Source organism: Nocardiopsis sp. iso_25 (assembly GCF_056173305.1).
Map to the genome: position 1 here is coordinate 1023408 of NZ_CM149667.1, position 115343 is coordinate 1138750.

At 73.1% G+C, this 115343-nt stretch carries 95 protein-coding genes, 1 tRNA gene, 1 pseudogene and 1 riboswitch (1 of these 98 only partly in view); of the genes and pseudogenes, 62 read left to right on the forward strand and 35 right to left on the reverse strand.

Features of this window, described 5'->3' with window-relative positions:
• The 18 genes from AC0VX6_RS04670 to AC0VX6_RS04755 all read left to right on the forward strand — a co-directional run.
• A protein-coding gene (locus AC0VX6_RS04670; protein WP_475467449.1) for an ABC transporter substrate-binding protein crosses the window boundary here: on the forward strand, nt 1–310 show its 3' portion. The gene continues 692 nt to the left of window position 1, outside the view; only the last 310 of its 1002 coding nucleotides appear in the window; its start codon lies beyond the left edge, outside the window; the stop codon is at nt 308–310.
• 1 nt (nt 311) lies between these two features.
• Nucleotides 312–1346 carry a FecCD family ABC transporter permease gene (locus AC0VX6_RS04675; RefSeq protein WP_475467451.1) on the forward strand — a complete coding sequence of 345 codons (1035 nt, stop codon included), beginning with the start codon at nt 312–314 and terminating at the stop codon, nt 1344–1346.
• A gap of 130 nt (nt 1347–1476) precedes the next feature.
• A complete protein-coding gene (gene ftsY / locus AC0VX6_RS04680) occupies nt 1477–2661 on the forward strand; it encodes a signal recognition particle-docking protein FtsY (protein ID WP_274976352.1) in 1185 nt (394 codons plus the stop codon).
• Nucleotides 2662–3131: 470 nt separating this feature from the next.
• Nucleotides 3132–4472 (forward strand): ammonium transporter, encoded by a 1341-nt coding sequence (locus AC0VX6_RS04685; protein WP_274976353.1) that lies wholly within the window; start codon nt 3132–3134, stop codon nt 4470–4472.
• Nucleotides 4473–4873: 401 nt separating this feature from the next.
• On the forward strand, nt 4874–6088 hold the full coding sequence (locus tag AC0VX6_RS04690; RefSeq protein ID WP_475467453.1) for a LolA-like protein: 1215 nt from the start codon (nt 4874–4876) through the stop codon (nt 6086–6088).
• Between the two features lie 162 nt (nt 6089–6250).
• Entirely contained in the window at nt 6251–7846 is a 1596-nt protein-coding gene (gene ffh / locus AC0VX6_RS04695) for a signal recognition particle protein (protein ID WP_475467455.1), read from the forward strand.
• 403 nt (nt 7847–8249) lie between these two features.
• Nucleotides 8250–8714: a 30S ribosomal protein S16 gene (gene rpsP / locus AC0VX6_RS04700; RefSeq protein WP_013151281.1), complete on the forward strand. Its 465-nt coding sequence runs from the start codon at nt 8250–8252 to the stop codon at nt 8712–8714.
• A 1-nt stretch (nt 8715) separates the two neighbouring features.
• Nucleotides 8716–8958: an RNA-binding protein gene (locus AC0VX6_RS04705; RefSeq protein ID WP_013151282.1), complete on the forward strand. Its 243-nt coding sequence runs from the start codon at nt 8716–8718 to the stop codon at nt 8956–8958.
• A gap of 137 nt (nt 8959–9095) precedes the next feature.
• Nucleotides 9096–9608, forward strand: coding sequence for a ribosome maturation factor RimM (rimM, locus tag AC0VX6_RS04710; protein ID WP_212641390.1), 513 nt, complete (start codon nt 9096–9098; stop codon nt 9606–9608).
• Between the two features lie 11 nt (nt 9609–9619).
• Entirely contained in the window at nt 9620–10384 is a 765-nt protein-coding gene (gene trmD / locus AC0VX6_RS04715; RefSeq protein WP_274976356.1) for a tRNA (guanosine(37)-N1)-methyltransferase TrmD, read from the forward strand.
• A gap of 185 nt (nt 10385–10569) precedes the next feature.
• Nucleotides 10570–10914 (forward strand): 50S ribosomal protein L19, encoded by a 345-nt coding sequence (gene rplS, locus AC0VX6_RS04720; RefSeq protein ID WP_019608682.1) that lies wholly within the window; start codon nt 10570–10572, stop codon nt 10912–10914.
• 92 nt (nt 10915–11006) lie between these two features.
• On the forward strand, nt 11007–11882 hold the full coding sequence (gene lepB, locus AC0VX6_RS04725; RefSeq protein WP_475467458.1) for a signal peptidase I: 876 nt from the start codon (nt 11007–11009) through the stop codon (nt 11880–11882).
• Nucleotides 11883–12088: 206 nt separating this feature from the next.
• Entirely contained in the window at nt 12089–12418 is a 330-nt protein-coding gene (locus tag AC0VX6_RS04730) for a DUF2469 domain-containing protein (protein WP_274976358.1), read from the forward strand.
• A gap of 164 nt (nt 12419–12582) precedes the next feature.
• The gene (locus tag AC0VX6_RS04735) at nt 12583–12948 is read left to right on the forward strand and encodes a YraN family protein (RefSeq protein WP_274976359.1); all 366 of its coding nucleotides are present in this window, start codon (nt 12583–12585) and stop codon (nt 12946–12948) included.
• Nucleotides 12948–14471 carry a YifB family Mg chelatase-like AAA ATPase gene (locus tag AC0VX6_RS04740; protein ID WP_475467460.1) on the forward strand — a complete coding sequence of 508 codons (1524 nt, stop codon included), beginning with the start codon at nt 12948–12950 and terminating at the stop codon, nt 14469–14471. Before AC0VX6_RS04735 ends, AC0VX6_RS04740 begins: the two co-directional genes overlap by 1 nt.
• Nucleotides 14468–15670: a DNA-processing protein DprA gene (locus AC0VX6_RS04745; RefSeq protein WP_475467462.1), complete on the forward strand. Its 1203-nt coding sequence runs from the start codon at nt 14468–14470 to the stop codon at nt 15668–15670. Before AC0VX6_RS04740 ends, AC0VX6_RS04745 begins: the two co-directional genes overlap by 4 nt.
• A gap of 400 nt (nt 15671–16070) precedes the next feature.
• The gene (locus AC0VX6_RS04750; protein ID WP_475467464.1) at nt 16071–16427 is read left to right on the forward strand and encodes a RidA family protein; all 357 of its coding nucleotides are present in this window, start codon (nt 16071–16073) and stop codon (nt 16425–16427) included.
• Between the two features lie 2 nt (nt 16428–16429).
• The gene (locus tag AC0VX6_RS04755) at nt 16430–17299 is read left to right on the forward strand and encodes a tyrosine recombinase XerC (RefSeq protein ID WP_475467466.1); all 870 of its coding nucleotides are present in this window, start codon (nt 16430–16432) and stop codon (nt 17297–17299) included.
• Here the strand turns inward: AC0VX6_RS04755 and AC0VX6_RS04760 are convergent.
• Nucleotides 17272–18042 carry a M23 family metallopeptidase gene (locus AC0VX6_RS04760; protein WP_475467467.1) on the reverse strand — a complete coding sequence of 257 codons (771 nt, stop codon included), beginning with the start codon at nt 18040–18042 and terminating at the stop codon, nt 17272–17274. The two genes, AC0VX6_RS04755 and AC0VX6_RS04760, sit on opposite strands and share 28 nt — an antisense overlap.
• 289 nt (nt 18043–18331) lie before the next feature.
• On the opposite strand from AC0VX6_RS04760, the gene rpsB reads away from it, so the two are divergent.
• From rpsB to AC0VX6_RS04790, 6 genes are all read left to right on the forward strand, one after another.
• Entirely contained in the window at nt 18332–19306 is a 975-nt protein-coding gene (gene rpsB / locus AC0VX6_RS04765) for a 30S ribosomal protein S2 (protein WP_475467468.1), read from the forward strand.
• Between the two features lie 124 nt (nt 19307–19430).
• Complete coding sequence (gene tsf / locus AC0VX6_RS04770) at nt 19431–20267, forward strand: translation elongation factor Ts (protein ID WP_017566252.1); 837 nt, start codon at nt 19431–19433, stop codon at nt 20265–20267.
• A 183-nt stretch (nt 20268–20450) separates the two neighbouring features.
• Nucleotides 20451–21176, forward strand: a complete 726-nt coding sequence (gene pyrH / locus AC0VX6_RS04775; RefSeq protein ID WP_036552624.1) for a UMP kinase — start codon at nt 20451–20453, stop codon at nt 21174–21176.
• Nucleotides 21177–21222: 46 nt separating this feature from the next.
• Complete coding sequence (frr, locus tag AC0VX6_RS04780; RefSeq protein WP_274976365.1) at nt 21223–21780, forward strand: ribosome recycling factor; 558 nt, start codon at nt 21223–21225, stop codon at nt 21778–21780.
• A gap of 3 nt (nt 21781–21783) precedes the next feature.
• Nucleotides 21784–22719 (forward strand): phosphatidate cytidylyltransferase, encoded by a 936-nt coding sequence (locus tag AC0VX6_RS04785; protein WP_274976366.1) that lies wholly within the window; start codon nt 21784–21786, stop codon nt 22717–22719.
• A 94-nt stretch (nt 22720–22813) separates the two neighbouring features.
• Nucleotides 22814–23995 (forward strand): pyridoxal phosphate-dependent aminotransferase, encoded by a 1182-nt coding sequence (locus AC0VX6_RS04790; protein WP_274976367.1) that lies wholly within the window; start codon nt 22814–22816, stop codon nt 23993–23995.
• A gap of 44 nt (nt 23996–24039) precedes the next feature.
• Here AC0VX6_RS04790 and AC0VX6_RS04795 read toward each other — a convergent pair whose 3' ends face one another.
• From AC0VX6_RS04795 to AC0VX6_RS04820, 6 genes are all read right to left on the reverse strand, one after another.
• On the reverse strand, nt 24040–25467 hold the full coding sequence (locus AC0VX6_RS04795; RefSeq protein WP_475467470.1) for an APC family permease: 1428 nt from the start codon (nt 25465–25467) through the stop codon (nt 24040–24042).
• A gap of 251 nt (nt 25468–25718) precedes the next feature.
• Nucleotides 25719–26381, reverse strand: coding sequence for a GNAT family N-acetyltransferase (locus AC0VX6_RS04800; RefSeq protein ID WP_274976369.1), 663 nt, complete (start codon nt 26379–26381; stop codon nt 25719–25721).
• Nucleotides 26382–26472: 91 nt separating this feature from the next.
• A complete protein-coding gene (gene glgB, locus AC0VX6_RS04805) occupies nt 26473–28641 on the reverse strand; it encodes a 1,4-alpha-glucan branching protein GlgB (RefSeq protein WP_475469256.1) in 2169 nt (722 codons plus the stop codon).
• Between the two features lie 611 nt (nt 28642–29252).
• Entirely contained in the window at nt 29253–30641 is a 1389-nt protein-coding gene (locus AC0VX6_RS04810; RefSeq protein WP_475467471.1) for a maltokinase N-terminal cap-like domain-containing protein, read from the reverse strand.
• Between the two features lies 1 nt (nt 30642).
• Nucleotides 30643–32691 (reverse strand): maltose alpha-D-glucosyltransferase, encoded by a 2049-nt coding sequence (gene treS / locus AC0VX6_RS04815; RefSeq protein ID WP_475467472.1) that lies wholly within the window; start codon nt 32689–32691, stop codon nt 30643–30645.
• Between the two features lie 112 nt (nt 32692–32803).
• The gene (locus AC0VX6_RS04820) at nt 32804–34774 is read right to left on the reverse strand and encodes an alpha-1,4-glucan--maltose-1-phosphate maltosyltransferase (RefSeq protein ID WP_475467474.1); all 1971 of its coding nucleotides are present in this window, start codon (nt 34772–34774) and stop codon (nt 32804–32806) included.
• Between the two features lie 734 nt (nt 34775–35508).
• Here AC0VX6_RS04820 and AC0VX6_RS04825 point away from each other — a divergent pair.
• The 12 genes from AC0VX6_RS04825 (at nt 35509) to AC0VX6_RS04880 (ending at nt 52636) form a co-directional block, all read left to right on the forward strand.
• Nucleotides 35509–38142, forward strand: a complete 2634-nt coding sequence (locus AC0VX6_RS04825) for a transglycosylase domain-containing protein (RefSeq protein WP_475467475.1) — start codon at nt 35509–35511, stop codon at nt 38140–38142.
• Between the two features lie 72 nt (nt 38143–38214).
• Entirely contained in the window at nt 38215–39447 is a 1233-nt protein-coding gene (locus tag AC0VX6_RS04830) for an RNA-guided endonuclease InsQ/TnpB family protein (RefSeq protein WP_475467476.1), read from the forward strand.
• A 49-nt stretch (nt 39448–39496) separates the two neighbouring features.
• Nucleotides 39497–39604, forward strand: a riboswitch (TPP riboswitch).
• Nucleotides 39605–39711: 107 nt separating this feature from the next.
• Nucleotides 39712–40332 (forward strand): ECF transporter S component, encoded by a 621-nt coding sequence (locus tag AC0VX6_RS04835; RefSeq protein WP_274976374.1) that lies wholly within the window; start codon nt 39712–39714, stop codon nt 40330–40332.
• 2 nt (nt 40333–40334) lie between these two features.
• Nucleotides 40335–41966 (forward strand): ABC transporter ATP-binding protein, encoded by a 1632-nt coding sequence (locus AC0VX6_RS04840; RefSeq protein WP_274976375.1) that lies wholly within the window; start codon nt 40335–40337, stop codon nt 41964–41966.
• A 172-nt stretch (nt 41967–42138) separates the two neighbouring features.
• Nucleotides 42139–42882, forward strand: a complete 744-nt coding sequence (locus tag AC0VX6_RS04845) for an energy-coupling factor transporter transmembrane component T family protein (protein WP_475469258.1) — start codon at nt 42139–42141, stop codon at nt 42880–42882.
• A gap of 60 nt (nt 42883–42942) precedes the next feature.
• A complete protein-coding gene (locus AC0VX6_RS04850; RefSeq protein ID WP_274976376.1) occupies nt 42943–43731 on the forward strand; it encodes an enoyl-CoA hydratase/isomerase family protein in 789 nt (262 codons plus the stop codon).
• Nucleotides 43732–44147: 416 nt separating this feature from the next.
• Entirely contained in the window at nt 44148–46433 is a 2286-nt protein-coding gene (locus tag AC0VX6_RS04855; RefSeq protein WP_475467478.1) for a protein kinase domain-containing protein, read from the forward strand.
• 449 nt (nt 46434–46882) lie between these two features.
• On the forward strand, nt 46883–47662 hold the full coding sequence (locus AC0VX6_RS04860; RefSeq protein WP_047870008.1) for an electron transfer flavoprotein subunit beta/FixA family protein: 780 nt from the start codon (nt 46883–46885) through the stop codon (nt 47660–47662).
• A 34-nt stretch (nt 47663–47696) separates the two neighbouring features.
• Entirely contained in the window at nt 47697–48641 is a 945-nt protein-coding gene (locus AC0VX6_RS04865; protein ID WP_274976378.1) for an electron transfer flavoprotein subunit alpha/FixB family protein, read from the forward strand.
• Nucleotides 48642–48767: 126 nt separating this feature from the next.
• Nucleotides 48768–49646, forward strand: coding sequence for a non-homologous end-joining DNA ligase (gene ligD / locus AC0VX6_RS04870; RefSeq protein WP_475467480.1), 879 nt, complete (start codon nt 48768–48770; stop codon nt 49644–49646).
• A 113-nt stretch (nt 49647–49759) separates the two neighbouring features.
• Complete coding sequence (locus tag AC0VX6_RS04875) at nt 49760–51025, forward strand: hemolysin family protein (protein ID WP_475467481.1); 1266 nt, start codon at nt 49760–49762, stop codon at nt 51023–51025.
• A gap of 126 nt (nt 51026–51151) precedes the next feature.
• Nucleotides 51152–52636: an aldehyde dehydrogenase family protein gene (locus AC0VX6_RS04880; RefSeq protein ID WP_274976381.1), complete on the forward strand. Its 1485-nt coding sequence runs from the start codon at nt 51152–51154 to the stop codon at nt 52634–52636.
• Nucleotides 52637–52799: 163 nt separating this feature from the next.
• On the opposite strand, the gene AC0VX6_RS04885 is transcribed toward AC0VX6_RS04880, so the two are convergent.
• On the reverse strand, nt 52800–53558 hold the full coding sequence (locus AC0VX6_RS04885) for a class I SAM-dependent methyltransferase (RefSeq protein WP_274976382.1): 759 nt from the start codon (nt 53556–53558) through the stop codon (nt 52800–52802).
• The gene (locus AC0VX6_RS04890; protein WP_475467483.1) at nt 53555–54334 is read right to left on the reverse strand and encodes a class I SAM-dependent methyltransferase; all 780 of its coding nucleotides are present in this window, start codon (nt 54332–54334) and stop codon (nt 53555–53557) included. Before AC0VX6_RS04890 ends, AC0VX6_RS04885 begins: the two co-directional genes overlap by 4 nt.
• Before the next feature lie 129 nt (nt 54335–54463).
• On the opposite strand from AC0VX6_RS04890, the gene AC0VX6_RS04895 reads away from it, so the two are divergent.
• Nucleotides 54464–56524 carry a hypothetical protein gene (locus AC0VX6_RS04895; RefSeq protein ID WP_475467485.1) on the forward strand — a complete coding sequence of 687 codons (2061 nt, stop codon included), beginning with the start codon at nt 54464–54466 and terminating at the stop codon, nt 56522–56524.
• Here the strand turns inward: AC0VX6_RS04895 and AC0VX6_RS04900 are convergent.
• Entirely contained in the window at nt 56521–57843 is a 1323-nt protein-coding gene (locus AC0VX6_RS04900) for an acyltransferase family protein (protein WP_274976384.1), read from the reverse strand. The two genes, AC0VX6_RS04895 and AC0VX6_RS04900, sit on opposite strands and share 4 nt — an antisense overlap.
• Before the next feature lie 171 nt (nt 57844–58014).
• Between AC0VX6_RS04900 and pgfA the strand changes: the two genes are divergently transcribed.
• The 4 genes from pgfA to AC0VX6_RS04920 all read left to right on the forward strand — a co-directional run bounded on the left by pgfA (nt 58015) and on the right by AC0VX6_RS04920 (nt 62183).
• Nucleotides 58015–58938 (forward strand): cell envelope lipid trafficking protein PgfA, encoded by a 924-nt coding sequence (gene pgfA, locus AC0VX6_RS04905; RefSeq protein ID WP_444962603.1) that lies wholly within the window; start codon nt 58015–58017, stop codon nt 58936–58938.
• 72 nt (nt 58939–59010) lie between these two features.
• Nucleotides 59011–59988, forward strand: coding sequence for a decaprenyl-phosphate phosphoribosyltransferase (locus AC0VX6_RS04910; protein ID WP_274976386.1), 978 nt, complete (start codon nt 59011–59013; stop codon nt 59986–59988).
• Nucleotides 59985–61352, forward strand: coding sequence for an FAD-binding oxidoreductase (locus AC0VX6_RS04915; protein WP_475467487.1), 1368 nt, complete (start codon nt 59985–59987; stop codon nt 61350–61352). The genes AC0VX6_RS04910 and AC0VX6_RS04915 overlap by 4 nt, the downstream gene beginning before the upstream one ends.
• A 78-nt stretch (nt 61353–61430) precedes the next feature.
• Nucleotides 61431–62183: an SDR family NAD(P)-dependent oxidoreductase gene (locus AC0VX6_RS04920; protein WP_274976388.1), complete on the forward strand. Its 753-nt coding sequence runs from the start codon at nt 61431–61433 to the stop codon at nt 62181–62183.
• A gap of 158 nt (nt 62184–62341) precedes the next feature.
• On the opposite strand, the gene AC0VX6_RS04925 is transcribed toward AC0VX6_RS04920, so the two are convergent.
• From AC0VX6_RS04925 to AC0VX6_RS04960, 8 genes and pseudogenes are all read right to left on the reverse strand, one after another.
• Nucleotides 62342–63502: an RNA-guided endonuclease InsQ/TnpB family protein gene (locus tag AC0VX6_RS04925; protein WP_475467489.1), complete on the reverse strand. Its 1161-nt coding sequence runs from the start codon at nt 63500–63502 to the stop codon at nt 62342–62344.
• A 117-nt stretch (nt 63503–63619) separates the two neighbouring features.
• A pseudogene (locus AC0VX6_RS04930) lies at nt 63620–63757 on the reverse strand (MFS transporter); the annotation flags it as partial.
• On the reverse strand, nt 63754–64815 hold the full coding sequence (locus tag AC0VX6_RS04935) for an oxygenase MpaB family protein (RefSeq protein ID WP_475467491.1): 1062 nt from the start codon (nt 64813–64815) through the stop codon (nt 63754–63756). The pseudogene AC0VX6_RS04930 and the gene AC0VX6_RS04935, both read right to left, overlap by 4 nt.
• A gap of 129 nt (nt 64816–64944) precedes the next feature.
• Complete coding sequence (locus tag AC0VX6_RS04940) at nt 64945–65943, reverse strand: oxygenase MpaB family protein (protein WP_475467492.1); 999 nt, start codon at nt 65941–65943, stop codon at nt 64945–64947.
• Between the two features lie 237 nt (nt 65944–66180).
• Nucleotides 66181–66762, reverse strand: a complete 582-nt coding sequence (locus AC0VX6_RS04945; RefSeq protein WP_212641355.1) for a GTP-binding protein — start codon at nt 66760–66762, stop codon at nt 66181–66183.
• Nucleotides 66743–67186, reverse strand: coding sequence for a DUF742 domain-containing protein (locus tag AC0VX6_RS04950; RefSeq protein WP_212641354.1), 444 nt, complete (start codon nt 67184–67186; stop codon nt 66743–66745). Before AC0VX6_RS04950 ends, AC0VX6_RS04945 begins: the two co-directional genes overlap by 20 nt.
• A gap of 8 nt (nt 67187–67194) precedes the next feature.
• Nucleotides 67195–67650 carry a roadblock/LC7 domain-containing protein gene (locus AC0VX6_RS04955; RefSeq protein ID WP_274976392.1) on the reverse strand — a complete coding sequence of 152 codons (456 nt, stop codon included), beginning with the start codon at nt 67648–67650 and terminating at the stop codon, nt 67195–67197.
• A gap of 2 nt (nt 67651–67652) precedes the next feature.
• Nucleotides 67653–70232: a sensor histidine kinase gene (locus AC0VX6_RS04960; protein ID WP_475467494.1), complete on the reverse strand. Its 2580-nt coding sequence runs from the start codon at nt 70230–70232 to the stop codon at nt 67653–67655.
• 472 nt (nt 70233–70704) lie between these two features.
• On the opposite strand from AC0VX6_RS04960, the gene AC0VX6_RS04965 reads away from it, so the two are divergent.
• A complete protein-coding gene (locus AC0VX6_RS04965) occupies nt 70705–71805 on the forward strand; it encodes an antibiotic resistance protein VanZ (protein ID WP_274976394.1) in 1101 nt (366 codons plus the stop codon).
• On the opposite strand, the gene AC0VX6_RS04970 is transcribed toward AC0VX6_RS04965, so the two are convergent.
• From AC0VX6_RS04970 to AC0VX6_RS04985, 4 genes are read right to left on the reverse strand one after another with little or no spacing between them, the layout of a single operon-like run.
• Entirely contained in the window at nt 71768–72163 is a 396-nt protein-coding gene (locus tag AC0VX6_RS04970; protein WP_013151336.1) for a DUF3592 domain-containing protein, read from the reverse strand. The genes AC0VX6_RS04965 and AC0VX6_RS04970 overlap by 38 nt on opposite strands.
• Before the next feature lie 16 nt (nt 72164–72179).
• Nucleotides 72180–72845 (reverse strand): TetR/AcrR family transcriptional regulator, encoded by a 666-nt coding sequence (locus AC0VX6_RS04975; protein ID WP_274976395.1) that lies wholly within the window; start codon nt 72843–72845, stop codon nt 72180–72182.
• 49 nt (nt 72846–72894) lie between these two features.
• Entirely contained in the window at nt 72895–75003 is a 2109-nt protein-coding gene (locus AC0VX6_RS04980; RefSeq protein WP_274976396.1) for a YhgE/Pip domain-containing protein, read from the reverse strand.
• Nucleotides 74990–75838, reverse strand: coding sequence for an ATP-binding cassette domain-containing protein (locus AC0VX6_RS04985; protein WP_274976397.1), 849 nt, complete (start codon nt 75836–75838; stop codon nt 74990–74992). The genes AC0VX6_RS04980 and AC0VX6_RS04985 overlap by 14 nt, the downstream gene beginning before the upstream one ends.
• Before the next feature lie 201 nt (nt 75839–76039).
• Here AC0VX6_RS04985 and AC0VX6_RS04990 point away from each other — a divergent pair, with 201 nt between their 5' ends.
• Nucleotides 76040–76816, forward strand: a complete 777-nt coding sequence (locus AC0VX6_RS04990; RefSeq protein ID WP_274976398.1) for an endonuclease V — start codon at nt 76040–76042, stop codon at nt 76814–76816.
• Between the two features lie 25 nt (nt 76817–76841).
• On the opposite strand, the gene AC0VX6_RS04995 is transcribed toward AC0VX6_RS04990, so the two are convergent.
• Complete coding sequence (locus AC0VX6_RS04995) at nt 76842–78281, reverse strand: GuaB1 family IMP dehydrogenase-related protein (protein ID WP_274976399.1); 1440 nt, start codon at nt 78279–78281, stop codon at nt 76842–76844.
• A 225-nt stretch (nt 78282–78506) separates the two neighbouring features.
• On the opposite strand from AC0VX6_RS04995, the gene AC0VX6_RS05000 reads away from it, so the two are divergent.
• Nucleotides 78507–79457 (forward strand): CDP-alcohol phosphatidyltransferase family protein, encoded by a 951-nt coding sequence (locus AC0VX6_RS05000; protein ID WP_274976400.1) that lies wholly within the window; start codon nt 78507–78509, stop codon nt 79455–79457.
• Between the two features lie 105 nt (nt 79458–79562).
• Here the strand turns inward: AC0VX6_RS05000 and AC0VX6_RS05005 are convergent, their stop codons facing one another.
• Nucleotides 79563–80729 carry an acyltransferase family protein gene (locus tag AC0VX6_RS05005; RefSeq protein WP_475467496.1) on the reverse strand — a complete coding sequence of 389 codons (1167 nt, stop codon included), beginning with the start codon at nt 80727–80729 and terminating at the stop codon, nt 79563–79565.
• Between the two features lie 491 nt (nt 80730–81220).
• Here AC0VX6_RS05005 and AC0VX6_RS05010 point away from each other — a divergent pair, with 491 nt between their 5' ends.
• Both AC0VX6_RS05010 and AC0VX6_RS05015 read left to right on the forward strand, forming a co-directional pair.
• Nucleotides 81221–82957 (forward strand): amidohydrolase, encoded by a 1737-nt coding sequence (locus AC0VX6_RS05010; protein WP_475467498.1) that lies wholly within the window; start codon nt 81221–81223, stop codon nt 82955–82957.
• A 6-nt stretch (nt 82958–82963) separates the two neighbouring features.
• A complete protein-coding gene (locus AC0VX6_RS05015; protein ID WP_274976403.1) occupies nt 82964–83734 on the forward strand; it encodes a M48 family metallopeptidase in 771 nt (256 codons plus the stop codon).
• A 40-nt stretch (nt 83735–83774) separates the two neighbouring features.
• Here AC0VX6_RS05015 and AC0VX6_RS05020 read toward each other — a convergent pair whose 3' ends face one another.
• Nucleotides 83775–86066 carry an elongation factor G-like protein EF-G2 gene (locus AC0VX6_RS05020; protein WP_475467499.1) on the reverse strand — a complete coding sequence of 764 codons (2292 nt, stop codon included), beginning with the start codon at nt 86064–86066 and terminating at the stop codon, nt 83775–83777.
• 193 nt (nt 86067–86259) lie between these two features.
• Between AC0VX6_RS05020 and AC0VX6_RS05025 the strand changes: the two genes are divergently transcribed.
• The 3 genes from AC0VX6_RS05025 to AC0VX6_RS05035 are packed head-to-tail and all read left to right on the forward strand — an operon-like array spanning nt 86260 to nt 90112.
• On the forward strand, nt 86260–87840 hold the full coding sequence (locus AC0VX6_RS05025; RefSeq protein WP_475467501.1) for a CPBP family intramembrane glutamic endopeptidase: 1581 nt from the start codon (nt 86260–86262) through the stop codon (nt 87838–87840).
• Between the two features lie 17 nt (nt 87841–87857).
• Nucleotides 87858–88661, forward strand: coding sequence for an alpha/beta hydrolase (locus AC0VX6_RS05030; protein ID WP_475467502.1), 804 nt, complete (start codon nt 87858–87860; stop codon nt 88659–88661).
• A gap of 56 nt (nt 88662–88717) precedes the next feature.
• On the forward strand, nt 88718–90112 hold the full coding sequence (locus tag AC0VX6_RS05035) for an MFS transporter (RefSeq protein WP_274976407.1): 1395 nt from the start codon (nt 88718–88720) through the stop codon (nt 90110–90112).
• Here the strand turns inward: AC0VX6_RS05035 and AC0VX6_RS05040 are convergent.
• From AC0VX6_RS05040 to AC0VX6_RS05050, 3 genes are all read right to left on the reverse strand, one after another.
• Entirely contained in the window at nt 90109–91077 is a 969-nt protein-coding gene (locus AC0VX6_RS05040) for a coiled-coil domain-containing protein (protein WP_475467503.1), read from the reverse strand. The genes AC0VX6_RS05035 and AC0VX6_RS05040 overlap by 4 nt on opposite strands.
• Nucleotides 91078–91320: 243 nt before the next feature.
• A complete protein-coding gene (gene def, locus AC0VX6_RS05045) occupies nt 91321–91875 on the reverse strand; it encodes a peptide deformylase (RefSeq protein WP_274976409.1) in 555 nt (184 codons plus the stop codon).
• 79 nt (nt 91876–91954) lie between these two features.
• Nucleotides 91955–92770, reverse strand: coding sequence for a nucleotidyltransferase domain-containing protein (locus AC0VX6_RS05050; RefSeq protein ID WP_274976410.1), 816 nt, complete (start codon nt 92768–92770; stop codon nt 91955–91957).
• Between the two features lie 879 nt (nt 92771–93649).
• Here AC0VX6_RS05050 and AC0VX6_RS05055 point away from each other — a divergent pair.
• Together AC0VX6_RS05055 and AC0VX6_RS05060 are read left to right on the forward strand one after the other, a co-directional pair.
• On the forward strand, nt 93650–94327 hold the full coding sequence (locus tag AC0VX6_RS05055) for a sirohydrochlorin chelatase (protein ID WP_274976411.1): 678 nt from the start codon (nt 93650–93652) through the stop codon (nt 94325–94327).
• Nucleotides 94328–94694: 367 nt separating this feature from the next.
• The gene (locus AC0VX6_RS05060; RefSeq protein ID WP_274976412.1) at nt 94695–95624 is read left to right on the forward strand and encodes an aminoglycoside phosphotransferase family protein; all 930 of its coding nucleotides are present in this window, start codon (nt 94695–94697) and stop codon (nt 95622–95624) included.
• A gap of 51 nt (nt 95625–95675) precedes the next feature.
• Here AC0VX6_RS05060 and AC0VX6_RS05065 read toward each other — a convergent pair whose 3' ends face one another.
• Both AC0VX6_RS05065 and AC0VX6_RS05070 read right to left on the reverse strand, forming a co-directional pair.
• Nucleotides 95676–96371: a response regulator gene (locus tag AC0VX6_RS05065; RefSeq protein WP_274976413.1), complete on the reverse strand. Its 696-nt coding sequence runs from the start codon at nt 96369–96371 to the stop codon at nt 95676–95678.
• On the reverse strand, nt 96352–98904 hold the full coding sequence (locus AC0VX6_RS05070; protein WP_274976414.1) for an ATP-binding protein: 2553 nt from the start codon (nt 98902–98904) through the stop codon (nt 96352–96354). Before AC0VX6_RS05070 ends, AC0VX6_RS05065 begins: the two co-directional genes overlap by 20 nt.
• Before the next feature lie 230 nt (nt 98905–99134).
• On the opposite strand from AC0VX6_RS05070, the gene AC0VX6_RS05075 reads away from it, so the two are divergent.
• The gene (locus tag AC0VX6_RS05075; RefSeq protein WP_475467504.1) at nt 99135–99989 is read left to right on the forward strand and encodes a hypothetical protein; all 855 of its coding nucleotides are present in this window, start codon (nt 99135–99137) and stop codon (nt 99987–99989) included.
• A gap of 50 nt (nt 99990–100039) precedes the next feature.
• Here AC0VX6_RS05075 and AC0VX6_RS05080 read toward each other — a convergent pair whose 3' ends face one another.
• Nucleotides 100040–101650: an FAD-binding oxidoreductase gene (locus AC0VX6_RS05080; RefSeq protein WP_475467506.1), complete on the reverse strand. Its 1611-nt coding sequence runs from the start codon at nt 101648–101650 to the stop codon at nt 100040–100042.
• Nucleotides 101651–101667: 17 nt separating this feature from the next.
• On the opposite strand from AC0VX6_RS05080, the gene AC0VX6_RS05085 reads away from it, so the two are divergent.
• From AC0VX6_RS05085 to AC0VX6_RS05100, 4 genes are all read left to right on the forward strand, one after another.
• Nucleotides 101668–102270, forward strand: a complete 603-nt coding sequence (locus AC0VX6_RS05085; protein WP_274976417.1) for a TetR/AcrR family transcriptional regulator — start codon at nt 101668–101670, stop codon at nt 102268–102270.
• Entirely contained in the window at nt 102267–103802 is a 1536-nt protein-coding gene (locus AC0VX6_RS05090; protein WP_475467508.1) for a glycerol-3-phosphate dehydrogenase/oxidase, read from the forward strand. The genes AC0VX6_RS05085 and AC0VX6_RS05090 overlap by 4 nt, the downstream gene beginning before the upstream one ends.
• Nucleotides 103803–104017: 215 nt before the next feature.
• Nucleotides 104018–104572, forward strand: a complete 555-nt coding sequence (locus AC0VX6_RS05095) for an ATP-binding protein (RefSeq protein ID WP_274976419.1) — start codon at nt 104018–104020, stop codon at nt 104570–104572.
• A gap of 274 nt (nt 104573–104846) precedes the next feature.
• On the forward strand, nt 104847–105734 hold the full coding sequence (locus AC0VX6_RS05100; protein ID WP_475467510.1) for a bile acid:sodium symporter family protein: 888 nt from the start codon (nt 104847–104849) through the stop codon (nt 105732–105734).
• 46 nt (nt 105735–105780) lie between these two features.
• Here the strand turns inward: AC0VX6_RS05100 and AC0VX6_RS05105 are convergent, their stop codons facing one another.
• The 3 genes from AC0VX6_RS05105 to AC0VX6_RS05115 all read right to left on the reverse strand — a co-directional run bounded on the left by AC0VX6_RS05105 (nt 105781) and on the right by AC0VX6_RS05115 (nt 108304).
• The gene (locus AC0VX6_RS05105; RefSeq protein ID WP_013151363.1) at nt 105781–106425 is read right to left on the reverse strand and encodes a LuxR C-terminal-related transcriptional regulator; all 645 of its coding nucleotides are present in this window, start codon (nt 106423–106425) and stop codon (nt 105781–105783) included.
• The gene (locus AC0VX6_RS05110) at nt 106413–107630 is read right to left on the reverse strand and encodes a sensor histidine kinase (protein WP_274976421.1); all 1218 of its coding nucleotides are present in this window, start codon (nt 107628–107630) and stop codon (nt 106413–106415) included. The genes AC0VX6_RS05105 and AC0VX6_RS05110 overlap by 13 nt, the downstream gene beginning before the upstream one ends.
• Before the next feature lie 155 nt (nt 107631–107785).
• Nucleotides 107786–108304 (reverse strand): LURP-one-related/scramblase family protein, encoded by a 519-nt coding sequence (locus AC0VX6_RS05115; RefSeq protein WP_274976422.1) that lies wholly within the window; start codon nt 108302–108304, stop codon nt 107786–107788.
• 229 nt (nt 108305–108533) lie between these two features.
• Between AC0VX6_RS05115 and AC0VX6_RS05120 the strand changes: the two genes are divergently transcribed.
• The gene (locus tag AC0VX6_RS05120; protein WP_274976423.1) at nt 108534–109235 is read left to right on the forward strand and encodes an exonuclease domain-containing protein; all 702 of its coding nucleotides are present in this window, start codon (nt 108534–108536) and stop codon (nt 109233–109235) included.
• Between the two features lie 265 nt (nt 109236–109500).
• Here the strand turns inward: AC0VX6_RS05120 and AC0VX6_RS05125 are convergent.
• A tRNA-Arg gene (locus tag AC0VX6_RS05125) sits at nt 109501–109572 on the reverse strand.
• Nucleotides 109573–109702: 130 nt separating this feature from the next.
• On the opposite strand from AC0VX6_RS05125, the gene AC0VX6_RS05130 reads away from it, so the two are divergent.
• The 5 genes from AC0VX6_RS05130 (at nt 109703) to thrC (ending at nt 115329) form a co-directional block, all read left to right on the forward strand.
• The gene (locus AC0VX6_RS05130; RefSeq protein ID WP_274976424.1) at nt 109703–110089 is read left to right on the forward strand and encodes a response regulator; all 387 of its coding nucleotides are present in this window, start codon (nt 109703–109705) and stop codon (nt 110087–110089) included.
• A complete protein-coding gene (locus tag AC0VX6_RS05135; protein WP_475467512.1) occupies nt 110086–111171 on the forward strand; it encodes a DALR anticodon-binding domain-containing protein in 1086 nt (361 codons plus the stop codon). Before AC0VX6_RS05130 ends, AC0VX6_RS05135 begins: the two co-directional genes overlap by 4 nt.
• Before the next feature lie 114 nt (nt 111172–111285).
• On the forward strand, nt 111286–112671 hold the full coding sequence (lysA, locus tag AC0VX6_RS05140) for a diaminopimelate decarboxylase (RefSeq protein ID WP_274976426.1): 1386 nt from the start codon (nt 111286–111288) through the stop codon (nt 112669–112671).
• A 68-nt stretch (nt 112672–112739) separates the two neighbouring features.
• Entirely contained in the window at nt 112740–114026 is a 1287-nt protein-coding gene (locus AC0VX6_RS05145; protein ID WP_274976427.1) for a homoserine dehydrogenase, read from the forward strand.
• 244 nt (nt 114027–114270) lie between these two features.
• Nucleotides 114271–115329, forward strand: a complete 1059-nt coding sequence (gene thrC / locus AC0VX6_RS05150) for a threonine synthase (protein WP_274978055.1) — start codon at nt 114271–114273, stop codon at nt 115327–115329.
• Nucleotides 115330–115343 lie beyond the last annotated feature (14 nt).

The window sequence follows — 115343 nt, forward strand, 5'->3', positions numbered from 1 at the left end:
CCAGGTCTACGCGTCCTTCGGCCTGGTCAACATCGCCGACGCGGCCGACGCCGACGGGGCCGCGGGCGGCTACCCGCAGCTGTCCCAGGAGTACGTCGTGGAGCAGAACCCGGACCTGGTCTTCCTGTCCTACGGGGACGAGTCGACGGTCGCCGACGTGGCCGGGCGCCCGGCCTTCGACACCGTCACCGCGGTGCAGAACGACGCCGTCTACCTGCTCGACGCCGACATCGCCTCCCGCTGGGGGCCGCGCGTGGTCGAGTTCGCCGAGCTGGTCGGCCGGGCCGTCACCGAGAACGCGGCGGACTGACGTGCGGGGCGGTGTCGGCCTCCCGCTGGGGTGGGCCGCGGGCGGACTGGCCGTGCTGTTCGCGGCGGCCCTGCTCGGCGTCTCCGCCGGAGCGGCCTCCCTCTCCTCGGCCGACATCGCCCGGCACCTGCTCAGCCTCCTGCCGTTCGGTACGCCATCCCCCCTCACCGAACGGGAGGCGGCCGTCCTGGTGGAGCTGCGCCTGCCGCGCGTGGTGATGGGCGCGCTCGTCGGCGCCCTCCTGGCCACCGCGGGCGGCGCCTACCAGGGCGTGTTCCGCAACCCGCTGGCCGACCCCTACCTCCTCGGCGCCGCCGCCGGGGCCGGGCTCGGCGCGACGACGGTCATCGTCTTCGGCGCGCAGTTCAGCGACTCCCCGCGCGCCCTGGTCCCGGTCGCCGCGTTCGCGGGCGCCCTGCTCGGCGTGGCCGCCGCCTACCTGCTCGGGTCCACCGCGGGCGGGGGCGGCACCGCCGCGCTCGTCCTGGCGGGCGTGGCCGTCTCCTCGTTCCTGTCCGCCGCCCAGACCCTCGTCCAGCAGATGGGAGTGGACGAACTCCAGCGCATCTTCGCCTGGCTGCTCGGCGGACTCGGCAGGGGCGGCTGGGACGACGTGCGGCTGGTCGCCCCGTACGCGGTGGTCGGGCTGGTCGTCCTGCTGGCCAGCGGCTACCTGCTGGACATGCTCGCCCTGGGCGACGACAAAGCGGTCAGCCTGGGACTGAACCCGGCCGCCGTGCGCATCGTGGTGATCAGCGCCGCGTCCCTGGCCACGGCCGCCGCGGTGTCGGTGAGCGGCCTGATCGGCTTCGTGGGGATCGTCGTCCCGCACGTCGTGCGCCGCCTGGTGGGCTCCAACTACCGGGCGATCCTGCCGGTCACCGTGCTCCTCGGCGGCGCCTTCCTGGTCCTGGTGGACATCGTCGCCCGGACCCTCATCGCCCCCGCGGAACTGCCCATCGGCGTGGTCACCGCCTTCCTCGGCGCGCCCTTCTTCGTGCTCATCCTGCGCACCACGCGCCACCGCGGCACCTGAGACCCCGCTGCCACCGGTGGTTCCGGAGCGCCCGGGAAGGGGAGGGGGTCACCGGTACCCGCTTCGTTCCCGGCGCGCCACCCGGCCGTGACGCGAACGCGTCGCACACTCTGGAACACTGGAAGGTGCTATGGACATCACCTTGCTCGTCGCCATCATCATCGCCGTCGTGCTCCTGGCCGCCGGTGGGTTCTTCCTGGTCACGACCCGGCGCTCGGTCGAACCGGGCAAGGACGAGACCGAACCCGAACCCACCGGCGGCGCCGCCGGGGCCACCGCAGTGGAGGACCGGGAACGGGACTCGGGGACCGTCAGCACGCCCCCCGCCCAGGCGCCCCCGCCCGTGCGGGAGACCGTCGAACCCGCCCCGCCGGAGCTGGAGACCCCGCCGCCCTCGGCCGGGCGCATGGTCCGCCTGCGCGCGCGCCTGGCCCGCTCGCAGAACGCCTTCGGCAAGGGCCTGCTCAACCTCCTGTCCTCCGACTCCCTGGACGAGGACACCTGGGAGGAGATCGAGGACACCCTCATCACCGCCGACATCGGCGTGACCTCCGCCGCGCAGATCGTGGAGAACCTGCGCACCCGCGTCAAGGTCCTGGGCACCCGCGGCACGGAGGAGGTGCGGACGCTGCTGCGCGAGGAACTGCTCGCCCAGATCACCACCGAGGCCGACCGCGCCGTGCACACCGGCCCGCACGGCGGACGCCCGGGCGTGGTCATGGTGGTCGGGGTCAACGGCACCGGCAAGACCACCACCACCGGCAAGCTGGCCCGCGTCCTGGTCGGCGACGGCCGCAGCGTCGTGCTCGGCGCCGCCGACACCTTCCGCGCCGCCGCCACCGAGCAGCTGGAGACCTGGGGCAACCGCGTGGGCGCCCCGGTCGTGCGCAAGGAGGAGGGCGCCGACCCCGCCAGCGTGGCCTTCGACGCCGTGGCGCGGGGCGTGGAGGAGGGCGCCGACACCGTCATCATCGACACCGCCGGACGCCTGCACACCAAGACCGGGCTCATGGACGAGCTGGGCAAGGTCAAGCGGGTCGTGGAGAAGAAGTCCCAGGTGGACGAGGTCCTGCTCGTCCTGGACGCCACCACCGGGCAGAACGGCCTGCGCCAGGCCCGGGTGTTCGGCGAGGTCGTCAACGTCACCGGCATCGCCCTGACCAAGCTCGACGGCACCGCCAAGGGCGGCATCATCGTGCAGGTCCAGCGCGAGCTGGGCGTGCCGGTCAAGCTCGTCGGGCTCGGCGAGGGCCCCGACGACCTGGCCCCCTTCGACCCCGAGGTCTTCGTGGACGCGATCCTGTCCACGGAGTGACGGGGGACTCGACGACGCACGGCCGGACATCCGCAAGGGTGTCCGGCCTTTTCGTACCCGGCTTCCCGGTGTCCGCTCCTCCCGCGACCGGCCCTCCGGCGGTCGGAACGCGGATGTGATGCACGACACGTGGTGGAAATCCCGGCGCAACACGGGGGCGCCGGTACCTGACCGCGTGCGCGCCGATCCCGTGAGATGTCACCTTTCGCGACCGTGGAATCGCTCTCCGGTGGTGTGACAGGGGTCGCTCTGTGCCGGTGCACGTGCGTTCGCGCGGACTGCGGCTTCGGTTCATGACGCCTTAACACTGCCGTCTGTCCTTTTACCGGCGCGCAACACACCGGGTCCTGGCGAGAAACACCCCGGTCCGACAGTTGCCTGCGTGGTGTTCTGCATCGGGCCCGATGATGCGCTCGCTGACCGCCGCCCTCACAGACACAATCCCCCGTCCGTCCTATGGAGGCGACGCAATGATTGACTCCGGCAACACGGCGTGGCTGCTGATCAGCGCAGCCCTCGTGATGCTCATGACCCCGGGCCTGGCCTTCTTCTACGGAGGCATGTCACGGGCCAAGAGCGTCCTCAACATGATGCTGATGAGCTTCGCGAGCATCGCGGTCGTGAGCGTGCTCTGGGTCGTCATCGGCCACTCGCTCACCTACTCCGACGGGCCCGGGGCGCTCGACACCTTCATCGGCGGCCTGGACTACGTCGGCCTGTCCAACCTGATCGGTGAGATCGAGCCTGCGGCCGAGGACGGCACCGGCGGCTACCCGCTGCTGGTCGACGCCGGGTTCCAGATGATGTTCGCGGTCATCACCGTGGCCCTCATCAGCGGCGCCATCGCCGACCGCGCCAAGTTCGGCGCCTGGCTGCTGTTCGTCCCGGTCTGGGCGCTCCTGGTCTACTTCCCCGTCGCCCACTGGGTCTGGGGCGAGGGCTGGATCGAGCAGCTGGAGATCGGCGGCTACACGGTCATCGACTTCGCGGGCGGCACCGCGGTGCACATCAACGCCGGCGCCGCCGCACTGGCCCTGACCTTCGTCCTGGGCCGCCGCAAGGGCTTCGGCTCGGAGTCGATGCGCCCCCACAACCTGCCGTTCGTCCTGCTGGGCACCGCGCTCCTGTGGTTCGGCTGGTTCGGCTTCAACGCGGGCTCGGCCTACGCCGCCGACGGCACCGCCGCCCTGGCCCTGGTCAACACCCAGGTCGCCACCGCCGCCGCCACCGGCGCCTGGATGCTCGTCGAGCGCTTCCGCTACGGCAAGGTCAGTGCGCTGGGCTTCGCCTCCGGCGCCGTCGCGGGCCTGGTCGCCATCACCCCGGCCGCCGCCAACGTCACGCCGCTCGGCGCCATCGCCGTCGGCCTGCTCTCCGGTGCGGTCTGCGCCTACGCCATCAGCTGGAAGTTCAAGTTCAAGTACGACGACGCGCTCGACGTGGTGGGCATCCACATGGTCGGCGGCATCGTCGGCTCCCTGATCCTCGGCCTCGTCGCCGCGGGTGTGGCGGGCGGCTCCGACGGCCTGCTCTACGGCGGCGGCATCGGCCTGCTGGCCGTCCAGGCCATCGCCGTGATCGGCGTCATGCTCTACTCCTTCGCCGTCACCTGGGTCATCGCCAAGGTCATCCACCTCGTCATCGGGTTCCGCATCCCCGAGGAGGTGGAGACCAACGGGCTCGACCACGAGCTGCACGCCGAGTCCGCCTACGCCTTCGACGAACTCGACGAGCTCGAGGACGCGACGGAAGCGGTCTCCCTGCCGACGCCTCCGGGCGGGGAGACGGCCTCGCCGAAGGCCAAGGCCTAGACCTCAGCGTCGAGGCCGCGGGCCTTGCGCCACTGACCCGGCGAGGTGTCCAGGGGCTGACGGAGAGAGATCTCCGTCAGCCCCGTTCGTGTGCTCAGCCACTTTTCATGGCATATATGGGCATTTCTGGCACCGTATTGGCTGTGGCCTGTGTATCCGTTCGGTACCCTCTGAGCGGTACGGCGGTAGAGCCCGGGCGCACGGCGCCCGACCGACGGCTCCGCCACGCGGGCGGCCCCGTTCCCGGCTCCCCCCGAACAAGGGGCACGCGGCACAACCGGGAGCCGCGCATTCGCATCCCACACCAGGAACGGGTCGGGGACCGGCGCGTCCACCCCGCCGTCCACCCGGAAACCATGCTGATTCGTACAGTGCCCCACATGTCGGGGTCAGGAGGCAAGATGGCGCCGGTTAGTCACATCACGGGTCGCAGAGGCGGCCGCGTGGCCCTCGCCGCCGCGGGCGCGGTCGTCGCCCTCGGCTTGTCCGGCTGCTCCATCGACCTCAGCCACCTGCGCCCCGGGGGCGGCGGCGAGGAGGAGCCCAGCCCGACGGCCGCCGAGCCGGTGGCCGCGGCGCCGCTGATGGAGCAGGCCCTGGCCGACCTGGCCGCCTACCCGGCGCTCACCGCCACCGGGCAGGTGGCCGAGAGCGTCGGCTCCGCCGACGTGCGCGACGCCTCGCTGACCGTCGCCGACAGCGGCACGGCCAGCGGCACCGTCCGCGCCAACGGGATCGAGGCCGAGCTGATCAGCGCGGACGGCAGGATGTTCCTGCGCGCCGCGGAGGACTTCTGGCTCGACCAGGGCGTCTTCAGCCCCGACTTCGACGACTTCGACGGGAACTGGGTGCGGGCCTCCTCGGCCCAGGCCGGGTTCAATCCGAGCGCCTCCCTGGCCCCGCCGGAGCTCTCCGCCATCCTGGGCGGCATCGAGCTGGACTCGGAGGAGGCCGTCGAGGAGAACCTGGACGGCACGCTCACCTACCGGATCGACCTGGCGGGCGAGCGCAACCAGGTCTGGATCAACGCCGAGACCAGCCAGATCCAGCGCATCGCCATCGAGGAGCTCGTCCCCGAGGAGGCCGAGACCGGCCCCCAGGTCCGCCTGGACCTGGCCGAGGCCGAGACCGCCGCCGTCGAGGAGCTCTACGACGGCGTCACCACCGCCACCGAGGAGGAGCTGACCTCCTCCCGGGACGCCCGCATCGAGGTCGGCTGGGAGGGCAGCCCCTCCATGACGTGCGAGGACGGCCCCAACTGCACCTGGACCGGGACCGTGCGCGACGCGGGCGGCGACGGCAGCGGCGAGGTGGCCGTGAGCATGGACGTCACCTTCAGCAACGCCGACATCGGCGAGCAGAACTGCGAGGACAGCGGCACCCTGGAGGCGGGCGGCACGCTGGAGCTCTCGTGCAGCGCCGACTACAACATCGTCAGCTCCGTCCAGCAGACCTACCCCATCGACGGTGAGGCCCAGCTGTCCACGCGCGGCCTGACCGGCGGCCAGCAGGAGGAGATGCTGGCGGCCCTCGCCGAGCAGCGCGAGGCCACCCTGTCGGTTGGGGCCTCCCCCTCCGAGGAGGCGTCGGAGACGGCCGAGGAAGAGGGCAACTAGAGGTACCCGCGGGGCGCTGATTCGAGCGCACGGCGGCCGAGGGCGGGGACGGTGTCCCCGCCCTCGGCCCTGTTCCGGCCCCGCCCGCCTCGTGATACTGCGAGGTGATCCCGGCCCGGTAGGCTGGGAGACCAACTCCGAGACGAAGGACTGGCCACACTCGTGTTCGAGACGCTTTCCGACCGGCTGACATCGGTCTTCTCCTCGCTGCGCGGTAAAGGGCGCCTGTCCGAGGAGGACATCAACGCGACCGCGCGGGAGATCCGTCTCGCGCTGCTGGAGGCGGACGTCGCGCTGCCGGTGGTCCGCGAGTTCATCGCGCGGATCAAGGAGCGCGCCCGGGGCGAGGAGGTCTCCAAGGCCCTCAACCCGGCCCAGCAGGTCATCAAGATCGTCAACGAGGAACTGGTCGGGATCCTCGGCGGCGAGACCCGGCAGATCCGCTTCGCCAAGAACCCGCCGACCGTGATCATGCTCGCGGGCCTCCAGGGCGCCGGTAAGACCACCCTGGCGGGCAAGCTCGCCCGGTGGCTGGCCGCCGACCGCAACACGCCGCTGCTGGTCGCCGCCGACCTCCAGCGCCCCAACGCCGTCACGCAGCTCCAGGTGGTCGGTGAGCGCGCCGGGACCCCCGTGTTCGCGCCCGAGCCCGGCAACGGCGTCGGCGACCCCGTCCAGGTCGCCCGCGAGTCCGTCGAGCACGCCCGCCGCAACAACCACAACGTGGTGATCATCGACACCGCTGGCCGTCTCGGCGTGGACAGCGAGTTGATGCGGCAGGCCGCGGACATCCGCGACGCGGTCAACCCGGACGAGATCCTCTTCGTCGTCGACGCGATGATCGGCCAGGACGCGGTCAACACCGCGCAGGCCTTCCTCGACGGGGTCGGCTACGACGCGGTCGCGCTCACCAAGCTCGACGGCGACGCGCGCGGCGGCGCGGCCCTGTCCATCCGCCACATCACCGGCCGTCCCATCATGTTCGCGTCCACCGGCGAGAAGCTGGAGGACTTCGACCTCTTCCACCCGGACCGGATGGCCTCGCGCATCCTGGACATGGGTGACGTCCTCACCCTCATCGAACAGGCCCAGCGCACGTTCGACGAGGCCGAGGTCGAGAAGATGGCCTCGACCATGGCGTCGGACGAGGACTTCACGCTCGACGACTTCCTCCAGCAGATGCAGATGGTCCGCAAGCTCGGCCCGATCGGCAACCTGCTCGGCATGATGCCCGGCATGGGCCAGATGCGCGAGCAGATCGACAGCATCGACGACAAGGACCTGGACCGCATCCAGGCCGTCATCCAGTCGATGACCCCGGGCGAGCGCGCCAACCCCAAGATGATCAACGGCTCGCGCCGCCTGCGCATCGCCAACGGTTCGGGCACCCAGGTCAGCGATGTCAACGGCCTGGTCACCCGCTTCTTCGAGGCGCAGAAGATGATGCGCAAGATGAAGAGCGGCGGCGGCATGCCGGGTATGCCCGGGATGCCGGGCATGGGCGGCGCCAACCGCAAGAAGGCCAAGGCCCAGGCCAAGAAGGCCAAGAAGGGCAAGCAGCGCAGCGGCAACCCGATGAAGGCCCGTCAGCAGGAGGCCGACCGCGCGGCCGAGCGCCAGCGCCGCCAGGAGGAGGGCGGCCAGCAGCCGCCGCAGCTGCCCCCGGGCCTGGGGGGCGGCGGCCAGCCCACGCTCCCGCCCGGCTTCGGCGGTCCCAACATGCCCGACCTGTCCAACTTCAAGCTGCCCAAGAAGTAGGCGCGGCCGGTACCGGCCCTCGCGCCCGTCGGCCGAGGGACCGAGCGCTACCATGCGTGTGGCGCAGCCGACCGCACCGCGGACGCGGGCGGGCCCAGGGCCCGGGCCGTGTGCCCGTCTCCTCGGAGACGGGCGGTTGGCGCCGCCCGGGAGACCGGGCGGGGCGGCCCGTCCACGTTCCGGGGACGGGCCGTCTCCGTGTCCGCCACCGATCCGTGCGCGGGTGTCGCCGGTGTCGTGTCCGGGGAACACGTCCGCGTCTGGCACAATGAGTAGTCGACTAACGGTGCCGGGCCAGCCCTCTAACTAGCCCGCCACCCACGTCTGTCCCGTCGGGTGCCGCAACCCCACGTGGTTTCGCCGCCGGGCGCCTTACACCGTTAATCGGGAGAAGACCACTCCAGTGGCTGTCAAACTGAAGCTCAAGCGTATGGGCAAGATCCGTACGCCCCAGTACCGCATCATCGTCGCCGACGCCCGCACCAAGCGGGACGGCAAGGCGATCGAGGAGATCGGCAAGTACCACCCCAAGGAGCACCCGAGCCTCATCGAGGTCGACTCCGAGCGGGTCCAGTACTGGCTGTCCGTGGGCGCCCAGCCCTCCGACGCGGTCAAGGTCCTCCTGCGCAAGAGCGGTGACTGGCAGAAGTTCAAGGGCCTGCCCGCCCCGGCTCCGCTCCAGGTCGCCGAGGCCAAGGACCCCGAGGCCAAGGAAGCCGCCTTCCAGGCCGCTCTGAAGGAGCTCGTGCTCCCCGGCGCCGAGGGCAAGGGCAAGGGCCGCAAGTCCGAGAAGAAGGCGGACAAGGCGGACAAGCCCGCCGAGACCGCTGAGACCACCGAGACTGAGAAGTCCGAGGGCGAGGCCTGACGTGCTGGAAGAGGCGCTTGAGCACCTCGTGAAGGGGATCGTTGCGAACTCCGACGACGTCCAGGTGAGAGCCAAGAGGCTCCGCAAGGGCAAAGTCCTGGAGGTCCGGGTCCATCCCGACGACCTCGGCAAGGTGATCGGCCGCAACGGCCGCACCGCCAAGTCCCTGCGGACCGTCATCGGCGCCCTGGCCGGGGGCCGCTACGTCCGCGTGGACCTGCTGGACCTGCACGAAGTGCGCTGACGCGCCTCTCGGGGCGCCGACCGCCAGCGGTCGGCGCCCCGCACCCGTGCCCGGGACTCCGGAGCCCGTGCCCACCGCACGCGCCCGGTCCCGGGCACAGTTTTCTCACCCCCCGAGGGGCGGAAGGAAGAATCCCCATGCGACTCGTTGTCGGCCGGATCGGCCGCGCGCACGGAGTCCGCGGCGACGTCGCCGTGGACGTGCGCACGGACGACCCCGCAGCCCGGTTCGCCGACGGCTCCGTGCTGGACACCGACCCGGCCGGGGCCGGTCCGCTCACCGTCGTCTCCACGCGCCGCCACAGCGGCCGCCTGCTCGTGCGCTTCGAGGGCGTGGCCGACCGAGACGCCGCCGAGGGGCTGCGCGGCACCGCCCTGCTCGTGGACTCCGAGGACATCCCGCCGCTGGACGACCCGGACGAGTTCCACGACCACGAACTCATCGGCCTGGCCGCGGTGACCACCGGCGCGGAGCCGGTCGGCACGGTCGCGGACGTGCTCCACCACGCGCAGGACCTCCTGGTGGTGACCACCCCGGACGGCGCGGAGGTGTTCGTGCCCTTCGTGGCGGCCCTGGTCCCCGAGGTGGACGTGGCCGGCGGCCGGATCGTCATCGACCCGCCGCCCGGCCTGCTCGACCTCGCCGACTGAAGGGGCGCGCCGTGCGCATCGACATCATCAGCATCTTCCCCGAGTACTTCGGCCCCCTGGACCTGTCCCTGATCGGCAGGGCCCGCGTGTCCGGGCTGCTCGACGTGCGCGTGCACGACCTGCGCACCTGGACCCACGACCGCCACAACACCGTGGACGACACCCCCTACGGCGGCGGCCCCGGCATGGTCATGAAGCCCGAGCCGTGGGGCGAGGCGCTGGACGAGGTCGTGGGGGAGGGCCCCGCGCGGCTGATCCTGCCCACTCCCAGCGGCCGCCCCTTCCGGCAGGCCGACGCCGAGCGCCTGGCCAAGGAGGAGCGGCTGGTCTTCGGCTGCGGCCGCTACGAGGGCATCGACTCGCGGGTCGCGGCTGACGCCGCGGAGCGGATGCCCGTCGAGGAGGTCAGCATCGGCGACTACGTGCTCAACGGCGGCGAGTCCGCGACGCTGGTGATGGTCGAGGCGATCACCCGGCTGCTGCCGGGCGTCCTCGGCAACACCGAGTCCGCGGTGCAGGACTCCTTCGCCTCCGGCGGTATGGAGAACCTCGTGGAGGGGGCGGTCTACACCAAGCCCGCCACCTGGCGCGGCCGGGAGGTGCCGCCGGTGCTGCTGTCGGGCAACCACGGCGCCGTGGACCGCTGGCGCCGCGACCAGGCCCTGCGCAAGACCGCGCGCAACCGCCCCGACCTGGCGGAGGCCCTGCCCGAGGAGGCGCTGGACCGGCGCGACCGGGAGGTCCTGGCCGAGGAGGCCGTTCGAGACGCCACCTGAGATGTGGCAAACTGGGTGGGTTCCCCTCGGTGACCGGCGGCATCCGCATGCCGGCGGTACGACGTCGGCCTCTGTGACGGTCACCCGGGCGGTTCGACAGTACAGACCCATTCGGGCCCTCGCCCGCGTACCCCCTCCCCCGCAGGGGAGCAGGACGCGGAGCGCTATCGATGAGGATTCGCGAGATGCACACCGCCATTCAGGAGCTGGAGAAGGCCCAGCTTCGTTCCGACGTCCCGGAGTTCCGTCCGGGTGACACCCTCAACGTCCACGTCCGTGTGACCGAGGGCAACCGTACCCGTGTCCAGGTCTTCAAGGGCGTCGTCATCCGCCGCCAGGGCTCGGGCAACCGCGAGACCTTCACCATCCGCAAGGTGAGCTACGGCGTGGGTGTGGAGCGCACCTTCCCGATCCACACCCCGGCCATCGAGAAGTACGAGGTCGCCGCCCGCGGCCGCGTGCGTCGCGCCAAGCTGTACTACCTGCGCGACCTGCGTGGCAAGGCCGCCCGCATCCGCGAGCGCCGCTAGTCCGCGACCGGGTGTTCCGGGGCTTCCTCCCGGCGTTTTTCCGTGTCGAATCTCTCCGCTCCCGCCAGGGAGGCAGGATAGGCTTCGGCTCGATGAGCAAAGACGAGAAGGACCTCGGCTCGGACGGGGTCCAGGACGAGGAATCCGCCCAGCCCGGTCCGGAGGAGCACGACTCCGCCACTGGCTCCCGAGCTCACGAGAGCTCGGGAGCCAGTGCTGTCTCCGGTGCCGACGGCGAGGAGTCGGAGGAGGGGGCGGACGACGAGATGAGCAAGTCCCAGAGCACCGAGAAGAAGGGGTCGTTCTGGAAGGAACTCCCCGTCCTGATCGTGATCGCCGTGGTCCTGGCGTTCGTGATCAGAACCTGGCTGGTGCAGGCCTTCTACATTCCCTCCACCTCGATGGAGAACACACTCCTCGTCGGTGACCGGGTACTCGTCAACAAGGTCGTCTACGAGCTCCGCGACATCGAGCGCGGCGAGGTGGTCGTCTTCGACGGCAACGGGTCCTGGGACGATCCGAACACCGTGTCGGTCCCGGAGCCCACCAACCCGGTCTCGGCCGCGTTCACGTGGGTGCAGCAGCAGCTGGGCGCGGCGCCCACGGGCAAGGAGTACATCAAGCGGGTCATCGGCCTGCCCGGTGACACCGTGGAGTGCTGCGACGAGCAGAACCGCGTCCTGGTCAACGGCGTCCCCCTCGAAGAGGAGGCCTACCTGTACCCGGGCAGCGTGGCCACGCACACCGAGTTCGGCCCGATCGAGGTGCCCGAGGGACACCTGTGGCTGATGGGGGACCACCGGGCGATCTCCTCCGACTCGCGGCTCAACCAGAACAACCCCGGCGGCGGCGCGGTCCCGATCGACCACGTCGTGGGGCGGGCCTTCGTGATCATCTGGCCGGTCGGGCAGATCGGCCCGCTCAGCGTCCCGGAGTCCTTCGAGGAGCTCAACGCCGCGGACGAGTGACGCACCGCGCGGGCGGTCCGGCGAGAAAATCCGCACGGCGGAGTACACGGGGCCCTTCCGTGACGCATGATGGAGGCTGGACGGTATCGGCGTCCCCCGACGCGCGGGGCCGCCGTCGACCGGGAACATCCCGGCCGTCGGCGGTGTCCGGGTGGGAGGGGACCGGCACACCACGACCGGAGAGTGCGACGAAAGCGAGCGCGTGGATGAGTTCTGAGGACCTGGAGAAGTACGAGGCCGAGATGGAGCTCCAGCTCTATCGCGAGTACCGCGACGTCGTCGGTCTGTTCAGCTACGTGGTGGAGACCGAGCGGCGGTTCTACCTCACCAACCACGTCGACCTCCAGCCGCGTTCGACCGAGAACGGGGAGATGTACTTCGAGGTCGTGATGGAGGACGCCTGGGTCTGGGACATGTACCGTCCGGCGAGGTTCGTCCGCAACGTCCGCGTGGTGACGTTCAAGGACGTCAACGTCGAGGAGATCACCAAGGCCGACCTGGAGATGCCGCCCGCCGAGGGGGGCGAGCAGAGCTGATCCGGCCGCCGGGCGGCCGGGCAGACCCCCGGGTCCCGGCCCCCGGGTTCCGGCCTCCTCCGGGACGGGTCCCCCCGGACGCCGCCGGGGTTTTCCACAGGAGGGAACAGGCCCTGGCGCCGTGAACGGCGATCACCGACCGTGGTTACGGGAGGTGGTCGACCTTGGAACGGTGGGCCGAGTACCGAAGGACGCTGGGCGGCCGTGGCGAGGACCTCGCCGTGGCCTTCCTCCGACGCGCCGGGATGCGGGTGGTCGCCCGCAACTGGCGCATCCCCGACGGGGAGATCGACATCGTGGCCCGGGACGGCCCCGTCCTGGTCGTCGCGGAGGTCAAGACCCGTACCTCCGTCCGGCACGGGCACCCGGTGGAGGCCATCACCCCCGACAAGCGGCGCCGCCTGCGCCGCCTCGGACACGCCTGGGCGGTCCGGCACCGGGTGCCCGCCCACCCCCTGCGCGTGGACGGCGTCTGCGTCCTGATCAGCGGCGGGCGCGTGTTCGTCTCCCATGAGCGGGGGATGGCATGATGACGCTCGCCCGTACCCGCTGCATCGCCCTGCTGGGCGTCCAGGGGCACATCGTCGAGGTGGAGGTGCACCTGGGCGGCGGCGACTTCGGGGTGACCCTGGTGGGGCTGCCCGACGCCGCGCTCCGCGAGGCCAGGGACCGCATCCGCGCCGCCGTCGTCAACAGCGGCGAGGAGTGGCCCAGCGGCCAGATCGTCATCAGCCTGTCCCCGGCCAGCCTGCCCAAGTCCGGGAGCCTGTTCGACCTGGCCATCGCCGCCGCCGTCCTGGCCGCGGCGGGCTCGGTGCCGGTGGAGCGGCTGGAGGACAGCGTCCTCATCGCCGAACTGGGGCTGGACGGCCGGGCGCGGCCGGTGCTGGGAGTCCTCCCGGCGGTCGTGTCGGCCGCCGAGCAGGGTTACCGCAGGTTCGTCGTCGCGCGGGGGAACGCCGCCGAGGCCCGGTTGGTGCCCGGTGCCGAGGTGACGGCGGTGGACAGCCTGGTGGACCTGTGCCAGTGGCTGCGCGGGGAGTACTTCCCCGAGGCGCACGAGGAGGAGGCCGCGCCCCGTCCCCGGGAGCCGCGCGGCCAGGGACCCGACCTGTCCGACGTCCTGGGCCAGCCGGTGGCCCGCCGCGCGGTCGAGATCGCCGCGGCCGGAGGCCACAACCTCATGATGCTGGGGCCTCCCGGCACCGGCAAGAGCCTGCTCGCCGAACGCCTGCCCACCGTGCTGCCCCCGCTCAGCCCCGCCGAGGCGCTGGAGGCCACCGCGATCCACTCCGTGGCGGGCATGCTGCCGCCCGGCGCGCCCCTGGTCACCGCGCCTCCCTTCGCGGCGCCGCACCACACCTCCACCCGGGCCTCGATCATCGGCGGCGGCAGCGGCTACCCCACGCCCGGCTGGGTGTCCAAGGCCCACCGCGGCGTGCTCTTCGTCGACGAGGCCCCGCAGTTCGGGCGCGGGGTGCTGGACTCCCTGCGCGAACCCCTGGAGCGCGGCGAGGTGGTCCTGGCCCGCGCCTCCTCGACGGTGACCTTCCCGGCCCGCTTCCAGCTGGTGATGGCCGCCAACCCCTGCCCCTGCGCCAAGCCCGGCGCCCTGTGCACCTGCCCCGCCGGTGAGCGGCGCCGCTACTTCTCCCGCCTGTCCGGGCCCCTGCTGGACCGGATCGACCTCAAGGTGGAGCTGGAACCGGTGTCGAGGGCCGAGCTGCTCGCCGACCGCGTCTTCGCCGAGTCCTCCGAGGTGGTGGCCGCCCGGGTGGAGAAGGCCCGCGGCCGCGCCGCCGAAAGGCTGGCGCACACGCCCTGGACCACCAACGCGGCCATCCCCGGGGCGCAGCTGCGCCGGGAGTTCCCGGTGGAGTCGGCCGCGCTGCGGGTGCTGGGCAGAGCGATGGACCTCGGACAGATCAGCGCCCGGGGGGTGGACCGCGCCCTGCGGGTCGCCTGGACCCTGGCCGACCTCGCCGACCGGGACCGCCCCGGCGAGGAGGAGGCGGCCTACGCCTTCGCGCTCTGGGCGGGGCGCGCGTGGTGAGCACGGACACGACGGAGGGGAGCGGGGGAACGGTGCGGGACGCGGAGGACGAGGCGGACGCGCGGGCGCGGGCCTGCCTGACGGCGGTGGCCCCGCCGGGGGACCTGTGGCTGGGGGCGATGCTCGCCGAGCACGGCGCGGAACGGGTGTGGGCGCTGCTGGTGGCGGGGGCGCACCCGCCCACGGTGCCCGTCGGAGCAGGGGAGGACGGCCCGGGGCCGGAGGCGCAGGCCCTGCTGGAGCGCAGGTGGGCACGGTGGGGCGCCGCGGCACGGGCGGTGGATGCCGACGGACTGCTCGGCGACTCGGCGGCGTCCGGCATCCGCTTCGTGGCGCCGCGGGATCCCGAGTGGCCCGGCCGCCTCGACGAACTGGACCTGCCCGGCGGGCGGCGCTCGCACGGACTGTGGGTGCGCGGCGCGGGGGACCTGCGTCACCTGTGCCTGCGCTCGGTGGCTGTAGTGGGTGCGCGCTCGGCCACGCCCTACGGGGAGCACGTGGCGGCGGAGATGGCCTACGAGCTGGCCGAGTGCGCGGTCGTGGTGGTCTCCGGCGGGGCCTACGGGATCGACGGGGCCGCGCACCGGGCGGCCCAGGCCCACGGCGGCACGGTCGTGGTGCTGGCCTGCGGGCTGGACGTGGACTACCCGCGCGGGCACGCGGGCCTGTTCGCCGACGTGGCCCGCACCGGGGTGCTGGTGAGCGAGCGGCCGGTGGGCGCCACCCCGCGCGCACCGGACTTCCTGGTCCGCAACCGGCTGATCGCCGCGCTCACCCCGGGCACGGTGGTGGTGGAGGCCGGACGGCGCAGCGGGGCGCTCAACACCGCTTCGCACGCCGCCGAGCTCAACCGGGTGCTGATGGCGGTCCCCGGCCCGGTCACCTCGGCGATGTCGGTGGGCTGCCACCTGCTGCTCCGCGACTGGAACGCGGGTTGCGTCACCTGCGCGGACGACGTCGTCGCCCAGGTGAGCGCGCTGGGGGAGCTGCCGCCGGAGACCGGGCCGCTGCGGGTGTCGGCCGAGCTCGACCAGGACAGCGCCCGGGTCCTGGCGGCGGTGACCCGGTCCGGCGCCGGACCTGCGGTGATCGCCGTGGCCAGCGGGACCCGTCTGGAGAGGACCCTGCGCTCCCTGGGGATGCTGGCCGCGGCCGGGCTGGTGGAGCGCTGCCCCGCGGGCTGGCGGCTGCCGCAGTGAGTGGGCGGAGGCGGTCGGGGCCGGTGACCGGTTCACAGGGTTCTCCGTCGGGCCGCAGCGGTCAGCGGTCGGGGCCGCCGGACAGCTGCCCGGTCGAGGCCGTGGGGCGCCGTGGACGGTCGCGGTCGGTGGCCCGCTCACAGCGTCCGCCGACGGTCCGCACAGGTCGGGGCCGCCGGACAGATACCGGGCTGAGACGGTGAGGCGCTGTGGACGGTCGCGGCCTGCCCGGTCCGGCGCGGACGCGTCCCACTCGCCGCGTACGCTCCGTGGCCCGCTCACGCCCGTCCGGCTCTCCGGCGCGCGGCGGCGAAGCCGGTACGCGGTCCCGGCCGGGGGCGGCACGCGGACCGGCGTGCGGCGACGGTAACGCACCCCGCGGGACGGGTACGGTGACGCCATGACCAAACCCTACAGTGACGCCCTGGTGGCGGACGGGCCGCTGCTGTTCGTCTCCGGACAGACCCCCGAGGGACCCGGGGGAGAGGTCGCCGGGGACGTCGGGGGGCAGACGCGCCAGATCTTCCGCAACCTGGAGGCCGTCCTGTCCCGCCACGGCGCGGACCTGGGCGACCTGGTCAAGCTCACCTATTACCTGCGCCACATCTCCGACCTGGAGGAGTTCCGCTCGGCCCTGGTCGAGTGCCTGCCCGACGGACACCTGCCCGCCGCTTCCCTGGTGGAGGTGAGCGGCCTGGTCGACCCCACCTACCTCGTGGAGGTCGAGGGGGTCGCCTGCCTGCCCTCAGGGAGGTAGGCGTGCTGGAGCGCTTCGCCGCGCACCTGTCGGGCGAGCTGGGGCGCTCGCCCCACACCGTGCGCGGCTACCTGGCCGACCTGCGCTCCCTCCTCGCGTACTTGGAGGAGCGGGGGCGGGGCGTGCGGGACCTGGACGTGGACCTGGTGCGCGGCTGGCTGTCCCGTGCCCGCGACGCGGGCGCCGGCCGCGCCACCGTGGCCCGCCGCGTGGCCGCGGTCCGCGCGTTCACCCGGTTCCTGCACCGCGAGGGCGTGCTGGCGGCGGACCCCGGCCCGCGCCTGGCCAGCCCGGCGCAGCAGCGCTCCCTGCCCACGGTGCTCGACGAGCGCCAGGCCGCCGCGGCGATCGCGGGGGAGGCCGAGCAGACCCCGACCGGCCTGCGCCGCCGCGCGGTGGTGGAGACGCTCTACGCCACCGGTGTGCGCGTCGCCGAGCTGTGCGCCTTGGACCTCGCCGACGTGGACCGCGAACGCGACACCGTGCGGGTCCTGGGCAAGGGGGCCAAGGAGCGCACGGTCCCCGTGGGCGGTCCGGCCCTGGACGCCCTCGACGCCTGGCTGTCCGGCGGACGCCCGGAGATGGCGGGCGCCGCCAGCGGCTCCGCGCTGTTCCTGGGGGCGCGGGGCGGCCGCCTGGGTGTCCGCCAGGCCCGCGAGGACGTGCACGCCCACCTGCGCGCCGTCGGTGCGGACAGCGCGCCGCACGGTCTGCGGCACAGCGCGGCCACCCACCTGCTCAACGGCGGCGCCGACCTGCGCAGCGTGCAGGAGTTCCTGGGCCACGCCAGCCCGCGCAGCACGCAGATCTACACCCACGTGTCCGTGGAGCGCCTGCGCGACACCTACCGCCGGGCCCACCCCCGCGCCTGACCGCTCCCCGCGCCGCCTCGGGCTCGTCCCGGCGCGCCCGGTCTGCGTACCGTGCGCCCGTGTCCCCCCGCCGGGTGCCCGGCCGAAGCGGTGTGGGGGCACGTGTCCGGTCGGCGTACCGTGCGCCTGAGTCCCTCTCCGCGGCGGTGGTCGGGCGGGCGCGGACGCGACACCGCGCGCACGGGGCGGCCCGGCGCCCGGGAGCCGTCCGCTCCGAGGCCGGTGCGGCGCCGGCGGGGCCGTCCGCTCCCGTGCGGCGACGCGGTCGGCGGGACCGGCAGCAGGCGGAACCGCCCCAGGCCGAGCAGGGAGAGCGGGTCGAGGTAGGCGTCGCCGCGGAGCAGGCCCCAGTGCAGGCAGGGCCGGTCCGGGCAGTGCGGCGGCGCGGCGGCGAGCGTGCCCAGGACGTCCCCGGCGGCGACCGGGTCGCCGCGGGCCAGGTCGGACTCCACCGGCAGATAGGTGGTGCGCAGGTCGCCGTGCGCCACGCTCACCAGCGGTGCGCCCGCCACCCGGCCCGTGAAGTGCACCCGCCCGGCCCCGGCCGCGCGGACCTCCCGACCGGGTTCCGCGGCCAGATCCACGCCCAGGTGCCCGGGCAGCCAGCGCTGTTCGGGCGGGTCGAAGGGGCGCAGCACCTCGACCGGCGGGTCCACCGGCCAGCGCCAGTCGGCCTCGGCGGGGTGGTGCGGGGACAGGAGCGAGAGCGCCAGGGACAGGGTCAGGAGCAGCGAGGGGGCCATACCTCCAGGGTCCGGGCGCGGGGGCCGCGACGCCAGGGGGAGTCGGCGCCTGTGGACGGCCCCGCCGCGGAAGGGGCGCGACGCGGCGCAGGTCCCGACGTATTCCCGATGGAGGATAGAATCATCTGTGGCCCGTCGGGCCGATCACAATACGCACGTCCACGAGCCTCCTCAGCGAGGGGCCGCACCCGCGGTCCGTGCCGCCTCCGGGCGGTGCGGCGGTACGGCCGGGGCGTCAGGAACAACCGAGGGCGGGGTCCCTCCCCGCCACCTCAAGGAGGACCAGGTCATGGCCACAGTCGTGACGATCCGCCAGCTCCTGGAGAGCGGCGTCCACTTCGGGCACCAGACCCGTCGCTGGAACCCCAAGATGAAGCGCTTCATCTTCACCGAGCGCAACGGCATCTACATCATCGACCTCCAGAAGTCGCTGGCCTACATCGACCGCGCCTACGAGTTCGTCAAGCAGACGGTCGCCCACGGCGGCACCGTCCTGTTCGTCGGCACCAAGAAGCAGGCGCAGGAGGCCATCGACGAGCAGGCCCGCCGCGTCGGCATGCCCTACGTCAACCAGCGCTGGCTGGGCGGCATGCTCACCAACTTCTCCACCGTGCACAAGCGGCTCCAGCGCCTCAAGGAGCTGGAGGAGATCGACTTCGACGACGTCGCCGGCTCCTCGCTCACCAAGAAGGAGCTCCTCAACCTTCGCCGTGAGAAGGAGAAGCTGGAGCGCACCCTCGGCGGTATCCGCGACATGTCCCGCGTGCCCAGCGCGGTCTGGATCGTGGACACCAAGAAGGAGCACATCGCGATCAGCGAGGCTCGCAAGCTGAACATCCCGGTGGTGGCCATCCTGGACACCAACTGCGACCCGGACGAGGTCGACTACCCGATCCCGGGTAACGACGACGCCATCCGCAGCGTCAGCCTGCTCACCCGCGTGGTCGCCGACGCCGTCGCCGACGGTCTCATGGCCCGCTCCGGCGCCTCCGAGGCCTCCGGCGAGCGCAAGTCCGCCGAGGAGCCCCTGGCCGAGTGGGAGCGCGAGCTCCTGGAGGGCAAGGCCGACTCGGCCGAGGCCCCCGCCGAGCAGGCCCCCGCCGAGCAGGCTCCCGTCGAGGCCGCCGAGACCGCCGCCGAGCAGGCTCCGGCCGAGACCGCCGCCGTCGCCCCGGCCGACGAGGTCGCCGCCGAGGCCCCGGCCGAGGCCACCTCCGAGGACTCCCCGGTCGACGCGCCCGCGAAGGCCCCCGACGCCGAGTAGTCCCGTGCCCCCGAGCACCGTCGCCGCCCCGCCGCTCCCGGCGGGGCGGCCGCTCGGTGCCCGGGACCGGATCAGCTCCACTTTCCGTACAGACTCTCCACTCCAAGGGAATCCGAGAACAGTCATGGCGAACTTCACCGCCGCGGACGTCAAGAAGCTGCGCGACATGACCGGCGCCGGCATGATGGCCTGCAAGAAGGCCCTGACCGAGGCCGACGGCGACTTCGACAAGGCCGTCGAGGCCCTGCGCGTCAAGGGTGCCAAGGACGTCGGCAAGCGCGCCGAGCGCACCGCCGCCCAGGGCATGGTCGTCCTCAAGCAGGAGTCCGAAGGCAAGGCCACCCTCGTCGAGCTCAACTGCGAGACCGACTTCGTCGCCAAGAACGACCAGTTCATCGCGCTGGTGAACCAGGTCGCCGACTTCGTCGCCGCCCAGGACAGCGACGACCTCGCCACCGTCGCCGCCGCCGAGATCGAGCCGGGCAAGACCCTCCAGGCCTTCATCGAGGCCAAGAGCGCGGTCATCGGCGAGAAGCTGGAGTTCCGCCGCTTCGCCAAGTTCGAGGGCGCCTACGTCGCCAGCTACCTCCACAAGTCCGACCCGGACCTGCCCCCCACCATGGGCGTCCTGGTCGAGCTGGACAAGGCTGACGAGGAGGTCGGCAAGGACCTCGCCCAGCAGATCGCCGCGCTGGCCCCGCAGTACATCGGCCGGGACGACGTCCCCGCCGAGGTCGTGGAGAACGAGCGCCGCATCGCCGAGCAGACCACCCGCGAGGAGGGAAAGCCCGAGCAGGCCATCCCCAAGATCGTGGAGGGCCGCCTCAACGGTTACTTCAAGGACGTGACGCTGCTCGGCCAGCCGTTCGTCAAGGAGAACAAGAAGACGGTCCAGAAGGTCGTCGACGAGGCCGGCGTGACCGTCAAGCGCTTCGTCCGCTTCAAGGTCGGCCAAGCCTGAGGGTTTTGAGATGATGGAGGTGCCGGGGAGACTGCTCCCCGGCACCTTCGGTGGATATGGGCGGATGGCGGGGCGCGTGAGCCCGGCCGGCCGCGGCGAGGAACACTCGGGGGACCCTGTGCCGCTCGGGGACGACAAGGGAGGCCACAGGCTGTGAACGAAGTGACGAGCACCGAACCGGCGATGCACGGGTCCGGCTGGAAGCGCGTGATGCTCAAACTCTCCGGCGAGGCGTTCGCGGGCGGCGGCGGCCTGGGCATCGACCCCGAGGTCGTCCAGTACGTGGCCGAGTCCATCGCCGAGGCGGTCTCCGAGGGCATCCAGGTCGCGGTGGTCGTCGGCGGCGGCAACATGTTCCGCGGCGCCCAGCTCACCGAGGGCGGCATCGAGCGCGGCCGCGCCGACTACATGGGCATGCTCGGCACCGTCATCAACTGCCTCGCCCTCCAGGACTTCCTGGAGCGGCTCGGTGTGGACACCCGCGTGCAGACCGCGATCCACATGAGCCAGGTCGCCGAGGCCTACATCCCCCGCCGCGCCGTCCGCCACTTGGAGAAGGGCCGCGTGGTCATCTTCGGCGCCGGTCTGGGCGCACCGTTCTTCTCGACCGACACCACCGCCGCCCAGCGCGCGCTGGAGATCGGCGCGCAGGCGGTCCTCAAGGGCACCCAGGTCGACGGGGTCTACGACTCCGACCCCCAGCGCAACCCCGACGCGGTCAAGTTCGACAAGCTCAACTACAACGAGGTCCTCACCCGCGGCCTCAAGGTCATGGACGCCACCGCGGTCAGCCTGTGCATGGACAACGGGCTGCCCATCGTCGTGTTCGACCTGATGAGCCAGGGCAACATCCTGCGCGCGGTACGCGGTGAGAAGATCGGCACCATCGTCGGGCCGACCCCGGTCTAGACAGCCTCCGCGACCACAGCAAGCCACGACACCAGGGAGCGCCCACATGATCGAAGAGACCCTCCTCGAGGCCGAGGAGAAGATGGAGAAGGCCGTGACCGTCGCGAAGGAGGACTTCGCCACGATCCGCACCGGCCGCCCCACCCCGGCGACCTTCAACAAGATCACCGTCGACTACTACGGCGCCCGGACGCCGATCAACCAGCTGGCCTCCTTCTCGGTCCCCGAGCCGCGCATGGTGGTCATCTCTCCGTTCGACGTCAACTCGCGCACCGACATCATCAACGCCATCCGCAACAGCGACCTGGGCGTGAACCCCTCCGACGACGGCCAGGTCATCCGCGTGGTCTTCCCCGATCTTTCCGAGGAGCGCCGCAAGGAGTACGTCAAGGTCGCGCGGACCAAGGCCGAGGACAGCAAGGTCTCGATCCGCAACGTCCGCCGCCGTGCCAAGGACACCTTCGAGAAGGCCGTCAAGTCCGGCGACATCGGCGAGGACGAGGCGCACCGCGCCCAGGCCGAGCTGGACGAACTGTCTTCGAAGTACGTCGCGTCCGTCGACGAGCTGCTGAAGCACAAGGAATCGGAACTGCTCGAGGTTTAGCCGGTGACCCCTCCTTCCTCCAGCGACTCGGGAGGCGATGACCGCTCGCCCGAGCACAGACCCGGCGGCGGGCCGCAGGGCGGTCCCGATCCGGACGGGCAGCGCTTCGTGCTGCACAAACCGGGGGGTGAGCCGGTCCGGACGGGCCGCAACCTCCCGGTGGCCATCGCCAGCGGGTGCGCCCTGGGCGCCCTCGTCTTCTTCTCCATCTTCCCCCTCCCCCAGCTGTTCACGATCATCACCTCCCTGGGGGTGCTGATCGGCCTGCGCGAGGTCAACCGGGCGTTCGCGGGCAAGGGCATGGGCCTGGCAGTGGCACCGCTGGCCGTCGGCGGCGTGGCCATGCAGGTCGCCGCCTACTTCGGGGGAACCGACTGGCTGGTGGGCACGACCGCGCTGACCGCGATCGTCGCTCTGGTGTGGCGGTTGCGCGGAGGTACGGAAGGGTTCGTGGCCGACGTCGCGGCCAACCTGTTCACCCTGGTGTACCTGCCGTTCCTCTTCGGAACGTGGCTGCTGCTCATCTCCCATCCCGAGGACGGCCAGTACCGCCTGGTCACGTTCATCGTGGTGACGATCTCCAGCGACATCGGCGGGTACTTCGCCGGAATCCTGCTGGGCCGGCACAAGATGGCGCCGGTGATCAGCCCCAACAAGACCTGGGAGGGCTTCGGCGGATCGGTCGTGGGCTGCGCCGTGGCGGGCGCGCTGTGCGTGACGCTCATGCTGGACGGCCCGTGGTGGGTCGGCGTGGTCCTGGGCCTGGCCGTCGTGCTGGCCGCCACCGTCGGAGACCTCATCGAGTCGCTGTTCAAGCGCGACCTCGGGGTCAAGGACATGGGCAGGTTCATGCCCGGGCACGGCGGCCTCATGGACCGCCTGGACTCGCTGCTGATCGCCGGCCCCGTGACGTGGATGGTGCTGAGCCTGCTGCTGTAGGCGGGCGGCGGACGGGGCGGGTCCTCCCGGGGACCCGCCCCGTCGGCGTCCCCGTTCCTGGCACCCCGACCGGGCGGGTGGATACGCTCGTCGGGTGGATGAACCGCTGATCGAACGAATGCGCGTGTACGGCGAGACGGTCTTCGCCGAGATGACGCGGCTGGCCGTGGAGACCGGATCGGTCAACCTGGGGCAGGGATTCCCCGACACCGACGGTCCCCGCTCCCTGCTGGAGGCCGCCTCCGGGCACATCCTGGAGGGGGTGAACCAGTACCCGCCCGGGCCGGGCCGTCCCGAGCTGCGGCGGGCGGTGAGCCGGTACCGGGCCCGCCACTACGGCATCGAACTGGACCCGGACACCGAGGTCTACGTGACCGTCGGCGCCACCGCCGGGATCGCGGCCGCGATGCTCGCCCTGGTGGAGCGCGGAGACGAGGTGATCGTCTTCGAGCCGATGTACGACTCCTACGCCGCCACGATCACGCTGGCGGGCGGGGTGCGCAGGCCGGTGACGCTGCGGCCGGACCCCGTGACCGGCCGCTTCACCTTCGACCCCGCCGAGCTGCGCGCGGCCGTGGGCCCCCGCACCCGGATGGTGCTGGTGAACACGCCGCACAACCCCACGGGGACCGTGTTCACCGCCGAGGAGTTGGAAGAGGTCGCGCGGGTGTGCCGCGAGCACGACCTGATCGCGTTCACCGACGAGGTGTACGAGTTCCTCACCTTCGACGGGCGGCCGCACGTGCCGCTGGCCACCCTGCCGGGCATGCGCGAGCGGACGCTGTCGGTGTCCTCGGTCGGCAAGATGTTCGCGGTGACCGGGTGGAAGACCGGCTGGGTGATGGGGCCCGAACCGCTGGTCACAGCGGTGCGCACGGTGAACCAGTTCCTCACCTTCTCCGCGAACGGCGCCCTCCAGCTGGCCACGGCCGAGGCCATCGACCGGGAGGAGGGGTGGGTCGCCGCCCAGCGCACCGCCCTCCAGGGCAAGCGCGACCGCCTGGTGGAGGGGCTGACCGGGGCCGGTTTCGAGGTGGACGCGTGCGAGGGCACCTACTTCGTCATGGCCGACATCCGCCCGCTCGGGTACGCCGACGGGGTGGAGGTGGCCCGCGCGCTGCCCCGGGAGGCCGGGGTGGCGGCGGTGCCCGCCCAGGTGTTCTACGACCGTCAGGAGGAGGGCGCGCACCTGCTGCGGTTCGCGTTCTGCAAGAGGGACGAGGTGCTGGACGAGGCGGTCGCCCGCCTCTCCGGCTGGCACGCGCGCGGGCGGTAGGAACCCGCCGCCGTGCGCACCGGCGGAGCGCACGGCGGCGTCCGTCAGGCCCGAGGGGCCCGGGGGGAGCGCGCGTCCATCACCTCGACCAGGCGCCGCTCCGCGTCGGGCCCCGCGGTGATCCGGGGCAGTCGCCACATCAGGGCGGCCCCGGCCACCCACCACACGAGCACCATCAGCCACTCGTTGGGCCAGCTCAGCGCCGCGGGCATGCCGGGCAGGTAGAGAAGGAGCAGTCCCACGGACAGTACGAGGGCCACCGTTCCGACGGGGACGCCCGCCGGAACGGTGAAGGGCCGCTCCATGGCGGGTTCGCGGCGGCGCAGCACGAGGAAGCTGACCACCACGGTGACGAAGCCGACCACGATGTTCAGGCCGCCGGCGTTGACCAGCCAGCCCAGCATCGGCTCGCCGAAGAACGGCGACACCAGGGAGAGCGCGCCGACGAACAGCACGGCGTTGGACGGGGTGCGAAAGCGCGGGTGCAGGCGGCCGAACCAGGCCGGGAGCATCCGCGAGGCGGCCATGGCGTAGATGAGGCGGCTGCCGCCGATGAGGAAGGCGTTCCAGCTGGTGATCAGGCCCGCGATGCCGCCGAGGACGAGCAGGTTGCCCATGGCCCGGCTGTCCCACATGGCGGCGACGGCGTCGGCGGAGGCCAGTTCCGAGTCCGCCAGTTCGGCCGGGCCCAGGCCCGAGCCCGCCGTCAGCACGACCATCACGTACCAGGCGGTCGCACAGAACACCGACAGCACCAGCAGGGTGCCGACCATGCGGTACGGGAGCCTGATCTCGGAGGCCGACTGCGGGATGACGTCGAAGCCGACGAAGAGGAACGGGACCGCCACCAGGACCACGAACATGCCCGGGACGCCGCCGTCGAACAGCGGCCGCATGTTGTCCACGGACCCGCCGACGAACGCGCCGGTGACCATGGCGGCCCCGGTGACCAGCAGGAACAGCACCGCGATGGTCTGGAAGACGCTCGCGGGCCTGATGCCGACGTAGTTGACGGCGGTCATCAGCACGGCTGCGGCCACGCCGACGGCGACCAGGCTGGCGTGGACGTCGTACCCGGCGACGGTCCACAGGCGGACGACCGCCATGTCGGGGAAGAGGTAGACGAGGGTCCGGGGGACGGCCACGGCCTCGAAGGCGACGACGGAGACGTAGCCCAGGATCATGGCCCAGGAGGCGGTGAAGGCCCCCTTGGGGCCGATGGCGCGCATGGCGTAGTGGTGCTCCCCGCCCGCGTGCGGCATCGCGGCGACGAGTTCGGCGTAGGTGAGGCCGACGAAGGCCATGATGACTCCGCCGACCACGAAGGCCAGCGCCGCGCCCGCGCTGCCCGCCGCGCCGACGAAGTCGCCCACCAGCACGATCCAGCCGAAACCGATCATCGCGCCGAAGCCGAGGGCGAGGACGTCACCCCTTCCCAGCACCCGGACGAAACTCTGGCTGTTGTCGGACACGTGGTCTCCCAGCGGTCGTGCCTGTGGTGCAGGACACACAAGCACGCGGCGGCGGTGAGGGGAAGGGCCCGTCGCGGAGGTTTTCGCCCCTGTTCCGCTTCCGCCGCCCCCACCGCTCGCGCACCAGAGCGGCGCCCGGGCCCCGGCCGCCGGTCGGCGCGGACGCCCCAACCGCGAACGCGCGGTCCGGCGGTCGGCCGCGGTGGGTGTTCCCGACGGCCGGTCAGGCGTTCGTCCGTGAGCGCGGCCTCTCAGGGCCGGGAGGCCGACGGGCTCCACACCATGGTCCGCTGGTGCACGTGCCCTCCCTCGAAGCGCACGCCCGGCACCACGGGGGCCGGTCCGTGGGGTTCGAACCCGGCCCGCGCGAAGAAGCGCACGGCGCCGGTGTTCTCCACGAGGGTCTGCAGGTGGCAGCCGCGTGATCCCTGCTCGCGCAGCCGCTCCTGCCACTCGCGCACCAGAGCGGCGCCCACGCCGGTGCCGCGTGCCCGGGACTCGACGTTGACGTGCAGGTGGGCGGGCCAGCGCGGGTCCGAGAGCTCGCCCGCGGTCGGTCTGCGCCGGAGGGCGGACACCGCCGTGTCCAGCAGGGCCCGGGCGAAGAAGGCCGCCGGTCCTCGTCGCAGCGCGAGCCGGTGCTCCCGGATCGCGCGGTCCACGAGCTCACTCTCCCCGGGCATCGCGGAGGGGTCGGGGCAGCCGGTCAGGTAGCCCGCCATCCGTCCGTCGACCAGGGCGACCAGCAGCGATTCGGGCACGTGGTCCATGTAGGGATCCAGGTAGATCGCGGCCTCGGACGGAAGGTGTCCCCAGAGCGTTCCCGACGGCGACCCCTCGCCCGCACGGGCGAACAGCGCCCGCAGTTCGGCGCGGTCGTCCTCGCGGAAGGTCCGGATCTCGGTACTTGCCACAACGACGCTCCTCAACTGTGTATCGAATACAGTGTATAAGATACACAGTTCGGCGCCCGGGCTGAAGGGCCCGGGCGCCGCACCGTGGGCCCTACTGGGCCTCGGGCTCGAACCAGACCGCGCCGAGCGGGGGCAGGGCGACCTCCGCCGAGAACGGCTGCCCGTCCCAGGGCACGGGCTCGGCGTCCACGCGGGCGGGCGCCGGGTGGTCCGACCCGCCGAAGCGCGCCTCGTCGGTGTTGAGCACCGCGTTCCACCGGCCCCCGGAGGGCAGTCCCATCCGCCGCCCGGTACGGGGCACCGGCGAGAAGTTCACCGCGCAGGCGAGCACCGAGCCGTCGTCGCCGTGGCGCAGGTACGACAGCGTGTTCCCCTCGCGGTCACCGCCGTCCAGCCAGGTGAAGCCCGCCGGTTCGGTGTCCCGCGACCACAGCGCGGCCCGCGGCCGGTAGGTCTCGTTGAGCGTCCGCACCAGGCGCTGCACCCCCGCGTGGTGCTCGAACTGGAGCAGCCACCACGGCACGCCCTCCCGGTGCGACCACTCGTCGCCCTGGGCGATCTCCCCGCCCATGAACAGCAGCTGCTTGCCCGGGTGGGACCACATGAACGCCAGGAGCGCGCGCAGGGTCGCCGACCGCTGCCACTCGTCGCCGGGCGGCTTGTTGAACAGCGACTGCTTGCCGTGCACCACCTCGTCGTGCGACAGCGGCAGCACGTAGTTCTCGCTGTAGGCGTAGACCATCGAGAACGTGACGTCGTCGTGGTGGTACTGGCGGTGGACCGGCTCCTTCTTGACGTACTCCAGGGTGTCGTGCATCCACCCCATGTTCCACTTGAACCCGAAGCCGAGCCCGCCGTGGTCCACCGGAGTGGTCACGCCCGTGTAGGCGGTGGACTCCTCCGCGATCATCGCCACGTGCGGGTTGCGCCGGTAGACGGTGGTGTTGAGCTCCTTGAGGAAGTCGATCGCCTCCAGGTTCTCCCTGCCGCCGAACACGTTCGGCTCCCAGGCCCCGGAGTCGCGCGAGTAGTCCAGGTAGATCATCGAGGCCACCGCGTCCACCCGCAGGCCGTCGACGTGGAACTCCTCCAGCCAGTACAGGGCGTTGGCCACGAGGAAGTTGCGCACCTCGGTCCGCCCGTAGTTGAAGATCAGCGTCCCCCAGTCCGGGTGCTCGCTCCGGCGGGGGTCGGGGTGCTCGTACAGCGCGCTCCCGTCGAAGCGGGCCAGCGCCCACTCGTCCTTCGGGAAGTGCGCGGGCACCCAGTCCAGCAGCACGCCGACGCCCGCGCGGTGCAGGGCGTCCACCAGGTGGCGGAACTCGTCCGGCGTGCCGAACCGGGGCGTGGGCGCGTAGTACGAGGTCACCTGGTATCCCCAGGAGCCGTCGTAGGGGTGCCCCGCCACGGGCAGGAACTCCACGTGCGTGAACCCCATGTCGGTCACGTACGCGACCAGTTCCTCGGCCAGTTCGGCGTAGCCCAGTCCGGGCCGCCAAGAGCCCAGGTGCACCTCGTACACGCTCATCGGCGCCCGGTGCTGCTCCACGCCCTTGCGCTCGGCCATCCACTCCTGGTCGGACCACACGTGCGTGGAGGAGGTGACCACGGAGGCGGTCGCGGGCGGCATCTGCGTGCACCGCGCCATGGGGTCGGCCTTGTCGCGCCAGTGCCCGTCGGCGCCCAGGACCTGGAACTTGTACAGGCCGCCCTCGCCGATCCCGGGCACGAACAGCTCCCACACGCCGCTGGAGCCCAGGCTCCGCATCGGGTGCCCGACGCCGCTCCAGTGGTTGAAGTCGCCGATCATCCGCACACCGCGCGCGTCCGGCGCCCACACCGCGAACCGGGTTCCGGCCACCTCGCCCATCGCGGTGTCCTCGACCCGCAGGTGCGCTCCGAGGGCGTTCCACAGCTCCTCGTGGCGGCCCTCGCCGATCAGGTGCAGGTCCAGCTCGCCCAGGGTCGGCGCGAACCGGTACGGGTCGGCGGCCACGTGCTCGGCGCCGTCCTCGTAGCGGGCGCTGATCCGGTAGTCGGGCACGGAGCCGAGCCTGCTCCGGGACACCTTCGCGGAGAACACGCCCCGGTGCAGGTGGTCCAGGCGCAGCCGCGAGCCGTCGGCCAGGACGGCGTGCACCTCCACCGCGCCCGGCCGCAGGGCCCGCACGACGGTGCCCCGGCCCTCGGCGTGCACGCCCAGCAGCGCGTGCGGGTCGTGGTGGTGGCCGTCCACCAGCCGGTCCAGGGCGGCGACCAGTTCGGGGTCGGGCCCCTTGCGCCGGGATGCGGCCGGGGCCCTGGTCGCCGCGGCCTTCCCGTTCGCCTCGGCCTTCCCGTCGGCGGAGGCCCTGCCCTTCGAGGAGGCCGGGGCCCGCTTCGCGGCCGGGGCCCTCCCAGCCGTCTTCGCCGTCGCGGCCTTCCTGCCCGCATTGGCCGCCCCGCCCCCGGCGGGCTTCACTGCGGCGGGTTCCACCGCGGCCGCCGTCTCGGCGACCGACACCTCCTCCACGACCGGGATGCTCTCCACGGCCTTCTTCTTCGGGCTCTTCCCGTTCGTCGCGGTCTTGGCTGCGCTGGCACGCGGACGTTGTTCGCTGCGGGGCGAGGTCAATGCGGGCTCCGTGGTACTCGTGTGGACGGATCGGGGGGCGTGGTGGTCGAAGCGGCGGCCGCCGTGCTCGGGAGGCGGCCGTGCTCTTCGGGGCTCCGCTTCGCTTCGCCCCGTGCTCGGGCGCCTCAAGGGCGAGAACCTTCGGCGCCTTCGGCGGGTTGGCTCGTTCCTCGCGAACCCGCCTCCGGCACCTCCAGAACCCCGCCGACGCCCGAGCCCCACCCCCAGGGGCCAAGCGAACTTTCACCGGACACCGCCTATCCGGGAACGGGAGGCGCGGCGGCGGTGGCGATGGAATCCAGCGGGACCCGCAGCCAGTTCGGCCGGTTCCGGGCCTCGTACAGCACCTCGTACACGGCCTTGTCGAACTCGAAGGCCCGCAGGACCGCCAGGTGCTTCTCCGGGTCGGCCCCTCCGCCGTCGGCGTAGCCCCGGCAGAACGCCTCCCGGTTGTGCCGGGCCCAGGAGCGGGCCGCCCACTCCAGACCGGGGTCGCCCGGGTGCCCGATCAGCAGGTACCCGGCCGCGTAGTCGAAGGAGCGGAGCATCCCCGCCACGTCCCGCAGCGGGCTGGACAGGCGCTGGCGGTCGCGCACCGGCACGGTGGGTTCGCCCTCGAAGTCCAGCAGCACCCACCCGGATCCGGTCCGGATCGCCTGCCCCAGGTGGTAGTCGCCGTGGATGCGCTGTATCGGCAGCGGCTCGTCCACCTCGGAGAAGTCGGCGTAGGCCTCCATCACCCGGGGCGCGTGCTCGGCCAGCTCCGGCACCTCGGCGCTGGCCATAGCCAGGCGCTCGACCATGGCGTCGGCCATCTCGGCCGCGCCCGTCGGGGTGAGCACGTCCGTGGGCAGGGTCCGGGCCAGCGACCGGTGCACCTCGGCGGTGGTGCGGCCCAGCCGGGCCGCCTCGCCGGTGAACGCGGACTCGCGCCCGTCCCCGGACCCCTCCAGCAGGGCGCGCACGTTGGCGGTGGCGAGCACCCAGCCGTCCGTGGCGTGCGGGATGTAGGTCTGGAGCATGGCCAGCGTCGTGGGCGTGGAGTGCCCGACCAGGTCGGCCTCGATCCACCCGCACGGCCGGGCCACGTACGGGGTCCCCGACAGGGCCATGTTCAGCTCCAGGTCCGGGTTGGGTCCGGGCCAGAGCCTGCGGAAGGTCTTGAGGACGTAGTCCTCGCCGAAGACCAGCGACGTGTTGGACTGCTCGCCGGTGAGCAGCCGCCCGGCCGAACCGGTGCGGATGCTGTCGCCCGGCAGGCTGCGGAAGCGCACCTTTCCGGAGGGTTCGGCCCCGGTGGGGGCGGCGAACCGCTCCAGGAGCATCCGGGTCAGCTCCTCGTCGTGGGCGGCGTCGTAGACCACCCTGGGTCTGCCGCCCGCCACCTGGCACACGCCGATGGCCACGCGCGCCAGGTCCGGCGGCAGGGAGCGCGGCGGCCGCGAGCCCAGCAGCACCTGGTAGCGGGAGCTGCGGCCCCGCTGCCCGGCCTGGAGGACCAGGACGCTCAGGTCCGGGCCGTCGGGGCCCGACGTCACCAGCGTGTGCCTGCTCTCGACCCGGATCTGGCGGATGGGGATCCCCTTGCCGGAGAACCAGCGCTGTCTCGGTAGCCAGACGGCCAGGAGTTCTTCGAGTTGGGACATGTCAGAGCGACCCGTTTCCCTTCTCGCCCCCACCCCGGCCCGTGCGCTCCGCGGCCGGGCCGGAGGGGCCCGAGGCGCGCACCGCGCTCCCGTGGGAGGGGGTGCGGGCGCCGTCACCGAACGCGGGGGAGAACCCGGCCTGGATGCTGGACGTCGTGCTCACTGGGTGGTCCGGTGCGTGCGGCCGGGTCGCGGCCGCCGACACCGGCGAGGTCTCGAAGGTGGCGTGCACCCGGGCCCCGGCCTCGGGCAGTCCGTAGGAAGGCATGCCGTCCCGGCCCGTGCCCGAGGGCTCCCGGTCGGCGGTGGCGGGCAGCTGGAACCAGTAGAAGCCGTGCCCGGGCAGGGTGAGCAGGTAGGGCAGTTCCCCGATCTCGGGGAAGCGCACACCGCCCACGCACTCCACCGGGGCGACCCCGGCGTAGCGCCCCAGGTCCAGCTCCACGGGCTGCGGATACCGCGACAGGTTGTTGACGCAGAGCATCCGGTCGTCGCCGTGCTCGCGGATGAAGGCCAGCACGCTCGGGTTGGTGGCGTTGAGCTCGGTGAAGGCGCCGGTGCCGAACACGGGGTGGCGCTTGCGGATCTGGATCATGCGCCGCGTCCAGTGCAGCAGCGAGCCGGGGTTGTCGCGCTGGGACTCCACGTTGAGCGCCTGGTACCCGTAGACCGGGTCCATGATCAGCGGCAGGTACAGGCGGGCCGGGTCGCCCTTGGAGAACCCGGCGTTGCGGTCCGAGCTCCACTGCATGGGCGTGCGCACAGCGTCGCGGTCGCCCAGCCAGATGTTGTCGCCCATGCCGATCTCGTCGCCGTAGTACAGGACGGGCGAGCCCGGCAGGGACAGCAGCAGGGCCGTGAACAGCTCGATCTGGTTGCGGTCGTTGTCCAGCAGGGGTGCGAGCCGCCTGCGGATCCCCACGTTGGCGCGCATGCGGGGTTCCTTGGCGTACTCGGAGTACATGTAGTCGCGCTCCTCGTCGGTGACCATCTCCAGGGTCAACTCGTCGTGGTTGCGCAGGAAGATCGCCCACTGGCAGTTGCGGGGGATCGGCGGCGTCTGGGCGAGGATCTCCGAGATCGGGAAGCGCTGCTCCTGCCGGACCGCCATGAACATGCGCGGCATCAGCGGGAAGTGGAAGTTCATGTGGCACTCATCGCCGCCGGACTCGAAGTCGCCGAAGTAGTCGACGACGTCGGACGGCCACTGGTTGGCCTCGCTCAGCAGCACGCGGTCGGGGTAGAGCCGGTCCACCTCGGCGCGCACGCGCTTGAGGAACTCGTGCGTCTCCTTGAGGTTCTCGCAGTTGGTGCCCTCGCGCTCGTACAGGTAGGGCACGGCGTCCAGGCGGAACCCGTCGATGCCCAGGTCCAGCCAGTAGCGCAGGACCTCCAGGATCGCCTCCTGGACGGCCGGGTTCTCGAAGTTGAGGTCGGGCTGGTGGGAGAAGAACCGGTGCCAGTAGTACTGGCCGCGGACCTCGTCGTAGGTCCAGTTGGACGTCTCGGTGTCGACGAAGATGATGCGGGCCCCGTCGTAGCGGTCGTCGGTGTCCGACCACACGTAGAAGTCCCCGTAGGGCCCGTCCGGGTCCTCGCGTGAGGCCTTGAACCACGGGTGCTGGTCGCTGGTGTGGTTCATGACCAGGTCGGTGATGACCCGGATCCCGCGCCGGTGCGCCTCGTCCAGGAGCTCCACGAAGTCGGCGGTGCGGCCGAACTCCGGGAGGATCTTGAAGTAGTCGGAGATGTCGTAGCCGCCGTCGCGCAGGGGCGACTCGTACATCGGCAGCAGCCACACGCAGTCGATGCCCAGCCACTGGAGGTAGTCCAGCTTCTGCACCAGACCGGCGAGGTCGCCGGTGCCGTCGCCGTTGGAGTCGAAGAAGCCCCGGGCGAGCACCTCGTAGAAGACGGCGTGCTTGTACCAGTGGGGATCACTGGTGCCGCCGGAGGACATCAGCGGGCCGGTGGCGGCCCCGGTGGCCGGGGCGAGCGGACCGTGTTCGGCGTGACCGCGTCCGCCGGGGCCGGGCTCGTCTTTGCTCATCTAATGCTCCCCACCAAGAATGTTCGACGTCGGTTCAACAGGCGTTTCGGACACGGCGGGGCTCCGGCGGAGCAGCGGCTCCACCGGGCCCCGTGCGCTGGTTCCGGGGCCGCTATCTGCCGCTGACGGTGAACACGTGCGCGGGACCGGCCGCGGGGTCGAGCCGGACGTAGTTGTCCGCACCCCAGGTGTAGGAACGGCCGGTCAGCTCGTCGGTCACCCTGAGCTCCTCCTCCCTTGTGAGGCCGATGGACGGCAGATCCAGGTGCACCGTCGCCTCGCGTGCGTGGTGCGGGTCGAGGTTGACGACGGCGATCACGGCGTCGTCGGGGTTCTTGGGGCCGGTGCCGGGCCGGTGCTTGGAGAAGCAGACGATCTCGGGCCGGTCCACGTGGTGGAAGCGCAGGTTGCGCAGCTCCCGCAGGGCCGGGTGCTCCCGGCGCAGCCGGTTGAGCAGCGTGAGGAGGCCGGCGAGGGTCTCGCCGGAGGCCTCGGCCGCGGCCCAGTCGCGGGGGCGGTACTGGTACTTCTCCGAGTCGAGGTACTCCTCGCTGCCCGGTCCGGCGGGGGTGTTCTCGCACAGCTCGAAACCGGAGTAGACGCCCCAGGTGGGGGAGAGCAGGGCCGCCAGCACGGCGCGGACGGCGAACGCGGGCCGACCGCCGTGCTGGAGGTAGGCGTGCAGGATGTCCGGGGTGTTGGCGAAGAAGTTGGGCCGCAGGTAGTGGGCGCTCTCCCGGCTCAGCTCGGTGAGGTAGTCGGTCAGCTCGTCCTTGCCGTTGCGCCAGGTGAAGTAGGTGTAGGACTGGTGGAAGCCGACCTTGGCCAGGGTGCGCATCATGGCGGGGCGGGTGAAGGCCTCGGCGAGGAAGAGCACGTCGGGGTGCCTGTCGGCGACGTCGGCGAGCAGCTTCTGCCAGAACGCGACCGGCTTGGTGTGCGGGTTGTCGACGCGGAAGATCCGCACGCCGTGCGCGATCCAGTGCTCGACCACCCGCAGGACCTCCGCGTACAGGCCCTCGAAGTCGCGGTCGAAGTTGAGCGGGTAGATGTCCTGGTACTTCTTGGGCGGGTTCTCGGCGTAGGCGATGGAGCCGTCGGCCCGGGCGGTGAACCACTCGGGGTGCTCGGTGACCCAGGGGTGGTCGGGGGAGCACTGCAGGGCCAGGTCCAGGGCGATCTCCATGCCGTGCTCGCGGGCCTCGGCGACGAAGGCGTCGAAGTCGGCGAGGGTGCCCAGGTCGGGGTGGACCGCGTCGTGGCCGCCGTCGGCCGACCCGATGGCCCACACCGAACCGGGGTCGCCGGGACCGGCGGTCAGGGCGTTGTTGGCGCCCTTGCGGTGGGCGGTGCCGACCGGGTGGATCGGCGGGAGGTAGACCACGTCGAAGCCCATGTCGGCGATGGCGGGCAGGCGCTTGGCCGCGGTGGCGAGGGTGCCCGAGAGCTCCTGGCCGGGCGCGGTGTCGACCTGGGCGCCCTCCGAGCGCGGGAAGAACTCGTACCAGGAGCCGAACAGCGCGCGCTCGCGGTGGACGACGACGCTGGTGCGCCTGGACCTGGTGACCAGTTCGCGCAGGGGCGCGCGCTCCATCTCGGCCAGGACCTCGGGGGTGAGCGCCGCCTCGAAGCGCTCCACCGGGGACATCGAGGTGTCGCGCAGCGCCTTGGCGGCGGCGTTGAGGAAGGGGCGGCGCGGGACCCGTCGCCCGGCGCGGGCGAGCAGGCGGGCGCCCTCCTCCAGGACGAGCTCGGTGTCCTGGCCCAGCGGGAGCTTGACGCCCGCGACGTGGTGCCAGGTGGCGAAGGGGTCGGTCCACGACTCGACGGCGAAGGACCACGTCCCCTCCGTGGGGAGGCTGACGCAGGCCTCGTAGCGGTCGGTGCCGGGGGCGTGCTCGCGCATGGGGACGAGCTGTTCGCGGCGTCCCGCGGGGGAGTAGACGACGACGCCCGCGGCGAGGGAGTCGTGGCCCTCGCGGATCACCGTCGCTCCCACGGTGAAGCGTTCGCCCGGAACGGCTTTCACCGGTCCGAGGTCGTTCTCTGGAGAGATATCGAGGATGGGCAGGCGTCCGATCACTGGCTACACCGTAATTGTCGTGGTTCGACGTCGCTGAACCGTGCTGTTTTTCGGCAGGCGGAAATAACCGGGAGTTAATCCAGGGCAAGACGGAGTTCACGGAGTATCCGGAACAGAAACTGTCCGGATTAAGGCTTCGGTGCCCTCCGCTGTCTATCGTCTGCCCTCTTGTGGTGTTTGGCGGAGTGCCAGGGCCGGATAATTTCTGTGATCCTAGTCACACTGGGTGCGTGTACTAAGAGCCGGTGTTTGTCGGGTTTCTGCTGAGTAAACCTCTCAAAGTGGTCATAAGGACACAGCAGATTCAGGTGTCTCTGTGGTTGTTTTCCGATGCATTCTGTGGAAATGACGGAAAACTGATCGGTCATGTTGGACGGTGTGCTGCGGTGGGTAGGGATGACCGAATGCACGCGCGAGCTGTATGGCCGTATTCCGGACATCCGCGCGTGACCGAATGGTCGCCTAAGGAACTTTTGTCACGGATTCGGGCACCCGTGGCCCGCGCTCCTCTCCGGCCTCGCTCCCCTCCCGGTGTCGGGTGTGTGACGCGCCTGTTTCATGGTGATTGACGAAATATGTTCGCTATGCGGTGCTTTGCTTGTCATTGAGGAAGTTTTTCGCTGACGCGCCCGTCAACCCGGTACGCCCTTTACGTCCGCCCTGAGAGCGTGGTCGACGGAGTTGCCTGCCCGCGCGTCCCGCGGGCGGGGCGGCACACGGCCGTAGGGGGCGACGTGACGGAGTCCAACCAGCGTCCGCCGCACGGGCGGCGGCACGAGGTCCCGCGCCGGAACCGGCGCGGGGCCCTCTCCCGCGCGGTACCGGCCGCCGCGGGTCCGCGTGTGCGGCGGTGGACCGAGGTCCTGCGCCGAAAGGTGTCGGAGCCGACCCCGACGGGGGACCGCCGGGAGACGGTCCAGCGCCTGGCCGGAACCAGCGCGGTCGCCGGGCTGCTCACGGCGGCGCTGGTCATGCCCTGGGTCGGCGGTCTCGGACTGGCGGCCAAGGACTCCGCCGCGGCCTTCATGGCCCTGCCCAGCGACCTGGCCGTGCCGCACCCCGCCGAGCGCGTGCTGCTGACCGACGTCGACGGGGAACCGATCGCCGAGGTCGCCGAGCGCGAGCGCGACGTGGTGCCGCTGGACGAGATCAGCCCCTGGGTGCCCGCCGCCCTCATGGCGATCGAGGACGACCGCTTCTACGAGCACGCCGGGCTGGACCTGCGCGGCACACTGCGCGCCGCCGTCCGCACCGCACTGGGCAACACCCAGGGCGGGTCCACCATCACCCAGCAGTACGTGAAGAACCTCCTCATGGAACAGGCCGACACCGAGGAGGAGCTGGCGAGCGCCAACGCGCGCACCCTGACCCGCAAGGTGCTGGAGCTGCGCTACGCCATCGAGCTGGAGGAGAAGCTCACCAAGGACGAGATCATGGAGGGCTACCTCAACCTCGCCTACTTCGGCCAGAACGCGTACGGCATCGAGGTCGCCGCCGAGCGCTACTTCTCCGTCCCGGCCTCCGAACTCGACCCCGCGCAGGCCGCCACGATCGTGGCGCTGGTGCGCGCGCCCTCGTACTACGACCCGCTCACCAACCCCGAGGCCTCCGTCGAGCGCCGCAACCTGGTGCTGGACCGGATGGTCGCCACCGGACACCTGGAGAGCGCGGAGGCGGAGGAGTACAAGAGCCGGGGCCTGGAGGTGGACGAGACCCCGCGCGCGGGAAGCTGCTTCAGCAGCGAGCAGCCCTTCTTCTGCGACTACGTCATGCGGTGGCTGGGCGGCTCCGACGCGCTCGCCGACACCCAGGAGGAGCGCGACCGGATACTGGAGCGGGGCGGCATCACCGTGCGCACCACCCTGGACCTGGACATGCAGGAGGCCGCCGAGCAGGCCATCGAGCGCTACGTCCCCGCGGGCGACTCCCACAAGTTCGCCGCCGAGGTCCTCGTGGAGCCCGGCACCGGCCGGGTGCGGGTCATGGCCCAGAACATGCGCTACGGCTTCGACGACGAGCCGGGCACCACCTCGATCAACCTGTCCGTGGACCACGACGACGGCGGGTCGCTGGGCTACCAGGCGGGTTCGACGTTCAAGCCGTTCACCCTGGCCGCCGCCCTGGACGCCGGGCTCGAGTACGACACCAGCTTCTCCTCGCCCAAGTCCACGACGGTGAGCGGCCTGGAGAACTGCGAGGGCGGCAGGATGTCGCCCTGGGACGTGCGCAACGCCGGGGAGAGCGACGGCGGAAAGCACAACATGATCAGCGGGACGAAGGGTTCGGTGAACACCTACTTCGCCCAGCTCCAGGAACGCGTCGGCCTGTGCGAGACGGCGGAGATGGCCCAGAGCCTGGGCGTCCACCGCGCGGACGGCGAGGACCTGCAGGTGTGGAGCTCCTTCACCCTGGGCGACCAGGAGGTCTCCCCGCTCACCATGGCCAGCGCCTACGCCGTCTTCGCCTCCCGGGGCACCTACTGCGAGCCGGTCCCCGTGGCCTCGGTCCTCTTCGAGGGCGAGGACGGCGAGGAGATCGAGATGGGCACCGAGTGCGAGGAGGGAGCGCTGGACACCGAGGTCGCCGACGGCGTCAACCACCTGCTCCAGCAGACCTTCGAGGGCGGTACCGCCAACGGCCTGGAGATCGGGCGCCCGGTGGCGGGCAAGACCGGCACCACAGACAGCGCGGCCTACGCGTGGTTCGCGGGCTACACCCCGAACCTGGCCGGGACCGTGGTGGTCGGGGACATCCGGGGCGGGGAGCAGCACACTCTCCAGGGCGTGACCATCGGCGACCGTTACTACGGCATCGTCTACGGGGCCACGCTGCCCGGCCCGATCTGGCAGGCCACCATGCGCGAGGCCGTGGCGGGCCTGCCGGAGGAGGAGTTCGCGCCCTCGCCGAAGATCTACGGCAAGGCCTCTGACAAGCCGTCGGGCGGCGGTGGCGACAGCGACGACGGCGACACCGGTGGAGGCGGTGGAGGCGGCGGTACCGGTGACGGCGGCGTCGCGGCCGGTGGCGGCGGTGACGGCGGGGGTGACGGCGGTTCGACCGGCGGTGGCGGCGGTGAGGAGGCCACCGGCGGTGGGGGCTCGACCGGCGGCGGTGGCGGTACCGGAGGCGGCGAGGGTTCGACCGGTGGCGGCGGCACCGGCGGCGGCACCGGCGGGGGCACCGGCGGGGGCGGAGGTTCGACCGATGGCGGTGGAGGCGGAAACACCGGCGGTGGTGGAGGCGGCGGAGGCGGAGGTACCGGGGAAGGCGGTGGCGGCGAGTCCCCGGGCGGGGACGGCGGCGCGCCCTGGAACGGCACGCCCCCGCAGCCGCAGGTGCCCGAGGGCGGTGTCGGCCCCGGGGACTGAGATCCCGCCTTTCTGTAGCTTTCTGTTGGATTCGGCTCACGCGATCGCAGGGCGGTCGCTACGGTGTGTGTCATGACCAGGAAGAGCGTGAAGCGGGCCTATCGATACCGCTTCTATCCGAGTGATGTGCAGGCGGCTGAGCTGTCGCGCACGTTCGGGTGCGTGCGCCTGGTCTACAACCGCGCTCTGGCCGAACGCACCACCGCCTGGCAGCAGCGCCGCGAGCGGGTGGGTTACTCCCACACCTCGGGGATGCTGACCGCCTGGAAGAGGACCGAGGAGCTGTCCTTCCTCACCGAGGTCTCTTCCGTTCCGCTCCAGCAGACGCTGCGCCACCTGCACACCGCCTTCGGCAACTTCTTCGACCGCCGCGCGAAGTACCCGCGGTTCAAGTCCAAGAAGACCTCCCGGGCCTCGGCGGAGTACACCCGGTCGGCCTTTCGCTACTGCGACGGCCGTCTGACCCTGGCCAAGATGGCCGAACCCCTGGACATCGTGTGGTCGCGGCCCCTGCCCGAAGGGGCCCGTCCCTCGACAGTGACGGTCTCGCGTGACGCGGCCGGGCGCTGGTTCGTGTCCCTGCTGTGTGAGGACACCATCACGTCGGCCCCGGCCGTCAACAACGCGGTCGGTGTCGATGCCGGAATCACCTCCGTGGTGATCTTGTCGACCGGGGAGAAGGTGGCCAACCCACGCCACGAGCAACGCGACCGGGCCAGGCTGGCCCGGGCGCAGCGGGCGCTGGCCCGTAAGGCCAGGGGCAGCGCGAACCGGGACAGGGCGCGGCGGAAGGTGGCGCGGGTGTGCGCCCGCATCACCGACCGCAGGCGCGACTTTTTGCACAAGCTCTCCACTCGACTCGTCCGCGAGAACCAAGTGGTCGTGATCGAGGACCTGGCCGTGCGCAACATGGTCAAGAACCGCAGGCTGTCCCGGGCGATCTCGGACGTGGCCTGGCGTGAGCTGCGCACCATGTTGGAGTACAAGTGCGCCTGGTACGGGCGGGACCTGATCGTGGTGGACCGGTTCTTTCCCTCCTCCAAGGCGTGCTCGACCCCCGGATGCGGGTACGTGCACGCGTCGTTGCCGTTGCGTGTACGGGAGTGGAGGTGCCCCGGTTGTGGGGTGGTCCATGACCGTGATGTGAACGCGGCGCTCAATCTCGAAGCCGCCGGGCTGGCGGTTGTTGCCTGCGGAGCTGGTGTGAGACCTCAACGGGAGTCCTCCCGGACGGGGCGACCGGCGACGAAACAGGAAGGCCACGGGGCGACCCGTGACGAGGCGTTGGCCTCGAACCACCGGTAGGCGGTTCCGCGATCTCTTGCCTTCAGGCAGGAGAGGAAGTCAAAATGGGTGAAACCGACAGGGGAGCGCGCGAGCGCTGAGAGTGCGGCACCAGGCCGCAGACCCTTACACACCTGATCTGGGTCATGCCAGCGAAGGAAGTCGTAGGAACCGTCACCGGTGGCGTGCTCCCGCGCACCGGGACGTCCCGGCGCGCGCGGAACGCGTCCCGGCGCCGCTCTCGGCCGCACGGGCCCCTCGCACCCCCCGGCGAAGGGACACCGAATGAAGAGGAACACCACCACCCCCCAGGGCACCGGCTTCCGGCACGACGTCCTCGGTCGGCTGCGGAGCTGGCGCACCGTCGACATCGTCGTGGCCGCCGTCATCGGCGTCGCGGTCGGCGTGGTCTTCTGGCTCTGGAACATCGTCTGGTCGGTCACGACCCCGCTCTTCGTCGGCTTCCCGCCCGCGCAGGCCGTCGTCTACGGCATGTGGCTGATCTCCGGCGTGCTGGGCGGCCTGATCATCCGCAAGCCCGGCGCGGCCCTGCTCACCGCCGTCGCCGCCGCCTCGGTGTCGGCGCTCCTGGGCACCCAGTGGGGGATCATGGTCATCCTCGACGGCGCCCTCCAGGGCATCCTGCCCGAACTCGTCTTTCTCGCCTTCGGCTACCGCCGCTGGGGCATGGGCGTGGCCGTCCTCGCGGCGGCGGTCGCGGGCGTCTCCCCGGCCATCCGCGACAACCTCGCCTACAACGTGACCTGGCCGCTGTCCTACCAGATCACCTACGGCGTCATCGTGGTGGTCAGCGCCGCCCTCATCGCGGGCGTGGGCGCCCGCCTGCTCACCACCGCCCTGGCCCGCTCCGGTGCGCTGGCCCCCTTCCCGTCCGCGAGGGGCTGACCGTGGCCTCCGCGAACGGGCGCCGGACGGCGGCCGGGGGCCCCGGCGCGCGCGTGGAGCTCTCCGGCTGGGGCTGGCGGCACTCGGGCCGCGGGTCCCACGCGCTGCGCGGCGTGGACCTGGTGATCGAGCCGGGTGAACGCGTGCTGCTGCTGGGCGCCTCCGGCGCGGGCAAGTCCACCCTGCTGCACTCGCTGGCCGGCCTGACCGGCGAGGACGCCGCCATCAGCGGCGACCACGAGGGCACCCTGCTCCTGGACGGAGAGCCCGCCGACCGGAGCCGGGGCTCGGTCGGCCTGGTCAGCCAGGACCCCGAGACGCAGCTGGTGATGGCGCGCGCGGGCGACGACGTCGCCTTCGGCCCGGAGAACCTGGGCGTGGCCCCCGACCTCATCTGGCCACGCGTCCACGAGGCACTGGAGGCCGTGGGCTTCCCGTACGGACCGCGCCACCCGACCGGCGCGCTGTCGGGCGGTGAGAAGCAGCGCCTGGTGATCGCCGGGGCCCTGGCGATGCGCCCCCGCCTGCTGCTGCTGGACGAGCCCACCGCCAACCTCGACCCGGCCGGGGCCGCGCTGGTGCGCGGCGTGCTGGCCCGCCTGCTCGCCGAGACCGAGGCGACCCTGGTGCTGGTCGAGCACCGGGTGGCCGACGTCGTGGACCTGGTGGACCGGGTCGTGGTCGTGGCGCCCGGCGGCGGGGTCGTCGCCGACGGGCCGCCGGGGACCGTGTTCGCCGAGCACGGGCGCTCGCTGGCCGCGCAGGGCGTGTGGGTGCCCGGGTTCGAGCCCGCGCCCGTCCTTGAGCCCGCGCCGGGCGGTGAGCCCCTGCTGGAGGCCGTGGGCGTCACGGCGCGCACCCCGAGCCAGCTCGGCGTGCGCGCGGCGCCGCGGCGCACGGTGTTCGAGGGGGTGGACGCCACCGTCCGAGCCGGGACCGCGACCGCCCTGACCGGACCCAACGGCGCGGGCAAGTCCACGCTGCTGACCCTTCTCGCCGGACTGTCCAGGCCCCAGCGGGGAGCGGTGCTGCCGCGCGGGCCGCTGGCCGGGGCCGACCCGCGCCCGCTCGTGCGCTGGCCCGCCCGCAGGCTGGCCCGGTACGTGGGCACGGTCTTCCAGCACGCCGAGGACCAGTTCGTCACCGCCACCGTGCGCGACGAGCTGTGCTTCGCCCCGCTGCGCGCCGGGATGGGCGAGGCCGAGACCGAGGCCTGGGTGGGCGAGCTGATGGAGCGCCTGCGCCTGTCCGCGCTGGCCGACGTGCACCCCTACACGCTCTCGGGCGGTGAGAAGCGGCGGCTGTCGGTGGCCACGGCGCTCAGTTCGGGCCCCGCGCACGCGCCCGACGCGCTCGTCCTGGACGAGCCCACCTTCGGCCAGGACACCCGGACCTGGACCGAACTCGTGGAGCTGCTCGCCACCCTGCGGTCCGCGGGCCGCGCGGTGGTCATGGCCACCCACGACGACCTGTTGCTGCGGAGTCTGGCCGACGCGCGGGTGCGCGTGGCCGGGGGCCGCGCCGTCCAGGAGGCCGCCGCACCGGACGCGGGCGCCGGGGCGGAGCCGCCCGGCCCGCCGGAGCCGACCGGGCCCGCGGGGCACACGCCGGTGGGAAGGGGGAGCCGTGGCTGACCGGAGGCTTCCGGACACACCCGTGGACGGGGACCGTGTCCCGGGCGGGGCCCGCGTGCCGGAGGGGAACCGAGAGACGGACGAGGTCCGTCGTGCGCCGGATGAGGTCCGTGTACCGGACGAGGTACGAGGGCAGGGCGGGGCCGGTGCCCCGCCGGGGGACGCGCTCACCCTGGAGGCTCCCGCGGACGGCGGGGCGCGCTTCTGGCTGGTCGGGCTCAACCCGGCGGCCAAACTGCTCGCCGCCCTGCTGCTGGGCGTGGGCCTGGTCCCGGCCGTGGACGCCGTCACCGGCGGCGCGGTGCTGGCGGGCGTCCTGCTGCTCCTGCCGTTCAGCGGGATCGACCGGCGCACCCTGCTCGTCCTGGGCGGGCCCTTCCTGCTCATGGGGCTCTCCAGCGGGCTGGTCAACTACCTGTACGGGGAGCACGGTGCGGAGGGCGCGCTGGGCGCCGCGGTGCGCCTGCTGGCCATCGCCCTGCCCGGGCTGCTCGCCGCCGTGAGCAGCGACCCCACGGAGACCGCCGACGCCCTGGTACAGCGGCTGCGGCTCCCCGAGCGTCCCGCCATGGGCGTGCTGGCGGCGCTGCGGCTCGTCCCGCTGCTCGCCGACCAGTGGCGCACGATCACACTGGCGCGGAGGGCTCGCGGGCTGGAGGCCGGGCGCGACCCGGTCAGGGCGGTCGCGCTGTTCTTCGGCCGCCTGTTCGCCCTGTTGGTGCGCTCCATCCGCACCGGGACGCTGCTGGCCGCGGCGATGGACGCGCGCGCCTTCGGGACCGGGCCGCGCACCCGCGTCCGGGAGAGTCGCTGGCGGACCGCGGACACGCTGCTGCTGGCGGGGGCCGCCCTGCTCCTGGCGGCGGCCTACACCCTGTCCGCACGCCTGGGCACCCTGGTGCTGCTCTTCTCCTGAACCGGGTGGTAAGCAGTTCGGAGACAGTGGTGACGTCCGAGTAGTGAGGGGCAGCAGACCGTGGGCGAGTTCGTGCGTGTGGAGACCGATCCGGACCATCCGGCCGTGGCCGTGATCCGGCTGGACAGGCCGAAGGTGAACGCGCTCAACGCCGCGCTCACCGCGGAGATCGCCGAGGCCGCGACCCGCGTCGCCAAGGACCCGGACGTGCGCGCCGTGGTCGTCTACGGCGGTGAGCGGGTGTTCGTCGCGGGCGCTGACATCAAGGAGATGGCCGACCTCACCGCCGCGCAGATGCTCGGCTACGCGCGCGACCTCCAGAGCGCTCTGAACCTGGTGGCCCGCATCCCCAAGCCGGTCGTGGCGGCGGTCACCGGGTACGCGCTCGGCGGCGGCCTGGAGCTGGCACTGGCCGCGGACTTCCGGGTGGCGGGTGCCGGGGCCAGGCTGGGCGTGCCCGAGATCCAGCTCGGCGTCATCCCCGGCGCGGGCGGGACCCAGCGCCTGCCCCGCCTGATCGGCTCCTCCAGGGCCAAGGAGATGATCTTCAGCGGTCGCCACGTGAAGGCGGACGAGGCCCGGGAGATCGGCCTGGTGGACCAGGTCGTCCCGGACGAGGAGGTCTACCGGGCCGCCGTGGCGCTGGTCGCCCGGTACGCCCAGGGTCCGGCCGTGGCGCTGGCCGCGGCCAAGGAGGCGGTGGACCGGGGCCTGGAGACGGACCTGGACACCGGTCTGGAGATCGAGCGCCTGCACTTCGCGGGCCTGTTCTCGACCGAGGACCAGAAGGACGGCATGCGCAGTTTCGTCGAGCAGGGACCCGGCAAGGCCGCCTTCAAGGGGCGCTGACGGGGCGATGAAGCGGCGCCGGAGGGCCGCCGGACGGACCGGTCCGAGCCGACCGGGCGCCGGAACAGCAGGTCGGGGCGGCGGCACACGGCGTCGTGCCGTCCGCCCCGCAGCCGTTTCGGTGGATTCGAGAACTTTTCACCCCGCTCGTTGGATCGAACGGTGTCACGGGGGGTTCGGCCGAACGTCCGGATCCGGCCAGTCCGGACGGGAGGGAGGGAACCGCCCACGCCAGTTTTCCGTCATACTCGTGAGGGTCGCCCCCGGACGGACGCGCCGCCTGAACCCCGGACGCCCGGCGGTGCGGAAGCGACCACACGGGCCCGAGACCGGGACGAACAAGCCAATGGTGACCCATCCCCCGGCCGCTAAGCTGGACGCGGTGGTATGTGGTCTTTTGAGGGGATGAGTTCTCGATGGCAATGTCGGCAGGTTTCCCCATGGGTGAGGAGCTGCCGGAGCGCATCGGCCACTACGTCATCCGCCGCCGCATCGGGCAGGGCGGCATGGGCGTGGTGTACCAGGCCGAGGACCCCCGGACCGAGCAGTTCGTCGCGGTGAAGGTCCTCAAGCCGGAGGTCGCGGGCGACCAAATCGCCCGGGCCCGCCTCGCCCGCGAGGTCGAGACCATGCGCCGCGTGCACAGCCCCAACGTGGCCGAGGTCATCGAAGCCGACACCCAGGCCGAGCTGCCGTGGGTGGTCACCGAGCACATCCCCGGCCCGACCCTGGACGCCACGGTCACCAACCACGGACCGCTGCGCGGCCGCGCGCTCACCCGCTTCGTCACCGGCATGGCCCGCGCGATCCGGGACATCCACGCGGTGGACGTGATCCACCGCGACCTCAAGCCCGGCAACGTGATCATCTCCAACGGCGAGCCGATCGTCATCGACTTCGGCATCGCGCACGCGGTGGACGGCGCCAAGCTGACCCAGACCGGCACGTTCGTGGGCACGCCCAGCTACCTGTCCCCGGAGGTCATCGAGGGCACCGACCTGGGCCCGGCCACCGACATCCACGCCTGGGGCGGCACCGTCGCCTTCGCCTCCACCGGCCGCCCGCCCTACGGCGCGGGCACCTTCGAGGTCATCTTCTTCCGCATCCTCAACGGCGAGATCGACATGGACGGGATGCACGAGGCGCTGCGGCCGCTGGTCAACCGCGCCGTCTCCCGTGACATGCGCAGCCGCCCCACGGCGGAGGAACTGCTGGAGGAGGCCAGCCGCCTCAACCTCGACCTGCCCTGGACCGAGGACGCGGGAGGCCGTCCCACCGGGCTCACCGGCAGCCACACCGTGTACCACCCGACCACGGCCGGGGGCACCGGGGAGGAACCGGGCAGCGGCGGCTCGGGCGGCGCCGCCGCGGCGGGCGCGGCCGGTGCCGCGCTCGGCGGCGCGGCGGGCTACCTGGCCGGTCGCGCGGCCCAGAACGACCAGGGCTGGGGCCCCTCGCACACCGGCGGCCCCGCCTCCAGCGCCTGGTCCCCGTCCGGGGACCCCGCGAGCCCGGCCTCCGCGGCGCACTCCGGCGGGCTGGTCGACGACCCCGTGTCCACCGACGACCTCTCGGGCGCGGCGAACGGCCGCCGCGCCGACGACCCGGAGTCCACCGACGACCTCTCCGGCGCGCGGCGCGGCTGGGACGACGAGGACGACGGGCTCCCGGGCACCGAGCGCATCGCCCCGCGCGACGCCGACGACCCGGACGACCCCCAGGGGACGATGCGGATCAGCCCGGTCCGCGACGAACCGGACGACGTGCTGGGCACGCGGCGCATCCAGCCCGACGAGTTCTCCCGCGAGGACCCGCAGGGCACGATGATGATGGACCCGGTCGACCGGGACGGGTACGCCCGGCGCCCCGTCGACGAGTACGAGGACGAGGGCCACCAGGCGCCGCACACGCAGTTCTTCAACACCCCGCTGCACAAGGGCGACTTCGCCGACATCCTCACCCCGGTGGACGACGGCCGGGGCAGCAACCGGACGCAGGAGTTCGACGGGGACGAGTACGAGGAGCGGCGCGGCGGCCTGCTGGGCCGGTTCCGTCGCGGCGGCGGCGACCGGGTGAGCGACTACTTCCCGGACGACTCCGACGAGGAGGGCGAGGAGTACGAGGAGCGGTCGTGGCGGATGCACCCGCTGACGATCCTGCCCATGCTGGTCTCCGTGGCCGGTGTGTCCCTGCTCTTCCCCTGGTTCGGGCTGATCCTGGGCGTCGTGATCATCGCCGCGCTGGGCGCCCTGGACGTGGTCAAGGCCGAGCACGCCCGCCGCCTCCAGACACGCGGCCCGCGCAACTCCGACAACATGGTGGTGGCGCTCAGCTTCCCGTGGGCCTTCGGGCGCATGGCGCTGCGCACGCTCGGCTTCGGGCTGATCTACCTGCTGGCGGGCATCCTGGTCGGCATGATCTACGCGCGGATCGCGGACGTGCCGGGCGAGGGTGCCAACTACACCGGGGCCTTCGCGATCTTCGTGATGATCCTGCTCAGCTACGTCATGCCGAGCGGGCGCGAGGCGCGGCACCAGGCGGTGTGGCTGGTGCGCCGGGTCCACTACCGCAACCTGTACGTCTACGTCGGCGTGTGCATCGGCCTCGTGCTGCTGACCATGCTCATCCTGTCCTTCGGCCTGTCGGCGGCTCCGGACTGGGTGCCGATCGGCGGTCCCTCGGACTGGTTCGACGGACAGTGATCCCCGCCCGGGGGCCGTAGGGCTCACCGGGCACCGCGAAGGCCCCGGGCTCCGGCCCGGGGCCTTCGGCGTTCCCGCGGGGCGGGAGGACCCCGACCTGCTACCGGTGGTGTGACCGGTTCCTGCGGGATCGGCGGCGACTAGGGTGGGGAGCGGGAGGCGGGCACCCGCGACCGGTGTCCGGCGCAGGCGGTCCGACCGGGGTCGGAGCACCTGCGGCACAGCGGTGGTTAGGGTTGCCTCAGTCACACCGGGGGCCAGGGGTTGGCCTCCAAGCTACTAGCCAGTAACATCTGGGCTATGAGCACATCGCGGGACCTGTCTGAACGTGAAGGCGGCCCCGCCGTCGGATGACCGAACGGCATTCGGCATTGTTGGCAGTAGGGGGCGCGCCAGCGTCCGGCCGCCGCACGGCGGATCATGGAGTGCAGGGAGGTCGGCCACCGGCCATGAATATTGTCGTTTTGGTCAAGCAGGTCCCGGACACGGCGACCGAGCGGAAGCTCAACCCCGAGGACAACACGCTCGATCGCGCTGCGTCCGACGGTGTCATCAACGAGCTGTGCGAGTACGCCATCGAGGAGGCGCTCCAGCTCAGGGAGAAGCACGGCGGCGAGGTCACCGTCCTGACGATGGGACCGGACCAGGCCACGGACTCCATCCGCAAGGCCCTGTCGATGGGTGCGGACAAGGCCGTCTTCGTCAACGACGACGCCCTCCACGGCTCGGACTCGCTCCAGACCGCCTACGCCCTCGCGCAGGCCCTGGGCACCATCGAGTTCGACGTGGTCGTCCTGGGCTCGGAGTCCACCGACGCCCGCACCGGCGTGGTCGGGGCCGCGCTCGCCGAGTACCTCGGCCTGCCGCAGCTCACGTTCGCCCGCAAGGTCGACATCGACGGCAGCACCATCAGGATCCAGCGCCAGACCGACTACGGCTACGACCTCGTCGAGGCCCAGCTCCCGGCGGTCGTCTCCGTGGTCGAGAAGATCAACGAGCCGCGCTACCCGTCCTTCAAGCTCATCATGCAGGCGAAGAAGAAGCCGGTGGACAAGAAGTCCGCCGCCGACGCGGGCATCGACACGGCCAGGGTGGGCCTGGCCAACGCCACCACCGAGACCGTCGACTTCGACGCCGCGCCGCCGCGCGCCGCGGGCACGGTGGTCAAGGACGAGGGCGACGGCGCCGCGAAGATCGCCGAGTTCCTCGTCGAGAAGAAGTTCGTCTAGGTCGAACGAGAGACTCAGGGAAGGTTCAAGGGATATGGCTGAGGTCCTCGTCCTCGTCGACCACGTCGACGGACAGGTCAAGAAGGTCACCACCGAGCTGCTGACCGCCGCCCGCCGCATCGGCGAGCCCGCGGCCGTGTGGGTCGGTGACGGCGCCGAGTCGGGCAGGGCCGTCCTGGCCGAGTACGGCGCCGAGAAGGTCTACGTGGCTTCGGCCGAGCTGGACGACCACGTCGTGGCTCCCAAGGCCGAGCTGCTCGCCAAGCTCGCCCAGGACAAGGGTGCCGCCGCCGTCCTGGTCTCGGCCACCGCCGAGAACAAGGAGATCGCGGGCCGCGCCGCGGTCAAGCTGGGCTCGGGCGTGCTCACCGACGTCGTGGACGTCAACGCCGAGGTCGTCGCCGAGCACAGCATCTTCGGCGGCACCACCGTCACCCACGCCCGCGTGCGCACCGGCGTGCCGGTCGTCGCGGTCCGCCCGAACTCCGTCCCGGCCGAGGCCGCCTCCGGCGCCGCCGCCGAGGAGCAGGTGTCGGTCGAGGTCTCCGACGCGGCCAGGAAGGCCAAGGTCGTCGAGCGCGTCCACGAGGAGCAGGGCGAGCGCCCCGAGCTCACCGAGGCCGCCATCGTGGTCTCCGGCGGTCGCGGCGTGGGCTCCGAGGACTTCTCGGTCGTGGAGAACCTGGCCGACTCGCTGGGCGCGGCCGTGGGCGCCTCCCGCGCCGCCGTCGACTCCGGCTGGTACCCGAACCAGTTCCAGGTCGGCCAGACCGGTAAGACGGTCAGCCCGAACCTGTACGTGGCCCTGGGCATCTCCGGCGCGATCCAGCACCGCGCGGGCATGCAGACCGCCAAGAACATCGTGGCGATCAACAAGGACCCCGAGGCCCCGATCTTCGAGCTGGCCGACTTCGGCGTCGTGGGCGACCTGCACGCGGTCACCCCGCAGCTGACCGAGGAGATCAACAAGCGCAAGTAGCACCGCGCTCCGACGCGCGAACGCCCGGCCAGGGGCCTCCCCGGCCGGGCGTTCGCGCGTTCGGGCACCGTTTTCCGGGGCCGCCGCCCGGGTAGGCGGGCCGCACGGCGGCGAACGGGGGAGGCCATGGCGGCGGAGACCGCGGGGGTGCGCGCGGGACGGCGCGTGGTGGAGGTGCGCAGGCCCGGCAAACCGCTGTTCGGAGAGGGCGGGGCGACCAAGGAGGACCTGGCGCGGTACCACGCCCGGATCGCCCCCCTGATGCTGCCGCACGTGCGCGACCGGCCGGTGGCCCTGGCGCGCTTCCCCGACGGGATCGACGCGCAGGGCTTCTTCGTCAAGCACCCGTCGGTCCCGGACTGGGTGCGGACCGCGGACACCAGCGGCGGTCGGATGATGCTGTGCCGGGACGCGGCCGCGCTGGTCTGGTGCGCCGACCAGGCGGCGATCACCCTGCACGCCTGGCAGTCCCGGCAGCCGAACCTGGGCCTGCCCGACCGGATGGTGATCGACCTCGACCCCGCCGGGGACGGCCCCGGGGCCTTCGCCGCCTGCCGCGCCGCGGCGCGGGACGTGCGGGAGGTGCTCGACGAGCTTGGCCTGGCCGCCTACGTGATGACCAGCGGCTCCCGGGGGCTGCACGTGCGCTCGCCGCTGCGGCCCGAGGCGGACGACCAGGAGGTCCGCGTGCTGGCGGAGGCGGTCGCGGACCGGGTGGTGGCCCGGCGGCCGGACGAGCTGACCACCGAGGTGCGCAAGGCCGCGCGCGGGGACCGGCTGTTCGTGGACTACCTGCGCAACGGCCGCGAACAGCTCGCGGTGGTGCCGTACTCGGTGCGGGCCAGGCCGGGCGCGCCGATCGCGGCGCCCCTGACCTGGGAGGATCTGGAGAAGGTGGAGACGGCCCGGGATTTTACGATCGACCTGGAGCGCGAGGAGTGCCCGTTCGCGGGGATGGGCAGGCACGCCCGCTCACCGCGCCGGGCCCTGGAGCGCCTGGGCTGAGACGGGAGAGGCGGGTCAGGGCTGCGGGGAGCCGTTGAGCGGTGTGTGGCCTGTGGGTTTCGGGGGAAGGAATCCCAGCTCCGGACACCGACAGTCGACCGCGGGGGAGTCCCATGGAGGGCATCGGGGCCCAGATCGGCCTCGTACTGGTCCTGGTCGTGGTGAACGCCGTGTTCGCGGGCAGCGAGATCGCCCTGATCACGCTGCGGGAGGGGCAGATCAGGCGGCTGGAGGAGCGCGGTCCGGGCGGGCTCGCGGTGGCCCGGCTGGCCCGCGACCCCAACCGGTTCCTGGCCACCATCCAGATCGGCATCACCCTCGCGGGCTTCCTCGCCTCCGCCACCGCCGCCGTCTCCCTGGCCCGCCCGCTGGTCGAGCCGCTGGGCTTCCTCGGCTCCTACGCGGCTCCGGTGTCGGTCGTGCTGGTCACCGTCGTGCTCACCTTCGTCACCCTGGTCCTGGGCGAACTCGCCCCCAAGCGCATCGCCATGCAGCGCGCCGAGCCCTGGGCGCTGCTCGTGGCCCGCCCGCTCAACGCGCTGGCCCTGCTCTCGCGCCCCGCGATCTGGCTGCTCAGCGCCTCCACCGACCTGGTCGTCCGGCTCGGCGGGGTCGACCCGAAGGGCGCCAGGGAGGAGGCCACCGAGGAGGAGCTGCGCGACATGATCGAGGCCCAGGGTCATATGACCCCCGAGCAGCGCACCATCCTCTCCGGGGCCTTCGACATCACCGGTCGGACGCTGCGCCAGGTCCTGGTGCCGCGCCCCGACGTGGACACCGTCCCGGCCGACCTGCCCGCGCGCGAGGCGGCCCTGCTCCTGGCCGAGCGCGGCCACTCGCGCGCCCCGCTGGTCGGCCGGGACGACGTGGACGACATCGTCGGCGTGGTGCACTGGTCCGACCTCCTGCGGGGCGAGGGCACGGCCCGGGAGCTGGCCCGCGAACCGCTGCTGCTGCCCGACTCGCTGACGGTCTCCGCCGCGCTGCACCGGCTCACCGTCGAACGCCAGCAACTGGCCGTCGTGATCGGCGAGAGCGGCGAGGTCAGCGGCATCGTCAGCCTGGAGGACCTGCTGGAGGAGGTCGTCGGCGAGATCTACGACGAGACCGACACCGACGAGCGCGCCCCCGCCCGGCTGGACGGCGGCGCCCTGCGCCTGCCCGGCACTTACCCCGTCCACGAGCTGCAGGACCTCGGCGTCGTCCTCACCGACCGGCCCCGGGGCAGTTACGTGACCGTCGCCGGGATGGTCCTGGTCCTGCTCGGCCACATCCCCGAGGGGCCCGGGGAGAGCGTCGACCTGGGCGGCTGGACGGCCACGGTCACCGGGGCCGACGGCCGTGTCGTCAGCGAACTCCTGCTCACCCCCGCCCGCTGAGGGCGCCGGGCGACAAGGGCGGTCGCGGAGTCGCTGAACAGTTGGCCAAGAGGCGGCAAGTCCCGTTGCCCGGGTCCCGGGCAGGGGTGACCGTGGCACCAGTGACGCCGAAGCAGGGGAGGGCCGATGCACGCGGACCGCAGGCCGGACGCCTACACGGGACTGGACCGGATGCCCATCGGGGACCGGTGGCGGCACGGGTCGTCCGGGAGCGTCGTCCAGGACGTGGACCCCTACGACGACACGGTCCTGACCGAGATCCGGCTGGCCGACGAGGGCGACGTGGACCTGGCCTACCGCGAGGCGCAGCGGGCGTGGCCGGGCTGGGCGGCGACCCCCGCCGCCGAGCGCGCCGAGGTCTTCGTGCGGGCACTGCGCGTCCTGGACGCGCGCCGCGAGGAGATCGTCGACTGGCTGGTCCACGAGGCCGGGGCGATCCGCGAGCGCGCCGAGTTCGAGTGGGGGCTGGTGCGCAGCGGCGTGGTCGAGGTGACCTCCTACCCCACGCGGGTCCAGGGCCGGATCCTGCCCGGCCTCACCCCGGGCAAGGAGAACCGCGTCTACCGCGAACCCCTCGGCGTGGTCACGGTGATCAGCCCGTGGAACTTCCCGTTCCAGCTCTCCCACCGCTCCGTCGCGCCCGCCGTCGCCCTCGGCAACACCGTGGTCCTCAAACCCGCCGAGAACACCCCGGTCACGGGCGGACTCCTGCTCGCCCGGATCTACGAGGAGGCCGGGCTGCCTCCCGGGGTGCTCAACGTGGTCGTCGGCAGGGGCGGCGAGATCGGCGACGCCCTGGCCACCCACGAGCTGTCCCGGATGATCTCGTTCACCGGCTCCACCGAGGTCGGCCGCCACATCGCCCGGAAGACCCCGCTCAGGAGGCGCGCGCTCGAACTCGGCGGCAACGGGCCGCTGGTGGTGCTGGAGGACGCCGACCTCGACCTGGCCGCGGACGCCGCCGTGTTCGGCTCCTACTACCACCAGGGCCAGATCTGCATGGCCACGAACCGGGTCGTGGCCGACGCCGCCGTCCACGACGAGCTGGTCGAGCGGATGCTCGTGCGCGCCCGGGCGCTGCGGGTGGGCGACCCCGCCGACCCCGCCACCCAGATCGGCCCCATCATCGACGACGAGCAGTGCGCGGGCGTGCGGGACGTGGTGGAGCGCTCCGTCGAGCAGGGCGCACGGCTCCTTCTGTCCGGCGAACCGACCGGCCCGGCGGGCAGGGTCCTGCCGCCCCACCTGCTGCTGGCCGACAACGGCATGCCGAGCGCGGCCGAGGAGGTGTTCGGCCCGGTGGCCACGGTCATCCGCGCCGAGGGGGAGGAGGACGCGCTGCGCATCGCCAACGACACCGAGTACGGGCTGTCCAGCGCGGTGCACACCCGCGACGCCGAGCGGGGGGTGCGTTTCGCCCGCCGCCTGGGGGCGGGCATGACGCACGTCAACGACTCCACGCTCAACGACGAGGCCAACACCGCCTTCGGCGGCGAGAACCACTCCGGGCTCGGCCGGTTCGGCGGCGAGTGGGCGATGGAGGAGTTCACCGCCGACCACTGGGTCAGCCTCCAGCACACGCGCCGCAGGATGCCGTTCGGTCTGGAGTGACCAGGGCGGCGGCCGGTCCTGTGCCGGAAAAGGTCCGCCGTGGTGCGCCCGCCGGGGATGATCCCGCTCCGAGCGGCGATGCCGACGGCCCACAGCGCCGCCAGGGGCGGATCACCGAGGGTCGGGCCCCTCGCGTCACACCAGCAACGTTTCCGGCCTGTCCCTAGCGCTTGCGCAGGACCAGCAGCAGGTTCCAGGTGACGACCTCGCGCAGCAGCGGCACCCGCACGATCGGCCCGGCCCATCCGGGCAGGTAGCGGGGGCGCACGTCCACCACGTCCACGTCGGTGCGCCCGCGCGTCCAGCGCAGCATCTCCCCGGCGTGCGCGGCGTACATGGTGCGGCCGAAGTCGTTCTTGGGCCGCCGGCCGTGGCGCCGCGCGAACCGCTCCGCCGCGTACGCGCCGCCCAGGTAGTGCCACGGCGAGGTCTCGTGCCCGCCCCACGGGGACAGCCACAGCGTGTACGACAGGTACACCAGCCCACCCGGCCGGGTCACCCGCACCATCTCGTCGGCCATCCGGGTCCGGTCCGGCACGTGCTCCAGCACGTTGGAGGAGAAGCACACGTCCACCGAACCGCTGCGCAGCGGCAGGTCCAGAGCGCTGCCCTGGACGCCGTACGCGTCGGCGTCGCGCCCGTGCAGCGTCATCTCGTGGGCGTCGGCGTCCACGCACAGGCAGCGGGCCCCCGCCGACCTCAGCTCGTCGGCGAAGTAGCCCGGGCCGCCGCCCACGTCCACCACGAGCCTGCCCTCCAGCGGCGTGTAGGAGCGCAGTTGCGCGACGGTGTCGCGGGCGAGCGTGCCGTAGAAGAACGCCGGGTCGGCCTGCTCCCTGCGGAAGGCGGCGAACAGCCGCACCGACCGGCCCAGGGTGGCGCGGAAGGGGACGGTGCCCCCGCCCGCGGCGTTCGCGGTCACGTGCCCGCCTCCAGCACCACGAAGTGGCGCAGGTGGCGCCAGTGGTCGCCGCCCCAGTACTCGTCGGAGGCGGCGATCCGGACGTTCGGGACCAGCTCGGCGATCCGCTCGGTGCGCAGGGTGTGCATCCGCATCGGCGCCGGGTAGCGCAGCAGCACCCGCTGGGCGAGCGCCACCAGCGGCCACGGCGCGTACCGGAACACCAGTCCCTTGAAGGTGCGCCGCTCGGACTCGGGCACGCCCAGCACCATGGCGCCGCCGGGGCGCAGCACCCGCGCGAACTCGCGCACGTAGCCCTCGGCCAGGGCGGGCGGCAGGTGCTGGAGGACCAGGTCGGTGTAGACCAGGTCGAAGGAGTCGTCCCCGAACGCCGACAGGTCCGGACGCTCGTTCAGCACGAACTCGATCCGCCCCCCGGAGCGGTCCAGGCGGCGGGCCTCCGCCAGCATCGGTGCGGAGATGTCCACCCCCACGACCTCGGGGAAGTGCGCGGCCAGGGCGTTGGACAGCCGTCCCGCGCCGCACCCGAAGTCCAGAACCCGGCCCCCCTCGGGGCGGACGCCCAGCTCCTCCATGCGGGCGACGGACGGGTCGATGTCGGCCCGTCCGGAGGCGAGGAACTCGTCGTCGTCCCAGCCGCCGCCCCTCTTACCGGGGTCCACGCACACCGCCCACAGGGGTTCGGCCGAACCCAGCCGAGTCCAGTCGCGGCGGACCTGTTCGAGCCCCACCCGCATCACCTCCACGGTGCTCGCGACCCCGCCGGAACACGGCACCTGAATCGTGTTCCTGTTCCGGTCATCCAGGCCGGGGTGGCCTGCGACAAGGGTCGAGGGAAAAAGTGGAACGTGTTGTATTCTGGCACCCCTTCTCCGGATCGGCCAACTACGGCGGGAGAGATGCCGATGCCGCCTGTTCCCCCCACCGCGCGCGGGCACGACGGTCCGGGCGCCGAAGCCGTGCGGCCCGGCCCGGTCGGGGCACCCAGGGTACGCCGCCCCGTCCGGGAGCCCGGCGGGAAGGGCCCCGGCCCGGGCGGGACGCTCCGCTCCGCGTGGGCCGCCGCCCGCCGCCTCGCCCGCGACCGCCTGGTCCTGGTGGGACTGCTGGTGGTGCTGGGGGCAGTGGGACTGCGGGTCTATGTGCTGGGCGAGTCCTACTTCGTGGAGGACGACTACCTCTTCTTCGCCAACGCCCACGCCAGCGAACTGGGGCCGGACTACCTGCTCACCCTGCACAAGGGCCACCTGATGCCCGGGGCGCTGTTCCTGGTCTACCTCCAGGCCGCCCTGTGGCCCTACGAGTGGTGGGTCAGCGCGGGTACCATGCTCGCCCTCCAGGCCGCCGCGCTGGTGGGGTTCCTGCGCCTGGTGTGGGAGCTGTTCGGCCGCCGATGGGCGCTGCTGGCCCCGCTGACCGTGTACGCGCTGGCCCCGCTGACCGTGCCCGTGCTGGGCTGGTGGTCGGCGGCGCTCAACGCGGTCCCCCTCCAGTTGGCCCTGGTGCTCGCCGTGCTGTGGACCGTGCGCTACCTGCGCACGGACGACCACCGGCTGGCCTGGCGGGCGGGCGGCGCCGTCGTGTTCGGCATGCTGTTCACGGTCAAGGCGATGTTCCTGCCGCCGGTGCTGTTCGCCGTGGCCGTCGCCCACCTCTACCCCGGCGGGCTCGTCGCCGGGACCCGGCGGGCGTGGGCCCTGCACCGGCCGTTCTGGGCGGCGATGGGCGCGCTGTTCGCCGCCTACGCGGCGTTCTACCTGGTACGGATGCGCGCGGCCGGTGGCGGGGAGGGCGCGGGCGTGCCCCAGAGCGAACCCGCCCTGACAATGCTGCGCGGGCTGCTCACCGAGGTGTTCCCGGTCGGCGCGCTGGGCGGGCCCCTGGAGTGGGGCCCGGTCACCCCGACCGGCGGCCTGGTCGACGTGCCGGGCGTGACCGTGCTGGCCGCCTGGGCGGTCTTCTCCGTGATCGTGCTGGTCAGCCTGCGGATGCGGCGCGGGGCGTGGCGGGCCTGGGCTTTGCTGCTGGCCTACCTGGTGGTCGTGGACGTCGTCCCGACGATCATCGCGCGCGGCCGGTTCCAGGACGTGGCCGCCGCCGACCCCCGGTACGTGGCGGACGCGGCGCTGGTGTTCGCCCTGTGCCTGGCCCTGGCCTACCTGCCCACCAGGGAGGAGCGGGCGCGCGCCCTGGTCGGCGGGGCCTCGTCGGCCCCGGCGGACGGAGAGCCCTACCGCGTGCGGCCCCGGCGCGCCGCCCGGGTCGCGGCCGCGCTGGCGACGGCGGTGTACGCGGTGGCCGCCGGGTACTCCACCCACGCCTACGCCCAGACCCTGAGCGGCGACCGCCTCCAGTGGTACCTGGACACGGTGCGCACGGCGCTGGCGGACGTCCCGGAGGAGGGCGGCCTGTACGCGCGCCCGGTCCCCGAGGACGTGGTCCTGGAGTGGAACGGCCAGCGCCGCCTGAGCTCCTGGGTGCTGCCGCCGCTGGCGTCGGACGACGTGGCCGAGCGGATGGCCGTGCCCGAGGAGGCCGCCACCGCGTACGTGTTCAACGACGCCGGGTTCCTGGTCCCGGCGCGGCCCTCCGACGACAGCGACATGTTCGCCCCCGGGCCCGCGGACGAGTGCCTGGAGCCCTGGGAGGGGCTGGTGTCCTGGCCGGTGGAGGCGCACGGCGGCGTCGCCCAGGTCGTCACGCTCGGCTACACGGCCGAGGAGGACGTCGGCGTGGTGGTGGCACTGGGCGACGACTGGATCGAGGTCGAGCTGCCCGCCGCCGAGGAGAACGGCACCTGGTACGTGCCCGCGGGCGCCTCCGGTGAGCAGCTGTCGGTGTTCGTGCCCGAGGACCCCGAGGACCGGGGCGGGCTGTGCCTGGACTGGGTGTCGGTGGGCGGCATGGCGCCGACGGTGGAGGGCAACCCGTGGGCGCCCGAGGATGACGACCGGGCTGGGAGCTAGGCGCTCCGAGCCCGCCCGCGGGAGAGGCGGTGGGACCAGCGGCGGCTGGGCTCCTCCACCCACCGGTGGCTCGCGGCGGCCAGCAGCACGGTCCCGATCGTCACCGGCACCGCGTCCAGCCAGAACGACCCGGTGAAGATCTCCTGGCCGGTGAAGTCGCGCCACAGGTAGAGCACCATGAACTGCCACAGGAACACGCCGTAGGAGACCCGCCCCAGGAACTGGCACACCCGGTGCCGCAACAGTGAGTCCAGCCACCGGCCCCCGCGCCAGGCCCGCGCCTCCCGCAGCGGCAGGGGAGGCCCCGCCGGGCGCGGCGCCAGCGCGCACGGGGCGATCAGGAAGAACGCGACCCCGATCCCGGCCAGCGAGTCCACGGCCGAGGTCCAGATGTCGCCCGAGCCGATGAAACGCCCGCCGGAGGCCTCGGTGGCCTTCAGAGCGAAGAACCCGCCCGCGACCAGCCAGCACACCCCGGGGGAGGAGCCCAGGGTCCGGCACAGGCGGCGCACCGGGCCGTCGGCGCCGGGTTCGCGCCAGGCCCACTCCGAGAGCACGGCCAGCGCCATACCGGCGGCGAACAGGCCCGCGGTCCGGGGCAGCCAGGCGTGCATGTACTCGCGGGGCTCGGGATAGAACTGCGGGACCAGCGCGGCCAGGCCCAGCAGCGCCATCACCCCCAGCCCCGCGAGCAGCCGCCGGCCCCGCGCGTCCACGCTCCGGCCGCCGCGCGCCCACAGGGCCAGGAACAGCCCGAACAGCGGGAGCAGCAGGTAGAAGCTGACCTCCACCGACAGGCTCCACATCTGGCCGAGGCCGTAGGGGCCGGTGCCCACCCACGGCGGGTCGGTGTTGAAGGGGAAGGTGAGGGTCAGGACCTCCCACCAGTACCGCAGCGAGCCGAGTTCGTCCCGGGAGTAGACGAGCAGAGCCGTCACGGCCACCAGCCAGTAGGCGGGCAGGACCCGCACGGCGCGGCGCCACAGGTAGGGGCGGGCGCGCGGCCCGCGCACCCCGTCCAGGGCCGCGCGGGCCCAGGGCCGGTACAGCAGCACGCCCGAAAGCGCGAAGAACAGCGGCACGGCCACGTCGAAGGCGGACAGCAGGCCGCCCATCACCCCCGGCGCCAGGGAGTCGCCGGTCTCGGTGGCCACGTGGAACACCAGGACCATCAGGGCGGCCAGGGCGCGGACGCCGTCGAGGGCCTCGTGGCGGCCGTCGACCTGCGGCAGCAGCAGCGAGGGGTCGGGGGTGCGCGCGCCGGCGGAGTGGGCACCGGCGGCGGGGTCCCCGGGCGCGGAGGAGGAGGTGGGCGCCATGGGCCTTCCAGGACGGGGAAAGGGCAGAACGTGTAGCACTAGAACGCGTTATAAAAATTTCGACACGCCCTGGTGACGTCGTTCGCTACTGGGCAGTACTCTACCCGGAACTGAACCTAGTTCCACTAGACCCAGTTCCAGATCTGGACTCTCATACGCCCAGGAGGGCACATGCGCCGTACCGTTGCGGTCGTTCTCGTCGCGTTTGGGGTCTTCTTCCTCGCCTTTGCCCCCATGATGCGCACGTGGCTGTCGAGTTCCCTGATGAAGACCCCTCTGGACTACTACAGCGAAACGGTCCTCGAGGCCGACGGGGCCACCTACTTCAACATCGAGGACGTCGAACTCGTCGAGGACGCCACCCTGGAGGCGCGTTCGACCATCCGCGCGGACGTGGCCTCCAGCACCGACGAGACGGTGGTGTGGGATCAGTTCACCTGGGTCAGGGACGCCGAGACCGACTTCGGCATCACCTCCAGCAGCCGCCGCGCCGGGCACGACCGCGTCACCGGGGAGGCGGTCGACTGCTGCGACTCCATGGTCAACGACGAGTCCGTCGCCCAGAGCGGCCAGGCCTGGAAGTTCCCCTTCTTCACCGAGCAGCGCGACTACGACTTCTACGAGACCACCGCGCGGGAGGTCGTCCCCATGGAGTTCCAGGGGACCGAGGAGGTCGGGGGCGTCGAGGCCTACAAGTTCGTCCAGGAGGTCGAGGACGAGGTCATCGGCGAGCGCACCCTGCCCCGCTCGGTCGCCGGGATGGAGGGCGAGGGCGACGTCACCGGCGACGAGGTCTTCTCCATCACCCGCACCTACTGGATCGAGCCCGTCACCGGCTCCCCCCTCAAGATCGGCGAGGACCAGAACCGCGTCGTCGTCGTGGACGGCGAGGAGGTCCTGACGCTGTTCGACGCCGAACTCGTCTCCAACGACGAGTCCGTCCAGAACGCGGTCGCCAACTCCGAGCAGGGACGCACCGTGCTGCCCCTCCTCCAGACCACCCTGCCCGTCGTCTGCCTCGTCGCCGGTGTCGGTTTCATCGGCGTCGCGGTCGTCCTGTTCGTCACGGGCCGCCGTCGTGACCACCACCACTGACCCCCGCACCCGCCCCTCGCCGACACGCCCGACCGGGCGCGTCGGCGTGCGGCCCGGCGCCCTCCGGCCGCGGTGACGGAGAGGACGCGGGCCACGGAACCGGCGGCGGCCGGGGCGCCGCGCGGCGACGGGGGGACGCTCGGCGCGCTGGTCCGCGCGTGCCGCCCCCGGCAGTGGCTCAAGAACCTCCTCGTCCTGGCCGCGCCCGCCGCGGCCGGGGCCCTGACGCAGACCGGGGCGCTGCTGACCAGCGCCGCGGTGTTCGCCCTGTTCTGCGCGGCCGCCAGCGGCACCTACCTGCTCAACGACGTCCACGACGCCCGGCGCGACCGCGCGCACCCGCGCAAGCGCCACCGCCCGGTGGCCTCCGGCGCGCTCCCCGTCCCCGTGGCCGTCGCGGTCGGGACCGCGCTCAGCGCCGCCGCGCCGCTGGCCTCCCTGGCGCTGGGCGATCCCGCGCTGTCCGCGCTGGTCGCCGGGTACGTGCTGCTCACGCTCGTCTACACCCGCTACCTGCGGGACCTGGTGGTGTGCGACCTGGTCGCGGTCGCGGCCTGCCACGTGCTGCGCGCGGTGGCGGGCGGGGTGGCCGTCGGCGTGCCGCTGACATCGTGGTTCGTGATCGTGGTGTCCCTGGCCGCCCTGCTGGTGGTGGTCGGCAAGCGCGAGGCGGAACTGCGTGCGACCGGCGCGTCCGGCGACGGGGCCGCCGCGCCCGGCGACGCCCCCGGGGGACCCGCCGCCGCGGCGGCCGCCGTCCGACCCGCCCTGCGCGGCTACAGCACCGCCTACCTCTCCCAGACCCGCACCATGGCCTCGGGCGCCATGATCGTCACCTACTGCCTGTGGGCGCTGGAACCGGGCGACGGGCCCAGGACGCTCTTCCACGCACTGAGTATCGTGCCGTTCATCATGTTCGTCCTGCGCTACAACCTGCTCGTGGACCGGGGCGTGGGGGAGGAGCCCGAGGAGATCGCCCTGCGCGACCGGCCCCTCCAGCTCATCCTCTGCGGACTCGCGGTCCTGGTCGCGGCGGGGATCCACCTGTGAACCCGCCCCCGGACCGGCCGACCCTCCTGCGCGGGTGGGGGCGCACCGCGCCCACGGCCGCCCGCGTCGTGCGCCCCCGCACGCCCGCCCAGGTCGCCGAGGCGCTCGCCCGGGCGGGGGAGCGCGGGGCGCTGCCGCGCGGGCTCGGCCGCTCCTACGGCGACGCCGCCCAGGACGCCGGGGGCCTGGTGCTGGACTGCACCGGGCTCACCGGCCCCGTGCGCGTGGACGCCGAGCGCGGCGAGGTCACCGCCCCCGCGGGCACCAGCGTGGACGCCCTGCTCGCCCGCCTGCTGCCCCGCGGCCTCTTCGTCCCCGTCACCCCCGGGACCCGCCGCGTGACCCTGGGCGGGGCGGTCGCCGCCGACGTCCACGGCAAGAACCACCACACCGACTCCTCCCTGGGCGCGCACCTGCGCTCCCTCACCCTGGTCACCCCGGACGGGCGCACGCGCCGCCTGGGACCGGAACCCGGCGGCGACCCCGACCTGTTCTGGGCGACCGTCGGCGGCATGGGCCTGACCGGGGTGGTCACCGAGGCCACCCTGGGCGTGGTCCCGGTCCGGACCGCGTACATGCGGGTGGACGCCGACCGGACGCCGGACCTGGAGGCCACCCTGGAGCTGATGGCGCGCCCCGGCCACCGGTACTCGGTGGCCTGGCTGGACCTGTTCGCCCGCGGGCGCGGCCTGGGCCGGGGCGTGGTCACCCGCGCCCACCACGCCGAGCCCGGCGACATCCCGGGACCGCTGCGCAGCGACCCGCTGCGGTACCGGAGCACGAGCCTGCCCGTGCCGCCCCTGACCCCGCCGACGGCCACCCTGAACCGGTGGACCGTCGGCGCGTTCAACGCGCTCGAACACGGCCGCGCGCCCGGGAGGCGGCGCGGCCGGATCCAGACGGTGGGCGGCTACTTCCACCCGCTGGACGCGCTCGACGGGTGGAACCGGCTGTACGGCAGGCACGGCGCGGTGCAGTACCAGTTCGTGGTGCCCTTCGGCGCGGAGGACGTCCTCGCGTGGATCGCCGGGGAGCTGTCGCGCAGGCGCGCGCCCTCCTTCCTGGCGGTCCTCAAGAGGATGGGGCGGCCCACACCGGGACCGCTCTCCTTCCCCCGGCCGGGGTGGTCGCTGGCCGTGGACCTGCCCGCCGACCTGCCCGGACTCGGCCCCCTGCTGCACCGCTTCGACGAGCGCGTGGCCGACGCGGGGGGCCGCCTGTACCTGGCCAAGGACAGCCGTGCCAGCCCCGAGGCCGTGCACGCCATGTACCCGGGTCTGCCCGCGTGGCGCCGGGTGCGCGAGCGGGCCGACCCGGACGGGGTCCTGGTCTCGGACCTGGCCCGCCGACTGCGGCTGCTGTGACAGCGCGGCCCTTCGGTGGCACGATGACGGCCGTCCCCGGCACCCGGGGACCCACACTCCGGAAAGGCAGGGACAGCCGTGCGCGACTCGGTGGGAGCGGTGCGGAGCGTGCTGCTGCTCGGCGGCCGCAGCGAGATCGGTCTGGCCATCGTCGAACGGCTGGTCCGCGAGGGCGCCCGCGAGGTGGTGCTGGCCGCCCGGGGCGGGGTGCCCTCCCCGCCGGGCGCGCTCACCGCGCTCGGGGCGCGGACGCACTCGGTGGACTTCGACGCCGGTCTGCCCGACACCCACACCGGCACCGTCGCGGCCGCGGTGGAGTTGGTGGGCGACCTGGACGTGGTGGTGGACGCGTTCGGGGTGCTGGGCGAGCAGTCCGAGTACGAGGCCGACCCGGCCGCCGCCGCCCGCGCCGCCGCCGTCAACTACACCGGGCACGTGTCCGCCGACCTGGCCGTGGCCGCCCGCCTGCGCGAGCAGGGCCACGGGACGCTCGTGGTGCTCTCGTCCGTGGCGGGGGTGCGGGTGCGCAGGTTCAACTTCGTGTACGGGTCGGCGAAGGCGGGCCTGGACGGCTTCGCGCAGGGCCTGGCCGACTCCCTGCACGGGTCCGGCGCGCGGGTGCTGGTGGTGAGGCCGGGCTACGTGCCGACGCGGATGTCGGCGCACGTGGCGCCCGCCCCCTTCCCGGCCACGCCGGGCCAGGTCGCGGACGCGGTGTCGGCCGGGCTGCGCTCGGGGGCCGCCACCGTGTGGGCGCCGCGCGTGCTCCAGCCGCTCTTCGCGGGGATGCGGCTGCTCCCGCGCCCGCTGTGGCGCCGCCTGAATCGCTGAAGCCGCACCAGGCAGCACAGCTTGACTTCCTCTCCTTCGTGAACGAGGGAGATTCCGACCGGGCCTTGCGGTACGGTCGGCGCTGAGTGCCTCGCGGCCGCAGCTGGTTCCTGCTTCATCGACATGGCATCCCAGAGGTCTCGGCAGGCTGGCACGGTTCACCCCGAAGGGCTAGTCCATCCGCGCGTGAGAATGTTCTGGGCCGCGTTCACGTCCGCATGAGCTGTGTGCCCGCACCTACCGCAGCAGAAGACCGATTGGCTCTCTCGGTTCTCCGCCGCGACGTATGCGCACGAGTGACAGGTCTGCGAGGTGTACGCAGGATCAACTTCCACGATTCGGGTACCGGTGCGCCGGGCCGCGTTCTGACAGGCGAGCGTGAACCCGTGCCATCCCTTGGCCAGGATCGCCCGGTTCAACCCCGCCTTCTGGCGCACGTTAACGCCCGGCGCGTCGACGGTGCCTTTGGCCGAGGCGGTCATGTTCTTGGTCTTGAGCTTCTCCAGCACCACGACCGCGTTCTTGGCACACACCACGTGCGCGGTCCGGGCGGCGAAATCGGCGCGCCGAGCCCGCACCCGCCCGGTCAACGCGCACAGGGCGGCCTTGGTTCTGGCCCGGTTGTTCGACCCCCGGCGTTGGCGGGACAGGCGTCGGCGAAGGCGGCGTTCGCGCTCGGCCTCCTTCGGGGTTTGGAACACCTGGTCGAGCAGGTCGCCGTCGGAGGTGGCCACCGCCACCGCCACACCCCGGTCGATGCCCACCGTGCTGCCGGGGCGCTCATGCGCCTGCGGTGTGGTCTGACCGTCCTCGCACAGCAGCGACACGTACCAGTGGGCCCCGTCCCGCGAGATGGTCGCGGAGCGGACCGTGCCCCGGGGCGCGCGTGACCAGCGGAACCGTACCCATCCCAGCTTGGGCAGCTTGATGCGCCCCCATTTGCGGCTCAGGCGTTGAATGCTCATCCGCCCACCGTCGGGGAAGCGGAAGGAGGGCTTCCACCGGTCCTTGGCACGCCACCGCACCTTGAACGTGCCGTGCTCCCGGCAGGCCCGGTCCAGGTCGCGCAGGGTCTGCTGGAGGATGTGGGAGGGGGCGGCCTTCAGCCAGGTCTCCTCGGTCTTGGCCTCGGCGAGCTCTCGGGCTTGGAGGTGGTAGCCGCAGTAGGGCAGGCGCTGGCCGCGCCGCCAACGGGACACGGCCTCACGGCGCTGGTGCAGGCCGGTGTTCCACACCGCCCGACAGATATCGCCATAGACCTGACACGACTCGGCCTGCTCGTCAGTGAGCGCGAGCCGGTACCGAAATCCCGTCAACATGATGAGAAAACACCTCCCCTCGAAGAACCAGCACACACCGTAGTCGGGCCCTACGACAATGTGGCGGGGAGCGGTTTACCCCGCTCTGAAGGACGGGGTCTGCGCTGCATCGAAACCGATCAGGAACAACAGCCCGGGCACCGTGTTGAAGATCCCCGTGGCCACCGCGCCGCTGCCGTACCAGGCGTGCACCGAACGGGGCAGCGGAGCGCCCGGCCCGCCGACCGTGCTCCGGGCGGCGGGCGCGGCGGTCACGCGCGCCCGTCCGCGGAGGCCTCGGCGGCGGTCGCCGGAGCCTCCCGGGTCCGCGCGGCCGGGGAGGGCTCCGCGGTCTCCGGCGTCGCGGAGGGCCGTGCCGCCCCCGGGGCCTCCCGGACCTCGGGAGCCGCGCCGCCCGTCCCGCCGCCCTCGCCGTACAGCTCCTCGTGCGCCACCGGGTCCACGTCGTGCGCCACGGGGCAGCCCGCCGGGAAGGTGCCGATCCGGTTGACGTCGTACCCCTCGGGGTAACTGCGGATGTTCGGGTTGTCCTCCGCCCACAGCGGCTCCTCGCGCGGCTTCATCCGGCGCACCACCAGGGCCCGCAGCCTCAGCGCCAGGTGCGCCGCCAGCCGCCACGCCCTGCTGGGCGGCTCGTAGCGGAAGGTCTCGATGAGCGACTCGTCCAGGATCGCCATGGAGAACTTCCGGGCCGGCCCGGACACGCGCCGCGGGTAGAAGGACACCATCAGGTCGAGGGTGGCGTCGGAGACGGCCCGGCCGCCCTCGGTGTAGGCGAAGTGCTCGCGCTCGTAGGAGTCGAGGAGTTCCCGGAACTGTGCGTAGCTCTCGGGGATGTCCTTGATCCCCATGTACCGGCCGAGCCTGCGGTAGTAGTGCGTGATCGCCGAGATCTCGTGCTCGCTCAGCCTGCGCCAGCCGTAGCCGTGGTCGTTGATCCAGCGCACCGGCATGACCACGAACGTGCTGAGCACGTAGCGGTAGTCGTCGTTGCTGATGTCGTAGGAGCGGTGCATCTGGTTCATCCGGCGCAGCGCGTCGCGGCCCTGCCCGGGCTCGAACCCGTACCGCATCATGTTGTTGAGGATCAGCGCGGTGTCGTCGTAGCGTTTCTGGGTGCTGCCGGTGAACTCGTCGGTCCGGCCCAGGAGTCCGCCGATGCTGGGCACGGCGTAGGTGCGGTACAGGGCGATGCCCAGCGCCCGGCCCATGTCCCAGGGGAACTCCTGGGCGTTGAGGATCTGCATGATCCGTACGCAGTCGGCCTCGTGGTCCAGGTGGTGGATCTCGTCTCTGAGGTCGAAACGCTTCATTCGCGGTTCCTTCGGGGAGAGGGATCGTTCGGGACGGGGGACGGGGGACGGGGGACGGGGGACGGGGGTCGGGGCGCGAAGGGCTCGCGTGAGACGGGACTCGGGGGACGTGCGGGGCCCGGGAGGCCGCTACCTCTGCGCGTCCTCCTCGGAGGTCGGCGCGGGCGCCCCGCTGTGCGTCTCCCCGGAGGTCGGTGCGACCGCCTGATCCGGCGCGGGCACGCGGGCGCCCGTGGCGGCGACCTCGCGGGTCACCATGCCGTGCGGGACCGGGCAGCCCTGGGGGAAGGTGCCGATCCGGGACGGTTCGTAGCCCCGGGGGTAGCTGCGGATGTTGGGGCTCATCCTGGCCCACCGCGGTTCCCGGCGCGGCGGCATCAGGCGCACCACGCGGGCGCGCAGCCTCAGCGCGCCCGCGCTCAGCCGCCGCCAGGCGGCCGAGGGCTCGGGGTAGCCGAAGGCCTGGATGAGCCGGTCGTCGAGCAGGGCCTTGGTGAAGGGGCGGACCAGGGGCCGCTGCCAGGCCGGGTAGAAGGACACCATCAGCCCCAGGGTGGCGTCGGAGACGGCCCGGCCGCCCTCGGTGTAGGCGAAGTGCTCGCGCTCGTAGGAGTCGAAGAGTTCGAGGAACCCGGCGTAGTCCCCGGGGATGTCCTTGATCCCCATGTGCCTGCCGAGCTTGCGGTAGTAGTTGGTGTTGGCGGCGATCTCGTGGTCGCTCAGCCTGCGCCAGCCGTAGCCGTGGTCGTTGATCCAGCGCACCGGCATGACCACGAACGTGCTGAGCACGTAGCGGTAGTCGTCGTTGCTGATGTCGTAGGAGCGGTGCATCTGGTTCATCCGGCGCAGCGCGTCGCGGCCGCGGCCCGGACCGAATCCGTGCTCCATGATGTCGTTGAGGATCAGCGCCGTGTCGTCGTAGCGGTGCTGCGTGCGCTCGGTGAACTCGCGCGTGTGCGCCAGCAGCTCGCCGACGCCGGGCACGGCGTAGGTGCGGTACAGGGCCAGGCCCAGGGCCTGTTCGATGTCCCACGGGAACTCGTGGCCGCCGAGGATGCGCACGATCTGCTCACAGTCGTCCTCAGCGTCCAGGGCATGGATCCGGTCGCGCCACTCGAACCGCTTCATGGGCAACTCCAGTCACCTTCGTCCGGGCCCGTCGGACGGGGCCGTAGTCTGCGGGTGTGGCACGCCCGCGGCGCTCCACGGGGCGCACTTTACCTGGAAGCCCCTTGTGTACACCGGCTCCGGGTCTCCGAGCGTGTCCGCAACCCGACAGAGCGTCCGAAACCCCCGGGTTCGTCCCCGGCGGATGACACGAGAGGGGTGGGGGACCCGGTCCCCCGCCCCTCTCCCGGAACGGACTCAGGCGGCCATCCGCTCGGCCACCCGGTTCACCAGCGTCACCAGCACCGCCTTGGCCGACTCGCGCTCACGCGCGTCGCACAGCACGACGGGGATCGCGGGGTCCAGGCTCAGCGCGGCGCGGACCTCCTCGGGCTCGTACCGGTGGGCGCCCTCGAAGCAGTTCACCGCCACCACGAACGGCACGCCGCGCCGCTCGAAGAAGTCCACAGCGGCGAAGCACGTCTCCAGGCGGCGGGTGTCGGCGATGACCACCGCGCCCAGCGCCCCCTCGGACAGCTCCTCCCACATGAACCAGAACCGCTCCTGGCCCGGGGTCCCGAACAGGTACAGCACCAGGTGTTCGTTGATGGTGATGCGGCCGAAGTCCAGCGCCACGGTCGTGGTCGTCTTGGCCTCCACGCCCGACAGGTCGTCGATCCCGTAGCTGGCCTCGGTCATCACCTCCTCGGTGCTCAGCGGAGCGATCTCGCTGACCGATCCGACCATCGTGGTCTTACCGGCCCCGAAACCCCCCGCCACGAGGATCTTGAGCGCCGCCGGAACGGGGGCCTGCGTGTCGTCAGAGTCGCTGGATGCCATCGAGAACCGCCTGGAGTACGTCCCGGCTGACCGGGCTCTTCGCTGTGTAGGGGGCGCGGGCCAAGGCGAGGCCGCGGTTGAGCAGGTCGCTGAGCAGGACCTTGACGACGGCCACCGGGATGTCCAGGTGCGCGGACACCTCGGCGACCGACAGGGGCCGTCGGCACAGCTCCAGGATGCGTATCTGCTCCGGCTCCAGCGCCATCTCGTCGACCTCGGCCCGCTTGGCCGCGATCACGACGCTGATCATGTCCAGCTGCACGGTGTCGGCGTGGTCGCGCCCCTGCGCGATCACGTACGGCCGTACCAGCGGTCCGGCGTCCTGCTGTCCGACCGCGGCGCCCTCGTCGTACCCGCCGACCGCGTCCCTCTGGGGCAGGCCGTGCGGATCCTCCTCGGGCGGCAACTCGTTGTGCGCTTGCATGGCGTCCCCTATCGCCTGGCTTCCCCGGAAGCGCCCTCGCGTCTGGGCGCGGCGTCCAGATAACGGCCCACCTGCTCGACCAGGACGTTCATCTCGTAGGCGATGAGGCCGACGTCGGCGCTCTCCTCGGCCAGGACCGCCAGGCAGGCCCCCCGGCCGGCACCGGTGACGAACAGGTACGCGCTCTCCATCTCCACGACCGTCTGGAGCACCTCGCCCCCGCCGAAGTGGCGGCCGGTGCCCCGGGCCAGGCTCTGGAACGCGGACGCCACCGCGGACAGGTGCTCGGCGTCCTCCTTGACCAGCTCACGGGAGCGGCCGATCAGCAGCCCGTCGGCGGAGAGCACGATCGCGTGGCGGGAGCCCACCGCGCGGTCGAGCAGCTCGTCCAGCAGCCAGTCGATGTCCTTCTTGCCCGCGCCGCTTCCACTGTCACGCTGGGCGCTTTCGGGAGTACTCGTCACGGTTACGCGTCCTTGTCGATGTCGTTGGTCTGCTGCTTGCCTTCGCGCCGTCCGCGGTCCGTGCCCTTCTGGAACGCGGACATGTTCCGGCGCAGGCGCGCCAGACGCTCCTGGCCGTCCTGGGCCCCGTTGGGGGAGGACGCGCCCGCCGTCGCGGGGCCGCTCCGGGTGTCGGCCGCGGGGTCGGCGGCCAGCTGCGGAGCCAGGTTCTCCTGGGGCCGCCGCTTGGGCAGCGGCGGCCGTCCCCCGCCCGCCTCGACCATGGCGGGCGGTTCGGCGTCGGCGGAGGGTTCGGGGTCGGGGACCGCGCTGACGGACGGGGTCCGGGTGGGCAGCGGCGTCCGGGTGGGCAGCGCGGGGCGGTCGCCGTCCGCGTCGAGGAGGTCCGCGCCGCCGGCCGGGGCCTCGGCGGCCTCGGTGCCCTCCCCCTCGCTCCCGGCGGTGTCCGCGGAGTCCTCGTCCTCCCGGGCGGGGGCCTCCTCCTTCGGCGCGGACACCGAGGTCAGCACGGGCTTGACGCGCCTGCCGGACGACAGCTCGCCGCCGGGCGTGCGGTCCAGGATCTCGCGCACGTCCCACACCTGCTCGCCGCTCTCCTCGGAGGGCAGCGGGGAGCGGTCGCCGGAGATCAGCTCGTGCGGCAGCAGGACGATGGCCTGCACGCCCCCGTACGGCGACGGGCGCAGGTGCACGCGGATGCCGTGGCGGTGGGCCAGGTGCGAGACCACGAACAGGCCGAGGCGCATCTTCTCGTTGAGGCGCATCACGTCGAACTCGGGCGGGCTGGACAGCAGCGCGTTCGCCGAGGCGAACTCGCTCTCGGTCATGCCCAGGCCCCGGTCCTCGATCTCGACCGTCACGCCGTTGGGCACGTCCTCGCTGCTCAGGCGCACGTGGGTGTGCGGCGGGGAGAACATCGCGGCGTTGTCGACCAGCTCGGCGACCAGGTGGATGACGTCGGCCACGGCCGGGCCGTTGAGGTGCACGCGGGCGATCCGCTCGCGCTTGACGCGGGTGTAGTCGCCCGACTCGGAGATGGCGCCGCGCAGCACGTCGATCAGCGGCATGGGACGGTGCCAGGTGCGGCCCGGCGCCTCGCCGCCCAGGATGAGCAGGTTCTCGGCGTTGCGGCGGGAGCGGGTGGCCAGGTGGTCGAGCTTGAACAGCTGGGCCAGCTGCTCGGGGTCCTCCTGCTCGCGCTCCATCCGGTCCAGCAGGCGCAGCTGGCGGTGGACCAGCGTCTGGCTGCGGTGCGCGATGTTGAGGAAGACGCGGTTGACGCCCTGACGCAGCTCGGTCTGCTGCACCGCCGCGTTGACGGCCGCGCGCTGGGCGGTGTTGAACGCCCTGGCCACGTCGCCGAGTTCGTCGTCGCTGGCGGTCAGCGCGGGCAGGGCCGCCTCGGTGTCCACGCGTTCGCCCTCGTGCAGGCGGCGCATGAGGGCGGGCAGGCGGTTCTCCGACAGGTCGTTGGAGTCGTCGCGCAGGCGCAGCAGACGCTCGGTGAGCACGTTGGAGGAGCGGCGGGCCAGCAGGAACGCGAACCCGATGACGGCGGCGACGCCGAGGCTGCCCGCCACGGCGACGACCAGGGCCCGGTTGGCCTCGGCGAGGGTGACGTCCGCGGCGTACAGGGCCTCGTCCGCGCCGATCGCGGTGAGCTCGGACAGGACGTGGTCGTAGGCCTCGTCCCACGCGGCGCGGTCCACCGGCATGGACAGGTCCTGGACCTCGCTGACCGCCAGGGTCACCGGGTCGGTGACCGTCTCGGTGCCCACCTGGCGGTCGATGATCTCGTCCTGCATACGCTGGAGGTCGGCGTACTCCTGGCTCGCCAGCAGGTTCTCCAGCCGGGCCTCCTGGCCCTCGCCCTCCAGGTAGTGGCCGTTGGCGGCGAGCATGCTCTCGTAGGAGCCGACCAGCTCGGTGAACTGGCGCTGGTCCTCCAGGGACAGCTCGTCGGTGGCGAAGGCGTGGGCGATCTGGGCGTCGGACCGCGCGAACAGGTCGACCGTGCGGAACATGTAGGTCGCGGTGAAGCTCGGGCTGACCGCGCCGTTCCCGTCGCTGCCCGCGCGGGTCTGGCTGTCGAAGCTGTCCGCGCCGTGCAGGATCAGCTCGTTGTAGTAGTCCAGGACGTCGGCGCGGGAGGCCTCGCCCGCGTCCACCGCCGCGCGGATCGCGTCGATCTCGCCGTACTGCATGTGCAGCATCTCGATGTGGTGGCCGCTCTCGCCGGGGGCGATGTCGGCGAAGCCGACGAGCTCGCCCACGACCGCGCCCAGGGAGCCGTCGGTGCTCTCGCGGGCCTCGGCCAGCTGGCCCTCGATCTCCGCGTCCCCCGGGTTCTCGATGAGGGCGATCGTCTGCGTCCGCTCCCGCATCACGTCCACGAGGCCGATCGCCGCCGGGGCGACCAGGTCGTCGGTGGCGTTGGCACGGAGGCGCTGGACGACCGCGTCCCCGGCCAGGGCCACGGTCAGGGCCAGCCAGAGCACCACCAGGGCTGTGGTGGGGATCATGACCATTGCGCGGATGCGGGAGGTGATGCTCCGACCGCGTCGCTCGGGTACTGCCTGCACGGTTCTCCTGTCGATCCGCGTCCGGGGGTCTTGTGGGGGTGGGGGCCGCCGGGGGAGTCGGCGCGTCCCGGTCCGCCTGTGCGCGGTCCCGTGTCCTGCGGGCTGTGTCCGTGGGGGTTCTCGACACGGGACGTACCGCAGGGTAACCACAAACGCGGCATTTCGGCGTGGGGGATCGTACCTCGCCGGTGAAACGCTGAAATATCCGGGTGGTGGGGGCAGTCTGCCATGGGAGACGAGAATGTCCACCTCTCGGGTGGGCGGTAGGGGTGTTTCCTCCTGTGAAGCCTTGTGACAATAGGGCAAAGGTCACATATGGCGGAGAGTATGGCAAGTCCTGCTCCGGGTGACCGGATCCGCCCTCCCCGGACCCGGCCGCCGCCGCGAATGTCCGCGTTCGACCCGCGCTCCGGCGCCGCGCGTACTAGCGTTGCGTGCCGAAGAGGGGACACCGCGTGACGGGAGGATGCGCATGGGCCAGCCGCTGGGCGGGGGACCGCTCGCCGTGGAGGCCGCGGTCGCGGGGGTTCCGCTGCTGGTGGTCTGCGCGGCGGCGCTCTACCTGCGCCTGCAGTACCGCCGCTACGGCCGCCCGCACGGCTGGCCGGGCCTGTGCACCGCGGCCGCCCTGGCCACGGGCGTCGGCCTGGCGGCGTACGCGGTCTGGCCGCTGCCAGCCTCCGCCGACGGCCTGTGCGCGGACCCCCTCGGCGGCGGCCGGTCCGGCCGGGAACTCCTGCCCGAGCCCGGGGAGGCCGGAGTCCTCGCCCTGTTCCTGGCGGTCGGGCTGCTGGCCCGGCACCGCTTCCGCCGGGGCGCCGCGCTCACCGTGCTGCTGGGTGCGGCCCTGGCCGCGGCCGTGGTCACCGTCCGCGCCACCGGGCTCCTGGGCCTGTACCCGTGCGCCTACGCCGGTGCCCCGGCGGGGCTCGTGGCCTGGGGTGCGGCCGCGACCCTGCTCGGCTGGCTGCTCGCACGGTGGGCGCTCCCGCCCGGGTACGCCCGCGGCTGGCCCGCGGCCGTCGCGGACCGAGCCGTGCCCGGACCGGTGCGCAGGCTCACCGGGGTCCTGCTCGACCTGGGCCTGTGGTGGTTCGGCGCGGCAGCCCTCGCCGTCTGCGCGCAGGCGCTCGGCGCCTCTGGGCCGGGAACCGGGGCGCGCACGACCGCTCTGCTGTGCCTGGGCGGGGCCCTGGCCCTGGTCCCCTCCCTGACGCGCCGCGACCGCGCCACCCCCGGCGCCGCCTCGGTGCGGCTGGCGCTGTGCGAACGCGGGTACCCGGCCCCGGCGGCCCGCCGGCGGGTCCTGGCGCGCACCTGCCTGCTCCAGGGCCCCGTCGTCGTCCTCGTGGCCCTGGGCCTGCCCTGGTACGCGCTCGCCGTGGCCGCGGCGCACGCCAGCAGCGCCCTGGTCCGGCCCGACGGCGCGGGCGTGGCCGACCTGCTGTGCGGGGTGCGCGTGCGCACCCGCGCCACCCTGGACGGCGCCCTGCCCTCGCGCCTGGTCCGCTACTCCGCCCCGCGCGGGGAGACCGTCAGCGCCAGGCCAGGTAGCCCAGCAGCAGCCCCGTGAACACCAGGATCGCGCCCAGGCCGCCGAACAGCACCCGCACGTAGTGCGACAGCCAGGGCGCGGACACGATCCGGGCCCGCTCTGGCGTGTCGGGGTCGTAGGCGACGGTCACGATCTCCCCGGCGCGGGAGGCCGTCCACCCGGTGTTCTCGTGCTCGGCGTGCACCTCGTGCCCGTCCTCGGTACGGAACTGCACGATCATCCGGGAGGCCGTGGAGGTCTCGTGGTAGCCGATCACACGTGCCTTGGCGCGCATCCCGTGGCGGCGCAGCCGCAGTTCCAGGCGCGTGTCACGTGTGACCGCCCAGAGCATGACCACCCCGGCCAGGAGCGGGATCAGGGGATAGAGGGTGGCCATCGCGCGGTACGTCCTCTCAGGTGTCCGGGGTGCTCGTGCGGTCGGGGGAAGCGGCGGGGCCGACCAGGCCGCCGACCATGCGGGCCAGCGCCGTGTGGACCTCCTCGACGGGACGCCCGGGCTGGAGCGTGCGCCAGTCCAGTGCCACCGTCACCACCATGCCGAACAGGGCGGACCCGGCCAGGCCGGTGTCCAGGTCCGGTCGCAGCGACCCCTCCGAGGCCAGGTCGTCCAGCAGGCCGGTGATGACCCCGATCGCCTCGGTGCGGATCTGGAGGACCGTGGCGTACCAGGCCCGGTTGGTCCGCCAGGCCTCCGCCATGAGCAGGCGGGCCAGGGACTCGTGCTCGCCGATGAACTCCACCCCGGCGCGCAGCACGGCGGCGAGCGCCTCGCGGGGGGCGGCGCCGGCCCCGGGAGGGGGCACCGCGCCCTTGAGGGTACCGGCCAGCCGGGTCACGCCCCACTCCATCAGCGCCGCGTACAGCTCGCCCTTGCCGCCGAAGTTGTAGTAGACGGTGCCCTTGGCCACCCCGGCGCGCTCGGCGATCTCGTCCACGGTCGTCGCGCCGTACCCCTGCTCGGAGATCAGCGTGACCGCGGCCTCGAACAGGCGCCGCCGGGTGGCCTCGCGGCGGCCGCTCACGGGGCGGTCGGACGTGCTCGCACTCATCCGTTCCATTCTCGCCCATACTCGTACACGACGCGCCATGTCCTCACCCCGGCCCGCGTCACAGCTTCAGCGCCGGGTGGAGCGCACCCATCGTCCACACGCGCTTGCGTTCCACCGTCCACCAGGTGAGCAGCAAAGGCACCACCAGCCACAGCGCCATCACCCCGAACGCCGTCAGGACCAGGTCCGGGTCACCGCCGCCGATCATGTGGCGCAGCGCGGTCACGCCCCAGTGCAGCGGCAGGAACGGCCCCACGGCCTGGAAGAAGGCCGGGCTGGTCTCGATCGGGTACGTTCCGCCCGCCGAGGTCAGCTGGAGCACCAGCAGCGCCAGCGCCACCACCCGCCCCGCCGCGCCGAAGGCCACGTTCAGGTACTGCACCGTCGCGGCGAACGCGGCGGCGGTCAGCACCAGGAAGGCGATCAGCAGCGGCCAGTTCCCCGCCTCCAGGCCCAGCAGCAGGTGCAGGGCGGCCATCATGACCAGCACCTGGCCGACGCCGAGCAGGAGCGGGGCGACCCGCCCGGCCAGCGCCACCCGCCAGGAGGGGGCCGAGGAGGCCAGGGCCCGCGAGGACAGCGCGGGCAGCACCATGAACACCACCATCGCGCCCACCCACAGCGACAGCGGCACGAAGAACGGCGTGAACCCCGTCCCGTAGTCGGGCGCCTCGTTGGAGACGGCGCTGTCCAGCCGCACCGGACGGCTCATCGTCGAGGAGGCGTCGTCGCGCCCCCGCTCGGAGTAGGTGGGAACCCGGTCCGCGCCCTCGTCGAGTCCCCGGGCGAGCTCGTCGGAGCCCGAGGCCAGCTCCTCCAGGCCCGAGTGCAGCTCGTCGGCGCCGCCGCTGAGCTCGCCCAGCCCCTCGTCGAGGTCACCGGCGCCGTCGGCGGACTCCGCCAGCCCGTCGCGCAGCAGCGCGGACCCCTCGGCCAGCTCGGCCAGGCCCTCGTCCAGCTCGTCTGCCCGTTCCCGGGCGTCCTCCGCCTTCTCCACCATCGCGGGAAGGTCCTCCGAGAGCGCGGCGGCCTCCGCGCTCAGCGCGGCCGCGTCCTCGGCGGTCGCGGTGATCGCGTCGCGGTTGTCCTCGACGAACCCGGCCGCCGACCCGGCGACATCCAGGGCCGCCTTGAGGTCGCACAGCAGGGCGTACAGGTCGGGGTCCTCGGTCTCCAGCCCGGGGTGTTCCTCCAGGTAGGACGCCAGGCGCCCGTCCACCTCCTCCGGGGCCCCGGTGTCGACCTCCGGCAGCTCCTCCAGGGCCGCGGACAGGGCCGCGGTGACCTCGGCGGCGTTCCCGGCGTGCTCCTGGAGGGAGGGGATGTCCTCCTCCAGCCGGGGCAGCCACTCGTCGGCCAGCGCGTCGAGCTCGTCCACCTGGGCCGAGACCTCCTCGGAGGCGGTCGCGGCTCCGTCGGCCAGATCCTGCGAACCGGAGTACAGCTGGTCGAGGCCGCCGCTGAGCTCCCCGGCGCCCGTGTGCGCCCCGCCCACGCCCCCGGACAGCTCCGAGGACCCCTCCTCGGCCTCGTCCGCGCCGCCGGACAGCTCGTCGGCCCCCTCGGCGGCCTCCTCCGTCCTGCCGTGGATCTCGTTGAACCCGAGGAAGATCTGGTCCAGGTAGCCGTTGACCGCCGACGCCGCGGCGGCCTCCTGGATCTCGCGGAACGCGCTTCCGGCCAGCTGGCGGACGATGAAGCTGTTGGAGTCGTTGTAGTGCGCCTCCAGGGTCGCCGGGGCGGGGGACTCCCGGTCGCGGGAGGGGGAGGTCAGGTCGGCGCTGAAGTCGGAGGGGATGGTCAGGGAGACGTAGTAGGTGCCGTCGGCGACACCGCGCGCGGCCTCCCGGGCGCTCACCGGGTGCCAGTCCAGGTCCCCCCGCTCCAGGAGGGTGTCGGTGAGCTCGCCCCCGGCGTCGACCTCGCGGCCCCCGGCCTCGACCGGTTCGTCCTCGTTGACGAGGGCGACCGGCAGGCGCTCCATCCGGCCGAACGGGTCCCAGAACGACCACAGGTACATCCCCGAGTAGAGCAGGGGGATGAGCAGGAGGGCGGCCAGCGCGGCGGCGGGCAGCGGCGAGCGCAGGAAGGAGCGCACGGTCAGCAGCCCGAGCCGGGGCACCGCCAGGGGGCGCACGAGCGGGCGCGAACGCCTAAGCCGGGCCACGGTCCCCGCCCTCCTTCCGGCCGCCGCGCAGGATGTCCAGGCCGACGTGGCGGCGGTGCCGCCCGCGGAGCCCGGCGGCGCCCGGTCCCGCGGCGGACGCGCCGCCCGCGGAGCCCGCGTCCGCGGTCCCGGAGGCGGACGGCTCCCCGGCGGCGGAGCCGGACGGGACGCCCGCGTCCTGGCGCAGCGGGATCGGCCCCCGGGTGTCCGGCCCGGCCACCCCGGCCAGCTCGCCGGAGTCGGCGCAGGTGGCGACCACCGTCAACCCGTCGTCCGCCAGCGCCTTGAGGGTGCGCCACAGGTCGGCCTGGTGCCCGGGTTCCAGGCCGCCGTCGACGTCGTCGACGGCCAGCAGCCGGGGTTCGGCCAGCAGGGCCAGGGCCAGCCCGAGGCGGCGCCGTTCGATCATGGACAGCTCCCGCACCAGCGACCGGCGGTCCAGCCCGCCCAGTCCCGCGGCCTCCATGGCCTCGTCGGCCAGGCTCCGCGCGGCGGGGCGCATGCGCAGCAGCAGCCCCTCGGACAGGTGCTCGCGGACCCGGAGCCGCTCGTCCAGTGGGTTGACCTCGTCCATCAGCCCGAGCGCGCTGATCCGGCGGACCCGGCGCGCGTGCCGGGGCAGGGCGTGGCCGTCCACGTACAGCGTTCCCTCCGAGGGGCGCATCCGGCCGGTCAGGGTGAGCAGCAGGGCACTGCGCCCGCCCCCCGAGTCGGCCCGGAAGACGGTGAGCGTGCCCGGCCGGGCCGTGAACCCCACGCCCGTGTACACGGGGCCCTCCCGGGTGGCGAGCCCGACGCCCTCGGCCTGTACACGAGCTCCGGTCGCCCGTCGCATCCCTCGGTCCCCTTCCGTTTTTGAACTGACCAGTCAGTTCAAAACTGCGGAAACCACCGTACAGCGCGCATACGCCTCCTCCGGGCACCGGGAGCTGTGGAGTGTCGCACAGCGCCGCCGCCCTCCCCCGTGCACCGCGCGCGACCGGGTAGTGGGATTGGATGGGAGGACGCGTACCACCGAACGAACGGGAGTATCGGGATGTCGGAGATCTCCGAGCGGGTCGCGAGGGTCCTGGACGACCCGGAGAACTGGCCCGGCGACCCCAAGGAGGCCGTCGCGCTCCAGCGCGGGCTCGCCGACCGGGTCCGCGTGGAGCCGTTGGACGTGGACGCGGTGCGGCTGGTGGCCGGGCTGGACGTCAGCTACGCCACGGACAACACGGCGCTCTCCGCGGCGGCCGTGGTCATGGACGTGCGGACCCTGGAGGTGGTCGAGTCCGTCGCCATCTCCTCGGAGCCGTCCTTCCCCTACATCTCGGGGCTGTTCGGGTTCCGCGAGTCCCCGCCGGTCCTGGAGGCGCTGGGACAGCTCAAGGTGACCCCGGACGTGTACCTGTGCGACGGCTTCGGCCTGGCGCACCCCCGCCGCTTCGGGGTCGCCTGCCACCTGGGGGTGCTCCTGGACCTGCCGGTGGTGGGGTCGGCCAAGTCGGTGCTGTTCGGCAGGCACAGCGTGCCCGGTGAGGAACGGGGGTCGTGGACGCCCATGGTGGCCGGGCGCTCGGAGGTGGTCCCCGACTCCTTCGCGCTGGCCGACCAGGGCAAGGAGGTGATCGGACGCGTGCTGCGCACCCGCAGGGGGGTCAAGCCCGTCTACGTGTCCGTCGGCCACCGGGTGGACCTGGAGGGCGCGGCCGAACTGGTGCTGCGGCTCTCGCCCAAGTACCGCGTGCCCGAGCCGGTCCGGCACGCCGACAAGCTCTGCGGCGAGCACCGCAAGGCGGTACTCGCCGCGAAGGAGGGCCGGGCCGACTGACCCGGACGGGGACGCCGGACCCCGCCTACCAGCTGGTGGGGACCGGACGCCCCTCGTTGTACCCGGCGGCGCTCTGCACGCCCACCACGGCGCGCTCGTGGAACTCCGCCAGCGAGGAGGCGCCCGCGTAGGTCATCGAGCTGCGCACACCGGCGACGATCTGGTCGATCAGGTCCTCCACGCCGGGGCGCTCCGGGTCCAGGTACATCCGGCCCGTGGAGATGCCCTCCTCGAACAGCGCCTTGCGGGCCCGCTCGAACGGGGAGTCCTCGGCGGTGCGCAGCCGGACCGCGCGGGCCGACGCCATGCCGAAGCTCTCCTTGTACTGCCTGCCCTCGGCGTCGCGCATGACGTCGCCCGGCGACTCGTAGGTGCCCGCGAACCACGAGCCCACCATCACGTTGGACGCGCCCGCGGCCAGGGCGAGGGCCACGTCGCGCGGGTGGCGCACGCCGCCGTCCGCCCACACGTGCCCGCCCAGCTCGCGCGCCGCCTCGGCGCACTCCAGCACGGCGGAGAACTGGGGGCGGCCCACGGCGGTCATCATGCGGGTCGTGCACATCGCGCCCGGGCCCACACCGACCTTGACGATGTCGGCGCCCGCCTCGATCAGCTCGCGCGTGCCCTTGGCGGTGACGATGTTGCCCGCCACGATCGGCACCCGCGGCGACAGCGCGCGCACCTTGGAGACCGCGGTCAGCATCTTCTCCTGGTGGCCGTGCGCGGTGTCGATGACCAGGGTGTCCACCCCGGCCTCCAGCAGCTCGGCGGCCTTGCCCGCCACGTCGCCGTTGATGCCGACGGCCGCGGCCACGCGCAGGCGGTCGTCCGCGTCCACGGCGGGCGTGTACAGGGTGGAGCGCAGCGCGCCAGTGCGGGTCAGCACGCCCACCAGGGCGCCGTTCCCGTCCACGACCGGGGCCAGCCGGTGGCGGAAGTCGTGCAGCATCCCGAACGCCTCGCGCGGCTCGGTGCCCGCCGGGATGGTCATCAGCTCGGTGGACATCACGTCGCGCAGCTGCGCGAAGCGGTCCGTTCCGGCGCAGTCGGCCTCGGTGACCACGCCGACGGGCCTGCGCTCCCCGTCCACCACGATCACGGCGTTGTGCGCGCGCTTGGGCAGCAGGTTGAGCGCCTCGCCCACGGTGCTGGACGGGTTGAGCGTGATGGCGGTGTCGTACACCAGGTGCCGCTGCTTGGTCCAGGAGACGACGTCGGAGACCACGTCGAGGGGGATGTCCTGCGGGATGACCGCGACACCGCCGCGCCTGGCGACGGTCTCGGCCATCCTGCGCCCGGCGACCGCGGTCATGTTCGCCACGACCAGCGGGATCGTGGTGCCGGTGCCGTCCGGCGACGACAGGTCCACGCTGAGCCGGGAGCCCACGGAGCTCCGGTTGGGGACCATGAACACGTCGCTGTAGGTCAGGTCCTGCTGGGGTGCCTGGTCGTTGAGAAAACGCAATGCCTCTACCTCGGTCGAGACCGAAGGGGGTGGACCATCCGCCGCATGCCGCGCGCGGCCGCCTGTTGATCCCCCTCTTACCGGTCAAGTATGCCGTCACGAATTAGGTCGGTCGACCCCCGATCTGGCATGATGACCCGGATCCCCGCCGACACAGCCCTTCCCCGCCCCTGTCAGCGCGTCGTCGGGCGCCGGGGCCCGGACGGGCGCTCCTGGAGAGCCCGCATGCCGCGTTTCACTTTCGCGCAAGTCAAGGAAGAGACCTACAAGGCGAAGGACGCCTGGTGGACGGTCTTCCTGGTGGACCCCCTGGCCGGACGCCTCGTCGTCTGGACCGCGAACCGCACCGACATCACGCCCAACCAGCTGACGCTGGGGGCTGGGGTCTTCGGTCTGCTCTCCATGCTGTGCTTCGTCGCGCCGGTCCTCGTGCCGGGCGGTGGGGGATGGAACTGGGCATGGCTGCTGGCGGGCGGACTGCTCTTCCACCTCAGCTTCGTGCTGGACTGCATGGACGGCAAGATCGCCCGGCTCAAGGGCACCGGCACGGTCTTCGGCAGCTGGGTGGACTTCGTCTTCGACCGCATCCGCTTCTTCGGCTGCGTGATGGCGCTGCTGATCGGCCAGTGGCTGCTCACCGGCCACGAGGTCTACCTGATCGCGGCGCCGGTGGTGGTCTTCTTCGACCTGCTGCGCTACCTCAACGGCCCGCAGGTCGCCAAGACCCGCCGGACCATGAACCAGACCCTCGCCGAGCTGACCGGGGACACCGAACGGCTCGCCGCCGCCCAGCGCGAGGCCGACCCCGAGGACGAGGAGACGGGGGAGACCCCGGCCCGGCCCGGCGCCCCCGCCCCGACCGGCCTCTACCCGCGCGTGCGCGACCGGCTCCTGCGCCACCGGGTGCGCCCGCACCTGTTCAGCGGCATCGAGTTCGAGATGTTCCTGTGCGTGGTGGCCCCGGTGACCGCGCTGGTCTCCCTCTTCACCCCGCTCAACAGCCTGATCATCCCCGTCGCGGTGTTCTCCGTGCTGGCGCTGGCCTTCTTCGAGGTGATCCTGGTGCTGCGGCTGTGGAAGGACACGAACAGGTTCGAGGCGCGCCGCCGCCGGCTGCTGGCCTCGGGCGCCGTCCCCGGCGCCGCCGCGGCCACGAACCCGTCCAGCGGGAGCTGAACCGGCCCTGCCCACCGGGGGCGGGAACGACACGGGAGGGGCGGGTCCGCGCCGAAGCGGACCCGCCCCTCCCGTGTACGCCGCGCCCCTCGCGCGGAAGCCGGGTCAGACCCCGGCCTTCTCCTTCTCGCGTCCGCCGCCGTCGCCGTTCCCGCCGCCGCCGGTCCTGCCGGCGCCGTCGTCCTTCCCGGAGCCGCTCGGCGCGCGCAGCGCGGAGTCCTCGCGCAGGAACCACGTCAGTTGCGGTTCCACGGCCCAGCGCAGGCCCGCGCGCACCCACGGGGTGCACAGCAGCAGCGTCAGCGCCACGCCCAGCAGGACCGTGACGACCATCTCCGTCGCCCCGGACATCAGGCTGTACCAGGGCGAGGCCTGCAACAGGACGATCACCACGGAGTGCCCCAGGTACACGTACAGCGTGTAGGCGCCCAGGGAGGTGAACCACGTGCGCTGCTTGGGCATCAGCGCCAGGACCGCGAAGGTCATCACCAGTGCGAGGGCCATGAAGCCGACCCGCACGCCCAGACTCGGCAGGATCGGGTCGATCTCGCGGTCGGTGAGGCTGTTGGTCCAGAAGAGCCAGGAGCGGCTCATCTGCTCGGAGATGGGCACGGCCAGCGCCGCCGTGATCCCCAGCACCAGCACGGAGGCGATCCGCACCCAGAGCCGGTCCAGGTAGGCGAAGTGCTCGCGGCGCAGGCTCAGCCCCAGGACGAAGAACGGCAGGAAGCTCACCACGCGGCCCAGGGAGAGCGTCTCCCCGAGGCTCGCGGTGGCCCCGAACACGGAGATGAGCACCGCGATGAGCACGGGCCAGCGCAGCCGCTTCCAGACCGGCACGCTCAGGCGCCACACGAACAGGGCGACCAGGAACCACAGGGCGTAGGTCGGCTGGAGCACCGACATGGACTCGGGCAGGCCGCCGCGTTCGACCGCGTAGATGGACTGGTGGATGGTCCAGAAGATCAGGTAGGGCACCGCGAGCGACACGACCAGCTTCTCGACGCGGTTCGACGAGGCGTCGAAGGACCGCGAGAGGTAGCCGCTGATCATGATGAACGCGGGCATGTGGAAGAAGTAGATCCAGTAGTAGAGGGCACTGGCGGGCCCGTACTCGCGTAGTGGGCCGATCGCGTGGCCGACGACGACCAGGGCGATCAGGACGAACTTGGCATTGTCCAGACGGGCGTCACGGCCTGGACCCGGGGCCACCGTGGTGGGGGCGTCCGCGCCGTGCCCCGGTTCCTGACGCTGGGATGCCGGACTGGTCATGGATGAGGCCACGAGTGGACTCCGAGATCATCTGCTTCTGGGACGTGTGTGCTCTCTTCCGGCCGTGCACGCGGCCCGCGGGCCGACCGTGGGGCCGGAACGCGGGTGGCGCGGTGCCGCGTGGGGCGCGAGGGGGACACCGTAAGGTCGGATGAATGAACATGTGCTGCGTTACCTTACTGTGATGTAGCAAAGTATGCCAGCGGTTCTCCGGAGATCGGTGGAAAGTCGCCGGAGTCCTGCCTCGGTTGAGGTGAGGGTGGGGCTCGTGAAACATGTGTGACGCGAGCGGCTCGGCCGGGAGTAGCTTTCCGTGTGCAGACACTAACCCATCCGCGCCACCGTCTTCTACGGAGGGTGACAGGCCGAGTCTGCTCCGGGCCCGGCCCGCGGAGGTCACGCGGCTGACTGTGTGGCCGCGGCGGACGCGCCGCTAGGCTGCTCTCGTCAGACGGGCGGTTCCGACCCGGTCGATAATACGGAAGAAGGCGGTGGAAGCCGTGCCGCACGCGGTGGACCCCAACCGTGCCGCTCAGCACGGGAACGTGGTCATGCGACTCCTCGACGAGCTCTTCCCGCTCGTGGAGGGGTTCTACGTCGACCTGCACAAGAACCCCGAGCTCTCCCACGCCGAGCACCGCACCGCCAGCGGTGTCGCCGAGTGGCTCACCCGGACCGGTTACGAGGTCCACAAGGGCGTCGGGGGAACCGGCGTGGTCGGCATCCTGCGCAACGGGCCGGGGCCCACGGTGATGCTGCGCGCCGACATGGACGCGCTCCCGCTGGAGGAGAAGACCGGGCTGCCCTACGCCAGCACCGCCCGCGCCGCCAACGACGAGGGCGCCGAGGTCCCCGTCATGCACGCCTGCGGGCACGACGCCCACACCGCGTGCCTGGTGGGCGCCGCCGACCTGCTCTCGGAGACCCGCGACGAGTGGGCCGGGACCGTGATGGTCGTCGCCCAGCCGGGCGAGGAGGCCCTCGACGGGGCGCAGGCCATGCTGGAGGACGGGCTGTTCGACCGCTTCGGCCGCCCCGACGTCATCCTCGGCCAGCACCTGGGCCCGCAGCCCGCCGGACTGATCTCCCACCGCGCCGGGGTCATCCTCGGCGCCTCCAACTCCTACCGCGTGCGCGTGTACGGGGAGGGGGGCCACGCCTCCCAGCCGAACACGACCGTGGACCCGGTCCTCATCGCGGCGAGCATCGTCACCCGCCTCCAGGGCGTGGTCTCCCGCGAGGTCAGCCCGAGCGAGATGGCGGTGCTCACCGTCGGCAGGATCCAGGCGGGGACCAAGGCCAACATCATCCCCGACGAGGCCTACCTGGAGATCAACACCCGGGCCCTCAACGACAACGTGTCCGCCCAGCTCGAAGCGGCCATCGAGCGGATCGTGCGCGCCGAGGCCGCCGCCTCCGGAGCCGCCCGCGAGCCCGAGATCGAGCGCTTCCAGGGCGCGGGCGTCACCCGCAACGACCCCCAGAGCACCGCCGACGTGGCCGCCGCGCACCACGCCTACTTCGGTGACGAGTACGTCATCCACCTGCCCGACCCGTTCCCGGCGACCGAGGACTTCGGCTACTTCGGCCTGCCCGGCGACCCGCAGCCGATCCCGTACGTGTTCTGGTTCGTCGGCGCCACCCCCCACGACGTGTGGGAGTCCGCCCCCGGCGACACCCCGTACGAGAAGATGGGCAACGTCCCCAGCACCCACTCGCCGTTCTTCGCGCCCGCCCGGGAGCCCACCCTGCGCGCCGGGCTGGCCGCGATCACCGTGGCCGCGCTGTCCTACCTGGGCGACGACAGCCCGAAGGCGGCGGCCGGGGACGCGCCCAACGACGCCTACGACAGCGCCTACCTCGCCTCGTCCTGGCCCGCGCCGGACGAGGACCGGGCGCAGACGGCCTGGCCGGCCCCGGACGAGGAGCGGGCGCAGACCGCCTGGCCCGCTCCAGAGGAGGACCGGCCCCGGTCCCCGTGGCCCGCGCCGGACGAGGACCGGGCCAAGTCCACCCACGAGGCCGACATGGACTCCGTGATGGAGGCCCAGGACGAGGAGCACCGCCAGGAGTGGCGCGACGGCAAGACCGAGGAGTCCACGCTGTCCGCGGACATGGCCGCGCTGCTGGAGGAGGACGACCGGCCGCGCCCGCCGTCCGGCCCCTCCTACGGGGGTCCGCCCCCGCCCCCCGACGATGACCGTCCCGGCTCCGAGTACCGCTTCTGACCACGGATGGGGGAACGCCGGCTGCGCCATCCCCGGGAGATCCCCCTCCTGGCCGTGTGCGTGGGGGTGACCCTGCTCGCCGTGGTGGGCGCGGTCAGCCGCGCCTACTCGGGTGAGCCCAACCAGCCGCTGCTCCTGCTGAGCATCCCCGCGCTCGTGTACTTCGTGCGCGGGCAGCTCTACGCGCGCCAGCGGGTCAACGGGGTGCGCATCACCGAGCACCAGTTCCCCGAGGCGTACCGGATGGTCGCCGAGGCCGCCGCCGCGTTCCGCATGAAGCGGGTGCCCGAGGCCTACGTCGTGCTGGGCAACGGCGAGCTCAACGCGTTCGCCTCCGGGCACGGCTTCCGGCGCTACGTGGCCGTCACCAGCGACCTGTTCGAGGTGGGCGACCGCCTGGCCGACAACGACACGCTGCGGTTCGTGATCGGCCACGAGGTCGGTCACATCGCGGCGGGCCACACGTCGTTCTGGCGCCAGTTCGGGATCTCGGTGGCCAACGTGATCCCCGGCGTGGGCACCAGCCTGAGCCGCGCGCAGGAGTACACCGCGGACAACCACGCCCACGCGTTCTGCCCCGAGGGCATGCAGGGGCTGCGGGTGCTCGCCGCGGGCAAGTACCTGTACCCGGCCGTGGACTTCTACGACATCGCCGCCCGCGCCCGCACCGACACGGGCTTCTTCGTGCTGCTGGTCAACCTCCTGTCCAGCCACCCCGTGAACACGTTCCGCTTCGCCGCCCTGGCCGACCGCACCAGACCGGGAAGGGTCTTCTAGGGGCGGTCCGCCCCCGTGCGGGGCCGGGGCCGTCCTCGCCTCACCGGCCGGCCAGCCGCGCCGCCGCCTGCGCGGGCAGCGGCTCGTGCCGCGCGTACTCCCGGCTGAACACGCCCGTGCCGTGCGAGATCGACCGCAGCTCAACCGCGTACCGGACGATCTCCAGCTCCGGCACCTCCGCGCGCACCACCGCCCGGCCGCCCCGCACCGACTCGGTCCCCACCACCCGGCCGCGCCGGGCCGACAGGTCGCTCAGCACCGCGCCCAGGTAGGCGTCGTCCACCTCCACGGACACCTCGTCCACCGGTTCGAGCACCGCCAGCCGCCCCGCGGCCGCCGCGTCCCTGAGCGCCAGCCGCCCCGCCTTCTGGAAGGCCGTGTCCGAGGAGTCCACCGAGTGCGCCTTGCCGTCGTAGAGCGTCACCCGGATGTCCACCAGCGGGTACCCCGCCCCGGGGTCCGCTCCGTCCCCCGACCCAGCGCCGCCCCTCGCACCGGCCACCGTCCCGACGCCGTCCGCCATCTGCGCGCGCACGCCCTTCTCCACGGACAGGACGAACTGTCGGGGCACCACCCCGCCCACGATCTCGTCGACGAACTCCAGGCCCGCGCCGGACTCCAGCGGCTCCACGCGGATCCGGCAGACACCGAACTCCCCGTGCCCGCCGCTCTGCTTCACGTTCCTCCCGGTGCCCTGCGCCGGAACCGCGAAGGTCTCCCGCAGCGGCACGCGCACCTCCCCGGTGCGGACCCGCACCCCGTGGCGGTGCTCCAACCGGTCCAGCGCGGCGTCCAGGTGCGCCTCGCCCAGGCTCCACAGCACCATCTGGTGGGTCTCGGCGTTCACCTCCACCCGCAGGGACGGGTCCTCCGCCACCAGCCGGGCCACCGCGTGCGACAGCTTGTCCTCGTCCCCCGGGGACGCCGCGCTCACCGCCACCGGCAGCAGCGGACGCGGGAAGCGCCACGGCGCCACGCGCACCGGCCGCTCCGGCTCGGAGAGTGTGTCTCCGGTGCGGGCGTCGGGCAGCTTCGCCACCAGGCACAGGTCTCCGGCGACCGCTTGGCCCACCGGCCGGTTCTCGCGGCCCAGCGGCACGGACAGCGGTCCCGTGCGCTCGTCGTTGCCCGTTCGGTCCAGCTCGTCCTGGCCGGTCAGCCCGCACGGGACCCCGTGGCCGTGCAGGTGGACCCGGGTGTCGGGGCGCAGGGTCCCCGAGAGGACGCGCACCAGGCTCACCCGGCCCACGTACGGGTCCACGGCGGTGCTGAGGACCTGCGCCACGAGAGGGCCGTCCGGATCGCAGGACAGCCCCGCCACCGGTCCGCCCTCCGGTGTGAAGGTCTCGGGAAACGGGCGCCGGGTCGGGTCCGGGCACGAGAGCGGCAGTTCGCGCAGCAGTTCGCGCACACCCACCCCGGTCGTGGTGCTGATCGCCAGGACGGGATGGAAGCCGCCCGCGGCGACCGCTTTCTGGAGGTCGTCGATGAGCAGGTCGGGGTCGAGTTCGCCGCCCTCCACGTAGCGCTCCATGAGGACCTCGTCCCCGCTCTCGGTGATGACCTCCTCGACGAGGGTCTCCCGGAGCGGTCCCGCCGCCTCGCGCAGCCAGTCCGGCACCGGACGCGCCGAGGGGGCGGACCCGGGTCCGCCCCCTCCGGAGTGGCCGGAACGCTGCGCGCGCTCGGAGCCGTCGGCGCCGTCGGAACCGCCGGAGTAGTCGTAGTACCGCTCGGAGACCAGCCCCCACACGCCGACCACGCGGCGCTCGTCCCCCGTGCCCTCCACGGCCGGGACGTAGGCGGGGTGCACGCCCGGGCCGAACGCCTCCCGGCACTGGGCGACCACCTCGTCGTAGTCCGCGCGCGGGTGGTCGATCCTGGTGACGGCCACCGCCCGGGGCATGCCGACGGCGGCGCACTCCTCCCACAGCACGCGGGTGCGGCCGTCCACGCCCTCCAGGGCGGACACGACGAACAGTGCGGCGTCGGCCCCGCGCAGTCCGGCGCGCATCGCGCCGATGAAGTCCGCGTACCCGGGGGTGTCCAGCAGGTTGACCTTGGCGTCGCCGACCATGACCGGGTTGACGGTGAGGTCGACCGACCGCCCCTGCCGGATCTCGACCTCGTCGTGGTCGCTGGCGGTCGTGCCCTCCTCGACGCTGCCGGGGCGACCGATCTCCCCGGCGGCGGCGAGCAGCGCCTCGACCAGGCTCGTCTTTCCGGCGCCGGACGGTCCGACCAGCGCGATGTTGCGGATGCCGCGGGGCCCGTCGGCCCTCGGTACGGCTCCGGCTGGGGCTCCGGTTCCGTTGACGTTGCGATCTGCCATCCCTGTTACCCAGCCCTTCGTGGTCCGAGCGGTGGCCGCACGGGAACGGGCGACCCGTCCATGCTGTGACCTGTGTCACTTCTACGGTCGCCCTTCTCGGGCCGCACGGCAAGAGGTGGTCAGGAGCGGGAGTGGTCGTGGGTGAGATACGGCATGTGCACTATGACTTGTTTCGGACCCCTACTATTGCCCCGTGCCATGGTCGGAGTCTCTCCCTCAGTTCAGCCTCGCCGGGACCGTTCTGACGGTCCTGCTGCTCCTCTTCGCGGCCCTCGGCGAACCCCTCCTCGGCAGGAGGGCGTTCACGTGGCTGTCCCGTAGGCGCGACGGCGACGCGCGCGCCCTCACGCTCCTGCACGCCGTCACCATGGGCGTCCACGTGCTGTGGGGCCTGGTGGTCTTCGGGGTGCTGCTGCTCTCGCCGGACCTGGTCGCCGCGGACCTGGGCCTGCGCCTGCCCGAGGCGTGGGGGCCGATCGCGGGCGGCGCCGTCGGCGGCCTGCTCGCCCTCACGGTGTTCTGGCTTCTGGTCAACGGCCTTCCGAAGGGGCCCGGGCGCTCCGGCCGTGGTCGCGGCCGCGGCAGGTCGGCGCGCGGCAGGCGCGACCAGGGCGGGAGCGCCCGCGGACGGCGCTCCTCCGCACCGCTCAGCCTTCCCGAACCCGAGCGCGACCGGGGGCTGCTCGCACCGCGCACCACCGCCGAACGGGCGATGGCCGCCGGAGTGGCCGTCACCGGGGGCGTGTTCGGGGAACTGCTCTACCGGGGCCTGTTCATCCTCCTGGTCGCCAGCATGGGCGTGCCGCTGTGGGTCGCCGCCGTGCTGTCGGTGCTGCTGTTCTCCGTCGCGCACCTCTACCAGGGCTGGTGGGGCCTGGTCAGCGCCGGTGCGTCCGGCGCCCTCTTCACCGTCCTGTACCTGGGGACCGGAAGCGTCTGGGTGCCGGTCCTGGTCCACGTGGCGCTCAACCTGCGCTCCCTGGTCTTCCCGCCCGCCGACGTCCGCGAGGCGGGGGAGCGGGAGCGGTACGAGGAGGACGGGGACCCCGAGGCCTACGACGAGTACGGCGAGTACGGCGAGTACGAGGAGCACGGCCACGGGGACGGACCCGCCACCGGGGAGCCGCCGCTGACCGCCGTGGAGGAGGACGGGGGCGCGGACACGGCGATGCCGCCCGTGCCGCCGGGCACGGGGACCCCCGCCCACGGGACCCCGTCCCACGGAGCCGTGTCGGGTTACGGTGACACCCCTGGTCACGGTGGCCCCCCGGTCTACGGGGGTCTCCCGGACCAGGGCGATCCCTACACACGTGGCGCCTCCTACGGCCACAGCGGTTCCCACAGCCACAGCGGGCACTCTGCTTACGGGGACCTCCCGGCCCAGAGCAGGGACTTCGGCCCCAGCGACCCCTACAGCAACAGCGGTCCCCACAGCCACGGCGGCACCTTCCAGCAGGACCTGTACAGCGGTCTGTCCACCGCGGGACCCTCCTCCGGCTACGGCGACCGCTTCGGCGGCGGTGACCCGGTCGGCTACGGCGGCCACCGCCCGGACGCCCCGTCCTCCGACGCCCCGCTGTACCCCGGCTCCTTCCGCCACGAACCCCTCCCCTCCCACCGGGCGCCGGGAGACCCCTCCCGCGAGGGCCTCCCGGGCGGCGACCGCCGCGGGGAGGACCCCGCGCAACGCCGCCTGTACCCCGACGAGTGGATCGACCGCCGTTACGGTGACGAAAACACCACACCGGGGTCCGACCCCGACCGCTGGAGCTGATCGGGCACGATAGTGGGGTGTCCGACGCCATTGACCACCCGCGCGCCCAACCCCGTGAACACCGCTACCGGCTGACCACCTCCGACGGGGTCGGCATCGACGCCGTGCTCCTGCGCGGCGCCGGGTCCCGCACCACCGCCGTGATCCTCGCCAACGGGTTCACCGGGACCCACCGCAACCCGAGCACGCGTGCCGTCGCCGAAGCGCTGCTCCCGTTCGGCGACGTGATGACCTTCGACTTCCGCGGCCACCACGGCTCCGGCGGGCTCAGCACCGTCGGCAACGCGGAGATCCACGACCTGGAGGCGGTCGCCGTCCGCCTGCGCGAACTCGGCTACACCTCCCTCTCGACCGTGGGGTTCTCGATGGGCGCGGCCGTCGCGATCCGGCACGCCGCCATCTACGGCGGAATGGACGCGGTGGTCTCGGTCAGCGGTCCCAGCCGCTGGTACTACAGGGGGACGCGCGCCATGCGGCTGCTCCACCTGGGCATCGGCCGCAGAGCGGGGCGCCTGTTCCTGCGCGGCTTCCGCAAGGTCAGGGTCGTCGACAAGGAGTGGGACCCCGTACCCGCCGAACCCCGGGAGATCGTCGGGAAGGTCTCCCCGACGCCTCTGCTGGTCGTGCACGGCGACTCCGACGCCTACTTCCCCGTCTCCCACGCCACCGCCATCCACGACGCCGCCAGGGAGCCGCGCGACCTGTGGATCATCCCGGGCATGGGGCACGCCGAACGCGCCGTGACCCCGGAGCTGAGCGCGCGCGTCCGCGACTGGCTCACGGAGAGGGTCGGCGGCGGGAACGCCCGCGCGGGCGGCTGATCAGGGCGGATCGGCACCGCGTCGACAGGTGTGCGCATGTCGGCTAGAAAGGACGGATGATCCGATCTCGTTCGTCCTCACCCGGGAACGGAACACCGTCGGAGGCGGCCCCCACCGGGGCGGCGGCCGACGGCAGCGGTACCACCGGCACCACCCCGCCCGCCCTCCCCGGTCTGCGCGGACGGGGCTTCGCCCTGCTCATCGCGGCGACCGCGGTCGGCCTCTGCGGCTTCGCCGCCGTCCTGCCCCTGGTCCCCCTGTGGGCCACCCGGGGCGGCGCGGGGGAGTTCGGCGCCGGGAGCACCACCGCCGTCTTCATGCTCACCACCGTGCTCACCCAGCTCGCCATGCCCTGGCTGCTGGAGAGGGGCGGCTACCGCTGGGCGTTCCCGGTGGGCGCCCTGGTGATGGGACTGCCCACCCCGCTGTTCGCCCTGACCGCCGACCTGGGCCCGCTGGTGGCCGTCTCGGCGGTGCGCGGCGTTGGCTTCGGCATGGTCAGCGTCGCCGGAACCGTGCTCGCCGCCCGCCTGGTCCCGCACCACCAGGTCGGCCGGGCCACCGGCTACTACGGGCTGGCGGTCGGCCTGCCGCAGGTGCTCATCCTGCCCGGCGGCGTGGCGCTGGCCCTCAACGTCGGCTTCGACACCGCGTTCTGGCTCACCGGTCTGTGCTCGGTCCTGGGCGGGGCCCTGGCCTGGGGCATCTGGTACGCCGACGGCGGCCGCAACCGGGCGGCGCTGCGGAGCACGGTCCGGACCGCCGCCCCCGCCCCGGCCGGTGATCCCGCCGCGGACGCGTCCGCGGGCCGCCCGCTGCTGCGGGCGCTGGCGGCGCCGCTGGTGCTCATGCTGCTGACCGCCTCGTCGGCCAGCGCGATCATCACCTTCCTGGCCATCCCCCTGGAGCGGGCGGCGTGGCTGGTGGGCGGCGCCCTGGCCGCCTACGCGCTGGCGGTGGTGGCGGGCCGGTGGACCGCCGGGATGCTGCACGACCGCCACCGGCGCACCCTCCTGCTGCTGCCGGGCATGGTCGGCGCTGTCGCGGGAATGGCCCTGGTCACCGCCGCGCTGTGGTCGGTCGGGGACGCGCCGGGCACCGGGACGGCGCTGCTGGTGCTCCTGGGATCGGCCGTGTTCGGCCTCGGCTTCGGCGCGGTCCAGAACGAGACCGTCACCCTCATGCTGAACCGCGCCGGTCCGGCCGGGTACGGCCGGGCCAGCGCGGTGTGGAACATCGGCTACGACGCGGGTTCGGGAGCCGGGGCGGTGGTCCTGGGACTGCTGATCCAGCTGACCGGGTACGGGCCCGCGTTCGCGGTCACGGCCGTGGCGCTGCTGGCCTCGGTGCCGCTCGCCCTCGGCGGGCGCGCGGGGCGCCGGGACCGCGCGCGCGGCCGAGCCCGCCGCTCCGGCGGGGCGCCTCAGGGGCGGCCCGCCCCGGACGGCTAGTACGACGAGATGTGCACGTGGTCGTAGTGGTTCTGGGTGTTGTCGCCCCGGTCCTCCATCCACTTCCACTGACGGGACGCGGAGTGCCAGATCTGCTGCTCCCAGATGATGTACTTGATGCCCAGCCGGTCGGCGTTGTCGATCCCGTACTGGGAGATCTGCGAGCCCAGGGACTGGTTGGCGGCCGAGGGCAGCGCGCCGCCCGCGCTCATCATGAAGTCGCAGGCCCGTCCCACGCCGTGGTCGTCTGCGCTGGAGCGCAGGCAGCCGACCGGGTAGGGGGCGCCGAAGTTCTGCACGATCTCGTCGCGGATGGCCGCCATGCGCGGCGTGGCCCCGTCCCAGCCCCAGCCCTGCGCGCTGGCCGGGATGCTGCCGTCGCCCGGGGTCTCGGGGATCTGCTCCGCCTCGTACTCCTCGATCCTGGCCTCGACCTCTTCGCGCTCCTCCTCCAGCGTCTCGACGAGCTCCTCGGCCTCGGCCAGCTCGGTCTGGAGCTCCTCGTTGACCAGGGCGGCCTCGTCCCGCGTCTGGATGAGGTCGTAGATCTGCTCGGACTGGCTCTGCCCGAGGTAGTTCAGCGTCGCGGCGTCGGCGAACATGCTCTCGGGGTCGCTGGAGAAGATCACCTGGAACGCCGGGTCGAGGCCGCCGCCGCTCTTGTACTGGGTGGAGGCGATGGTGGACACACCGCTCCGGGAGGCCTCCAGACGCCCCTCGACCTCCTCCAGGTCCTCCTCGGCCTTCTCCACGCGGTCCTTGATCTCGTTGAACTGGAGGAGTTCGCCGTCGTAGCTCTCCTCCAGCTCCTCGGCCCGCCGGTTCAGTTCGTCGATGTCCACGTCGTCGTTGTCCGGCTCCGCCAGCGCCGTCCCGGGCAGGGCGACCAGCAGGGCCGCCGCCAGGGCGGCGAGGGACAGGGCGGCGCGCCTGCCGCGCGCGGATGAGGGAGGAGTGGGTGTCATGTCTGCTCCGAGGATGGTCCGAGCGCATCCGGTTGGCCTGCGGCGTGTGAAGGGGGGAGCCTCGGCGACGGGAGATGCTCAGCAGACCATACGAGATCTTGGCGTTACATGCCTAGTGCGTTACTCACGTGACTTGGGAGACTGCGCGGGGATGTGTCCGAAGATACCCGCAGCCGGGGACCGGACCGACCCCCGGCCGACCGTTCCGGCTCCGGGCCCACCGGAGGCGGCGCCGGGAGCCGCTCAGCCCGCGCCGCCGAAGGCGCTGGGCAGTTGGACGCCCGCGGGCTCGGGGGGCTCGGGGGGCATGAACCAGTCCGAGCGGCGGATGTCGCGCAGGGCCTGTTTGCGCGTCTGCGGGGCCAGGCGCTCGATGTAGACCATGCCGTCGAGGTGGTCGGTCTCGTGCTGGAGGCAGCGGGCCATCAGCCCCGTGCCCTCCACGGTGACCGGCTCGTTGCGCAGGTCCACCCCCGTGACGACGGCGCGCTCGGCCCGGGTGGCGGGGTACCACAGCCGGGGGACCGACAGGCAGCCCTCGTCGCCCTCCTGGACCTCCTCCGACAGCTCGGCGATCCTCGGGTTGATCACGTAGCCGATCCGGCCCTCGACGTTGTAGCTGAACACGCGCAGGCCCACGCCGATCTGGTTGGCGGCCAGACCCGCCCGCCCGGGGGCCTCGACCGTCTCCAGGAGGTCGTCCACCAGCGCCCGGGTGTGCTTGTCGAAGCGGGTGACGGGTGTGGTGGGCGTGACGAGGACGGGGTCGCCGAAACGGACGATGGGGCGCATGGTCATGTGCCCCAGGGTAGTCGGGAGCGTGCTCCCGGCGGTACGGAAGCGGAGGATCCGGACCCCGCGGGCCGCTCCGAGCGGCTCAGGCCGCGGCCAGGCCGGGGCGCAGGGAGTCGTCCAGCACCATCTCGATGTAGTCCAGGGCGGCCCTGCGCCGGGCCAGCGCGCTCTCGTACAGGGAGGGCGCGCTGGTGTTGCGCCGCACGCGCAGGCACTCGTTGACGATGCGCTGCCACCGGTCGGGGAAGGCGTGCAGGGCGTAGGCGCCCGCGCCGGTCTTGGAGGTGATCTCCCCGGTCTTGAGGGTGAAGTGCAGGCGGCTCACGCTCAGCACGCTCCAGGAGGGCGCCAGGGAGCCCAGGACGGCCAGGCCGCGCGGCGTGACCAGACGGCCCGCCTTCTCGCGCCAGCGGCGCCACTGCTCGTCCAGGGAGCCCAGCGACCAGGCGCGCAGGCTCTCGGGCTCGTCCCACACGTCCAGTTCGAGCGGGTGCGGGCCGCGCACGGTCACGCCGTGCTCGGCGAGGATGTGCCACGTGACGGGGTTGACGTCGGCGCTGGCCCGGTTGCGGAACCGGCCGCCGATCACCGAGGCGACCGGGCCGCAGGCCGCGGGGTCGCGGGTGAGGTCGTCCCAGGTGACGTGGATGCCGTTGAACTGGGGTCCGGTGGCGGCGGCGCGGGTGCGCGCGTGGACGCGTCGCAGCAGCTCCAGTTCGCGCCTGCCGGGCGTGTGGCCGGTGACGATCACGAAGTCGACGTCGCTGGTGTGCGGGCGGAAGTCGCCGAGGGCGACCGAACCGGTCAGGTAGAGGCCTTCGACCAGGCCGGGGGCCTCCTGGTCGGCGTGCGCGAGAAAGGTCTGGGCCAGCGTCTGCACCCGAGGGTGGACGGCCATGCTCACTCCAGTCTGGATGGTTCGGTGCGGATCTTGGGGGCGCGCTCCGTCCGGAGGTGGGGAGTCCGGTCGGGCGGCGGCCCGAAGGGTTCCCGCGGCGTGTGCCGCCTGCGGGTACGCGCTCCATCGGTACCAAGTGTGAGCGGGCCGAGGGGGTCATGGCAAGTGATGGCGCCGGACCCGCATCCTGTCCCCCCACGTCAGGTGGTGTGCGGCTATGGGGGCTTGGGGGAGCGCACACCCTTGACAGTGGGCGGTGCGATGTGCAAGGGGGCCTCTCGCGCGTGCGGGGCGGTCCGGCCCCGCCCGGGCGGGGCGCGGCGTCGTGGCGCGACGGCCGGGGCCGCCGGGCGGGAACGGGCGCCGGCGGAAAACGGCGTGCTCCGAAGGCGGGGAAAATCCGCGTCCCCTCAGGCAGGAAGGCCGCCGCACATTCCGCCGCACGTGCATCCGCACCTGACGAATGCATGAGAAAAGCTTTGCTGGGTATTTCTCTAGAGAGGTCGGGGCGAAAACGACTATTCGTCCGCCGGGGAATGGGTGTGGTGTCCGCCATGTCCCGCCGGGGGCCGGTTCCGGGGCGGGAAGGAAGGAGCGGTTCGTCGGGGCAGGTGGGAGTGGTCGCCTCTCTCGGTTCCAAGGATAGCCCCCTTCGTCCTCCCGAACCCGTGAGTCCTACACCACTCTCCGCGGAAGTGGACACGCCCCGTTTTTTCGGCGATTGTTATGGTTCACGCAGACCCCCGGTGGTCATAACCACCACAGCCATTGTTCGCTTTTTTCCTCCGCGTAACACCGCACAACCCCCGTGAAACTGAGCCGCTTTACGCTCGGCGGGCAAGGGCAGTTCCCCCCGCAGATGTACCGAAGGAGACGTGCATGGTCCCGACGATGGTCCTCGTAGCCGACGACTCGCGTGACACCCACCGCCGGGACGCCCTGTGGGGCCTGGCCGAAGCGGTGGCGAGCAGGGGAGAGGTGCCGGTGACCCCGGCCTTCGGCAGCCCCGACGACGTCGCCGCCACCGTCCACTCCGTCCGGGGGCCCAAGGTGGTCGTCCCCGCCTTCGTCGCGGGCGGCGACGTCGCCAGCGCCCACATGCTCACCCGGCTCGACCTCGGCCGTATGAGCGATGCCTGCCAGACCCCGCCCCTGGGAGCGGTCCCGTCGATCGTGGCCGACCTGGCCGGGCGGCTGGCCGACTCCGGCTGGGGCTCCTCCGACGGCGTGGTGCTGGCCGCCGACGGCACCACCGGCACCGAGGAGCGCCAGGTCGTCATGGACGTGGCGCGCATGCTCAGCCGCCGCCTCGACTCCCCGGTCCAGGTGGGCTACCTGCGCACCTGGGCGCCCTCGGTGGTCGACGCCGTCGACCGGCTGCGCCGCCACGGCCAGGACAACGTCGCCGTCGCCGCGTGGAGACTCGTGGACGGCCCCGACTTCGACCTGCTGCGCGGCCTGGACGTCACCGCGATCACCGAGCCCCTGTGGCCCTCCGAGCTGGTCGTGGACACCCTCCTCGCCCAGCACCGGGCGGTCAGGGGGCGCCTGGCCTGAGACCGCGGTCCCCGACGAGACGACACCGAGGGCGACAACGTCCACCACGCGGGTGATCGGCGGGGTTCGGTGCGCCGTGGCGCCGTTACCGGGAGCGCGCGGATGGGTAAGGGGCAAACGGGCGGGAACTCCCCGCACCCACAAACACGGCATCCGTACCGCGCCGCCTCCCGCACGGCGCGGCAGCGACCGGACGCGACTCCTCCGGCGGCCCCCTTCTCCCCCCGTCGGCGCGGAGGTTCCCCCGCGACCGGTCCGGGACCCGAACAGAGCCAGTGCGCCGCGGACCGTGCGCTCCGCGGCTCCGCCGACCCGTGAGGGGCCCGCCCCGAACCGTCATCGACGCGAGCGAACCTAAGGTGGATGTATGAGTGACGTCACAGCGCAGTTCGTCGATGACCGGCAGCGTCGGCGTCTGGAACGGCGCTTCGGCAGCCACGTCGGCGAGTGGCTGACCGAACTCCCGGGGATCGTCTCCGGGCTCGCCTCCGAGTGGGGGCTGACCGTCGAGGGCCCGGCCCCCCACGGCCGGACCTCCGTCGTGGTCTGCGTCGTGCGCCCGGACGGCGACCGCGCGGTCCTCAAGCTCTCCCCGGACACCGGCCTGGCCGCGTCCGAGGCACGGACGCTGCGGATGTGGGAGACCTCCGGGCGCGTGCCCCGGGTGTGGGAGGTCGACAACGCCCGCGGGGCCATCCTCATGGAGTGGATCGACGGGGACACCGTCGTGGAGGGCGGGAAAGTGCCGCCGATGGAGAGCGTCGGCGCGCTCGTCTCCCAGCTCCACTCCGTCGAGGTGCCCCGGCGCGAGCTGCTCGAACTGCGCCCGCTGACCTCGCGGGTGCAGTTCATCTTCGACCTGTGGAACCGCGAGCGCGCCGAGGGGCCCGCCGCCGAGGTGGTGTCCGCGTCCGCCATGCACCAGGGCTTCTGCCGGGCCCGCGACCTGGCCAACGGCACGGTGGACGTCGTGCCCGTCCACGGCGACCTGCACCCGGGCAACGTCATCGACGGCGGCCGGCGCGGCCTGGTGGCCGTCGACCCGCGCGCCTGCCTGGGCGACGCCGCGGTCGACGCCGTGGACTGGGCCCTGTGGAAGGCCACCAGCCTGCCGGAGGTGGTGCAGCGCGTGGACGTGCTCTCCGGTGTCCTGGGTGTGGACGGCGACCGGATGATGGCGTGGGCGCGCGCGTTCGCGCCCTGCCTGGCGGTGGCCAAGGCCAACCGCGGCCACGGCGGCACCGACGAGTTCGACATGCTCATCGAGCTCTCGGAGGGGGAGGCCTTCGTCCTGTGACCCGTGCCGGACGGCCCCTGCGGCCGGCCGTCCCGGCACGCGCCGACGGGTTCAGCCCCCCGGCTGGGCCGAGCCGGCCCTCTCGAAGCGGTAGCCCCGGCCCGCCTCCGTGATCAGGTAACGCGGGCACGCCGGGTCGGGCTCCAGCTTGCGGCGCAACTGCGCCATGTACACCCGCAGGTAGTTGGTCTCGCTCTGGTAGGCCGGGCCCCACACGTCGTGCAGCAGTTGGCGCTGGCTGACCAGTTGGCCCGCGTGCCGGGCCAGGATCTCCAGGATGTGCCACTCCGTCGGGGTGAGCCGGACCTCCTCGCCCTCCCGCAGCACCCGTTTGGCGCCCAGGTCCACGGTGAAGGAGGGCGTGCGCACCACCGGGGCCTCGTCCACGCGCAACGACCGCCGCTCCGCCGCGCGCATGCGGGCGAGCAGCTCGTCCATCCCGAACGGTTTGGTGACGTAGTCGTCGGCGCCCGAGTCCAGGCAGCGCACCTTCTCCCCGGCCGAGTGCCGCGCCGACAGCACGATGATCGGCACCTGCGACCACCCGCGCAGCCGCTGTATGACCTCCATGCCCTCCATGTCGGGCAGCCCCAGGTCGAGCAGGACCACGTCGGGGTGGTTGTCCGCGGCCAGCCTCAGCGCGGACGCCCCGTCGGCCGCGGTGTCCACGTCGTGCCCGCGCGCCCGCAGGTTGATCCGCATGGCCCGGATGATCTGCATGTCGTCGTCAACGACCAGGACCCGCATCGGTCCCCTCCCCGTCTCCGGTGTCCGTCTCGCTCTTCTCCACAGCACGGAGCGTGAACACCATGGTCAGGCCGCCACCGGGCGTGTCCTCGGGGTCGAGCCTGCCGTGCATCGCCTCAACGAAACCACGTGCGACCGCCAGGCCCAGACCCACCCCCGTGCCCTGGGGGGCGTCGCCCAGGCGCTGGAAGGCCTCGAACATGCGCTGTTTGCCCTCGTCGGAGACCCCGGGCCCGCGGTCCACCACGCGCAGCTGGACGCTGTCGCCGTGCGCGCTCGCCGAGACCAGCACCGGCAGGCGCGGGTCCGGGTTGTACCGGACCGCGTTGGAGACCACGTTGGCCACCGCCCGCTCCAGCAGCCCGGCGTCGGCGCGGACGCGGGGCAGGCGGTCGGGCACGTCCACCACGACCGCCTCGTGCGGCAGGCCCAGCAGGGTGACGGGCACGACCTCCTCCAGGCCCACCGCGCGGAGTTTGGGGCGCACGTTGTCGGTGTGCACCCGGCTCATGTCCAGCAGGTTGTCGATCAGCCGGTTGAGCCGGTCGGTGGACTCCTCCACCGTCTCCAGCAGGTCCTCGCGGTCCTCCTCGGTGAGGGTGATGTCGGTGGCGCGCAGGCTCGACAGGCTCGCCTTGATCGAGGTCAGCGGGGTGCGCAGGTCGTGCGAGACCGCGGCCAGCAGCGCCGTGCGGATGCGGTTGCCCGCCACCTGGCCGCGCGCCTCGGCCGCGTCCCACTCCAGCCTCTGGTGCTCCAGGGCGATGCCGATGTGCGCGGCGAAGGCCCGCAGCACGCCCCGGTCGGCGGCGGGCAGCACCCGGCCGCGCAGCGCCAGCGCCAGGTTGTCGGAGATCGAGACCAGGACGTCGGACTCCTCGGGGGACTCGCACGCCGGGGCGCCGACGCTGTGCGCCGCCCGCCACCGTTCGTCGTCCAGCCGCTCCAGCAGGGTCGCCGACCGCTGCCCGAAGGTCTCCCGGATCCGCCGCAGCAGGGCCTGGAGGGGCTCCTTGCCCGCCAGGACGCTGCTGGCCAGCAGCGTCACCGCGTCGGCCTCGGCCCGGGCGCGCGCGGCCTGCGCCGACCGGCGCGCCGCCATCTCCACCACGATCGCCACCAGTGCCCCCACCAGGGCGAACGCGGTCAGCGCCAGTATGTTGTCCAGCGACACCGGAGGGCGCCCGTGCAGCGGGGACAGCAGCACGGTGAGCAGCACCGCGCTCCACAGCGCCGACACCAGGGCGGGGCGCAGGCCGCCCACCGCCGCGGTGGCCACGGTGGCCAGCAGCAGGAGCATCGCGTCCGAGGCCGCGCCCACGTCCTCGAACAGGGGCAGCGCCATCACCAGCGACAGCAGGGTGGGCGCCAGCAGCGCCAGCGACCAGCCGGTCACCCGGCGGTGCTCGCCCAGCCCCCGGCCGGGCGGCGGCAGCGGCCACCGGCCGCTGCCCACCCGCTCGTGGGTGACGATGTGCACGTCGATGTCCCCGGAGTCGCGCGCCACGATCGCCCCGACCCCGGGGCCGAACACGTACTGCCAGGTGCGGCGGCGCGAGGACCCCAGCACGATCTGGGTGGCCTGCACGCCCCGCGCGAACTCCAGCAGCCCGGTCGGAACGTCGTTGCCGACCACCTGGTGGTAGGTGCCGCCCAGCTCCACGAGCAGCCTGCGCTGCCGCAGCAGGTCGTCGGTGGGCGCCTGCGCCATGCCGTTGGGCGGCACCACGTGCACCGCCAGCAGGTGGCTGGGCTGGGGGTGCCCGCCCCGCGAACGGTCGGCCACGCGGGCGGCCCGCCGGATCAGCGTCTCGCCCTCGGGGCCGCCGGTGAGCGCCACCACGACCCGCTCCCGGGCCTCCCAGGTCCGCCGGATCTCGTGCTCGCCGCGGTAGCGGGCCAGGCTCTCCTCCACCCGGTCCGCGGTCCACAGCAGCGCCAGCTCGCGCAGCGCCGCCAGGTTGCCCTCCCGGTAGTAGTCGGCCAGGGCCGCGTCCACGCTCTCGGCCGGGTGGATGTCGCCGCGCGCCATCCTGCGGCGCAGCTCCTGGGGGGTGACGTCCACGAGTTCGACCTCCGCGGCGCGGCGCACCACGTGGTCGGGGACGGTCTGCCGGGGGCGCACGCCGGTGATCTGGTGGACCACGTCGTTGAGGGACTCCAGGTGGTGGATGCCCACGGTGGACAGCACGTCGACGCCCGCCTCCAGCAGTTCCTCCACGTCCTGCCAGCGGGTGGGGTTGGGCGAGCCGGGCGGGTTGGCGCGGGCGAGGTCGTCGACCAGCGCCGTCCGCGGAGCGCGCGCGATCACGGCCGCGGTGTCCACCGAGCCGGACGGCAGCGGTGGAACCCGCTCCAGGCCCTCCAGGAGCGCGGAGGTCCGTGCCCGGCGGTGGGTGTGGGCGGCGGCGACCACGACGTCGGTGCCGCGCTCGGACCGGCGGCGGGCCTCGGCCAGGGCGTTGTGCGTGGTGCCGACGCCGGGGGCCGATCCCAGGTAGATGCGGAGCTTTCCTCGTGCCACGGCATCCATTGTCGGGGCAGGGGAGGGCCGCCGCGGCCGGTTCGGGCCACGGGGCGGGCCGGTTGCGGCCTCGGGCATGACGCGGCGGCCCCGGTTGGCGATACTGGTGGTGACATCCCGGCGCACCCGCCCGGGCGCCCCGCGGGGGCGGGGCGGTGCCCGGCCGCCGCGCGCGGCCGACGAGCATTGGTGAGGAGGCGCGGCGTCCGTCCGCCGGACGGGCCGACGCCGCGGAGCCGATGACCTATCCCCCCGACGACGGTTCTTTCCCCGGTCCCCCCGGCGGGGAGCCCTTCCCCGGACAGCCGGGACAGCCCCCTCCGGGACCGCGGCCCCGGCCGGTCTATCCCGGGCAGCCGCAGCCCGGCCCGGGGCCCACGGGAGGCTTCCCGGGGCCGCCGCTGCCGCCGGTTCCCGGCACCCCGGGGCGGCCCGGCCCGCCCCGGCGCCCCCGCAGGGGCCTGCTCGTCGGCGGCGCCGCCGCGGCGGTCCTGCTGGCGGTCTCCCTCGGCGTCGTGGTGTGGAACATCGCCGACGGCCGCCCCTACGCGGAACTGCCCGGCTGCGGACGGCTGCTGCCCGCCGAGCTGGTGGACTCCGTGCCCGGCACCGAGAGCCCCCGAGCCGAGGGCGAGTACGTCGCCGCCGAGGACGGCGAACTGGGGTACCTGGACGAGGAGGGCCTCCTCGGCTACCTCAGCTGCAGCGTCGGGAACGTCGACGGCTACCCCGTACACGTCATCGTCTCCCTCTTCGACTACGAGGACGGAGGGGAGACCGTCGATAGGCTCCACGGGGACCTGGAGGACGAACTCCGGGACCGCGAGGCGGGACACCACGCGCAGGAGACGGCGGTCCTGGACTGGCGTCCCGTGTCCGCGGGCGACACCGGGTACGCGGTCCTCGTCGAGGGCGACGAGCACAGCGACGCGGACGCCTACGGCGTGGTGTTCTTCGCCACCGTCAACGTGACGGTCTCGGTCTCCTACACCGTCGGCGGCGACGGCGTCGGCGAGGCCGGGGCGCTGGACTTCCTCGCCGACTTCGCCGGACGGGTGGAGCGCCAGCTCTCCCGCGAGGGGGAACGGGCCTGACGCCCGCCCGGGGGCGGTCGCCCGCCCCCGGGTCCCGGGCGCGGGGCGTCCTACGGGGCGGGTATGAGCTTGCCCGGGTTCAGGATCCCCTCCGGGTCCAGCGCGGCCTTGACCGCGCGCAGCACCTCCCCGCCCAGGGGGCCGATCTCCGCGGCCATCCACGGCAGGTGGTCGGTCCCCACCGCGTGGTGGTGGGTGATCGTTCCGCCGTTGGCGGCGATCGCCTCCGAGGCGGCCCGCTTGGCCCGTCCCCAGCGCTCCAGCGGCGCGGCCCCGGCCGCCGTCACCACCGTGAAGTACAGCGAGGCGCCCGTGGGGTAGGTGTGCGACACGTGGCACATCACCACGGCGCCGCCCTCCCCGTCATCCAGCGCCCCGGTGAGCGCGCCGGAGACCGCCGCGTACAGCGGGAGCAGGCCGCTCCACGGGGCGGCGGTCTCCAGGGTCTCGGCCAGCACCCCGGCCGACAGCAGGGAGTCGCGCAGGTAGGGCGCGGAGAACCGGTTGTCCCGCCAGTGCGCCACCGGCCCGGGCCCCAGCGGGGTGCCGCCCGCCCCGGCCACGGCCTCACGCGCCGCGGCCGCGCGGACCCCCACCTCGGCGCCGGTGCCCTCGAAGCCCAGGACCGCCTGGCAGCCGGGCGCGGCCTCGCGCCCTCCCATCGCCGCTCCGACGAAGGTCTCCGCCTCGTCCAGGACCCGCGCCATGGTCGGCCGGATCCCGGACTGGGCCAGGGTCCGCAGCGCGTCCACGCCCGTGGCGAAGTCGGGGAAGGACCACGCCTCGTCCAGCACGCGCTCGGGGCGGCGGCGGATCCGCAGCCCCACCTCGGTGATCACGCCCAGCGTCCCCTCCGAGCCCAGCAGCAGGCGGCCCAAATCCGGCCCGGCCGCCGAGGCGGGCGGGCCGCCCGTGTCCAGGGTGCCGCGCGGGGTGGCCGCGCGCAGCGAGACCACCATGTCCTCGAAGCGGCCGTACCCGGAGGAGGCCTGCCCGCTGGAACGTGTGGCCGCGTATCCGCCGACGCTCGCGTACTCGTAGCTCTGCGGCAGGTGCCCGAGCGTGCACCCGTGCTCGGCCAGCAGCGCCTCGGCGCGCGGGGTGCGCACTCCCGCTCCCAGGACAGCGGTCATGGACTCGGTGTCCACCGACACCAGCCGGTCCAGGCGGCGCAGGTCCAGGCTGACCACGGCGCGCAGGCCGCCGCGCAGGGGCGCGACCCCGCCCACCACGCTGGTGCCGCCGCCGAAGGGCACCACGGCCACGCGCTCGGCCGAGCACACCTCCAGGACGCGCCGTACCTGGTCGTGGTCGGCGGGGTACAGGACGGCGTCCGGCGCGGGGTCGGCCCTGCCCGCGCGGCGCAGCAGCAGGTCGGGGGTGCTCTTGCCGCCGCTGTGGCGCAGCCGGGCGGCGTCCCCGTCGTCCAGGTGGTCGGGCCCGACCACACCGGCGAGCAGTCCGCGCAGCCGCCCGTCCAGCCGCGAGGGGGGCAGCTCCACCCGCTCCTCGGGGGCGGGGGGCAGGTCCGCCAGAGGGGCCCGCAGCACCTGGGAGACCAGCTCGCGCAGGCCGGGGTCCAGAGCACGCGCCCGGGCGGGGTCGCCCCACGCGAACCAGCTCATCTCGGGCGCCGCCCCGGGGGAGGTGTCGTCAGTCATGCTCTACAGTTTTACATATGGCGTCAATACGTAACGTTGAAGACCGTATCCTGGACGCGGCCCGCGCCTGCGTCGAGGCCTTCGGGGTGCGCCGCACCACCCTGACCGACGTGGCGCGCCGCGCCGGGGTGAGCCGCCCCACCGTGTACCGGCGATGGCCCGACGCGACCGCGCTCGTGGCCGACCTGCTCACCCGGGAGCTGCGGCGCATCCTCGCGGACCAGGGGGAGGGCCCCGGCGGGCCCGCCGGGGAGGACGTGCGCGCCCGGCTGGTCCGGCACGCGGCCGGGGTCGCCCGCGCTCTGCTCGCCCACCCGCTGTTCGTCCGGATCGTGGACACCGAGCCCGAGCTCCTGGCCACCTACACCTTCCAGCGGCTGGGCACCAGCCACCGCGCGGCCCTCGAACTGGTCGAGCCGGTCGTGGCCGAGGGCCAGCGCGACGGGTCGGTGCGCGCGGGGGATCCCGCGGTGCTGGCCCGCCTCGTGCTGGTCACGGTCCAGGGCACGGTCACCTCCCGCCGCCTGTTCGCCGACGTCACCGACGAGTCCGGCCTCGTCGACGAGCTCGCCGCCCTCCTGGACGGCTACCTCCGCCCGCCGAACCGGGAGAGCCCATGAACCCCGCGGTCCGTACCTCCTCCTCCCTCAACGCCGCCCGGCGCGCGGCCGACCTCGCCGCGCTGGAACACGACCCCCGGATCGACCTCCTCGTCGTCGGCGGGGGAGTGACGGGCGCCGGAGTCGCGCTCGACGCCGCCGCGCGCGGCCTGTCCACCGCCCTGGTCGAACGCCACGACCTGGCCTTCGGCACCAGCCGCTGGAGCTCCAAGCTGGTCCACGGCGGCCTGCGCTACCTGGCCAGGGGACAGGTCGCCATCGCCTACGAGAGCGCCCGCGAGCGCGACGTCCTCATGCGGGTCACCGCGCCCCACCTGGTGCGGCCCCTGCCCATGGTCGTCCCCGTCCACCGGGGGACCGGGCTCGCGCGCGCCCTGTTCGTCCGCGCCGGGGCCGGGGCGGGCGACCTGCTGCGGATCATGGCCGGGACCCCCGGCGGCGTGCTGCCCCGGCCCCGCGTGGTCGGCCCGCGCCAGACCCTGCGCCTGCTCCCGGGCGTCGCGCGGCGGGGGCTCCTCGGCGGCGTCGTGTCCTTCGACGGCCAGCTCGTGGACGACGCCCGCCTCGTGGTGGCCCTGGCCCGCACCGCCGCCCGCGAGGGCGCCCGTATCCTCACCCGCTGCTCGGCCGAGAGCCTGGCCGCCGACGGCGCCGTGCTGCGCGACGGGGTGACGGGCCGGATCGTCCCCGTGCGCCCGCGCGCGATCGTCAACGCCACCGGGGTCCACGCCGACCGGCTCGACCCCCATGTGCGGCTGAGCCCCAGCCGGGGCAGCCACCTGGTGCTCGACGGCGCCGCCCTGGGCCGCCCCCGGGCCGCGCTCACCGTGCCGATCGACGGCAGCGCCAGCCGCTTCGTGTTCGCCCTGCCCCAGCCGGACGGCCGGGTCCTGGCCGGGCTCACCGACGAACCCGTGGACGGCCCCGTGCCGGACGTGCCCGAGGCGCCCGACAGCGACGTGGACTTCCTGCTGGGCCAGTTCAACCGGGCCCTGGAGACCCGCCTGGCGCGCGCCGACGTCCTGGGCGCCTTCGCCGGGCTGCGCCCGCTGGTGCACGGGGCCGGGGAAAGCGCCGACCTGTCCCGCGAGCACGCCGTCACGGTCGCTCCGAACGGCACCGTCACCGTGGTCGGCGGCAAGCTCACCACCTACCGCGCCATGGCCGAGCAGGCCGTCGACACCGCCGTGCGCTCCCGCGGGCTGTCCGCGGGCCCCTGCCGGACCCGCGCGCTGCCCCTGGTCGGCGCCGCCCCGCGCGAGGAACTGGACGCCGTGGCCGCCCCGCGCCGCCTGGTGGCCAGGTACGGCACCGAGGCGGCCGCCGTGCTGGCCGAGGCCGACGCCGCCCCGGAGCTGCTCGCCCCCCTCGTCCGCCGGGTCACCGGGGCCGAACTCCGCTTCGGGGTGCGCCACGAGGGGGCCATGGACGCCGCTGACCTGCTGGACCGCCGCACGAGGGTCGGGCTCGTCCCCGCCGAGCGCTCCGCGGCCGAGGCCGCCGCGCGGGAGGCGCTCAAGGCCGTGGGCTGAACGGCGGGCCGGGTCGGGGGGAGACGGGCCGGAGAACGCGCGGGATTTCGGGGACTCACCACACCCGCATCCCCTGTCCCACAGGGTTCTGATCGCGTAAGGTCGTAGCCGTTCCCGCCGCCCCTCCCCCGAAGGCGGTTCCAGAACGCTCCCGCAGCCGCCCCCTTCCCCCGGTTCGCCTGCCCACTGAACCGCCCCGCCGAAGGAGTCCTCCCATGCCCACGCTCGTCTCCGTGCCGGCTCTGGCCAAGGCCGAGGACACCGTCCTCACGGGTGTGCCCGACGAGTACCGGCACTACTTCAGCGGACGGCCGCCGGTCCCCTTCACCAAACGCCACTGGGAGTTCCCCGGGGAGCCCGCCGGCGTGCCGCTGGCCCGCGCCTTCCTGGACACCTGCGCGGCCGCCCGGGACAGCGACTACCGGTACGTCTTCTCGCTGCTGGGCACCGAGCTGGCCACCAACGCCATCCGGCACAGCCGCTCCGGAGAGGAGGGCCAGACCTTCGTGCTGCGGGTGACCCGGGCGCCCAACGGGCTCACGCTGGTCTGCCGGGACAACGGCAGGCCCACGCGCTCCGAGCCGGGAGAGGACCGCCCGCTGAGCGCCGGACCGCTGGAGGGCGACCGGCTCACCGCGGAGAACGGCCGGGGCCTGGCCCTGGTCGACAGCTTCGCCACCGCCTGGGGCGACAACGGCCACCCCAGCATCCGCAAGGTGTGGTTCCACCTGGCCTACGACCTCACCGGCAGCTCCTGGCCCGCGGCCTGAGCCCTCCGGGGCGGGGGAGAGGGGCGGGGGAGAGCCGGACGGGGCGTGCGCTCTTGCCACCCGGGGGCGGGCGTGTCAGCATACTGGCCAGTAGCCGCATGTGGCGCGGATCACGGGACGGCGCGATCCCCGGTCCGCACGGGCCGCGGGCCCCGTGACACCGCACGCGGCGCCTCAGGCCGACGCCCTCACCTCCGCGGTCCGCGACGGCCGGCCACTCCCCCCGACCGCCCGATCGCGCCCCCCGCGCGGCCCGCCCCCGAGGTGTCCGCCCATGGATTCCACCATCGCCACGATCGCGCTCCCGGCGGCACTCGCCGTCATCATGCTCGGCCTCGGCCTGAGTCTGACCGTCGGGGACTTCGTCCGACTGACCAGGATGCCCGGCACGGTCGCGCTCGTCCTGGGCTGCCAGATCCTCGTCCTGCCCCTGGTCTGCCTCGCCCTCGTCCTGCTCTTCGACCCGCCGCCCGCCCTGGCGGTGGGCATGATGCTGCTCGCCGCCTCGCCCGGCGGCACCACCGCCAGCCTGTACAGCTACCTGTTCCGCGGCAACGTCGCGCTCAACATCTCCCTGACGGCGCTCAACTCCCTCACCGCCATGGTCACCCTGCCGCTGATCACCAACCTGGCCATCGCCCGCTTCATGGGCGACGGCGACACCCTCGGCCTCCAGGTCGGCAAGGTCCTCCAGGTGTTCGCGGTCATCCTGGTCCCCGTCGCGGTCGGCATGCTCGTCAGGGCGCGGGCGGACGCCTTCGCCCGGCGCATGGAGATGCCGGTCAAGATCGCCTCCGTCGCGGTGCTGTTCGGCGTCATCGCCTTCGCGCTCTACCAGGAACTCGACAACATCGGCGACTACATCGTGTCCGTGGGACTGATGGTGCTGCTGTTCAACATCGCCAGCCTCACCATCGGCTACTGGGCGCCGCGCGCCCTGGGCACCGGCCGCCCCGAGGCGATCGCCTCCTGCATGGAGATCGGCCTGCACAACACCACGCTGTCCCTGGCCATCGCGCTCAGCCCGGCCCTGCTCGGCAGCACCGAGATCGCCGTCCCGTCCGCGGTGTACGGCGTGCTGATGTTCTTCACCGCGGCCGCCACCGGCCTGCTGGTCACCCGCGGGGCAACCCGGGAGGAGGCCCCGGCGCCCGGCCGCTGACCCGCTCCCCGCCGGGTGCCGCCCCACAGGACCGGGCCGGGGCCGCTCACCTGCTGTCGAGGTAGGCGAGCACCGCGCGCACCCGGCGGTGCCCGCTGTCGGAGGGCGAGAGCCCCAGCTTCGCGAAGATGTTGCCGACGTGCTTGTGCACCGCGTTCTCGGTGACCACGATCCGCTCGGCGATCTCCCCGTTGTCGAGCCCCTCCGCCATCAGCGCCAGGACCTCGTTCTCGCGCCGGGTGAGCGACTCCAGGGGGTCGCGGACCCGGCGGGCCAGCAGCTGCTGCACCACCGCCGGGTCCATCACCGTGCCGCCCCCGGCCACCCGCCGCAGCGCGTCCACGAACTCGCTGACCCGGCCCACCCGGTCCTTGAGCAGGTAACCCACCCCGCCGCGGCCGTCGGCCAGCAGCTCCCCGGCGTAGTCCCTCTCCACGTACTGCGAGAGCACCAGCACCGGCAGCGCCTCGTGCCTGCGGCGGGCCCCGATCGCCGCGTGGATGCCCTCGTCGCGGAAGTTCGGCGGCAGCCGCACGTCCACGATGGCCAGGTCGGGCCGGTGGCGGTCCACGGCGTCGGCGAAGGCCGCCGCGTCCGCGGCCACCTCGGCCACCTCGAAGCCCCTGGTGGAGAGCAGCAGCTCCAGACCCGCCGACAGCAGCACGTTGTCCTCGGCGATCACGATCCGCACGGCATCTCCACGTCGATCACGGTCGGCCCGCCCGCCGGGCTGTCCACGCGTACCGTACCGTCCAGGGCGGCCACCCGGCGGCGCAGTCCCCGCACCCCGCTGCCGCGCTCCTCGTCCACCCCGCCCGAGCCGTCGTCGCGCACCGTCACCCGCAGCACGCCGCCCGCCCGCTCCAGGCGCACGGAGACCTCCCCGGCCCCGCTGTGCTTGACCGCGTTGGTGACCGACTCGGTGACCACGAAGTAGGCCGCGGTCTCCACCGCCACCGGGAGCTCACCCAGCTCGCCCACGTCCAGGCGGGTGGGGACGGTGGTGCGGGCGGCCAGCGCGGTCAGCGCCCCGGACAGGCCCCGGTCGGCCAGGATCGGCGGGTAGATGCCCTGGATCACCTCGCGCAGCTCGGCCATCGCCTCCTCGGCGCCCTCGTGGGCGTTGCGGAGCAGCGCGGCCACGGCCGGGTTCTCCACCGCCTCCCGCGCCACGCCCAGCTGCATCGCGATCGCCACCAGCCGCGCCTGGGTGCCGTCGTGCAGGTCGCGCTCGATCCGGCGCAGCTCCGCGCCGTGCGCGTCCACCACGTCGGCGCGCGTGCGGCTCAGCTCGTCCACCCGGGCCGCCAGCAGCTCCGCCTCGGTGGGGGCCAGCAGCGCGAGGGTCATGCGGGCGTGGGCCCGGGCCGCCGGGACGGCCGCGCCCAGGCCCAGCCCGCACCCGATCACCGCGTAGGCGACCCCGGTGACCAGCGCGGTGCCCCAGTCCAGCACGGGGAGCCACAGGAGCTGCAACGGCTCCTCTCGCGGGACCGCCCACCAGAACAGGTACTGCGGCGCGCTCAGCGGCATCGCGAGGGCCAGCAGCCCCACGAGCCCCAGTACGGTGCTGGTGGGCGCGAACGCGGGCAGCCACAGCAGGACGCGGCGGGTGGACGGACGCCCCCACAGCTCCCGGAAGCCGGACGCCTCACGCCCGCCCACGCGCGGGACCGGCACGCCCAGGAAGCGGGACGCCCACCGCTGGTGCCAGGAGGCCCACCGGCCCAGGAGCCCCACCCAGCGAGGGAGCAGCACGAACCCCAGCCCCCCGAGGGGGATGGTCAGCGCCACGGCCAGGGTCAGCGGCAGCATCGCCAGCGTCACCAGTCCCGAGCCCAGGACCACCAGCAGGTACGTGCTGGCCCTCAGCGCCCGCCTCCAGACCGCGCCCATGCCCGCCGTCCCTTCGTCTCGCCCGTCGACCACCGACAGTCTGGTCCATCGCGGACACCCCGGGCACTACAGCCAGCCACCCTCTCCGGCCTCGGCGGCGTGGCGGGCGACCCGGCCGAGGCGTTCGCGGTCTGGCACGAGGAGGTCGCCCCGGCTCAGTCCCCCGGCCCCTCCTCGTCGTCCTCGTCGCGGGTGAGGGAGTCCACGGCCACCGCCACGCTGATCACCAGCGCGGGGTCCCCGGCGATGTCGGCGCGGTGGGTGTTCACGTCCACCGCGTAGGTGTCCAGGACCCGGAACCACTTGCGGGACACGTGCGCGACGGTGCCGTGCTCGTCGCTGATCACGTACTCCTTGTCGAGGAAGTCCCCGGTGACCTCCCAGTCCGGCGCGCCCTCCACCTCCACCACGAGCTTGTCGCGCAGCGGGTTGACCAGGCGCTTGCGGACGGTGGCGGTGGTGCCGCCCTCCCGCTCGACCCTCATCTGGTCGCGCAGTCTGAACAGCTTCTTGCGGATGACGGCGAGGACGGTGCCGCCGGTGTCCTTGAGCTCGAAGGTCGTGCGCAGCCGCAGCGCCTTGCCGTCCACGAGGAAGACCTTCTCACCCGCCTCGTCGGTCACCCAGTAGTCGTCACCGATGTCGAAAACGCGTTCGCGTACCAGGAACTTCATGCTCCGAAGTTAGGGCACGCGCGCCCGCCGCACCAGAGGCCGCCCGCGCCTGTGGACAACGCCTCCCGGGCGGCGCCGCGCCGGGCGGGTACCGGCCCGCGGACCGCGCGGCGGGTCCCGCGCCGACACCGTCCGCGGGAGGGGCCGCGCCCGCGAAAGTCCGCCCGCTGCGGCACAACACGCGCCGGAGCGGGTACCTATGGGCACATCCCGACCCGGAAAGGTCCCCATGACCTGGCACACCCGGCCCATGGCCGCGTTCGACACCGAGTCCACCGGCCTGGACACCGGCAACGACCGGATCGTCACCGCCGCCCTGTGGCGCATCGACCCCGCGGCCCGCACCAAGGAGGTGACGACCTGGCTCATCGACCCCGGGATCGAGATCCCCCGGGAGGCCACCGACATCCACCACATCACCACCGAGCACGCCCGCGAGCACGGCCGTCCCGCCGCCGAGGCGGTGCCCGAGATCGGCGCCGCCCTGGAGAAGGCCGCCGTGGACGGGCTGCCGGTGGTGGTCTACAACGCCCCCTACGACCTGGGCCTGCTCTCCGCCGAGCTCCGGCGCCACGACGCCGGGGCGCGCTTCGACGGGATGCTGCGCGTCCTGGACCCGCTGGTGATCGACAAGCGCTTCGACACCTTCCGGCGCGGCTCGCGCAAGCTGGTCGACGTGTGCGCCCACCACGGCGTGCGCCTGGACGCCGACCAGGCGCACGGGGCCGCCGCGGACGCGCTCGCCGCCGCCCGGCTGGCCTGGAAGCTCGCCGCCGCCCACCCCGAACTGGCGGCCATGGACATCGACGACCTGCACGCCGCGCAGGCCGCCTGGAAGGCCGAACAGGCCACGAGCTTCCAGGAGTACCTGCGGCGCAGGGACCCCGAGGCGGTCGTGGACGGCTCCTGGCCGCTGCCCGGCCCGGCCTGACCGCCCGCCGCACCGCCGCGGCCGGACGGCCACCGGCGGCCCGGACCGCGGACGGCCCGGACACGAGGGGCGGGGCACCGGGAACTCCCGGTGACCCGCCCCTCATGGCGTCGCGCGTCCTGTCCGCCGTGCGCCCTGCCCGCCGCGATCCCGGGGTGAACCCGGCGGACGCGGTCCCAGGTGGCGGAAAACGAAGAACGCCGACCGCGGCGGTCGGCGTCGTTCCGGTCGGCCAGCCGGGAGACCCCGCTGGTCCGCTGTGATGTGCCCCCTGCAGGATTCGAACCTGCGCACCCGGCTCCGGAGGCCGATGCTCTATCCCCTGAGCTAAGGGGGCTGGCTTGCGTGAACAACTCTAGCAGGATCGCGCCGTCCTTCGTCCACCCGTCACCGCCGCGACCGGCCCGGCCCTGCGATGAACGCGTTCCGGTGGTGCCGTGTCGCCCGGCGGCGGTAGTGTCGCGCCCGTGAACGCCCTACCCACACGGGTTCTCGTCGTCGAGGACGACGACGTCATCCGCGAGCTCATCCGCCTCAACCTCGAACTGGAGGGGTTCGAGGTGTTCACCGCCGTGGACGGCCAGGACTGCCTCGACCGCGCCGCGCACATCGACCCGCACGTGGTCACCATGGACGTCATGATGCCCCGTGTGGACGGCTGGACGGCCGTCGAGCGCCTGCGCGCCGACGCCCGCACCCGCGACCGCCCCATCATCATGGTCACCGCGCGCACCCAGGAGACGGACCACCAGCGCGGCAGGCGCGTCGGTATGGACGCCTACCTCACCAAGCCCTTCGACCCCGACGTGCTCATCGACATCATCCGGAGCCTGGTCGACAGGGACCCGGAGTGACCCCCGGACAACTGGAGGCCGCCGTCCGCACGGCCGCCGCGCGGGCCCTGGACCTGGTCCCGGACGCGATCCCCTTCGTGTGGCCCCGCAACGACCACGCGGACGGGGGCGCCGACGCCGCCACCGCCCTGCCGCCCCGCCTGGCGGGCGGCTCCGGAGGCCGGGAGCCCGACCACCGGGGGGACCGCCGCGCCGAGGTCCGCGACCGCGTCGCCGCCGAACTCTCGGCCATGCGCGACGAGGGCCTGGTGGACTTCGACCGCGTCACCGGCGACGGCCGCGGCTTCCTCAACGTCACCTTCACCGGCCGCCAGCGCGACGCCCTGCTCGCCGCGGCGGCCGACGGGCCCCGCTTCCTCACCGGCCGGGACTGGGACGGCGAAGGGGAGTGGCCGGCCTCCGCCCTGCACGAGGCCGGGCCGGTCGCCCAGGCCCGCAGGCTCGCCCGCACCGACGCCCGCGCCCGCATCGCCCTGGCCGTCGGCCCCCGGACCCCTCCGCCCGCACCCGGCGGGGCCACCTGGCGCGACCCCTACCTCGACGGCGGGCACCGGGAACTGCTCACCCCCGCCGCGCGCGCCCTCGGCGCGGTCGGCGAGGACAGCGCGCGCGTCGCCTTCTGCCGCTCGGTGCCCGAACGCCCGCGCGGGACCGAGACCACCGGGCGCGACCTGCCGGTGCTGCCCTCCGCCGAGTACCCCGGGGCCTGGGCGCGCCTGACCGACGCCAACCCCGCCTTCCGGATGCGCTACGCCCACGCCCACGCGACCAGCCTCGTGCGCTGGACCGCCGAGGGCGCGCCGCACCCCGCGGCCGACCCCGACCGCACCGCCGCCGTGCGCGGCCTCATCTTCGACGGCCCCAGCGTCCTGGACACGGCCGCCCGCCGAGAGGAACCCCATATCCTGGTCCGATACCTGGAGGCGCTGACCAGTGCCTACGATGAGTGGCGGACGTGTTCCGCCGCGGTCCCCGAAGCCTCTGAGCGGACCGCCGCGGACCCGGCCCTGCCGGCGGCCGTCGCCGGGATCCTCGGCGCCGGACTCCTCCTGCTCGGGGTGTCAGCGCCCACAAGGCTGTAGACGCTCCGCGCCCCCCGGTGGGCCCCACCCGTCCCTGGTGTTCCGATCGGTTCGGTGGACAATGGGGGGTGCCGCCGACCCGCACAGCCGTACAGCCCCAGCCGAAAGCCGATCATGAGCCGCTACGCCCACCCCGCCGGTTCCCGCCACGCGGAGATCCTGCCGGAGGACAACCCGCCGCTGCCGCCCGAGGACCTCAACGCCCTCGACCCGCGCGTGTGGCCCGCCACCGCGCGCCGAGCGGACGGTGAACTCACCGTCGGCGGCGTCGGCGTGCGCGAACTCGCCGCCGCCCACGGCACGCCGCTCTTCGTCATGGACGAGGAGGACTTCCGGGGCCGCGCCCGCGACTACCGCACCGCCTTCTCCGACGCCGACGTCTACTACGCGGGCAAGGCCCTGCTGACGAAGGCCGTCGCGCGCTGGGTCAACGAGGAGGGGCTCAAGCTCGACGTGTGCTCGGGAGGCGAACTCACCGTCGCCCTGGCCGCCGGGGTCCCCGCCGAGCGCATCGGCATGCACGGCAACAACAAGTCCGCCGCCGAGCTGCGCCGCGCCGTCGAGGCCGGGGTGGGCCGCGTCATCATCGACTCCCTCGACGAGATCGGGCGCCTCGGCGCGATCGCCGCCGAACTCGGCGCGCGGCCCAAGGTCCTCATCCGCGTCACCACCGGCGTGGAGGCGCACACCCACGAGTTCGTCGCCACCGCCCACGACGACCAGAAGTTCGGCTTCGCGATGAGCACCGGCGCCGCCGCCGAGGCCGTCCGCCGCGTCCTGGCCGACCCGCACCTGGAACTCGTCGGCCTGCACTCGCACATCGGCTCGCAGATCTTCGACACCTCCGGCTTCGAGGTCGCCGCCCGCCGCGTGACCCGGTTCCTCACCGGGGTCCACGAGGAGCTGGGCGTCACCCTGGCCGAGCTCGACCTCGGCGGCGGCCTGGGCATCGCCTACACCTCCGGCGACGACCCCCTGGACCCCAAGACCATCGCGGGGAGCCTCACCTCCATCGTGCGCCGCGAGTGCGAGGAGGCCGGACTGCCGGTGCCCCGCATCGCGGTCGAGCCCGGCCGCGCCATCGCGGGCCCGGCGGGGATCACCGTCTACGAGGTCGGTACCGTCAAGGACGTCGAGGGCATCCGCACCTACGTCAGCGTCGACGGCGGCATGAGCGACAACATCCGCACCGCCCTGTACGGCTCGGAGTACACCAGCCAGCTCGTCTCCCGCGAGAGCGACGCCGAACCCATGCTGTCCCGCCTGGTCGGCAAGCACTGCGAGAGCGGCGACATCATCGTCCACGACCTCTACCTGCCCGCCGACCTGCGCCCGGGCGACCTGGTGGCCGTCGCAGCCACCGGGGCCTACTGCTACTCCATGGCGAGCAACTACAACCACCTGCCCCGGCCGGCCATGGTCGCGGTCCGCGGCGGGAGCTCCCGCGTCATCGTGCGCAGGGAGAACGAGGAGGACCTCCTCCGCCTCGACGTCGGCTGAACGGTCCCGACGGCGGCCGGGGCCGCCCCGAGACGAGGATTCACGAGAGAAGTGGGAGTCACGCCCAAATGGCGATGAAGGTGGCGCTGCTCGGATGCGGCGTGGTGGGCTCGGAAGTCGTCCGCCTGGTCAACGAGCAGTCCGAGGAACTGGCCGCGCGGGTGGGCACGCCCATCGAGATCGGGGGCATCGCGGTGCGCCGCCTGGGCCGCGACCGCGGTGTCGACCCGGCGCTGCTGACCACCGACGCCACGGCCCTGGCCACGCGTCCCGACATCGACCTCGTGGTGGAGGTCATCGGCGGCATCGAACCGGCCCGCTCGCTGATCCTCGCCGCGATCAAGGCGGGCAAGTCCGTGGTCACGGCCAACAAGGCCCTGCTCGCCGAGGACGGCCAGACCCTGCACGCCGCCGCCCGCGACGCCGGGGTGGACCTGTACTACGAGGCCTCCGTCGCGGGCGCGATCCCGCTGCTGCGGCCCCTGCGCGACTCGCTCGCGGGGGACAGGGTCAACCGCGTGCTGGGCATCGTCAACGGCACCACCAACTACATCCTCGACCGGATGGACTCCCTGGGCGCCGGGTTCACCGAGTCCCTGGAGCAGGCGCAGGCCCTCGGGTACGCCGAGGCCGACCCCACCGCTGACGTGGAGGGCTTCGACGCGGCGGCCAAGGCCGCCATCCTGGCCAGGCTGGCCTTCCACACCCAGCGGGTGACCGCCGCCGACGTGCACCGCGAGGGCATCACCGGGGTGTCCGCGGGCGACATCGCCAGCGCCCGCGCGATGGGCTGCGTGGTCAAACTCCTGGCCATCTGCCAGCGCTCGCAGGACGGCGAGTCGGTGGGCGTGCGCGTCCACCCGGTGATGCTCCCGGTCGAGCACCCCCTGGCCAGCGTCAAGGAGGCCTACAACGCGGTGTTCGTGGAGGCCGAGTCCGCGGGCCGCCTGATGTTCTACGGGGCCGGTGCGGGGGGCACCCCCACCGCCAGCGCGGTCCTGGGCGACCTGGTCGCGGTGGCGCGCAACCGCCTCGCCGACACCTCGGTGGCCGAGGGCGGGCACGACACCGGGCTGCCGGTGCACGACATGGGCCAGACCATCACCAGCTACCACGTGGCGCTGGACGTGGCGGACCGCCCCGGTGTGCTGTCCAAGGTCGCGGAGATCTTCGCCGACCACGGCGTGTCCATCAAGAACGTGCGCCAGGAGGGCAGCGGGGACGACGCCCAGCTGGTGCTGGTGAGCCACCCCGCCCCCGACGCCGCGCTCAGCGCCACGGTCGAGGACCTGCGCGTCCACGACATGGTGCGCGAGGTGGCCAGCGTTATGCGCGTGGAGACCTTCGCCGACTGAGGGGACCGCGCACCGCGGACGGCCGCGACCCCGGGCGGGCCGCACGGGACCCGTGCGGCCCGCCCCGCCGATCCCTATGTCCGTATCATGAGACACCCGACCGCGATTCGAGATAGTGCGGGCGGGGTCATAGACTCGTAGCTGGTGGGGACGACGGACGCGCCGCCGGGCCGTCCGGGAGCCCCGCCGCTTCCACCGCGCGTCAAGCGAAGCCGCATCCACCCGAAAGGGACAAGTCGTGAGCATGGCACGGGCGTGGCGAGGCATCGTCGAGGAGTACCGCGACCGCCTCCCCGTCAACGAGAGCACCCCCGTTGTCACCCTCCAGGAGGGCGGCACGCCCCTGCTGCCCGCCACGCGCGTGTCCGAGCTCACGGGCTGCGAGGTCTTCCTCAAGGTCGAGGGGCTCAACCCCACCGGGTCCTTCAAGGACCGCGGCATGACCATGGCCATCACCAAGGCCGCCGAGGACGGCGCCAAGGCCGTCATCTGCGCCTCCACCGGCAACACCAGCGCTAGCGCCGCCGCCTACGCCATCCGCGCGGGCATGACCTGCGCCGTGCTGGTGCCCCAGGGCAAGATCGCCATGGGCAAGCTGGCCCAAGCCCTCGTCCACGGCGCCCGCCTGCTCCAGGTCGACGGCAACTTCGACGACTGCCTCGAACTGGCCCGCAAGCTCAGCGTGGACTACCCGGTCGCCCTGGTGAACTCGGTCAACCCCTACCGCCTCCAGGGGCAGAAGACCGCCGCCTTCGAGATCGTCGACGCCCTCGGCGACGCCCCCGACGTTCACTGCATCCCCGTGGGCAACGCGGGCAACATCACCGCCTACTGGATGGGCTACACCGAGTACTCCAGGGACGGGGTCTCCACCCGCAACCCGCGCATGCTCGGCTTCCAGGCCAGCGGCTCCGCGCCCATCGTCAACGGCGCGCCCGTCACCAGCCCGAGCACCATCGCCACCGCCATCCGCATCGGCAACCCCGCCTCCTGGAAGCTGGCCGAGCAGGCCCGCGACGAGTCCGGCGGCCTCATCGACAAGGTCACCGACCGCCAGATCATGGCCGCCTACAAGCTCCTCGCCGCCGAGGAGGGCGTGTTCGTGGAGCTGGCCTCCGCCGCCAGCGTCGCCGGCCTGCTCCAGTCCGTCCAGGCGGGGCTGGTCGAGCCCGGCAGCCGCGTGGTGTGCACCGTGACCGGCAACGGCCTCAAGGACCCCGACTGGGCGCTGGCCGGAGCCTCCTCAGCCATCACCGTCCCGGTCGACGCCCTCGCCGCGGCCCAGGCCCTCGACCTGGCCTGACCCGCCCGCTCCGC

Bases quoted from the DNA above. Each gene is read 5' to 3' on its own strand.
- treS (WP_475467472.1), bottom strand. From the start codon at position 32,691: ATGAGCAAAGACGAGCCCGGCCCCGGCGGACGCGGTCACGCCGAACAC.
- AC0VX6_RS04740 (WP_475467460.1), top strand. From the start codon at position 12,948: ATGACGCTCGCCCGTACCCGCTGCATCGCCCTGCTGGGCGTCCAGGGG.
- AC0VX6_RS04835 (WP_274976374.1), top strand. From the start codon at position 39,712: ATGAAGAGGAACACCACCACCCCCCAGGGCACCGGCTTCCGGCACGAC.
- rimM (WP_212641390.1), top strand. From the start codon at position 9,096: ATGCGACTCGTTGTCGGCCGGATCGGCCGCGCGCACGGAGTCCGCGGC.
- AC0VX6_RS05145 (WP_274976427.1), top strand. From the start codon at position 112,740: ATGGCGATGAAGGTGGCGCTGCTCGGATGCGGCGTGGTGGGCTCGGAA.
- AC0VX6_RS05120 (WP_274976423.1), top strand. From the start codon at position 108,534: ATGACCTGGCACACCCGGCCCATGGCCGCGTTCGACACCGAGTCCACC.
- AC0VX6_RS04970 (WP_013151336.1), bottom strand. From the start codon at position 72,163: ATGGCCACCCTCTATCCCCTGATCCCGCTCCTGGCCGGGGTGGTCATG.
- AC0VX6_RS04935 (WP_475467491.1), bottom strand. From the start codon at position 64,815: ATGAAGCGTTTCGACCTCAGAGACGAGATCCACCACCTGGACCACGAG.
- AC0VX6_RS05095 (WP_274976419.1), top strand. From the start codon at position 104,018: ATGCCCACGCTCGTCTCCGTGCCGGCTCTGGCCAAGGCCGAGGACACC.
- rpsB (WP_475467468.1), top strand. From the start codon at position 18,332: ATGGCCACAGTCGTGACGATCCGCCAGCTCCTGGAGAGCGGCGTCCAC.
- AC0VX6_RS05110 (WP_274976421.1), bottom strand. From the start codon at position 107,630: ATGGGCGCGGTCTGGAGGCGGGCGCTGAGGGCCAGCACGTACCTGCTG.
- AC0VX6_RS04895 (WP_475467485.1), top strand. From the start codon at position 54,464: ATGCCGCCTGTTCCCCCCACCGCGCGCGGGCACGACGGTCCGGGCGCC.
- AC0VX6_RS05005 (WP_475467496.1), bottom strand. From the start codon at position 80,729: ATGACCAGTCCGGCATCCCAGCGTCAGGAACCGGGGCACGGCGCGGAC.
- AC0VX6_RS04760 (WP_475467467.1), bottom strand. From the start codon at position 18,042: ATGGCCCCCTCGCTGCTCCTGACCCTGTCCCTGGCGCTCTCGCTCCTG.
- AC0VX6_RS05020 (WP_475467499.1), bottom strand. From the start codon at position 86,066: ATGGCAGATCGCAACGTCAACGGAACCGGAGCCCCAGCCGGAGCCGTA.
- rplS (WP_019608682.1), top strand. From the start codon at position 10,570: ATGCACACCGCCATTCAGGAGCTGGAGAAGGCCCAGCTTCGTTCCGAC.
- tsf (WP_017566252.1), top strand. From the start codon at position 19,431: ATGGCGAACTTCACCGCCGCGGACGTCAAGAAGCTGCGCGACATGACC.
- def (WP_274976409.1), bottom strand. From the start codon at position 91,875: ATGACCATGCGCCCCATCGTCCGTTTCGGCGACCCCGTCCTCGTCACG.
- AC0VX6_RS04940 (WP_475467492.1), bottom strand. From the start codon at position 65,943: ATGAAGCGGTTCGAGTGGCGCGACCGGATCCATGCCCTGGACGCTGAG.
- pyrH (WP_036552624.1), top strand. From the start codon at position 20,451: ATGCACGGGTCCGGCTGGAAGCGCGTGATGCTCAAACTCTCCGGCGAG.
- AC0VX6_RS04975 (WP_274976395.1), bottom strand. From the start codon at position 72,845: ATGGAACGGATGAGTGCGAGCACGTCCGACCGCCCCGTGAGCGGCCGC.
- AC0VX6_RS04860 (WP_047870008.1), top strand. From the start codon at position 46,883: ATGAATATTGTCGTTTTGGTCAAGCAGGTCCCGGACACGGCGACCGAG.
- AC0VX6_RS04950 (WP_212641354.1), bottom strand. From the start codon at position 67,186: ATGCAAGCGCACAACGAGTTGCCGCCCGAGGAGGATCCGCACGGCCTG.
- lysA (WP_274976426.1), top strand. From the start codon at position 111,286: ATGAGCCGCTACGCCCACCCCGCCGGTTCCCGCCACGCGGAGATCCTG.
- lepB (WP_475467458.1), top strand. From the start codon at position 11,007: ATGAGCAAAGACGAGAAGGACCTCGGCTCGGACGGGGTCCAGGACGAG.
- AC0VX6_RS04685 (WP_274976353.1), top strand. From the start codon at position 3,132: ATGATTGACTCCGGCAACACGGCGTGGCTGCTGATCAGCGCAGCCCTC.
- AC0VX6_RS05075 (WP_475467504.1), top strand. From the start codon at position 99,135: ATGACCTATCCCCCCGACGACGGTTCTTTCCCCGGTCCCCCCGGCGGG.
- AC0VX6_RS04900 (WP_274976384.1), bottom strand. From the start codon at position 57,843: ATGGCGCCCACCTCCTCCTCCGCGCCCGGGGACCCCGCCGCCGGTGCC.
- AC0VX6_RS04945 (WP_212641355.1), bottom strand. From the start codon at position 66,762: ATGGCATCCAGCGACTCTGACGACACGCAGGCCCCCGTTCCGGCGGCG.
- AC0VX6_RS05100 (WP_475467510.1), top strand. From the start codon at position 104,847: ATGGATTCCACCATCGCCACGATCGCGCTCCCGGCGGCACTCGCCGTC.
- AC0VX6_RS04750 (WP_475467464.1), top strand. From the start codon at position 16,071: ATGACCAAACCCTACAGTGACGCCCTGGTGGCGGACGGGCCGCTGCTG.
- AC0VX6_RS04865 (WP_274976378.1), top strand. From the start codon at position 47,697: ATGGCTGAGGTCCTCGTCCTCGTCGACCACGTCGACGGACAGGTCAAG.
- AC0VX6_RS05015 (WP_274976403.1), top strand. From the start codon at position 82,964: ATGGGGGAACGCCGGCTGCGCCATCCCCGGGAGATCCCCCTCCTGGCC.
- AC0VX6_RS05035 (WP_274976407.1), top strand. From the start codon at position 88,718: ATGATCCGATCTCGTTCGTCCTCACCCGGGAACGGAACACCGTCGGAG.
- AC0VX6_RS04990 (WP_274976398.1), top strand. From the start codon at position 76,040: ATGTCGGAGATCTCCGAGCGGGTCGCGAGGGTCCTGGACGACCCGGAG.
- AC0VX6_RS04925 (WP_475467489.1), bottom strand. From the start codon at position 63,502: ATGTTGACGGGATTTCGGTACCGGCTCGCGCTCACTGACGAGCAGGCC.
- AC0VX6_RS04875 (WP_475467481.1), top strand. From the start codon at position 49,760: ATGGAGGGCATCGGGGCCCAGATCGGCCTCGTACTGGTCCTGGTCGTG.
- AC0VX6_RS04965 (WP_274976394.1), top strand. From the start codon at position 70,705: ATGGGCCAGCCGCTGGGCGGGGGACCGCTCGCCGTGGAGGCCGCGGTC.
- AC0VX6_RS05080 (WP_475467506.1), bottom strand. From the start codon at position 101,650: ATGACTGACGACACCTCCCCCGGGGCGGCGCCCGAGATGAGCTGGTTC.
- AC0VX6_RS05070 (WP_274976414.1), bottom strand. From the start codon at position 98,904: ATGGATGCCGTGGCACGAGGAAAGCTCCGCATCTACCTGGGATCGGCC.
- ligD (WP_475467480.1), top strand. From the start codon at position 48,768: ATGGCGGCGGAGACCGCGGGGGTGCGCGCGGGACGGCGCGTGGTGGAG.
- AC0VX6_RS05090 (WP_475467508.1), top strand. From the start codon at position 102,267: ATGAACCCCGCGGTCCGTACCTCCTCCTCCCTCAACGCCGCCCGGCGC.
- AC0VX6_RS04690 (WP_475467453.1), top strand. From the start codon at position 4,874: ATGGCGCCGGTTAGTCACATCACGGGTCGCAGAGGCGGCCGCGTGGCC.
- AC0VX6_RS04855 (WP_475467478.1), top strand. From the start codon at position 44,148: ATGGCAATGTCGGCAGGTTTCCCCATGGGTGAGGAGCTGCCGGAGCGC.
- AC0VX6_RS04985 (WP_274976397.1), bottom strand. From the start codon at position 75,838: ATGCGACGGGCGACCGGAGCTCGTGTACAGGCCGAGGGCGTCGGGCTC.
- pgfA (WP_444962603.1), top strand. From the start codon at position 58,015: ATGCGCCGTACCGTTGCGGTCGTTCTCGTCGCGTTTGGGGTCTTCTTC.
- frr (WP_274976365.1), top strand. From the start codon at position 21,223: ATGATCGAAGAGACCCTCCTCGAGGCCGAGGAGAAGATGGAGAAGGCC.
- AC0VX6_RS05040 (WP_475467503.1), bottom strand. From the start codon at position 91,077: ATGACACCCACTCCTCCCTCATCCGCGCGCGGCAGGCGCGCCGCCCTG.
- AC0VX6_RS04880 (WP_274976381.1), top strand. From the start codon at position 51,152: ATGCACGCGGACCGCAGGCCGGACGCCTACACGGGACTGGACCGGATG.
- AC0VX6_RS05050 (WP_274976410.1), bottom strand. From the start codon at position 92,770: ATGGCCGTCCACCCTCGGGTGCAGACGCTGGCCCAGACCTTTCTCGCG.
- AC0VX6_RS05085 (WP_274976417.1), top strand. From the start codon at position 101,668: ATGGCGTCAATACGTAACGTTGAAGACCGTATCCTGGACGCGGCCCGC.
- ftsY (WP_274976352.1), top strand. From the start codon at position 1,477: ATGGACATCACCTTGCTCGTCGCCATCATCATCGCCGTCGTGCTCCTG.
- AC0VX6_RS04730 (WP_274976358.1), top strand. From the start codon at position 12,089: ATGAGTTCTGAGGACCTGGAGAAGTACGAGGCCGAGATGGAGCTCCAG.
- AC0VX6_RS05065 (WP_274976413.1), bottom strand. From the start codon at position 96,371: ATGCGGGTCCTGGTCGTTGACGACGACATGCAGATCATCCGGGCCATG.
- AC0VX6_RS04810 (WP_475467471.1), bottom strand. From the start codon at position 30,641: ATGTCCCAACTCGAAGAACTCCTGGCCGTCTGGCTACCGAGACAGCGC.
- AC0VX6_RS04830 (WP_475467476.1), top strand. From the start codon at position 38,215: ATGACCAGGAAGAGCGTGAAGCGGGCCTATCGATACCGCTTCTATCCG.
- AC0VX6_RS05115 (WP_274976422.1), bottom strand. From the start codon at position 108,304: ATGAAGTTCCTGGTACGCGAACGCGTTTTCGACATCGGTGACGACTAC.
- thrC (WP_274978055.1), top strand. From the start codon at position 114,271: ATGGCACGGGCGTGGCGAGGCATCGTCGAGGAGTACCGCGACCGCCTC.
- AC0VX6_RS05000 (WP_274976400.1), top strand. From the start codon at position 78,507: ATGCCGCGTTTCACTTTCGCGCAAGTCAAGGAAGAGACCTACAAGGCG.
- AC0VX6_RS05060 (WP_274976412.1), top strand. From the start codon at position 94,695: ATGAGTGACGTCACAGCGCAGTTCGTCGATGACCGGCAGCGTCGGCGT.
- AC0VX6_RS05055 (WP_274976411.1), top strand. From the start codon at position 93,650: ATGGTCCCGACGATGGTCCTCGTAGCCGACGACTCGCGTGACACCCAC.